Source organism: Ramlibacter sp. MMS24-I3-19 (assembly GCF_050320135.1).
GTDB lineage: Bacteria > Pseudomonadota > Gammaproteobacteria > Burkholderiales > Burkholderiaceae_C > Ramlibacter.
Map to the genome: position 1 here is coordinate 4172136 of NZ_CP190017.1, position 113117 is coordinate 4285252.

The window sequence follows — 113117 nt, forward strand, 5'->3', positions numbered from 1 at the left end:
CAAGCGCCATCCCAGCGTGGCCGGCACCTACCTCGCCAGCTGCGCCACGTATGCGACGCTGTTCCGCAAGAGTCCCGTCGGCGCCAGCTACACGGCAGGCCTGCCGCCCGAGACGGCCAGGCTGCTGCAGCAGGCCGCGTGGGACGCGGTGCAGGAGTACTTCAGCGCCAAGTAGCGGATGCGCGCCGCGCGGCACGCAACGCCTCGAGCGGATAGAACGTGCCGCGCCAGGCGATGCCGCCGCGGCGCAGCGTCAGCAGCACGGCGCGCCACAACACCGCGAGCATCAGCACCGCGGTGAGCGGGAACCAGAGCAGGCAGCCCGCCGGCCACTGCGTGGTGCGCAGCACGCGCCACTGGATCGCCAGGGCGCCCAGCACGGCCAGCGCGTTCACCCAGCGCGTTGCACCGGCGGTGGCGAACAGGCCCACAAGCGGCCAGATGCGCAGCGCCGCGAAGCCCAGGCTGGCGGCCAGCGCACGGGGCACGCTGTACGCCGCCGCGGCGAAGCTGTTCTTCTCCACGCCACGCATGAAGCCGTGTGCATCGCGGTACCACTCGAGGGCGACGGCACCTTCACCGAGCAGCAGGCCCTGCCGCGCGCCATGCAGCTTGAGGCGCCGCCCGAGCGCCAGGTCGTCCAGCACTTCGAGCTTCAGCGCCTCGTGGCCGCCGGCGCGCCGGTAGGCATCCGCGCGCACCAGGTTGAACGCGCCCAGGCCCACGTACACGCGCGGCGACGTCGCCAGCTTCCACGGCGGCAAGGTGGCATGGAACAGCGCCTGCGACTCCACCAGCAGCGCGGCCAGCAGCGACTGCCGCACGTGCAGCTGCGGCAGCACCGCCACATGGTCCAGCCGCTCGCGCACGCAGTGGCCCAGCGCACGCCGCAACGCATCGGGTGCCATGTGCACGTCGGCGTCGGTGAAGAGCAGGAACCTGCCACTCGCGGCTTGCGCGCCCAGGTGCAAGGCATGCACCTTGCCCAGCCAGCCATCCGGCAGCGCCGCCACATGGATCACGCGCAGGCGCGGATCGTCGCGCGCCAGCCGATCGAGGATGGCGCCGGTGCCATCGGTGGAGCGGTCGTCGATCGCGATGACCTGCAGGTGCGGATGGTCGAGCGCGAGCAGCGATCGCAGCGCCGGCTCGATCGTGGCCGCTTCGTCGAGCGCGCTCACGATGATCGAAAGGGTGGGCAGCTCAGCGTCGGCGAGAGGTTCGACGTCGGTGAGCAGCCGCAGTTGCCGCAGGCCCCAGTGCAGCGCCACGAGCTGGCGCAGCACGAGCGCGCACACCAGGACGGAAAACCAGAAGGCGATCACCGGCGCGCACGCTTGGCCGGTGCGGCGCGGGGCCGCGGCACGTCGAGCGGCAGCCGCGACTCGGACTTCACCTCCTTGAGCACCACGCTCGAGCGCACGTGCGTCACGCCCGGCAGCTTGAACGCGGTGTCGTGCAGGAAGCTCTCGTAGTGCTTGATGTCGGGCACCAGCACCTTGATCACGTAGTCGGCCTGCCCCGTGGTGGCGTAGCAGCTGACGATCTGCGGGCAGGCGGCCACGGCCTGCTCGAAGCGGCGCACGTCGTCCTCGTTGTGGCGCGTGAGGTTGACCTCGGCCAGCACGCACAGCGACAGCCCGACACGCTCGCGATCGACGAGGGCCGTGTAGCCGCGGATGATGCCGGCCGCCTCCATGTCCTTGACCCGCTTCCAGCACGGCGTGCTGGACAGCCCGGCGGCGCTGGCCAGCTGCTGCACGGTCTGGCGGGCATCGCGCTGCAGCTCGGCCAGCAGCAGCACGTCGTGGCGGTCGAGGGAGTCCATTCTTCAACGGTCCTTGTTTGGAGAACGGCATTCTCCTGCATCGGCTCAGGTGGAGGAGAAAAGAAGCTCTTTCCTGGGCCGCTGGTCTAACCTCTTCTCTGACCAGCTGTCATGCCGGGCTTGACCCGGCATCCAGCGAGCGCCTCGATGAGCGCCGGACTGGATTGCGGGTCGAGCCCGCAATGACAGGGAAGCAGGAGACATGCACATGACCACGACCACGACGGAGCAAGCCCCCCTCGCCCGCCCCGACTACAAGCTCAGCGACAGCCTGTGGGCGCAAGGCGGCGCGATCTTCCTCACCGGCACCCAGGCGCTGGTGCGGCTGATGCTGATGCAGCGCCAGCGCGACGCGGCCGCCGGCCTCAACACGCAGGGGTTCATCAGCGGCTACCGCGGATCGCCGCTCGGGATGGTCGACCAGGCGGTCTGGAAAGCCGGGAAGAAGTTCGACGAAGCCGGCCTGCGGTTCCTGCCCGCCATCAACGAGGAACTGGGCGCCACCGCAGTGTTGGGAACTCAGCGCGTCGAGGCCGACCCCGAGCGCACGTGCGACGGGGTCTTCGCGATGTGGTACGGCAAGGGGCCCGGCGTGGACCGCGCGGGCGACGCGCTCAAGCACGGCAACGCGTACGGCGCCTCGCCCCATGGCGGCGTCCTGATGGTGGCGGGCGACGACCATGGCTGCGTGTCGTCGTCGATGCCGCACCAGAGCGACCAGGCGTTCCAGTCATGGCATGCGCCGATCGTGTCGCCAGGCAGCGTGGCCGAGTACCTGGAGTTCGGCCTCTATGGCTGGCAGCTCTCGCGCTTCTCGGGCAACTGGGTCGGCTTCACGGCGCTGTCCGAAGTGGTCGAGAGCGCTTCGACGGTGGACCTGGACCTCGTGAACGCGCGCGTGGCCACGTGGCAGGACGCGGACACCGTGCGCCAGCTGACCGGCTACACGCCGCCCGCAGGCGGCCTGCACTACCGCTGGCCCGACCTGCCGTCGCTGGTGATCGAGCAGCGCCTGCATGCCAAGCTTGAAGCCGTGCGCGCCTTCGCGCGGATCAACAGCATCGACCGCCACATCGTGCGCAGCGAACGCGCCACCGTCGGCATCGTCACGGCGGGCAAGGCGCACTACGACTTCATGGAGGTGCTGCGCCGTCTCGACATCACGCCCGAGACGCTGGAGCAGCACGGGGTGCGGATCGACAAGCTGGGACTCACCTACCCGATCGAACCGACCCGCATGCGCGAGTTCGTGCGCGACCTGAAGGAAGTGCTGGTGATCGAGGAGAAGGGCCCGGTGGTCGAGGAGCAGCTGCGCTCCATGTTCTACAACGCCAGCGAGCGACCGACGATCGTGGGCAAGACGGATGCAGACGGTGCAACGCTTGTGTCCGCACTGGGCGAGCTGCGGCCCTCGCGCCTGATCGCGATCGTGGCCGACTGGCTGGCCGGCCACTTCCCCGACCTCGATCGCCGTCACCTTGTGCGCGACTTCACGCTCCCCGAGCTGCTGTCCAACGAGAGCGATGCGGTCAAGCGCCTGCCCTACTTCTGCGCAGGCTGCCCGCACAACACCAGCACCAAGGTGCCCGAGGGATCGCATGCGCAGGCCGGCATCGGCTGCCACTTCATGGCCAGCTGGATGAACCGCGACACCGAAGGCCTGATTCAGATGGGCGGCGAAGGCGTGGACTGGGTGTCGCATGCGATGTTCACCAAGGTGCCGCACGTGTTCCAGAACCTGGGCGACGGCACCTACTACCACTCGGGCTACCTCGCGATCCGGCAAGCCGTGGCGGCGCGCGCGACGCTCACGTACAAGATCCTGTTCAACGACGCGGTGGCGATGACCGGCGGCCAGCCGGTGGACGGCATCATCAGCGTCGACGGCATCGCGCGCCAGGTCGAGGCCGAGGGCGTGAAGCAGGTCGTGGTGCTCTCGGACGACATCGGCAAGTACGACGCGATCAGGAACCGCTTCCCGGCCGGCACCGAGTTCCACGACCGCGACCAGCTCGATGCGGTGCAGCGCCGGCTGCGCGAGATGCCGGGCGTCACGGTGCTGATCTACGAACAGACCTGCGCCGCCGAGAAGCGACGTCGCCGCAAGAAGGGCGAGCTGGTGGATCCGGCGCGACGCGTATTCATCAACGACCGCGTGTGCGAAGGCTGTGGCGATTGCAGCGTGCAGAGCAACTGCGTCGCCGTGCTGCCGCTGGAGACGCCGCTGGGCCGCAAGCGGAAGATCGACCAGAGCAGCTGCAACAAGGACTACTCGTGCGCCAAGGGCTTCTGCCCCAGCTTCGTGGGCGTGCTGGGTGGGCAGCCGCGCAAGCGCACGGGGGCGCTGGCCGGCGGTTCGGCCGATTTCACGCGCCGCATCGATGCGCTGCCGGTGCCACAGCCGCATGCGTGGACCGGTCCGTATGACCTGCTCGTCACGGGCGTGGGCGGCACCGGTGTCGTGACGGTCGGGTCCTGATCACGATGGCCGCGCACCTGGAAGGCAAGAGCGCGAGCGTGCTCGACTTCATGGGCTTTGCGCAGAAGGGCGGCTCGGTGCTGAGCTTCGTGCGCATCGCCGACGTTCCCTCGCGACTGAACCAGGTGCGCATCGACACCCAGCAGGCCGACGCGATCCTGGCCTGCGACCTGGTGGTGGGCGCCTCGCCCGACGCTCTGGCCACCGTGCGCCATGGCCGCACGCGCATCCTGGCCAACACGCACGAGGTGCCGGTGGCCGAGAGCCTGCGCAATCCGGATGCGAGCCTGAAGGTGCCGCAGCTGCTGGACAAGCTGCGCTTCGCGGCGGGTGCCGATCGGGTGGAGACGCTCGATGCGCAGGCGCTGGCCGAAGCCTTCCTCGGCGACTCCATCGTCTCGAACATCCTCGCGCTCGGCTTCGCCTGGCAGCGCGGGCTGGTGCCGGTCGGCCACGCGGCGCTGCTGCGTGCCATCGAGCTCAATGGCGTCGGCGTGGAGAACAACAAGCTGGCGTTCTCGCTCGGACGCCTGGCGGCCGCCGATCCCGCGGTAGTGACGGCGCTGTTGCAGAAGCCGTCGCACGAGCCGGCGATCGACAGCGACAGCCTCGAGGCGATCGTGGCGCGCGGCGTGCGCCATCTCACCGGCTACCAGGACGCGGCGTATGCGCGCCGCTATGCGGACTTCGTGGCGCGCGTGCGCGTGCGGGAGGCATCGCTCGCAGCGGATGCGTCCCTGCCCTTCACGCGCGCCGTCGCCCGTTCGCTGCTGAAGCTGATGGCCTACAAGGACGAGTACGAGGTGGCGCGCCTGTACACCGACGGCGAGTTCCTGCGCACGCTGCGGCAGCAGTTCGAGGGTGACCCGCAACTGGAGTTCTACATGGCGCCCCCGCTCCTGAGCCGGGGCAAGGACGGCGAGGCGCCGCGCAAGATCCGCCTTGGAGGCTGGATGCTGCCCGCGATGCGGCTGCTCGCGCACGGACGTCGTCTGCGCGGCGGCCTGTTCGATGTCTTCGGCTACACCGAGGAGCGCCGGCTGGAGCGCTCGCTGGTGCGCAGCTATCGCGCGCGCATCGAGGCCCTGCTGGACGCGCTGGCGCCGGAGCGGATCAAGGTCGCCACCGAGATCGCCGCGCTCCCGCTCTCCATGCGCGGCTTCGGCCACGTCAAGCTGGCCAACGTGGCGCTGGCGCGGGCGCGCGAGGCGGAACTGCTGCACCGCTTCGATCCGCAGGCCTATCCGAAGCCGCCGCAGGCGCCCGTCGCCGGGCAGATCCGCGGCATCCGCGTCACGGCCGCCGCGTAGCCGCAGCGCACTGTCGCAGGCAGCCGACGGCCGCGCGTGGCGCCGCGAGGCACGGATGGGCTCGCTGGCTCATCCTGCTACAGTGCCCGGATGCCTGCCGACTCTCCGAGTGCCGTGTACGTCGGGGCCCCCGAGCCCCAGGCGATGCAGCGCCAGCCCGCGGGCGTTCTCATGTCGTGGCTGGAGCAGTTGCTGCACAAGATGGTGCCGCCGCACACCGGCTGCCTGCTGAAGGTGTCCAGGGAGCTCGGATCGCTCGTCTACGACCGCGGCGCCGGCAAGCTGGCCGATGCCCTGCGGCAGACGGACGCCGCCGTCACCGAACTCGATTACGACGTGGTGCTGCAGCCCGGGAGCGATCCCTCGGAGTTCCGCACGGCGTGGCAGGGCGCGGCGCGCGGCGCGCGGCGGATCGCACAACTGGCCATCGACGTGGGGACCTGGCTCGAAGCCAACGACCAGGCCGTGCGTCGTGCAACCATCGAGTTGCGCATGGACCAGCAGCGCCTGCGCGAAGTCCTTGCCCACGCTGACCAGTGGCTCGCCGACTGCTGGGTGGACCTGCGCCAGCGCCGGCCGGCCGAGGGCGACCAGGCCGCGCTGGAGAAGCTGCGCTCACTGGCCGCCAAGGCCGACGCGCTCGGCGCCCGCATCCGCAGCCTGCACTCCGCGGGCCGCGCCATCGAGGAAGCCTGCGTGCTGGCGGAGCACGTGCTCACCTTGCGCAAGGCGCTGGTGCAGGAAGTGGTCGACGTGCTGCAGCCCCGGCATTCGGCCTGGGAGGCGGCGGTGCTGCGCATGCTGGAAGCCGCGGACCGGGCCGACTGGGCCGGCGACGTGGGTCCTGCGCAGGACCAGGACGCGGCCCTGCGCGTGGACCTGCACCGGTGCACGACCGGTTGCGACAAGCTGCGCCAGGAGGAGAACGCGCTGCAGCGCTGTCTGGTGACCGCCTGCGAGCACCTGGGCGCGGCAGCCTGATCCCCGGACTCCGCGGGTATTCCCCAAGTCCGCCTTTTGGCTGATCGGGATGCTCAGCCGCTGTCCGTAAGCTCGGCCGCGTGGAGCACATCGCCGGTCCCGTGTTCGGTTTCTTCCTCGCCTGCTACACGGTGCAGACGGCCGACGGCCACTACGCCTACGCCAAGGTCTGCATCGGCGAGCCGACCTCGGTGTGGGAACCGGGGCCCACGTTGCGCAAGGTGGCGGCCGGGCCGTACCCGACCGAGCTGGAAGCCATGGAGGCCGTGATCTCCCGCACCGAACGCAGGCTGGCGCGGCGCGAAGCCCGCCAGCAGGACTGGGTGGTGCTGGACTCGGCGCCACAGCCGCTGCGCCATCGCTCGCTCTTCCCGACGCCCAGTCCGTCCCCCGGCACTCGCTGAGGCGCGAGCCTTTCCCATCAAGCGGTCCTGAGCGGCACGCCGCGAGCCCGGTCGGGACGTCTGCGCCCGAATCATCAAGGCATTTATAATCAATGCCCATATGACCACGGACCTCGCGCACCGGTTCGGCTTCCTCGTGAACGAGCTGGGCCGCCTCTATTCGCAGCAGTTCGACCGCCGCGCCAACGAGCAGCTGGGATTGACCCAGGCCCAGGTCCGGCTGCTGGCCGTGCTTGCCATGCACGGGGACGCGCCGGTCTCGCAGGCGGAGCTGGCGCAGAAGGTGGGCGTGACGCCGATGGCGGTGGCGGCGCTCAGCGACCGGATGGCTGCCGCAGGGTGGATCGAGCGCCGCGCGCATCCCGATGACCGCCGGGTGAACCACCTGCACATGCTGCCCAAGGCACGCAAGGCGCTGCAGCAGGCGCTGGCCATCGGGGACGAACTGACCGGGACCGTGCTGAAGGACTTCAGCGCCGCCGAACGCAAGCAGTTGCTGGCGCTGCTCGGACGTGCCCGCGAGCGCCTGCTGGGCGTCGTTTCGGAAGGAGTCAAGGCATGAGCGACGCCGCAGCCATCCCGCACGGCCTGTCGCCCGAGGTGCAGAAGCACCGCGGAATGATCACCGTGTCGATCATGCTCGCGACCATCATGCAGGCGCTGGACACCACCATCGCCAACGTCGCGCTGCCGCACATGCAGGGCAGCCTGCAGGCGTCGCAGGACCAGATCACCTGGGTGCTCACCTCGTACATCGTGGCCTCGGCCATCACGCTGCCGCTGACCGGCTGGATGTGCTCGCTGTGGGGACGGCGCAAGGTCTTCATCGTCTCGGTGATCGGCTTCACCGTCGCCTCGGCCCTGTGCGGGCTGGCCGGTTCGCTGGGCGGCATCGTCGCGGCGCGCCTGCTGCAGGGCGTGTTCGGCGCGGCCCTGGTTCCGCTGTCGCAGGCCGTGCTGCTGGACATCAACCCGCCGCAGAAGGTCGGCCAGGCCATGGCGATCTGGGGCGCGGGCATCATGGTCGGCCCGATCCTGGGCCCCATGCTCGGCGGCTGGCTCACCGAGAACTTCGACTGGCGCTGGGTGTTCTTCATCAACGTGCCGGTGGGCGCCTTCGCGCTCTGGGGGATCGCGCGTTTCCTGCCCGAGAACAAGCCGCGCGCGGGCAGCCTGGACATGTTCGGACTTGTCACGCTCAGCCTGGGCATCGGCATGCTGCAGATGTTCCTGGACCGCGGCGAGCTGCTGGACTGGTTCGACTCGTGGGAGATCCGGCTCGAGGTCGCGGGAGCGCTGGTCGCCTTCGCCTTCTTCGCGGTGCACACCGCGACGGTGCAGGGGCAGTCGTTCCTGAACCGCGACCTGCTGAAGGACCGCAACTTCGTCACCGGCTCGGCGTTCGGGTTCATCGTCGGCATGGTGCTGTACGGCACGATGGCGCTGCTGCCGACCTTCCTGCAGGGCCTCATGGGCTATCCGGTGGTCTACACCGGCATGGTGACCGCGCCGCGCGGCATCGGCACGATGCTGGCGATGATCGCGGTGGGCCGGCTCGTGCAGCGCGTGGACCTGCGCCTGATCATGGCCACCGGCTTCACCCTCACCGCGGTGGCGCTGTGGCAGATGACGCACATCACGCTGGACATGGACAGCCACCTGGTCATCGTGTCCGGCTTCATCCAGGGCGTGGGGATCGGCTTCACCTTCGTGCCACTGTCGACGGCCGCGTTCGCCACGCTCGCGCCGCGGCTGCGCAACGAGGGCACGCCGATCTACAGCCTGGTGCGCAACATCGGCGGCAGCGTCGGGATCTCCATCGTGCAGGCCCTGCTCACGCGCGGGGAGGCGCAGGCGCACGCGCAGCTCGCATCGCTGGTGGCGCCCGGCAACCAGGGCCTGGTGAACCTGCCCCGGGGTTGGACCCGTCGACGCCCGGCGGGCTCGCGGTGCTGAACGCGGAGGTCACGCGGCAGGCGGCGCTGATCGCCTATGTCAACGACTTCTGGATCATGATGGCCATCACGCTGCTGGCGATCCCGCTGCTGCTGCTGATCCGGCGTGCGCGCAGTGCGCCGGCCGCGGCGGGTGGGGACGTGCCGCACTGAGGCAGCGCGTCCTCGGGGGGCACGTCAGATGTGCAGCGCGTGCCCCAGCGCCCGGAGGGCGGTCTCCTGCACCGCCTCGCCCAGGGTCGGATGCGCGTGGATGATGCTGCCCACGTCCTCCAGCCGCGCGCCCATCTCGATGGCGTAGCAGAACGCCGCCGACAGCTCGGACACGCCCTTCCCCACGGCCTGCCAGCCGAGCACCTGCTGCGTCTCGCGCCGTGCGACCACGCGCACGAACCCTTCGCCGCCTTCCATGCTCAGCGCACGCCCATTGGCGCCGAACGGGAACGAAGCCACCGTGACCTCGATGCCCCTGGCTTCGGCCTCGGCCGGTGACAGGCCGGCCACCACCAGCTCCGGATCCGTGAAGCACACGGCCGGGATGGCCAGCGGCGCGAAGCGGCGCTTCTTCCCGGCGACGATCTCCGCGACCATCTCGCCCTGCGCCATCGCGCGGTGCGCCAGCATGGGCTCGCCGGCCAGGTCGCCGATGGCCCAGACGTTGCGCATCGAGGTGCGGCACTGCTCGTCGACCTTCACCGCGCGGCCCGCCATGTCCAGCTGCAGCGACTCGAGGCCGAAGCCCGCGGTTCGCGGCACCCGGCCCACGGCCACCAGCACCTTGTCGGCTGGCAGCACGAATTCATCGGCATTGCTGCTGCGCACGCGCAGGCCGCCACTGTCGGTCAGCCCCTCGGCCTTGGTGTTCAGGTGCAGCGTGATGCCCAGCTTGCGCAGCGACGCGAGCACCGGTTTCGTGAGCTCCTCGTCATAGGTCGGCAGCACGGTGGCCGCGGCCTCGACCACCGCGACCTCGGCACCCAGCTTGCGCCAGGCGATGCCCAGCTCCAGCCCGATGTAGCCGGCGCCGACCACCACCAGATGCTTCGGCTTGTGCGTGAGCGCCAGCGCCTCCGTCGACGACACCACGTTGCCACCGATCGGGAGGTGCGGCAGCGACACCGGCACCGAACCCGTCGCCAGCAGCAGGTGCTCGCACTGGATGCGCAGCGGCTCGCCCTCCTGCACGGCCACCTCCACCGTCTTGCCGTCGACGATGCGCGCCCAGCCCTTGACCACCTGCACGCCGTTCTTGCGCAGCAGCGCGCCGACGCCGCCGGTGAGCTTGCCGACGACGCCGTCCTTCCAGGCCTGGGCCTGCGCGAGGTCGATCGCGGGCTTCTCCACATGGATGCCCAGCGCATTGCCGTTGCTGAAATGGCAGGCGCGCGCGAATTCGTCGGCGACGTGGATCAGCGCCTTCGAGGGGATGCAGCCGATGTTGAGGCAGGTGCCGCCGAGGCGGTCGCCCTCCACCAGCACCGTGGGAACACCGAGCTGCCCCGCGCGGATCGCCGCGACGTAGCCACCCGGCCCGCCGCCGATGACCAGCAGCGTCGTCGTCTTCGTCTTCATCGCGGCTTCACTCCACGAACAGCAGCGCCGGCGTCTCGATCAGCGCGCGGATGGCCTGGATGAAGCGCGCGGCGTCCATGCCGTCGACCACGCGGTGGTCGAACGAGGACGACAGGTTCATCAGCGAGCGGCGCACCACCGCATCACCCTGGAACACGGGGCGTTCGACGATGCGGTTGACGCCGATGATGGCCACCTCGGGATGGTTGATGACCGGCGTCGTCACGATGCCGCCCAGCGGGCCCAGGCTGCTGATGGTGATGGTGGAGCCGGAGAGCTCGTCGCGGCCGGCCTTGCCCGTGCGCGCCGCTTCCGCCAGCCGCGCGATCTCGCGCGCGCAGGCCCATGGGTCCATCGCCTCGGCGTGCCGCAGCACGGGCACCATCAGGCCGCCCTCGGTCTGCGTGGCGATGCCCAGGTGCACGGGCTGGTGGCGCGTGACCACGCCGGCGTCGTCGTCGAAGCGGGCGTTCATCTGCGGGAACTCCTCGACCGCCAGCACCACCGCACGGGCGATGAAGGGCAGCACCGTGAGCTTGCCACGCGTGGCGCCGTGGCGTTCATTGAGCTTCGTGCGAAGGGCCTCGAGCTCGGTGACGTCGATCTCCTCGACGTAGCTGAAGTGCGGGATGCGGCGCTTGGCCTCCTGCATCTTCTGCGCGATCTTGCGGCGCAGGCCGATGACGGGAATCGCCTCCTCGCCCTGCCGCTCGCGCAGCCGCGGCGCAGTGGCCATGGCGGGCTGCCCGCGCGAGGCGAGATAGACATCCAGGTCCGCATGCTCGATGCGGCCGGCAGGGCCGCTGCCGTGCACGAACTGCAGCTCGATGCCCAGCTCCCAGGCGCGGCGGCGCACGGCAGGCGAGGCGATCGGCTTGTCGCCGGGAGCGCGGCGCGGGGCTGGCGTGACGGCCGGCGGTCTTGCCCCCTCGCCTTCCGGGGGAGCGCTGGGGTGGGGACGCTCGGGTGCTTGTTTCGGCCTGCTGCTCGATGAATTGCCGCGCGCCTCACCCGCCCTTCCTTCGAGGGGGAGGGAGTCGGAACCCGCCGTGATGTCGTCCTTCTGGTCGGGCGGCACGGTGGCGGCTGCAGCGGCCTTCGCAGGCGCAGCAGCCCCCGCCTTCACGTTCCCCTCGCCCGCCACCTCGATGCGCACCAGCTCCGAGCCGACCACCATCAACTGCCCGGGCTGGCCACCCAACTCCAGCACCTTGCCGTGCACGGGCGACGGAATCTCCACCGTCGCCTTGTCGGTCATCACGTCGGCGACGACCTGGTCTTCCTTCACCTCGTCGCCGGGCTTGATGCGCCACTCCACGAGTTCCACTTCCGCGATGCCTTCGCCGATGTCGGGCATCTTGATTGCATATATGCCCATCATGCCTCCCGACGAGCCGCCTCTAGGGAGGCATGCGCCCCCTCAGGGGCAGAGCAGCGGCGTAGCCGCAAACGTGGGGGATCGTCATTTCTAGCCCTCCATCACACGTTTCAGGGCCGCACCAACGCGGTCGGGGCCGGGGAAGTACGCCCACTCCTGCGCATGCGGGTACGGCGTGTCCCAACCCGTCACGCGTTCGATCGGCGCCTCCAGGTGGTAGAAGCAGTGCTCCTGCACCAGCGACGACAGCTCGGCGCCGAAGCCGCTGGTCTTCGTCGCTTCGTGCACGACCACGCAGCGTCCGGTCTTCTTCACCGACTCGACGACCGTCTCCAGGTCCATCGGCCAGATCGACCGCAGGTCGATGATCTCGGCATCGATGCCGGTCTCCTGCGCGGCGCATTCGGCCACCCACACCATCGTGCCGTAGGTGAGCACCGTGACCTGCGAGCCGGGACGGAACACGGCCGACGATTCCAGCGGCACGCGGTAGTAGCCCTCGGGCACGTTGCCCTTCTCGTGCTTGGACCACGGCACCACAGGCCGGTCATGGCGACCGTCGAACGGCCCGTTGTACAGGCGCTTGGGCTCGAGGAAGATCACCGGGTCGTCGCACTCGATCGCCGAGATCAGCAGCCCCTTGGCGTCGTAGGGGTTGCTGGGCATCACCGTGCGGATGCCGCACACGTGCGTGAACAGCGCCTCGGGCGACTGACTGTGCGTCTGGCCGCCGTAGATGCCGCCGCCGCACGGCATGCGGATCACCATCGGGCAGGTGAAGTCGCCGGCCGAGCGGTAGCGCAGGCGCGCGGCCTCCGACACGATCTGGTCCGACGCCGGATAGAAGTAGTCGGCGAACTGGATCTCCGCGACGGGCTTCAGCCCGTACGCGGCCATGCCGACGGCGACACCGACGATGCCGCCCTCGCTGATCGGCGCATCGAAGCAGCGGCTCTTGCCGTACTTGGCCTGCAGTCCCTCGGTGACGCGGAACACGCCCCCGAAGTAGCCCACGTCCTGGCCGAACACCACGACGTTGTCGTCGCGCTCCATCATCACGTCCATCGCCGAGCGCAGCGCCTGGATCATGGTCATGGGCTTGGTCTCGCCAGCGGAGCTCTCCACCCGCGCGTCCTTGGTTTTCGTCAGCATGCTCAGACCCCCAGTTCCTGGCGTTGCCGGCGCAGGTGCGCGGGCATCTCGGCGTACACGTCCTCGAACATCGTCGCGGCGCTCGGGATGTGGCCATCCAGCAGCGTGCCGTGCGATTCGGCTTCCTTCTGGGCCGCGGCCACCTCGGCCTCGAGTTCCAGGCGCACCTGTTCGTGCTCCTGCTCGCTCCATGCGCCCAGGCCGATCAGGTGCGACTTCAGGCGGTTGATCGGATCGCCCAGCGGGAACCGCTCCCAGTCGTCGGCAGGCCGGTATTTGGACGGATCGTCGGACGTCGAATGCGCGCCGGCGCGGTACGTCACCCACTCGATCAGCGTCGGCCCCAGGTTCTGGCGCGCGCGTTCGGCGGCCCACTGCGTCGCCGCGTACACCGCGAGGAAGTCGTTCCCGTCCACGCGCAGCGACGCGATGCCGCAGCCCACGCCGCGCGCCGCGAACGTGGTCGACTCACCGCCCGCGATGGCCTGGAAGGTGGAGATCGCCCACTGGTTGTTCACCACGTTCAGGATCACCGGCGCGCGGTAGACGTGCGCGAACGTCAGCGCGGTGTGGAAGTCGCTCTCGGCGGTGGCCCCGTCGCCGATCCACGCCGAGGCGATGCGCGTGTCGCCCTTGATCGCGGAAGCCATCGCCCAGCCCACCGCCTGGATGAACTGCGTGGCGAGGTTGCCCGAGATCGAGAAGAAGCCGGCGCGCTTGAACGAATACATGACGGGCAGCTGCCGGCCCTTCATCGGGTCGCGCTCGTTGCTCATGAGCTGGCACATCAGCTCCACCATCGAGACGTCGTCGCGCGAGAGCAGCAGGCCCTGCTGGCGGTAAGTGGGAAAGCACATGTCGCCGGCCGCGATGGCCGCCGCATGCGCGCACGCGATCGCCTCCTCGCCCAGGCTCTGCATGTAGAAGGAGATCTTGCGCTGCCGCTGCACGATCAGCATGCGGGCGTCGAAGATGCGCGTCCTCATCATCGAGCGCAGGCCCTTGCGCAGCTGCGCGGTGGAGATCTCCGGCGCCCACGGCCCCACGGCCTTCCCGTCCTGGTCAAGCACGCGGACCAGGCTGTAGGCGAGGTCCGCGGTGTCGAAATGCGGCGTGTCCACCGGTGGCCTGCGCACCGCGCCGGCCGGCGAGACATGGAGATAGGAGAAGTCGGTGGCACAGCCGGGCCGCCCAGAAGGCTCCGGCACGTGCAGCCGCAAGGGCTGGTGCTGCGTCATGCAATCGCTCCGCGCACGGGTGGTGCGCCGTCAGGTGTTGCGGGCGAAACGCGCCGGCGGGTGGCCTGCGCGCTTCACGTCCCGTGTCGGGGTCGGACACGGCCGGTCCAGTTTATGGGAAACCGCACACCTTGCGGCTCGGGATGAACCCATGGATGCCACGGCCGCGAGTTGCTCGACTAGACTGCAGCACGCCATGGCATTCGCGCTCCGCGTTCATCGAGAAGCCGGGGTGCTCGTCGCCGAAGCATCCGGGCGGGCATCGCTCGCCGACCTGTGCGGCATGGCCTCGCTGGTGGGCACCACCACCGGCCTCACCGGCGAGCGGCGCGCGCTGCTCGACCTGCTGGGGGTCGACATCGACCTCGCGTTCACCGAGCACCTGCAGCTCGGCTCCTTCGTCGCCCAGCAGCTGCAGCACCTGGAGCGCGTGGCCTCCGTGGTGCCCGAGCGGTATCGCACGGGCACGAGCGAGAAGGCCGCCCAGAAAGGCGGCCTTCGCTTTCGCACCTTCACCGACGCGGCCCAGGGCATGGCCTGGGTGAGCGACGCCGGCGACTAGCCGTCAGTGGTGGTGGCCGCCCGCCCCGTGCACGTGGCGGTGCGCGATCTCCTCGGCCGACGCTGCACGCACGCCCACCACCTTCACCGTGAACTTCAGCTCCTTGCCCGCGAGCGGGTGGTTGCCGTCCAGGTGCACGGTGGGGCCCTTGATCTTCATGACGTGAAACACGTGCGGCGTGCCTGCGTCCGTCGTGCCTTCGAGCTGGCCGCCCACCTTCACGCCGGGCGGGAACTCGCTTTTCGGGATGGTGCGCACCAGCGCCTCGTCACGCACGCCGAACGCGTCCTCGGGCTTGAGCTGCAGCGTGACCTGGTAGCCGGCTTCCTGGTCGTCCAGCGCGGCTTCGATCTTCGGCAGCGTGTTGTCGTAGCCGCCATGCAGGTACGGCAGCGGCTCCTTGCTCTGCTCCAGCAGGCGGCCCTGCAGGTCGGCGACCTTGTACTGCAGCGAAACGACGGTGTCCTTGGCGATCTTCATGCGCCGATTGTCCCTCAGGCGCGCGCGGTCGCCGATCAGGCGTCCAGCGGCTTCAGCGCATCGAGCAGCGGGTCGAGCTGCACGGGCTTGGTCAGGTGCACGTGGAAGCCCGCGGCGGCCGAGCGCTCGCGGTCCGACGCCTGCCCGTAGCCGGTCAGCGCCACGTAGCGCGCACGCAGCCCCGACGCCTGCAGCCGCCTCGCGAGCTCGTAGCCGTCCATGCCCGGCAGGCCGATATCGAGCACGCACACCTCGGGCTGGAACATCGACGCCTGTGCGAGGGCCTCGTCGGGCGTCGCGAACGACTGCACCTCGAACCCCTGCATCTCCAGCAGCACGTGCAGCGTCTGCAGCGCATCGACGTTGTCGTCGACCAGCAGCACGCGCGTGGCCGGCTTGCCTTGGCCGGTCACCAGCCCGGTCCCCCTGCGCTTTCTTGCGGCGCAGCACCGCCGTCCCTTGTTCTCACGATCGCCCTTCAGACACAAAGCCGGCGACGATACCAAGACAACGGCGCAGCGGTCTGCCGGAGCCGTCCTACGCCGATTGGCTTACGACAACGGCCTCAGCGACGCCGGCCCAGGGCCATGGTGCGCAGCAGCATCTCCGGTGAGACGGGCTTGACGAGATGGTGGTCGACGCCGACCGCCTGCGTGCGGCGTCGGTCCTCTTCCTGGCCCCAGCCCGTGACGGCAATGATCACGCAGGCGGCCATCGAGGGATCGGCGCGCAAGGTCCTGGCCACCTCGACCCCGCTCAGGTCCGGCAGGCCGATGTCCAGCACCACGGCGTCGGGCACGAGCGCACGCGCCATCTCGATCGCCTGCCTGCCGCTGGTGGCCACGCGCGTCGCGTGTCCCTGCCGCGCGAGCACGTCGGCGAGCGTGACGGCGGCATCCTCGTTGTCGTCCACGACGAGCACGCGCGATGCAGGCGGCGTCGCCCGCGCATCGTCGGCATCTGCGGGTGCATGTGCTGCGCCGGTCGGTGGCGTCACCCGGGGCAGGCGCACCGTGAACTGCGAGCCTTCCCCAAGCCCCGCGCTGGAAGCCTGCAGGCTACCGCCATGCAGTTGCACCAGCCGCCTGGAGACGGCAAGTCCGATGCCCAGTCCGCCACTGGACACGGTCAGCCCGCGATGCAGCTGCGAGAACAGCCGGAACAGCTGCGGCAGCATCTCGGGCGCGAGGCCCACGCCCGTGTCCGCGACCGCCAGCACCACCTCCGCCCCCTGTGCGTCGAGGTGAACGTCGATGCGGCCGCCCGGCGGCGTGTACTTGATGGCGTTGCTCAGGAGATTGCCCACCACCTGCTGCAGCCGTGCCAGGTCGCCGTCCACCCACAGTGCTTCACCGCGCGCCTCGAAGGACAGCACGTGGCGCTGCGCAGTGGCCTCGGGTCGCGCGTTCTCCACGACCTCCTGCACCACCTGCACCATGTCGACCGGCGCCCGCTTCAGCTCGATGACGTCGCGCGTGATGCGGCTCATGTCCAGCAGGTCGTCGAGCAGGCGCGACATGTGCGCGCTCTGCCGCTCGATGGTCTCGCGTGCCTTCTGCAGGACCTCGGGCCTCTCGTCCGGCCGGACGAGGGCGGCGGCATACCGGATCGGTGATCGCCCCGTCCCAGTCGGGCGACTGCAGCAACGCCTCGAATTCCTGCGGGCCGCCGGCCTGGTCGATCCGCGCCTCCGGAATCACCTTGCGGATCTCGCGGATGACCAGCATCCGGTCATCCGGCGAGTCGTCGACCACCAGGATCCGGATGTTCTCCAGGGCGGCCATCGCGGGTCAGGCCCTCGGCCGCGACGAGACCACGTTGGTGAGGAGCCAGTAGGTGTGCAGCCGCTCGCTCAGTTCCGCGAGCTTCTCGAACAGCACCGGCTTCTGGATGTACGAGTTGGCGCCGGCCGAATACGCTTGGTCGATGTCCTCCTGCTCGCGCGAGCTGGTCGCCTGGTGCCGGGGGTTGTCCTGCGTGAGGCGGACCAGGACATCGAGGTCGCGGTGCACGCTGTCGCTCGCGGCCTCGTACGTCTGCAGGAACATGGCATGGCCGGTGAGCAGGTAGCCGCGCTGGCTGGCCTCGGATTCGCGGATGTCCAGGGTGACCCGGTCGAGGCTCTGCAGCACCTCGCGCGTGTGCGCCACCCAGCCCGCCGCGCTGGCGAGCGATTGCACCTGCTCCAGCAGGGCCAGCCCCGCGAGGACGAAGCAAAGAACGGAAATGAAGGCCAGCCCGTCGACGAGCTTGCTGCGGTTGGCAGCCACATGCACTCCTGCAGTCGCGTGACCCGCAAGTGTGCGCGGACTCGTCCTACAGCTGGCACAAGTCCGCTGCGAGACATTTGCTGACACAGCAAGGACGACCTCATGGCCAAGGAAGATCGCGCGTTTCTCGACCACCTCAACGGCGTCGTGCCCGGCGCCGAACCCCGGACGGCGGAGCAACTGAGCCTGGCGCGCCAGCTGCCCAAGCGCACCGTGGCGCTGGTGCTGGCCGGTGGCCGCGGCTCGCGACTGCAGGACCTGACCGACCGGCGCGCCAAGCCGGCCGTGTACTTCGGCGGCAAGTTCCGCATCATCGATTTCGCGCTGTCCAACTGCATCAACTCGGGCATCCGCCGGATCGGCGTCGCCACCCAGTACAAGTCGCACTCGCTGCTGCGCCACCTGCAGCGCGGCTGGAATTTCCTGCGGGGCGAGGCCAACGAGTTCATCGACCTGCTGCCGGCCCAGCAGCGCGTGAACGAGGCCGACTGGTACCGCGGCACTGCCGATGCGATCTACCAGAACATCGACATCCTCAAGGGCTACGCGCCCGAGTACATCCTCGTGCTGGCCGGCGACCACATCTACAAGCAGGACTACTCGCTGATGCTGCTCGACCACGTCGAGAACAACAGCAAGTGCACCGTCGGCTGCATCGAGGTGCCGCGGATGGAAGCCACCGCGCTCGGGGTGATGGCCATCGACGAGAAGCGCCGCATCACCGCGTTCCTCGAGAAGCCCGCCGACCCTCCCGGCATGCCCGGCAAGCCCGACCGCGCGCTGGGCAGCATGGGCATCTACGTCTTCGATGCCGAGTACCTGTACCGCCTGCTCGAAGAGGACTTCCGCGATCCGGCGTCGCAGCGCGACTTCGGCAAGGACATCATCCCGCGGCTCGTGCGCGAGGGGCAGGCACTGGCCCATCCGCTGGGCATGTCCAGCGTGCCGCAGGCCACGCGCGAGAACCCGTACTGGCGTGACGTGGGAACGGTGGATGCGTTCTGGGCAGCGAACCTGGACCTCGCGTCCAACATGCCCGAGCTGAACATCTACGACCGCGACTGGCCGATCTGGACCTACCAGGAGCAGTTGCCGCCGGCCAAGTTCGTGCCCGACGAGGGCGGCCGCCACGGCGAGATCGCCAACACGATGGTCTCGGGTGGCTGCATCGTCGAGGGCTCGGACCTGACCTTCTCGGTTCTGTTCTCCAACGTGCGCGTGCACTCGTGCTGCAAGATCGAAGAGGCGGTGATCATGCCGGACTGCGTCATCGGCCGCGGCTGCCGCCTTTCGAAGGTGGTCATCGATCGCGGCTGCGAACTGCCCGACGGAACGGTCATCGGCGAGAGCGCCGCCGAGGATGCACGACGTTTCCACCGCAGCAGCAGCGGCGTCGTGCTGGTCACCAAGGAGATGCTGGAGCATCTGTAGCCAGTCCGGCTGCCCCGGATGCAGGCAAGCCGCTGCGCCCTCGCGGGCGGACAGCGGCTTGTTTCTTGCCGGTCCCTCGAAGGACCGGCCGCTTCAGGCGACTGCGATCAGCAGTTGGCCTTGGCCCAGAGGTTGGGCGTCCACTCCGGCGGGCTGTTCTCGTTCCAGATCGTGTTCGACGCGGCGGTCGCGACGTACAGCACGCCGTTGCGCATCACGCGGGCGCCGGCCAGGTAGTGGGTGGTGCCGTTCCAGGCCGGGGCCGTGCAGGTGGCCGGCGCGGGAGTCGGCGCAGGCGCGGTGGCAACCGGTGCCGGCGCGGGCGCAGGCGTCGACGTTGCCGGTGCGGTCGAGCTGCACGCCGTCGTCACGGACCACAGCGTGGGCGTCCACTCCGGCGGGCTGTTCACGTTCCACACGGTCGAGGACTTCGCCGTCGCGACATAGGTGACGCCGTTGCGCGTGACGCGGGTCCCGGCCATGTAGCGGGTCGTGCCGTTCCAGGCCGGCGCCGGGGCGCAGGTGGTCGACGCAACAGGTGCGGTCGCAGGGGCCGTCGTGGGCGCGGGTGCCGGCGTGGGTGCAGGCGCCGGGGCCTTCACCGGTGCGGGCGCGGGGCTCGCGACCGGCGTGGAGCTCGGCGCGGGCGCGGGGCTGCTGCTCACCGGCGCGGGGCTGGGCGCGGGCGTCGGTGCGCTGGCACCGGTCCACACCTTGTAGTTCGACACCACCAGGTCGCCAGCACCGACCACCTGCTCGACGCCCAGCTCCACGCTGGAGACGTATTCCTTGCCGGTGGCCCACGGGTTGCCCTTCACGTCCTTGCGGGTCGTGATGTAGTTGATCAGCGCGGCGAGGTCGATCTCGCCGGGCGCCACGGGCAGCACGTCCGGCACGAACGCGATCATCTTCCAGCCGGTGCGGCCGTAGGTGCCGTTCAGGCTGCCGAAGTTGTAGAGGAACGCACCGTCGGCGCCCTTGGTCGCGTACACGTGGTACAGCTTGCCGCCGATGGTGGCGTCGTGGTCGTACCAGGTCGGGTTGCGGCCATTCGGGTAGGCGCCGTAGCCGCCCCACTGCTGCAGCGGAACCATGATCTCGTGCGTGATCGACGAGCCCATCCAGCCGCTGTCCTGGCCCGGCGCCGACTGCAGCCAGATGTCGAACGTCAGGTGGCCCTGGCCGGTCGGCTGCGCCAGCCACTGGGTGGCGAACTTCGCCTTCAGCGACGACAGCGGCAGCTGCAGCGGGAAGAACGTGCCCGGGGTGGCACCGGAGGGCGACACCTGCGAGATGCTGCCGTTGGGCAGCTTGACGGGGTTGCCGTTGACGTAGTTGCTGCTGCTCGCGTAGCCCGGCTTCTTGCCGACCAGGATCGACGGATAGCCCTTCACTTCGTTCGAGCCCGCCGGGTTCGGCCAGCGCCAGTAGGTGCGGAACGACACCTCGCCGTTGCTGCCCACGTCGGTGCCGACACCGACGCCCTGCGAGAACTGGGTCGACGCGGAGCCTTCGGTGATCGACCCTGCGCCCCAGCGGTTGTCCTCGGCCCAGTACGCATCGTTCGCATTGCCGGTCTGCAGGAACTGGTTGGGCGACGCTGCGGCGCTGGGCGTGGTCTGTGCCTGGGCCGCGGCGGCGCCGATGCACAGCAGGGCGGCGATGGCCGCCGATTGCGCGCTGAGGCGCGGCAGGGCCATGGTCCGCGGCGCGGGAGCGGCCGGAATCGTGCTGGAGGGAAAGTCGCTTCGTTGCATCCTGGATCCGGCGCCGCGGGGCGCCGCATGGTTCGTTGGGCAAGGCTCCGCCCAGCGAACGAGCCGGCCCTTTTCGACCGGGTTCGCGCGATGGACGCAGCGGTGTCGACGGCAGCCCGACGTGCCCTGGAGGGCCTTCTTGGGATGGAGCTCAGCCGTGTGGGTCGGGATGCTAGTAGGACGGGTCCCACACGTCTGTAGGCAGCTCGGCCACAAACGTAAAACTCGGTGTCGCGCGCTTACAGATGAGATGGCGAGGCGGCAGCGGATTTGCATCGCTCACGCCTTCGCGCACCTCCTACAGACAGCGGCGTGCCGGCGGCGGGAGGATGGACGCAACCGCAAGCGCCCATCGCGCGGCGCGGCAGAGGAGTCCCATGTCACCGTTTCCCACCAATGCCAATCCGCCCGCGCGCGTCGAGGGCGCGGAGCGCCAGGAGCCGCTGGGCTCCGACCCCTCCTACGACGACGTGCTCGACGTCGCGGTGCAGTACACGTTCCCGGCCAGCGACCCGATCGCCGTCGCGGACTGCTGCAGCCACCATCCCGAGCGCGAGGAAGGACACGCGAAGGGGCCCGGCGCGACGCCTGGCCACGGCAGCGCGATCGATCTCTGAGCAGGCGCCTGTCCTGCACGCAACACGCGCCGCACGGGCAGCTCGGCACAATCGCGGCCCATGTCCCCGACCAGTGCTGCCCCAGCCCCCGCCGGCCTCCCCCGTTCCGTGCGATCGCCGACATCGTGCGCGAGCACGCTGCGGCGCGGCCGAACCACACTGCCCTCGTGCAGGGCGAGCGGCGCCTGTCGTGGGGCGACCTCGATGGGCTCGCCGATCGGGTGGCGTCGGCCCTGCAAAGTGACGGCGTGCGCCCGACCGAGTCGGTCGCCATCAGCGGCGCCAACAGCATCGAGTACGCGGTGCTCTTCCTCGGCGCGCTCCGCGCCGGCGCCGCGGTCGCCCCCTTGCCGACGGGCGCGACCGCCACGCAACTCGCGGGCATGGTGGCCGACAGCGGCGCCCGCCTGCTGTTCGCCGACAGCACGGTCCCGCCGCTGGAGGTGCAGGTGCCCCGCATCGCGATGGATGGCAGCCCCGGTCACCGCGCCCTGGCCGACTGGCTCGCGCCCTCCGGCGCGCGACCAGACCCGGTGCAGGTGCGTCCCGAGTGGCCGTTCAACATCATCTATTCGTCCGGCACGACGGGCGCGCCGAAGGGCATCGTGCAGCCGCATGCGATGCGGTGGGCGCACATGGGCCGCGCTGAAGCGGGTGGCTACGGCCCGCAGTCGGTGGCGATCCTCGCGACCTCGCTGTGCTCCAACACGACGCTGGTGTGCTTCTTCCCCGCGCTCTCGCGCGGCGGCACGGTGGTGCTGATGCAGGGGCGCTTCGACCCCGGCACGTACCTGCAGCTGGCCGAGCGCGAGCGCGCGACGCACACGATGCTGGTGCCGGTGCAGTACCACCGCCTGATGGCGCATCCGGACTTCGACCGCTTCGACCTGTCCTCCTTTGTCATGAAGTTCTGCACCAGCGCGCCGTTCGCGGCGGCGCTGAAGGCCGACATCCTGAAGCGCTGGCCAGGTGGCCTGATCGAGTACTACGGCATGACCGAAGGCGGCGGCACCTGCACGCTGGCCGCGCACGAATTCCCGCACAAGCTGCACACCGTGGGCAAGCCGGCGGACGGCCACGACATCCGGCTGATCGACGAGGACGGCCGCGAGGTGCCCCGTGGCGAGCTCGGCGAGGTGGTGGGCCGCTCGGGATCGATGATGACGGCGTACCACGGCCAGCCTGCGAAGACGCGCGAAGCCGAGTGGTACGACGCGCAAGGCAACCGCTTCATCCGCACCGGCGACGTCGGGCGCTTCGACGACGACGGGTTCCTCACGCTGATGGACCGCCGCAAGGACATGGTGATCAGCGGCGGCTTCAACATCTACCCGAGCGACCTGGAAGCGGTGCTGCGCCAGCATCCCTCCGTGGCCGACGTGGCGGTGGTCGGCGTGCCATCGGTCGAATGGGGCGAGTCGCCGGTCGCGTACGTGGTGCCGGCGGAAGGTGCACCCGCGCCCGAGGTGCTGCGCCAGTGGGCCAACGAGCGCCTGGGCAAGACGCAGCGGCTGGCGGGCCTGCGCTACGTAGGCGAGCTGCCGCGCAGCGACATCGGCAAGGTGCTCAAGCGGCAGCTGCGCGAGCAGTGGATCGCCGCCGCAGCCGCATCCTGAGGCGCTCTGGCGCCATCACGAAGGCGAAGGTCTCGCGCGGCTCGCCGCCGCCCTCGGCCTCGACGCTGTCGACCTCGAAGTGGGCGAGCAGCATGGCGATCACGAGCTTGATCTCGGCCAGTGCGAGATAGCGGCCCGGGCACATGCGCGGCCCCGCGCCGAACGGCATCGTGGCGCGCCTGGCGGACGCCATCGCATGCGCGGCGCCCTGCTCGCCCAGCCGCCGCTTCGGATCGAACGCCTCGGGGCGCGCGAACGTGGCGCCATCCAGGCCCGCGGGTCGCATGAGGCACAGCACCAGGGTGCCGCGCGGCACCTGCACGCCCGCGACGACGGTGTCCTGCATGGCCTGCGCTCCGATGAAGGGCGCCACGGGCTTGAGCCGCATGGCTTCGTGCGCGCAGGCGTCCACGACGTCCAGGCGCTGCAGCTGTGCGGCCTCCCGCAGTGCGGGCGAGCCGGCAAGCACGGCATCCACCTCGTCGCGCGCGAGCGCGGCGGCAGCCGGGTTGCGATGCAGCAGCCACACCATCCAGGCCAGCGTGTTGGCCGTGGTGTCCTCGCCGGCCAGCAGCATCGTGAACACGTTGCCCGCGACATCTTCATCGCCGACGCCACTGCCTTCGCGGTCGCGCGCCGCCACCATCGCCTGGATCAGGTTCTGCGGCCGCTCGCGCAGCGACGGGTCGTCGGCCAGCTTGCGCCGCGTGGCCGCGATGAACCCGTCGACGGCTGCGCGCAGTTCCTGCAGGTGCAAGCGCAGTTCGCGCTCGCGCCAGTGCCGCAGCCACCCCGGCAGGTCCACCGGCGACAGGATGCGCCGCACCAGGGCCGGCAGTACGACGTTCAGGTGCCGCTGGATGGTGTCGTCGCTGCGAGCTTCCAGCGTGTGCAGGTCCTCGCCGAACGCCAGGCCGGTGGTGACGTCCACCGTGTAGCGCATCAGGTCGGCCTGCAGGTCGATGGCGGCGCCGGCGTCGGCCGCCTGCTCCCAGCGGCGACGCAGGCGCTCGGTGACGTCCAGCAGTGCCGGGAAGAACTCGCGGATGTGGGCGGGGTCCAGGCCCGCCAGCACCATCGGCCGCTGGCGCCGCCATGTCTCGCCCTCGGCCGAGAACAGGCCCAGGAAGCCGAGGTCGCGCGAGGCGGTCTCGACGCGCTCGTTGCGCCGGAAGCCGTCGGGCCGCGCGCGCAGCACGTTCGCGACGGTGTCGGGCGCGCTGACAACCAGGCACTTGCGGCGGCCGATGCGCACCACGTAGGGGTCACCATGGATGCGGGCCCAGTCCTCCAGCTGCTGGTGGATGCGCTCGCGCCGGATCTGCAGCGCGTTGCCGAGGATCGGAAGACCACGCGGCCCCGGCAGGTCGGCCAGGGTCCGAAGAGTGGGGGAAGCGGCGGTGGCGGTGGTGCTCATGGCGATCTCCTGGACGAGCTCGCCGAGCGTAGCGCAGCCTGCCCGCAAGGGCATCCTTCGATTGCCGCAGCAGGCAGGAGCTGGACGAGAATGGCGGCGATGACCGCCGACACCCGCCAGCAGACCCGCGATGCCCGTCGCCATGCCCGCCTGTGGCCGGCGCTGCGGGCCCGCCCGCGCCTGCTGGCGAGCCTGCTGCTCGGAATCGCCGCCTATGCCGCCGGCGCGGTGGCGCTGCACATGCAGGGCGCCGTCGTCGCGCTGCTCGCGTGGAATGCGGCATCGATGCTGTACCTGGGACTGGCGTGGCAGTCGATGCGGCGCGTGCCCATCGACGTGATCCAGAGCCGGTCAGTGCTGCAGGACGAGGGCAGGATGACCATCCTGCTGCTGGTGGTGGTCGCGGCTGCGGCCGTGCTGCTGGCAGTAGGCACGCAGCTGGCGAACGTGCGCAACCTGCCTGCGTCGGCGCGCGGCCTGCACCTGGTGCTGGCGCTGACGACCATCGTCACGTCGTGGCTGTTCACGCAGGTGCTGTTCGCGCAGCACTACGCGCACGACTTCTACATCGCCCGCCACCGGCACGAGGCCGAACCGCTGGACTTTCCCGGCACCCCGGACCCCGACTACGGCGACTTCCTCTACTTCTCCTGCATCATCGGCACGTCCGCGCAGACGGCCGACGTGAGCTTCACCTCCTCGGCGCTGCGCCGCATCGGCACCCTGCACTGCGTGCTGTCGTTCTTCTTCAACGCGACCCTGCTCGCGTTGAGCATCAACGTCGCCGCGGGTCTCCTGCAGTAGCGCCCAACACGGCCGTGCGGCTGGTGCATGATCGCGGGATGAATTCGCGACATCCAAGGAGTCCCCGCATGGAAACCCCCCACGAGCACGACGAGCCGACGGGCGCACCGTCGACCGCGGAACCGCGCAATGCGTTCCTCGAGGAGAAGGCGTTCAAGTCGCGCACCGTGCTGCTGTTCGGCGAGGTCAGCGACCGCTCGGCCGCCGACATCGCGCGGCGCCTGATCGCGCTGGACGCCGAATCCGACAAGCCGATCGACATGCTGGTGAGCTCGCCCGGCGGCCACCTCGAGTCCGGCGATGCCATCCACGACATCATCCGGTTCATCGGCGCCCCGGTGAACATGATCGGCACCGGCTGGGTGGGCAGCGCGGCGACGCACCTGTACCTGGCCGTGCCGCGCGCGCGGCGCTTCTGCCTGCCCAACACCCGCTTCCTGATCCACCAGCCGAGCGGCGGCGCCGGCGGCCCCGCGAGCGATATCGCGATTCACGCCAAGGAGATCATCAAGGCTCGCGAACGCATCGCGCAGACCATCGCCCGCGAGACCGGCAAGCCGCTCGACAGCGTGCTGCAGGACATCGAGCGCGACCGCTGGCTGTCGGCCGAGGAAGCGATCGACTACGGGCTCGTCGGCCGCATCATCCAGAACAAATCCGAACTGCGCCGCTGAACGCGACGCGCACCCGAGAAAAAAGCCCGGCAGTGCCGGGCTTTTTTTCGTTCAGGCCGCCGCAGACGCGACGGCCGAGCCAGCCGCTCAGGACTTGGCGCTCTTCTTCGAAGCCTTCTCGTCGGCCTTCGCGCGCTTGACGTCGGCTTCGGCCTTCTCGTACGCGGCCTTGGCGTCCTTCTCGCAGGCCTTCTTCTCGTCGCCCTTCATGGGCTTGCACTGGGCCTTGGCCGACTTGTAGTCGGCCTTGGCCTGCTTCTCCATGGCCTTGCTGTCGCCGCCAGCGGCGGCTGCAGAGGAACCGGACGTGCCCGCGCTGGACTTGCTCGTGCTGCCGGTGCTGCCCGTGCTGCCGGTGCTGCTGCCGGTCGACGGCGAGCTGGCGCTGGAACCCGTGCCGGTCGAGCCGGAGGTACCGCCCGACGTCTGGGCCATGGCCAGGCCCATGGAGAGGGCGGCGGCGAGTGCGATGAGGGTCTTGTTCATCAGTGAGATCTCCTGTTGGATGGAAGTGGAAGCCGAGGACTTCCCGGCCCTCCATCCAACGCGGTAGCCCCCGCCCGGGTTGTAGGACGCCTTCGATTGATGCGCGCTTCGGCGGCGCATGGCGCGGCTGCAGGCATGGGAGAAAGTCCCATGTGCATCGCATGCGCAGGTTCAACCCTCGGAGTTCGCGTCCAAACGTAAATTGATGCCCGGCGACGGAGTGCGACAGGCGCGTGGAGGCCTTCACGCTGGCTTCACGGTCGAGCTGCACGAACTCACGACGTGAGCCTCATCTGTTGCGTAGCTGAGCCGTCAGGAGGCACCAGCGGGGCAATTCCGCCGCGCACGCGGCAATGCCGAGCTGGCGACTGCCGAAAGTCCGGCAACATTTCACGCCACCCCGTTACGACTGTCCGACGAAGCGCCTTCGCCATGTCGGACATCTCCTACTAGAGTCGCGCCTCCTGCTGAGGTCCAGCGCCTGCCCCACGCACTTCCGGTGTCCGCACCGGCATGCGTGCCGCGCAGTTCGACGCCGCTCCTCGGGTTCGTGCAATTCGCTGCGCGGCGTGTCCCAGGACGCGCCGGCCCCGCAGCGTTCTTACATCTGGTTGTTCAATGAAGAGGCGCATCTTTCTCCAGTCCGGTTCGGCAGCAGTGGCCACGGCCCTCGTGGGTTGCGGCGGTGGTGGTGGCGGATCCAGCAGCGACGCTGCCGTGGCCGCAGGCACGTCCGCCGACACGGCTACTGGCACGACCGTGACCACGGCGTCGGCTGCGCCGACCGGTCCGGCGAACCTGGCGAGTCCCGCGAATCCGGCCAGCCCGACCACCGCGACCACCTCCAGCTCCGCTCCTGCCCAGCAGCAGGCCACCAGCACGGTGCCTGGCATCGCGTATCCCTTCGGCTCGCGCCTGACTCCCTACGTCGCTGGCATCCTGCCGAACAACGCGAGCAACGCGCAGATGGACGCCAAGATCAAGTCGTTCTACGACGCCTGGAAGCCGAACATCGTCAGCGTGCCCACGATTCCCGGCGGCAAGGCGCTGCGCTTCTCGAGCAGCTACATCACCGTGTCCGAAGGCATGGGCTACGGGATGCTCATCACCGTGATCATGGCCGGCTACGACGCCAACGCGCGTGCCACGTTCGACGCGCTGCTCACCACGGTGCGTGCCCGCCCGGCCTATGGCATCCCCAGCGGCAGCGGCGGCCCCTACCTCATGGATTGGCGGCTGGATGCCAGCGGCAACAGCGCGGGCGACGGCTGGAACGCCATGGACGGCGACCTCGACATCGCGATGGCGCTGCTCATGGCCGACAAGCAGTGGGGGTCCACCGGCACGTGGAACTACAAGCAGGAGGCGCTGAACACGATCGGCGCGCTCAAGGCCTGGAACATGAAGGCGGACGGCACCACCAAGGGGCTGCCCAGCGCCAACAACAACCGCACCTCGGACTACATGGTCAGCCACTTCCGCGCCTTCAAGCGCGCCACCGGCGACAGCGTGTGGGACCTGGCGGTGGATCGCGCGTACTGGCTGCTGGACAACATCCAGACCACCTACTCGCCCAACTGCGGCCTGATGCCCGACTTCATCATCAATACGAACACGAGCACGCCTGCTCCTTCGCAGGGCTACATCGGCGACGGCACGTCGACCGAGGGCTACTACTTCGCCAACGCCGAGCGCAACCCCTGGCGCCTGGGCACCGACTTCGTCCTGACCGGCGACACGCGCTTCAAGACGATCTGCCAGCGCCTGACCACGTTCATGCAGAAGGATTGCGGCGGCAGCCCCGGCTCGCTGTCGATCGGCTACCACCTGGACGGCAGTTCCATGGGCCACAGCTGGGCGCCCACCGCCATCGCCGGCCCGCTGCAATGCGGCGCCATGGTGGATGCGAGCTTCCAGCCCTTCCTGAACAGCCTGTGGACCTGGACCTCGAGCAACTTCGTCACCAGCTACTACGACTCCGAGCTGATGCTGATCCCGATGATCGTGGCATCGGGCAACTGGTGGACCACCTGACGCGATGATCCTGGCGCGGGCTGCATGCCCGCGCCCATTTCACGCCAGCGATTCGATGATGGTGACGTTGGCCATGCCGCCACCCTCGCACATCGTCTGCAGGCCCCAGCGGCCCTTGCGCTGACGCAGGAAGTGCAGCAGCGTCGTCATCAGCTTGGCGCCCGAAGCGCCCAGCGGATGACCGAGCGCGATCGCACCGCCATTCACGTTCAGGCGCTCGGGGTCGGCACCGGTCGCCTGCAGCCAGGCCAGCGGCACCGGCGCGAAGGCCTCGTTGACCTCGAAGGCATCGATGTCGCCGACCTTCAGGCCGGCCTTCTTCAGCGCCGCCAGCGTGGCGGGGATCGGCGCCTCGAGCATCACCACCGGATCGTGGCCCATGACCGACAGGTGATGGATGCGCGCGAGCGGCTTCAGGCCATGGGCCTTCACGGCCTGCTCGCTCGCCACCATGACACCGGCGGCACCGTCGGCGATCTGGCTGGCCGTCGCGGCAGTGATGACGCCGTCGGGCTGCAGCAGCTTGACGCCGGCGATGCCTTCCAGCGAGGCGTCGAAGCGGATCCCCTCGTCCACCGTGTGCGGTGCGCCCTCGCCCTCCTCTCCCGCGCGCCGTGACGCAACGGGCAGGATCTCGGCCCCAAAGCGCCCCGCCTCGGTGGCCGCGCGGGCGCGCTCATGGCTCTGCAGCGCGTAGGCGTCGAGCTGGTCCTTGGTGAGGCCGTACTTGCGCGCGATCATCTCGGCGCCGACGAACTGGCTGAACTCGCCACCGGGATAGCGCGCCTGGATGCGCGGGCTCATGTAGAAGCCCAGGCCGTTGCGGCGCGGCAGTTCGCTGGACGAGAACATCGGCACCCGCGACATGCTTTCCACGCCGGCGGCGATCACGATGTCCTGCGTGCCGGACAGCACCGCCTGCGCCGCGAACTGCAGCGCCTGCTGCGACGACCCGCACTGGCGATCGATGGAGGTGCCCGGCACCGACTCCGGCAGCTTCGAGGCCAGCACCGCATTGCGTGCGACGTTGGTCGACTGCTCGCCGACCTGGCTCACGCATCCCATCAGCACGTCGTCCACGGCGGCGGGATCGACCCCTGCGCGATCGACCAGCGCATCGAGGATCTCCGCCGCGAGGTCGACGGGGTGCCAGCCGGACAGGCGGCCATTGCGGCGGCCGGCGGCGGTGCGGACGGCGGCGACGAGAAAGGCTTCGGGCATGCGTGACCTCGCGGGCTCGGGAAGGAGCGTCGATTATCGAGCGCCCGTTCCGTCAACGCGCCGCGTCAGGCCATCTCGCCCTGGAGGAACAGGTCGGCTTCGCGCGAGACCCGCGTCAGCACCGCGTGGTCGAAGAACTCGCGCACCGGCAGGTCGGCCAGGAGGTGCCCACGCTCGAGGTACGCGACGCGGGTGGCCAGGCGCTTGACCTGGCCGAGGTTGTGGCTGGCGAAGACCATCGTCGTGCCCGCCTGCGCGAACTCCGCCATCACCGCTTCGACCTCGCGCTTGGCGGGCGGATCGAGGCTGGCGGTCGGCTCGTCGAGCAGGAGCAGGTCGGGCTGCAGGCTCCACGCGCGCGCCAGGGCGACACGCTGCTGCTGGCCCGCCGACAGGTGCCGTGCGTTGCGCGGGCCGATGTCGGCCAGCCCCACGCGGGCCAGTGCGTCCGGCACACGCCGCCGCGCTTCGCCCCATGGCACGCCGGAGAGCCACAGGCCGAGTGCGAGATTGCGCGAGACGCTGCTGCGCAGCAGGTACGGACGCTGGAACACCATGGCCTGCCGCACCCCGGGGTCGCGCTCGATGCGGCCGCGTGCCGGCGGCAGCAGGCCGTGGAGCACGCGCAGGAGGGTGCTCTTGCCGCTTCCGTTCGCGCCGATCAGGGCGAGCCGTTCGCCGCGCGCAAGCCGCAGGTCGATGTCATGCAGGACGGTGGTGCGACCCAGCACCACGTCGGCCGACTGCAGGTGCAGCACCGCGGTCATCGGGCCGCGTCCGCGCTGCGCGCCGCGGTGTTGGACTCAAGAGCGGCCCAGGGTCTCACGCGTGCACGCCCCGCACGCCCGCGGGCAGGTCCGCCTGCGCGAGCCGCCAGTGCCGCAGCCCGGCCACCACCGCATTCAGCCCGAGCACGATCACCAGCAGCACGACGCCCAGCGCCACCGCGAGCGGCAGGTCGCCCTTGCTGGTCTCCAGGGCGATGGCGGTCGTCATCACGCGCGTGAAGCCATCGATGTTGCCGCCGACGATCATCACCGCGCCGACCTCCGAAATGGCGCGTCCGAAGCACGCGATGAGCACCGTGAGCATCGCGTAGCGTTCGTCCCAGGTGAGCAGCAGGCAGCGCAGCCACGAGCCGGCGCCGAGCGAGGCGAGCTGTTCGCCGTGGGCCTGCTCCGCGTCATCGACCAGTTGCCGGGTCAAGGCGGCGGCGACGGGCAGGACCAGCAGTGCCTGCGCCAGCACCATGGCCCGGAACGAGAACAGCCAGCCGAGCCAGCCCAACGGCCCCGATCGCGACAGCAGCAGGTACACCAGCAGGCCGACGACGACGGAGGGAATCGCCAGCAGTGTGTGAAGGACCGCCAGCACGGCGCCGCGGCCGCGGAACCGCGCCACGCCCAGCCACGCGCCGACGAGACAACCCAGGCTGCAGCCGATGGCGCAGGCGGTGCTGCTCACCGCGAGCGAGCGGCCGACGATGGCAAGGAATTGCGGCTCGGCGCCGACGATGAGGCCGGACGCGTGGCGTGCGACCTCGGAGAACGTGCTCATGGAGCGGGGATTGTGGCCGAGGCGATTGCGGGCGCCGGCTGGCCGCGGCTCAGCGAGCCGCGCCGCCCTTCACTTCAGGCCAGGCCCCAGTCGGTGGAGCGGCGCTCCGGCTCCAGGTCGGCATGGACACTCCACTGCGGCTCCTGGTGGTCGGTGGGCTGGAAGCCTTCCAGCAGGCACAGGTCGGCCCCCAGGTCCTTGAGCAGCGTGCGGTCCAGGATCTGCCCGGAGGGATGCACCCACAGTCCCGTGTAGTGCGACGCTTCGGCGGCCCAGCTGGCCCCGATGAGACGGCGCGACGCGCGCTCCAGCATTGGCAGGCCGAGCAGCAGGCGCAACCCCGAGGTGCGCTCCCAGTGCACCAGCCGCAACATGACGGCAATGCTGGGACGCCCATCCGGGAGCGCGCCCTGGTGGCGGATCTCGATCTCGACGCATTCGGCCGCGATGCCGGCACGGCGCAGCACCTCGTCGACGCACGCGCGGTACTCGGCCTGGATTTCCTCGATCGACGTGGAGTTCGGGTGCATCTCGGTGGATGCGACCTCGTCTTCGCGTTGGAACAGCTTCTTCAGCTCGAGCATGTTGGTCTGCCGCCCGCGGCCCCCTGAACAATCCTGCCCGGAGGATAGCTCTGCCGTCGGCTCTGGTGAACCACCTGTCGGGACTTGTCCAACAGGCGGTTCCCTCCAGCCGGCGGAACGTGGCGGCCGGCCGACAGCCAGGCCTGCTGCAGCGCAGCAGGCCTAGGCGGCCAGCGCGTTCGCCGGCGTCGCCCCGGTCCCGTATCCGGCCGGTGCGCGCGGCGTGCCGCCCGACAGCACCTTGACCGCGCAGTACTTGAACTCCGGGATCTTGCCGAACGGATCCAGCGCCGCATTGGTCATCAGGTTGGCCGCCGCCTCGTAGTAGGCGAACGGGATGAACACCGCGCCCGTGGGCGTGCCATCGTCGCGGCGCACGTGGATCGCCACCTCGCCGCGCCGAGACTGCACCGTGATCACGTCGCCGGGCTGCAGGCCGAGCGCGGACAGGTCGCCGCCGTTCATGGACGCCGTCGCCATCGGCTCGATCGCATCGAGCACCGCGGCGCGCCGCGTCATGCTGCCGGTGTGCCAGTGCTCGAGCTGGCGACCCGTGATCAGCACGAACGGGTACTGCGCATCGGGACGCTCGTCGGCCGGGATGATGTCGGCCGGCACCAGCTTCACCTTGCCGTCCTGCGTCGGGAAGCGCTCGGTGAACACGATCGGCTGGCCGGGGTCGTCCTCCGACAGGCAGGGATAGGTGACGCTCGACTCGCGCTCGAGGCGCTGCCAGCTGATGCCCGCGATGGCGGCGTGCATGGCCTGCCGCATTTCCTCGTACACCGCCGCGACGCCGCATTCCTCGCCCGGATAGTTCCAGTCGAGACCGACGCGGCGCGCGATCTGCTGGAGGATCCAGAGGTCCGGCTTCGCATCGCCCGGCGGGTTCAGCGCACGGCGGCCCAGCTGCACCATGCGGTCGGTGTTGCTCACGGTGCCGGTCTTCTCGGGCCAGGCCGATGCGGGCAGGACCACGTCGGCGAGCCATGCCGTCTCGGTCATGAAGATGTCCTGCACGACCAGGTGTTCGAGGCTCGCGAGCGCGTGCCGCGCGTGGTTCAGGTCCGGGTCGCTCATCGCGGGGTTCTCGCCCATGATGTACATGCCACGGATCTTGTGCGGGTCGGTGTCGTCGGCCAGCGCCTTGTGCATGATCTCGACGACCGTGTAGCCGGGCCGCGGATCGAGCGGCGTGTTCCAGAACTTCTCGAACCAGGCATGCGCCTGCGCGTTGTCCACGCGCTGGTAGTTCGGGAACATCATCGGGATCAGGCCGGCGTCGCTGGCGCCCTGGACGTTGTTCTGGCCGCGCAGCGGATGCAGCCCCGACCCGGGCTTGCCGATCTGGCCGGTGACGGTGGACAGCGCGATCAGGCAGCGCGCGTTGTCCGTGCCGTGCACGTGCTGGCTCACGCCCATGCCCCAGAGGATCATCGCGCCCTTGGCCTTCGCGAACGCGCGGGCCACGTCGCGCAGGACCTGCGCCGGCACGCCGCAGATCGGCGCCATCGCCTCCGGGCTGTAGTCCTTCACGTTCTGGCGCAGCGCCTCGTAGTTGCTCGCGCGCTCGCGCACGAACGCCTCGTCGGCCAGCCCCTCCTCGATCACCGTGTGGATGATCGCGTTGAGCATCGCCACGTCGGTGTCGGGCTTGAACTGCATGATCCGCCACGCGTGCCGACCGATGTCGGTGACGCGCGGATCGGCCAGCACGATTTTCCTGCCGGCCTTGGCGGCGTTCTTCATCCACGTCGCCGCCACCGGGTGGTTGGCCGTCGGATTCGAACCGATGACGAGGATCAGCTCCGCGTTCTCGACGTCGTTGACCTGGTTGCTGACGGCACCCGAACCCACGCCCTCGAGCAGCGCGGCCACGCTGGAGGCGTGGCACAGGCGCGTGCAGTGGTCGACGTTGTTGCTGCGGAAGCCCGTTCGCACCAGCTTCTGGAACAGGTAGGCCTCCTCGTTGCTGCCCTTCGCGGAGCCGAAGCCGGCCAGCGACTTGGCACCGTGCGTGTCGCGCAGCTGGCGCAGCTTGCCGCCAGCGAGGTCGAGGGCTTCTTCCCACGTCGCCTCGCGGAACACATCGCTCCAGTGCGCGGGGGTGTCGCCGATTTCCTTCGGCACGCCGGGCTTGCGGACCAGCGGTTTGATGAGCCGCTGCTCGTGGTGCACGTAGTCATAGCCGAAGCGACCCTTGACGCACAGGCGGCCGTGGTTGGCCGGGCCGTCGCGCCCTTCGACGCTGACGATCTTCTCGTCGCGCACGTTGTAGGTGACGAGGCAACCGACACCGCAGAACGGGCAGACGGAATCGACCTTGCGGTCCACCACCTGCGAGCCCACCATCGTCTTGGGCATCAGCGCGCCGGTGGGGCAGGCCTGCACGCACTCGCCGCAAGCCACGCAGGTGCTGTCGCCCATCGGATCGTCGAGGTCGAACACCACCTTGCTCGAGTTGCCCCGCAGCGCGTAGCCGATGACGTCGTTGACCTGCTCCTCGCGGCACGCGCGCACGCAGCGCGTGCACTGGATGCAGGCCTCGAGGTTGACGGACATGGCCGGATGCGACACGTCCGGCATCGGCTCGTCGCGGCGCAGCGCCACCAGTTCGGGACGCGGCGTGACGCCCAGCGCCTCGGCCCATTGCGACAGCTCGCCGTGCTGGCCGCGCCGCCCTTCGGCATCGGTCCACTTGAAGCCGTGCTCGGGCAGGTCGGCCAGCAGCATCTCGACCACCATCGCCTGGCTCTTGCGGGCGCGCTCGCTGGTGGCCTTGACGTCCATGCCGGGCGTGACCGCGCGGCAGCAGCTGGGCGCCAGCACGCGCTCGCCGCCCACCTCGACGACGCACGAGCGGCAGTTGCCGTCCGGGCGGTAGCCCTCCTTGTAGCAAAGCCGGGGAATCTGCACGCCGAGCCGGTCGGCGGCCTGGAGGATGGTCTCGCCCTGGATGGCCTGCACCTCGCGGCCATCGAGCTTGAAGGAGACCAGCGGAAGGTCAGGCGATTTCATGCGGGAAGTACTGCTGGATGCAGCGGATCGGGTTGGGGGCGGCCTGGCCCAGGCCGCAGATCGAGGCATCGCCCATCACCTGCGCGAGGTCGCCCAGGGTGGTGGTGTCCCAGCGCGGCGCTTCCATCAGCGCCGCGGCCTTCTCGGTGCCCACGCGGCACGGCGTGCACTGGCCGCAGCTCTCGTGGGCGAAGAACCGCATCACGTTGAGCGCCGCGTCGCGCGCGCGGTCGTGCTGGCTCAGCACCATCACGGCCGCCGAGCCGATGAAGCAGCCATGCGGCTGCAGGGTGTCGAAGTCGAGCGGGATGTCGGCCATCGAGGCCGGCAGGATGCCGCCCGACGCGCCCCCGGGCAGGTACGCATACAGCTGGTGGCCGTCCTGCATGCCGCCGCAGTACTCGTCGACCAGTTCGCGCAGCGTGATGCCGGCGGGCGCGAGCTTCACGCCCGGCTGCTTCACGCGGCCGCTGACACTGAACGAGCGCAGGCCCTTGCGGCCATGCCGGCCGAACGATGCAAACCACTGCGGGCCGCGTTCGACGATGTCGCGCACCCAGTACAGCGTCTCGAAGTTGTGTTCCAGCGTGGGCCGGCCGAACAGGCCGACCTGCGCGATGTAGGGCGGCCGCAGCCGCGGTTCGCCGCGCTTGCCCTCGATGCTCTCGATCATCGCGGACTCCTCACCGCAGATGTAGGCACCGGCGCCGCGCCGCAGTTCGATGCGGGGCAGCGGGCATGGCGGATTGACGATCAGCCGCGCGAGCTCCTGCTCCAGCAGCACGCGCGCGTCGTGATACTCGTCGCGCAGGTAGATGTAGACCGCCTCGGTGCCCACAACGTGCGCGGCGACCAGCAGGCCTTCGAGGAACCGGTGCGGATCGCGTTCGAGGTACGTGCGGTCCTTGAACGTCCCGGGCTCGCCCTCGTCAATGTTCACGGCCATCAGGCGCGGCGCGGGCTGCTCACGCACGATGCGCCACTTGCGCGCGGCCGGAAAGCCCGCGCCGCCAAGGCCGCGCAGGCCCGAGTCGTCCATCGCCTTGATCACGTCTTCGGCGGAACGCTCGCCCTGCACCAACGCGGCGGCCAGCTGGTAGCCGCCGTTGGCGCGGTAGGTCGCGTAGTCGGTGAACGCAGGCCTTGCCTCGATCTGTGCGGGCGCGGGCGACACGCTGCGCTCGGCCAGGTCGGCGGGCTGGAAGTTCGCGCCGGCCGATGCCACCTGCGCGCCGACGGCATCGCGTTGGGCCACCGCCCGCTGCACCTTGTCGAGCGTTGCCATCGGCACCGCGCACTGGTGCACCGCCACGGCGGGTGCCTGCTCGCAGCGACCGATGCAAGGCGCTGCGATCACGCGCACGTCCGTCCCGAGAATGCCCGGCAGCTTCGCCAGCAAATCGCGAGAGCCCGCCAGCTCGCAAGCGAGGCTGTCGCACACACGCACCGTCAGCGCAGGCAGCGCAGCGTCGGCCGGCACCACCTCGAAGTGGTGGTAGAAGGTCGCAACCTCGTACACCTCGGCCATCGGCACGTTCGTCTCGCGCGACAGCGCCACCAGGTGCGGCTCGCGCAAGGCGCCGTAGCGGTCGTTCAACCGGTGCAGGTGCTCGATCAGGAGGTCGCGCCGGTATCCCTCTGCGGGACGCGGGCCGAGGCAGTCACGCACCTCCGCGAGCGCCTGCTCGTCGGGCTGACGGCCCTTGAGCTTGCTCTTGCGGCGGATGCGCTCGCGCAGGTCGTCGGCGGTGCCGAGGGCGACCGCCTGCACCTGCGCGCTGGGGACGGGATGGTTCATCGAACTTCTACTGCTACTGCTACTGGTGCTTCTGCGTCCAGGCGGGGCGCGATCAGCTGAAGAACTTGGCGGCCGCGATCAGGGTGCGGTAGACGCCCCAGGCGAGCGGGATGCCGACCACCAGCCAGGCCAGCCAGACCTTGGCGACAGGCGTGCGCTCCTCGGTGCCGGCACCGGCCATGCCAGCCTCGGCCGCGGCGGCCTTCTCGTGGGCCAGGCGCTTCTCTTCCGCCAGTTCGGCTTCCGTCATGAAGTACTTGTCCGGCAGCGGGCGCACCAGCAGGTTGCAGATCAGGCCGATGACGAGCATGCCGACCAGGATGTACATCGTCTGGTTGTAGACCTGCGAGCGCGGGATGCCCAGGCCGAGCTGGTATTCGCGCATGTAGTTCACGACCACGGGACCCACGATGCCGGCGGTGGACCACGCGGTGAGCAGGCGGCCGTGGATGGCGCCGACGAACTGGGTGCCGAAGATGTCGGCCAGGTAGGCCGGCACCGTGGAGAAGCCGCCGCCGTACATGGACAGGATGATGCAGACCGCCGCGACGAACAGCAGCTTGTTGCCGGTGCCGGCGAAGCCGGGCAGGCTGGCGTACAGGATGCCGCCCAGCACGAAGAAGATCGTGTAGGTGGTCTTGCGGCCGAAGAAGTCGGACATGCTGGCCCAGAAGAAGCGGCCGCCGATGTTGAACAGCGAGAGCAGCGCGGTGAAGCCGCCGGCGACCGTCGCGATGGCGGCCAGTTGCTCCTTGCTCAACTCGCCGAACTTCAGCGGCACGCCGATCAGGTTGCCGCCGAACACTTCCTGCAGCATCGGCGAGGCCATGCCGATCACGCCGATGCCGGCGCTGACGTTCATGGTAAGCGCCATCCAGATCAGCCAGAACTGCGGGATGCCCCACACGCGCTTCACGTGCACGTGGCGCTGCGTGATCATGGCGTTGGTGGACTTGGCCGCGGGCGGCGTCCAGCCTTCCGGCTTCCAGCCATTGGCCGGCACGCGGTAGCCGAACGCGCCGCCGATCATGAACACGAAGTAGATGATGGCCATGACGACGAAGGTGGTCGCCACGCCGTTGCTGGTGGGCGTGGAGAAGGCCTTCATCAGGTCCACCGCCAGCGGCGAGCCGATCATCGCGCCGCCACCGAAGCCCATGATGGCCATGCCGGTCGCCATGCCGCGACGGTCGGGGAACCACTTGATCAGGGTCGACACGGGTGAGATGTAGCCCAGCCCGAGGCCGGCCCCGCCGATCACGCCCGAGCCCAGGAGCATCAGCCAGAACTGGTGCTGCTGGATGCCGAAGGCCGAGATCAGCATGCCGCCGCACCAGCACACCGCGGCCACGACGCCTGCCTTGCGCGGACCTGCGCGCTCGAGCCAGCCGCCCCAGACCGCCGCGGCGATGCCCAGGATCAGGAAGAACAGGGTGAACATCCAGCCGAGCGTGGAGATGTGCCAGTCGCAATTGCTGGCAAACCATTCGCCGATGAATCCGACGTCGTTGCCGCAGGTCGCGGCACCGCCCCCCGCCATCGACAGCTGCTTGGACAGCGGCAGCCAGAACACCGAGAAGCCGTACGCCATGCCGATGCACAGGTGGATGGCCAGCGCGGCCGGGGGAACCATCCAGCGGTTGAAGCCGGGCCCCGCGATGATGCGTTCCTTGTCCAGGAGGCCGGGGCCCCGCGCTCCCTTACCGCCCACCTGCATCCCCTTCTCTCCGAGCACACTTGACATGCTTTTTCTCCGATGTACGCCACTCTCCGGGCGCGCGTGGAGTGTCCCGGCGTTAGCACGCCAACGTCAAATCACATCCATCGATTGCGTCATTCGGTGTTTGAATGACGCAACGCAGCACGCGCTTGTGGCGTGAATGTCGACCCGGGTACGAATTCCGGCGTACGCAATCGGCGTACGCCGTGCTAATTGGCGAGCAGCCCCGAATGCGCCGCGACGTGCCGGTGCCACTCGGGATCCTGCGCCAGCTCCAGCGCCGCGTCGAGGGCGCGCGAGGGCCGCACCGAGCCCTGCGCCATGAACCCGATCGGCGTTCGCACCGCCGGCTCCACCAGCGGAAGCGCCTCCAGTTCGCGGTAGCCGCGCACCGCGCCGACCAGCGCGCCCGGCATGACGGTGCACATCTCGCCCGCCACCACGCTCAGGGCCAGCGTGAGGATGGAGTTGGTCTCGATCGCCGGCCTCATCGGCACGCCGGCGGTGACCAGCGCGCTGTCGACGATCGTGCGGTTGTGCATGTCGGGCGTGAGCATGGCGAGAGGCAGCTTGCCCGCCTCCTTCCAGCGCACCGGCTTGCCGATCTGCAGTTCCTGCCGGTGCGGCCGCGCCGCGCGGCGCAGCAGGAAATAGTGCTCCGTGTACTGCGGCCACGCGCGCAGCGTCGCGCCCTGCAGCTTCATGCGCTCGGTGTAGCCGAGCGCCAGGTCCAGCGACAGCCGCTCCAACCCGGCCTCGAGTTCGCCGGAGCTCATGGAATACACCACCGGCACGATGCCAGGATGACGCGCCTGCAGGCGGGCCGCGAACCGCGCCAGCACGGGCACCGCAGTCGGCACCGCACCGATGCGCAGGATGCCGCGCGGCCGATCCGCCTCGGCGCCGAGTTCCTGCTGCAGGATGCTGTGCTCGCGCACCATGCGCTGTGCGGCCGCCAGCACGCGTTCGCCCTCGGGCGTGAGGCCGGCGTAGTTGCGTCCGCGCTTGACGATGACGACGCCGAACTCCTCCTCCAGCGCCTTCATCGCGTTGGACAGCGCAGGCTGCGTGATGTGGCAGGCCTGCGCCGCGCGCCCGAAGTGCCCGTGCTCGCTCAGGGCGATCAGGTAGCGCATGGAGGCGAGGAGATTCATGCAGGATTATTGACGCGCTGGGTTTCCCGCTCCCGCACGGCGCGCGGGTGCAGTCCTTCCCCGACGCACTGCCGTCAGTGGCCGCCTACAGCGTCGCCGACGCCTCGCACCTAGGCTGTTGCCATAGCAGCCCCGCAGAACAACGAGGAGACCGCCGATGGCCCTGCCGCATGCCCGACCGATGGACATCATCAGCGTCGCACCACTGGGCGATGCCCTGGCCCAGTCCGTGAGCACCAGCCTGATCAAGACCGACCGGCTGCAGTTGCTGCACCTGGTGCTGCGCGCGCACCAGAACCAGCCCGACCACCACGTCGACGAGGAGTGCACCGTCCATTGCCTCGAAGGCGTGGTCGAGGTCGTGACGCCGGGCGGCGTGCGACAGCTGAGGCCGGGACAGGTGGTGCTGCTGCCGGGCAAGGAGAGGCACTCGTTGCGCGCGCGCACCGACTGCGCGGTGCTCGTCACGCTGGTGCTCGACCATGGCGATGCAGGCCACGGCGGGGGCACGGGCGCGAGAACCCTGCGCAACGACAAGACCTGACGCATCCGCGCCGGAGGCGCGTGCGGCGCGCCTCGCGCCATGCCCGGTCGAGCTGTCGGCCAACGTGTAGCTGGGCTGTTCTCCTACAGCAGAGGCTGGTGTGCGTTCCTAGCATGGACTCATCCAAACAAGGACGGACATGCACATCAGCAGTACCCGCGCCACCCGGGGTCGAGTGGCCAGCCATCTCCTTCTTTCCGCGCTCGCACTGGCGCTCGCCGCCTGCGGCGGTGGCGGCGGCAGCGGCACCGACATGGCCGCAACCGCTACCTCGACGGGCAGCACCACGAGCACGACCACCGCCCTCGGTGCAGGCAGCGGCGCGGTGCCCACGGGTTCGACGGTCAGCGCGCAAGTCGCGCAGCGGCCCGCGGTCATTCGCGTCAACGCCGACGCGGCAGGCCAGCAGACCCTCGCCGACATCGCGACGCTGCAAGGCGGCGGCTATGCGATCGCCTATCTGTCCCGTCCCGGCAGCGGTGCAGCCAGCGTGCACGTGCAGCGGTTCACCGCCGACGGACAGCGCAGCGGCGCCGACGTCGCCGTGGCCCTGCCCGATGGCGAGAGCGATGCGACCGTCGCCGTGTTGCCCGACGGCAGCGTGGTGATCGCGACGCTGCAGACTGGCAATGCGGCCAGCACGCCATCGATCACGCGCACGACGCTGCTGCTGCGACACCACGACGCGAGTGGTGCGGCGATGGGCGCGCCGATGCAGGTCGCGAGCCTGGACCAGGACCGCACCGCCGGCGGCGCGATGCACTACATCGCCGCACCGAAGCTGGTGCACTGGGAAGACGGCAGCTTCATGCTGGCGTGGTCGCAGGTGACCGACGACGCCAACGGCAAGGTGCCCGAGTTCTGGGGCCGCCGCTTCGACACCGAAGCCCTGCCGATCGGCGTCAACCTGCCGATCGGCAGCGGCACCGCGGGCTCGTCGCTGCGGATCGTGGCGGCTCCCGGCGGCGGCTTCGTGATCGCGACCACGCTGCGCGCGAACGGCGCCAACTGGCTGATGTACCGCGGCTTCGATGGCTCCAAGTCGCCGGTGCTGCCGCCCGACGCGCTCGGCGCCGCGGAAGGCAGCGTGCTGCTGCCCCTGTACGGCGGCTCGCAGGTGCTGCTGTCGCCGGTCAAGAACGTGGTGGCGGTGCAGCGCTACGACGCGCAGGGCCAGCTGCAGGGCGAAGGACTCGGACTGCCGGCGATGCCGGCCGGCATGGCGGCGCTGAGGGACGGCACCTTCGTGCTGGTGGTCGACGATGGCACCGGCACGCTGCGTGCGCAGCACTACGACGCGCAGGTGCAGCCCGTCGGCGGAGCCCAGGCGATTGCGGGATCCGCGGGCGCGGTGCAGGGCCAGGCGCTGGGAGATGGTGGACTCGTGCTCGCATGGACCGCCAACACGGCCGGCGACCAGGACGTGATGGCGACGCGCACCGCGCCCTGAGCGAGCGGCCGCATCGCGTGGCCAGGGGCCCGTTCCCCCTAGACTCGCGCGATGCCTTCACTGACGGCCGCGCAGGCGGCCTTCGTCGCGCAAGTGCTGCGCAATCCGGCCAACGCCGCCCTCCTCGACCGCTGGCCGGCGTTCGACCTTCCCGACGCCTGGCTGGTGGCCGGCTGCCTGTTCCAGGCCGTGTGGAACCTGCGCGGCGGGCGGCCGGTGCAGGAGGGCATCAAGGACTACGACCTCTTCTACTTCGACCCGGACGACCTGTCCGAGGCCGGCGAGCGCGCGGTGCAGGCGAAGGTCGATGCGCACATCGAGGGTCTTGGCATCACGGTGGAAGCGAAGAACCAGGCCCGCGTGCATCTCTGGTACCAGGACTTCTTCGGCCATCCCTATCCCGCGCTGCGCGATTCCCGCGACGGCATCGACCGCTTCCTGGTGCGCGAGACCTGCGTCGGCATCCGACCCACGGCCGCCGGCTGGGACGTGCACGCGCCGCAGGGTGTGGAGGCCATCGCCGCAGGCACGCTGAGCCGCAATCCGCTGACGCCGCACGCGGCGCTGTTCGACGCCAAGGCGGCGTCGTACCGCGCGCGCTGGCCCTGGCTGCGGATCGTCGGCTAGCGACTCACTGCAGCGCGTTCGTCAGGTCACCCATGCGCGCGCGCACGCCGGGCAACGGCTCGAGGTCGAAGCGCTCGGTGATGAACTTCAGGATCGAGGTCGTGTCGTAGGGCGTCTTGTCGACGTAGCCCTTCTTCACCATCGGTCCGACCAGCAGCGTCGGGATGCGCGTGCCCGGCCCGAAACGGTCACCCCAGCCCTTGCCGGACGGCGGCGGCACGTGGTCCCAGTAGCCGCCGTTCTCGTCGTAGGTCACCACCACCAGCATGTCGTTCCACTGCGGGCTGCGGCGCAGGCGCTCCAGCACCGCCGCGATGTGCTCGTCGCCGGTGGCGATGTCGGTGTACGACGGATGCTGCGTGTTCACGCCGGCCGGCTTGTAGAAGCTGACCGCGGGCAGGGTGCCGGCGTCGATGGCCTGCATGAACTCGTCGCCATCCTTCAGGTGCTGGGCGCGGTCGGGCGTGCCCGGAGCGAAGCGCGCGAAGTAGTTGAACGGCTGGTGGTGCGGCTGGAAGTTGGGCGAGGTCGGCGAGCGCGTGTAGATGATGCTGCGTTTGACGGCGGGCGCCTGCATGCCGTCGGCCAGCGCCTGCATCCAGCCGCCGGCATACCAGGCCCATTGCACGCCGCGCGCGGACAGCGTGTCGCCGATGGTGCGGGCGGTCTGCGGCGGCACGGGCACGCCGCTGGAGGCATTGCCTGCCGGATCGGCCATGGTCAGCGGGCCGTCCGCCGCGGGCGCGATGCCGCTCGGCTGGTACGGCGGCTGCGAGGTGTTGACCGACCAGCCGTCCGGTGTCACCTGCCCGCCGCCGCTGCTGTACACCTGCACGGCGCCGTCGCGCGCCGAGGGCGAGCTGGGCTTTTTCTCCAGCTTGCCCTGCGCGTCCAGGCGCGCCCGCATCGACGCCGGTGCGTCGGCATGCCGCGGCGCGCAGGCGCACACCAGGTACTGGTGGTTGAGATAGGAGCCGCCGAACGCACCCATGAAGAAGTGGTCGGCCAGCGTGTACTCCTGCGCCCAGCGCCACAGCTCGAACTGGCTGCCGTCGTAGTGGCCCATCACCCAGCCGCCGACGGTGGACATCGCGGCGAACCTGTCGTTGCGGCCGCCATCGATCTGTTCCTGATTGTGGAAGAAGGCGTGGATCGGGCTCGGCACGATCGTCGTCGGCGGACGGCTCACCGGCGGCGCGTCGATGCGGAACGGGCGGTTCGGCATGCGCGGGAAAGCCGGGTTGGGCTTGCCGTCGGGACCGAACACCACCAGCTCGGGCAGCGGCGTGCCGTCGTGGTCACGCTGCACGTACTGCTCCGGCGTCGCCTGCGCGATGCCCTCGGCGCCGGGGAACAGCCCGTACATGTTGTCGAAGCTGTGGTTCTCGGCATAGATCACCACCACGTGGCCGATGCGGGCCATGCGGGCGGCGGCATCCGGCGCGACGACAGAGGGCGGTGTCGGCGCGGCGCAGGCCACCAGCAGGGCCGCCGCGGCAGCGACGACGCAAGTGCGGAACGGAACCATGGGGATGTCTCCTTCGTTGTGCCGCGAATTATGTGGCCCCACTAGAATCGGCCGCTTTCCGCGCCGCGCCGCGCCCGCGCGCGCGCCGCCGCCCTTCCCTCGCATGTCCCTCTACCGCCTCGTCGGCTCCTTCCTGCGCCGTCACTGGACCGCCTATGCGGGGTCGGCGGTGATGCTCGTGGGCATCGCGCTGCTCACGGTGTGGATCCCGCGCCAGGTCGGCAGGATGGTCGACGCGCTGGTGGCCAGCAACCTGGCCGGCGGCGTGCTGGTGCGCGAACTGGCACTGCTCGTTGGCGCCGGCGCGGTGGTCTACCTGCTGCGCGTGGGCTGGCGGCTGCAGCTGTATGCCGCTGCCTATCGCCTGGGCGTCGAGTTGCGCCAGCGTCTCTACACGCGCCTGTCGCTGCAGGGACCGGCGTTCTTCCAGACCAGCCGCACCGGCAACCTGATGGCGCTCGCCACGAACGACATCGACGCCGTGGAGATGGCCGCGGGCGAAGCCATGCTGGCCGGCTTCGATGGCACGCTGACATTGGTGCTGGTGGTCGCCACCATGTCGCTCGGCGTCGATGCGCGCCTGGCGGGCGTGGCGCTGCTGCCGTTCCCGCTGATGGCGCTGTCGTTCTGGTGGATTTCGCGCCACGTGCACGACGCCTCGCGGCTGTCGCTGGAGCGATTCGGCCATCTCAACGACCACGTGCAGGAAACGCTGGCCGGCGTGCGCACCGTGCGCGCGCTGGGCCTGCAGGCGCGCAGCACCGCGCGCTTCTCGCAGCTGGCCAGCGGGGCCGCCGAGGCCAGCCTCTCGGCGCAGCGGTGGGAGGCCGCGTACGAGCCGGCCGTGGGCTTCACGCTCTCGGCCGCCACGGTCCTCACGCTGGGCGTGGGCGGCTGGCTGGTGTGGCGCGACCAGCTCACGGTCGGCCAGCTCACCAGCTTCAGCATGTACCTGGGCCAGCTGATCTGGCCGATGTTCGCGGCCGGCTGGGTGCTGTCGCTGGTGCAGCGCGGCACCGCGGCCTGGAACCGGCTGCAGCCCGTGCTGGATGCGCCGCTGTCGGTCGACGACCATGGCACGCAGGAGCAGGTCGCGAGCGGGCCGCTCGAGGTGCAGCACGTCGCCTTCCACTATCCCGGCCAGGCGCGCCCGGCCCTGCGCGACGTGTCGCTACGTCTCGAGCCGGGCCAGACGCTGGGACTGGTCGGGCCCACCGGCGCTGGCAAGTCCACGCTGCTGCGCCTGCTGCTGCGGCACCACGCGCCGGAGGCCGGCACCATCGCCTGGAACTGCATCGCGCTGCGCGACTACACGCTGGATGCGCTGCGAACCGCGATCGCCTGGGTGCCGCAGGAAGCCTTCCTGTTCTCGGCCAGCGTCGCCGACAACATCGCGCTCGCGAAGCCCGGTGCCACCCGCGAGCAGGTGATCGAAGCGGCGCTCCTCGCGGCCGTGCACGAGGACATCCTGCGACTGCCCCAGGGCTACGACACGCCCGTGGGCGAACGTGGCGTCACCCTCTCTGGCGGCCAGCGGCAGCGCGTGGCCATCGCCCGCGCCCTCCTCGCCGACGCGCCGCTGCTGCTGCTGGACGACGCGGTGTCCGCGGTCGACACCGAGACCGAGGCGCGCATCCTTGGCCACCTGCGCCAGGCGCGGCTGGGGCGCACCGTCGTCATCGCCGGGCACCGCCTGAGCGCCGTGGCCGATGCCGACCACACGGTGGTGCTGCAGGCCGGACGCGTCGTCGAAGCAGGCACGCACGCGGCCCTGCTCGACCACGACGGCTGGTACGCACGCCAGTGGCGCTACCAGCAACTGCAAGCGAGCCTCGATGCCAGCTGAGTCCCTCACGACGACGGCGCCCGACGGCCGGGCCACGAGCCGCCGCGACCTGCTGGGCGAGTCGGCCCGCCTGCTGGTGCGCGCCGCGCGCCCCGATGCGCGCCACTTCTGGCTGGCCACGCTGTGGCTCATCGCGGCGGCGGCCCTGGAGGCGCTGGGTCCGCTGATCGGCAAGTACCTGATCGACCACTACCTGCTGCCGCGCAATGCCGCACTGGTGCAGATCGGCGCATTGCTGCTCGGGGCGCTGGTCGCGGGCGTGCTTTCCAGCTGGCTGCGCTACCGGCAGCTCTGGCGGCTGGCCGGCCTGGCGATGCGCTCGGTGCAGCGCGTGCGCGAGGAGGTGTACGGCCATGTGCTGCGGCTGCCGATGGCGTTCTTCGACCGCGCCATCACCGGCCAGCTGGTGAGCCGCGTCACCAACGACACCGAGGCGGTGAAGTCGCTCTACGTGCAGGTGCTGTTCGTGATGCTGGACAGCGTGATCGTGCTGATCGGCGCGGCCATCGCGATGCTGTGGCTCGACTGGCGGCTGATGCTGGCGGTGCTGGTGCTGCTGCCTGCGGTGGTGCTGATCGTCGCCGTCTACCAGCGGCTGTCGGCGCCGGCCGTGACCCGCACGCGCGAGCTGCGCAGCGAACTGAACGCGCAGATGGCCGAATCGATCGCGGGCATGCCTGTGCTGCAGTCGGCCAACGCCACGGCGCGCTTCCGCGACCGCTTCGCGGCGCTGAACCAGGCGCACTACGCCTCGCGGCAGACCGAGCTGCGCGCCAACGCCTGGCTGCTGCGTCCGATGCTGGACCTGCTGAACGTGGTGCTGCTGGCGTCGGTGATCGGCATGTTCGGCCTGCGCAGCCAGGGCGGCGCGCTGGGCGCGGTGGAGGTCGGGGTGCTGTATGCGTTCGTGAGCTACATCGCGCGCGTCGTGGAGCCGCTGACCCAGATCACGATGCAGTTCTCGCAGCTGCAGCAGGCGATGGTCGGCGCAGCGCGGGTGCATGCGCTGCTCAAGGAGGCCGAGATCCCGGAGGCCGCGCCGCGCGGCGAGGTGCGGGAAGGCGCGATCCGCATCGAGAAGCTGGACTTCGCCTACCAGCCCGGCCGGCCGGTGCTGCAGGGCATCGACATCGCCATCGCGCCGGGCAGCTTCTGGGGCATCGTCGGCCACACCGGCAGCGGCAAGAGCACGCTGCTGTCGCTGCTGCTGCGCTTCTATCCCGCGCCCGCGGGCAGCATCCGCATCGACGGCGCTCCGCTAGAGCAGATCGGCGAGGATCACCTGCGCGACCGCGTGGGCCTGGTGCCGCAGGAGCCGTTCCTGCTGGCCGCCACCGCGCGCGAGAACATCGCGATGGGGCGCGCGATCAGCGATGCGCAGGTCGAGGCAGCCGCCCGCGCAGCGCATGCGCACGAGTTCATCCTGGGCCTCGAGCAGGGCTATGACACGCCGCTCGGCGAAGGCGGCGCGCGCCTGTCGGTCGGCCAGAAGCAGCTGATCGCCATCGCCCGCGCGCTGGCCGGCGACCCGCGCATCCTGTTCCTCGACGAGGCCACGGCGCACATCGACTCCGAGACCGAGCAGGTGGTGCAGCGCGCGCTGGCCGGCCTGCACGGCCGCGTGACGGTGGTCGCCATCGCGCACCGGCTCTCCACCGTGCGCGACGCCGACCGCATCCTGGTGCTCAACCACGGCCGCATCGCGGAGGCGGGCACGCACGAGGCGCTCATGGACATCGCCGGCGGCATCTACCAGCGGCTGTACCAGTTGCAGCAGCTGGAGGATCCGGACGACGAGGAAGCGGCGGTCGGCTGAGGCTCCAGGCTGAGCGTTCGGGGCGCGGCAGGCGCTGCCTGCCAAGGCCTCTTCCGGTGTCATTGCGGGCTTGACCCGCAATCCAGTGCGATGCTCGAACAAGCACTGGATCCCGCGTCAAGCCCTGGATGGCAGCCTTCCGTGCGGCCAACGCGACAGCGCCCCCCACGAGCGTCCCCTATGCTCCGCCTTCCGGCGCGTGTGCGCCAACGGAGACGCAATGGCGAAGGCAGCGTGGAACCTGAAGGGCGGCGTGGCGGCGATCACGGGCGCGGGCAGCGGCATCGGGGCGGCGCTGGCGCTCGAACTGGGACGCCGGGGCATGCACCTCGCGTTGGCCGACCGGCACACGTCCGCGCTCGAGACCACGGCGGAACAGGCGCGCCGGACAGGCATCAAGGTCAGCACGCACGCCTTCGACGTCACCGACCGCGCGATGTCCGCCGCCTGGGCGCAGGCGGTGGTCGCGGAGCACGGCCGCGTGACGCTGCTCGTGAACAACGCCGGGATCGCGCTGGGCGGCACCTTCGAGCAGGTGGATGCGGCCGACTTCGACCTGCTGATGGACATCAACTTCGGGGCGCCGGTGCGGCTCACGCGCGCCTTCCTGCCGCTGCTGGCCAGGGAGCCAGCGGCGCAGATCGTCAACGTGTCCAGCGTGCTGGGCATCGTCGCGACGCCCGGGCAGACGGCCTACTGCGCCAGCAAGTTCGCGCTGCGCGGCTTCTCCGAGTCGCTGCGGCACGAGCTGGAAGCGGCCGGCTCGCCGGTGCAGGTGACGGTGGTGCATCCGGGCGGCGTGCGCACCGCGATCGCCAGCAGCGCCAAGATCCCGCGCAACGCGACGCCGGCGCAACTGGCCGAGGCCGAGGAACGCTGGAAGAAGGTGCTCGTCATGCCGCCCGCGGAAGCGGCGCGCATCATCGCCGACGGCATCGCGCGGCGCGAACCGCGGGTGCTGGTGGGCGAAGACGCGAAGCAGGCCGTGTTCCTGCAGCGGCTGATGCCGGTGGGTTACTGGAAGGTGATGGCGCAGGGCATCGCCCGCCGCACCGGACTGAAGGCCGCGTGAGATGTCCGCCGACACCCGCTTGGCCGGCGACGACCTGGACGTGGTGATCGTGGGCGCCGGCCTGTCCGGCATCGGCGCCGCCGCCCACCTGCAGCGCGAGTTCCCGCAACGCCGCTACGCCATCCTGGAAGCACGCGACGCGATCGGTGGCACCTGGGACCTGTTCCGGTACCCGGGCATCCGATCGGACTCGGACATGTACACGCTGGGCTACGAGTTCAAGCCATGGCGCAACGGCAAGGCGATCGCCGACGGCCCGGCGATCCGCACCTATGTGCGCGAGACCGCGGCCGAGCGCGGCATCGATCGCCACATCCGCTTCGGTCACCGGCTCGTGCGCGCGAACTGGTCGTCGTCGCGCAGCCGCTGGCTGCTGGACGTCTCGCTGGCAGACGGCCGCTCGGTGCAACTGGCCTGCAGCTTCCTCTGGATGTGCAGCGGCTACTACAGCTACGCACAGGGACATCGGCCGCAGTTCCCGGGCGAGGAGGCGTTCCGCGGCCGCATCGTGCATCCGCAGTCCTGGCCCGAGGACCTGGACTACCGGGGCAAGCGCGTGGTCGTGATCGGCAGCGGCGCGACCGCGGTGACGCTGGTGCCGGAGATGGCGCGCACGGCGGCGCACGTCACCATGCTGCAGCGATCGCCCACCTACGTCGTCTCGCGTCCCGCGGTGGACCGCATCGCCGAGGGCCTGAAGCGGCGGCTGCCACCGATGCTGGCGTACCGCCTGGTGCGCACCAAGAATGTCTTCCTGCAGCAGTTCTTCTACCGGCTGGCGCGCAGGCGGCCGCAGAAGGTGGCGCAGCGCTTGACGCAGATGGCGGCCGACCAGTTGCCGCCCGGCTATGACATGGCGCACTTCACGCCGCGCTACAACCCGTGGGACCAGCGCCTGTGCCTGGTGCCGGACGCGGATCTCTTTCGCGCGATCTCGGCCGGAACCGCATCGGTCGTGACGGACACCATCGCCAGCTTCACCGAGCGCGGCATCAGGCTCGCATCAGGGCGCGAACTCGAGGCCGACATCGTGGTCACCGCCACCGGCCTGCGGCTGAACCTGCTGGGTGATGCGCAGATCGCGGTGGATGGCGTGCCCCGCGATCTGTCGAAGTCGCTGGTCTACAAGGGGACGATGTTCAGCGGGGTGCCGAATCTCGCGTCCACCTTCGGCTACACCAATGCGTCGTGGACGCTGAAGGCCGACCTCACGGCGCGCTACGTGTGCCGCCTGCTCGCGCGCATGGATGCCACCCGGTGCGCGGTCGTCGTGCCCGTGCGTGATCCCTCGGTCGGCGAGCAGCGGTTCCTCGACTTCTCCTCCGGCTACGTACAGCGTGCGTTGGGCATGCTGCCCAGGCAAGGCGATCGCAAGCCCTGGAAGCTGGCGCAGAACTACCTGGTGGACCTGGTGGCGCTGCGCTTCGCGCCGTTGCGGGACGAGGCGCTGCGCTTCCTGCGGCAGGGCGAGGCGCTTCCAGGCTGAGGCACGACGCCACCGCAAACGAGCCGCTGCGGGCCGCGTCAAGCAAGCCGCTGCGGGAGCGTCCTACAGGCGGGCGTGCGGCACGGCCCTAGATTGAGCGCATTGCAGGAGCAGCCATGCCCAACGCCAAAGGCAATCTCAAACTCACCGGAGACACCCACCTGCCCGACGCCGAATCGGATCTCGACGTCGAGGAAGGCACTTCCACCCTCGCTTCGCTGGCCCAGGTGCGCGACCAGCCCGGCCGTCCGCAGGTGCGCCGCGCGGGCGTGCTGCTCGCGCCCGAGGGCGACGCCGGCCTGGACGCGACCGCGGGTGCACGCGACGCGTCCACGTCACGGCGCACGCTGCCCCGCTCCGGCGCCGGCCGCACCGCCCCCGGCGAAGGCGATGACCGCGGCCGCGCAGGCATGCAGCCGCAGGTCCGCAGTGCCTGGGGCGTGTGGCTGGGCGCCCTGGCCGCTGCTGTCGTGCTCGCCCGACTGATGCGTTGACCGTCGGGCCGGCGGAGGCCCGAACGGACCATGCCCCAGCAGTGACAAAGGTCCGCTTTCCCGCCTTGACTCAGGCGCAAGGCGTTGCATGATGCAGGCACTGCGCCATGCCCGCCGTCCTCCGCTGTCCCACCTGCCCGATCTGCCGCGCCTGGATCGCCCCGCGTGCGGTCGCCTGCCCTTCCTGCCATGCCCAGCGCCAGCCGCGACGGTTCATGTCGCCCGGCAGCTTCACGGTCTATGCGTGGCTCTGGCTGCTGTGCACCGCGGTGCTGCTGGTGCTGGCGCTGCGCATCGCCGCCGCACCGTGGCTGGCCGACGGCGAACCGCCCGACTACGCTTTGTGGCTACTGGGAGCGACGGAAGCCAAGCCGCCGCCGGCCTGCCGCATCATCGTGCGTGACCTGCAGGGCCACGAAGTGGTGACCAGCACGGCCGAAGCGTGCGATGGCGTGACCCCGGCGAAGCCACGGGTCGAAGTGGCACGGCGGCCCGTCGATCCACAACGGCTGGCGATGGTGCGCTGGATGGCTTCCGGCCTGCACAGTGCAATCACACTGGCGTTCGCCCTGCTGGCAAGCTGGGCGTTGCGCAACGGCCTGCGCCGCCTGTTCCGCCGACCCTCGGGCTTCGCCTGGGTCTCGCGCGTCGAAGCCTAGGTGCCGCAGCGGCGCCGCTCAGGCGACGCCGTGGCCTTCACTGGTGCGTGCCTGCGACACGCTGCCGCCTGCGGGCACGTCGTGGGTCAGCCAGACGTTGCCCCCGATCACCGCGCCCTTGCCGATGGTCACGCGCCCAAGCACCGTGGCGCCCGCGTAGATCACCACGTCGTCCTCCAGGATCGGGTGCCGCGGCTGGCCCTTGGCCAGCGTGCCGTCGTCGTTCACGGGGAAGCGCTTCGCGCCCAGCGTGACGTTCTGGTACAGCCGCACGCGCTCGCCGATGACGGCCGTCTCGCCGATCACGACGCCGGTGCCATGGTCGATGAAGAAGCCGCGGCCGATGGTGGCGCCCGGGTGGATGTCGATGCCCGTGCGGCTGTGCGCGATCTCCGCCACGATGCGCGCCAGCAGCGGCAGGCCCAGCGCATAGAGCTTGTGCGCCAGGCGATGGTGGATCATCGCCAGCACGCCCGGGTAGCAGAGCAGCACTTCGTCGACGCTGCGCGCGGCCGGATCACCCTGCCACGCGGCCATCACGTCGGTGTCGAGCAGCCGCCGGATTTCCGGCAGCGCCTGGGCGAACTCGCGCACCACGCGGGCGGCGCGTTCCAGCAGTTGCGGCTCGGGCAGCCGTGCCTCGCGGCCGGCGTGTCCCAGTTCGAGCACGGCCTGGCCCTGCAGGGCCAGCATGGCGGCGTCGAGCGTGTGGCCCACGTAGAAGTCCTCGCTGTCGCTGCGCAGCTGCGGCGGCCCCAGGCGCATCGGGAACAGCGCGCCCTTCAGCTGCTCGACCATCTGCTCGATGACCTGGGGCGACGGCAGCTCGCGGCCGCGCGCATCACGATGGTGGGCCGTGCGCCAGTCGTCGCGGGCGGCATGCAGGCCGCGCACGATGGCGGCCAGGTCGAGGTTGGGGCTCATGGGATGCGGGTGTTGGCTCGGCCCGCACCTTAGCGCAGAACGGACGGGCCTACGGCGGGCAAGGCGACTTGCCGCTCCGACGCATGAAGCCGGCGGTCTCCGACAAGCTCAGCGAGCGGGCGCGCGGTGTGATCCCGCATCGCGCCATTCGCAAGGAGATTCCCATGAAACGCACCTTCATCGCACTGGCCTGCACGCTCGCCCTGGCCGGCACCGGCGCCTTCGCGCAGCAGCAGGACAAGCCGGGCTCCACGCCGTCGGCCACGGACAGCCAATCGTCCGGCAGCTCGATTACCGAGCGGATCAAGGAGACCGCCAGGAAGATCACCGAGAAGACCAAGGAAACTGCCGAAAAGGCCAAGGACAAGGTCGAGTCCGCCAAGGACGATTCGGACAAGAAGTCGGCCGAGAACAAGTCCAGCCAGTCGGCCAAGGACAGCTCGTCGAGCACCCAGTCGATGGGCGCACCGTCCTCCAGCAGCAGCGCCACCTCGCCTTCCGCCAGCGCCACCTCGCCTTCAACCAGCAGCAGCTCGCCCGCCGCCTCGACATCGCCTTCGTCGACGTCGTCTTCCGACAGCGCCAAGATGTCGGACGACCCGAGCAAGTCCAGCGCGTCCTCCCAGGGCAACTCCAGCGCCCAGTCGATGGGCGCCTCCGGAAGCAGCTCGAGCTCGTCGTCGTCGTCCAAGACACCGCAGGCCGAGAGCAGCAAGATGACCGCCGACCCGAGCAAGTCGTCGGCGTCGTCCAGCAGCAGCGGCAACACGCCCTCGCCCAGCGGCACGACCCGCTGACGCGCCGCGGCGCGGTCAGTTCCGCTGGCCGCCCGCGCGCTGCTGCCAGAGCGCCTGCACCTGGCCCGGGAGCGCCATCGGGTCGAACGGCTTGGTGATCACGCCCAGCGCGCCCAGCTCCCTGTACTGCTCCACTTCGCTGGCCTGCACCTTGGCCGTCATGAAGATGACGGGCACGTCGCGCAGGGCCGCCAGCTCGCGCAGCCGGCCCAGGGTGGTCGGGCCGTCCATGCCCGGCATCATCACGTCCAGCAGCAGCAGCTGCGGCGCGAAGGCCTCGGCCACGGCCAGGGCTTCGGCGCCCGACGCGCACGCCTGCAGCGTGAGGCCACCCATCGCCTCCAGCGCCATCGAGGCGATGGTGCGGATGTCGGAGTCGTCCTCGACGTAGAGCACCCGCTCGAGTGCGTTCATCCGCGGCTCCCCGCATGGGCATGGAAGGAGATGCGGCGCGGCATGGACGTGTGTTCGTGGGTGTCGAAGCAGATGGCCGGACGATTGTGGCATGCACCTTGCGACGCCCATCCGCGCCTAATCCGCGGCTAATGCGCGGCTGTCGGCCCGTTCGTATACTGCGGCGCTTTGCCCACCCAACACGGCCACACGATGGCCCCCAAGCGCATGCCTCCCACCGTCCGGCTCCTGCTCCCCACCCTCGTGCTCCTGCTTGCCGCCTGCGGCAAGCAGGGCGATGGCGCCGCCGCGGCCGGCGGCGCTCCCGGGGGCGGCATGCCCCCACCCGAAGTGGGTGTGGTCACGGTGACGCTGGGCGACGTCGGCCTCGTCACCGAACTCCCCGGCCGACTCGAGGCCTCGCGCGTCGCGCAGGTGCGCGCACGCACGCCCGGCATCGTGCAGCAGCGCCTGTTCCGCGAGGGCAGCGACGTCAAGCAGGGCCAGCCCCTGTTCCGCATCGATCCCTCGACGCTGCAGGCCGGCGAGGCCAGCGCGAAGGCCGCACTGGCCCGCTCGCAGGCCAACCTGGGCCAGGCCAAGGCGCTGGCCGACCGCTACAAGCCGCTGGTCGAAGCCAACGCCATCAGCAAGCAGGAGTACGCGAACGCCGTCGCCGCGCAGAAGGCGGCCGAAGCGGACGTGGCCGCTAGCGAGGCCAACGTGCGCACGGCGCAGATCAACCTCACGTATGCCAACGTCACCGCGCCGATCTCCGGCCGCATCGGCCGCGCGCTGGTGACCGAAGGCGCGCTGGTCGGCCAGGGCGAGGCCACGCCGCTCGCGCTGATCCAGCAGATCAATCCGCTGTACGTGAACATCACGCAGTCCTCCGTCGACGTGCTGAACCTGCGCCGCGCGGTGGCCGAGGGTCGCCTCAAGCGCTCCGGCGACGGCGCCAATGCGAAGGTCGTGCTGGAAGACAACAGCGTCTACCCGCAGCCCGCGCGTGTGCTGTTCTCCGACCTGCAGGTGGATCCCACCAGCGGGCAGGTGACGGTGCGCGCCGAGGTGCCCAACCCGCAGAACTTCCTGCTGCCCGGCATGTATGTGCGCGTGCGGCTCGAGCAGGCCAGGGCGACCAACGCGATCCTGCTGCCGCAGCAGGCCGTCACGCGCTCGGGCCAGGGCGACAGCGTGCTGGTGGTCGACCAGCAGGGACACGTGCAGCCGCGGCCGGTGAAGGTCGGTGGCGCGCAGGAAGGCAACTGGATCATCCTGGACGGCCTGAAGGCCGGCGAGCAGGTGGTCGTCGACGGCACGATGAAGCTGCAGATGTTGCCGCCGGGCACGCCGGTGAAGGCGGTGCCGTGGAAGGCGGATGGAGCGGCCCAGCCGGGCGGCGCGCCCGCAGGTGCGCAGGGTGGAGGCCAGCGGGCCAACGACAAGGGCGGCGCGGCACCTGCGGCCGGCAAGGGCGCATCGGGCGCCAAGTCCTCCTGAGGCCGTCGCCGCATGGCCAAGTTCTTCATCGACCGACCCATCTTCGCGTGGGTCATCGCCCTCTTCGTCCTCGTGCTCGGCGGCGTGTCGATCACGAAGCTGCCGATCTCGCAGTACCCGCCGGTGGCGCCGCCCTCGATCGTGCTCACCGCCACCTACCCGGGCGCGTCGGCCAGCACGCTGGAGGAAAGCGTCATCTCCGTCATCGAGCAGGAGATGAACGGCTCGCCGGGCATGCTGTACATGGAGTCGGTCACGCAGGCCAACGGCGTGGGCCAGATCACCATCAGCTTCGAGCCGGGCACCAATCCCGACCTCGCGCAGGTGGACGTGCAGAACCGGCTCGCGCGCGCGACGCCTCGCCTGCCGGCAGCAGTGACCCAGCAGGGTGTGCGCGTGGACAAGGCGCGCAGCAACTTCCTCCTGTTCGCCATCCTGTCGTCCGACGACCCCAACTACACGCCGGTGATGCTGGGCGACTACGCCTCGCGCAACGTGCTGCCCGAGATCCAGCGGCTGCCGGGCGTGGGCCAGGCGCAGCTGTTCGGCACCGAGGCGGCGATGCGCATCTGGCTCGATCCGGAGAAGCTGGTCGGCTTCAATCTCTCGCCCGCTGATGTCAACGCCGCCATCCGCTCGCAGAACGCGCAGGTGTCCGCAGGCAGCATCGGTGACCTGCCGATCACCGAAGGACAGGCCATCTCGGCCACCGTGGTGGTGCCGGGCCAGCTGTCCACGCCCGAGCAGTTCGGCAACATCGTGCTGCGCGCCAACACCGACGGCTCCACCGTGCGGCTGAAGGACGTGGCGCGGGTCGAGCTCAATGCCCAGTCGTTCGCCAGCTCGGCGCGCCTGAACGGCAAGCCGTCCACTGGCATCGGCGTGCAGCTCTCGCCCACCGGCAACGCCCTGGCCACCGCCGATTCGATCCGCAAGCGGATGGCGGAACTGGCGCCCTACTTCCCGCGCGGCATGAAGTGGGACATCCCGTACGACAGCTCGCGCTTCATCCGCATCTCGATCAGCCAGGTCGTCGAGACGCTGGTCGAGGCGGTGGTGCTGGTGTTCCTGGTGATGTTCCTGTTCCTGCAGAACTGGCGCTACACCGTGATCCCGACCATCGTGGTGCCCGTGGCGCTGCTGGGCACCTTCGCGGTGCTGCTGGCTCTCGGGTTCTCGATCAACGTGCTCACCATGTTCGGCATGGTGCTGGTGATCGGCATCGTGGTGGACGACGCCATCGTGGTGGTCGAGAACGTCGAACGCATCATGAGCGAGGAAGGCCTGCCACCGCGCGATGCGGCCCGCAAGGCCATGAGCCAGATCTCCGGCGCCATCGTCGGCGTGACCGTGGTGCTGATCTCGGTGTTCGTGCCGCTGGCGTTCTTCGCCGGGTCGACCGGCAACATCTACCGCCAGTTCTCGGCGGTGATGGTGGCCTCGATCGCGTTCTCGGCCTTCATGGCGCTGTCGCTCACGCCGGCCCTGTGCGCCACGCTGCTGAAGCCGGTGGAGGCCGGGCACCACATCGAGAAGGGCGGCTTCTTCGGCTGGTTCAACCGCGGCTTCCGGCGCACCGCGCACGGCTACGAAGGCATCGTGGCGCGCGTGCTGCGCCGCGCGCCCTGGTACCTGTTCCTGTACGCGGCCATCGGCGCCGCGGCCGCGCTGTTCTACGTACGGCTGCCCACGTCGTTCCTGCCGCAGGAGGACCAGGGCTACATCATCGTGAACGTGCAGCTGCCCCCGGGCGCGACGCTCGAGCGCACCACCAACGTGATGCAGCAGGTGGAGGGCTTCATCCTCAAGCAGCCCGAGGTGCAGAGCATGGTCGGCGTGCTCGGCTTCTCCTTCTCCGGCCAGGGCCAGAACGCGGGCCTGGCGTTCGTCACGCTCAAGCCGTGGGACGAGCGCAAGGGCGAACAGCATTCGGCCGCCGCCCTGGCGGGCCGCGCATTCGGCGCGCTCATGGCCGTGCGCGACGCGTTCATCTTCCCGCTGTCGCCGCCACCGATCCCCGAACTGGGCACTGCGTCCGGCTTCACCTTCCGCCTGCAGGACCGCGGCGGCAACGGCCACCAGGCGTTGCTGAACGCGCGCAACCAGCTGCTCGGCATGGCTTCGCAGAGCAAGGTGCTCGCGCAGGTGCGCCCCGAGGGCCTGGAGGACGCGCCGCAGCTGCAGCTGGACATCGATCGCGACAAGGCGCAGGCCCTGGGCGTTGGCTTCGATGCGATCAACAGCGCGTTGTCGACGTCGCTCGGTTCGTCGTACATCAACGACTTCCCGAACAGGGGCCGGCTGCAGCGCGTGATCGTGCAGGCCGATGCGCCCGCGCGCATGCAGCCCGAGGACCTGCTGCGCATCAACGTGCTCAGCACCGGTGGCAAGACGGTGCCGCTGTCGGCGTTCGCCAGCACGCGCTGGATCACCGGGCCGATGCAGACCGTGCGCTACAACGGCTATCCCGCGATGCGCATCTCGGGGCAGGCGGCACCCGGCGCCAGCAGCGGCGCCGCGCTCGACGAGATGGAAAAGCTCGCGGCCAAGCTGCCGCCCGGCTTCGGCTACGAGTGGACGGGCCAGTCGCGCGAAGAGAAGCAGGCCGGCTCGCAGGCGCTGATCCTGTACGGCTTCGCGATCCTGGCGGTGTTCCTGGCGCTGGCGGCGCTGTATGAGAGCTGGTCGATCCCGCTGGCGGTGATCCTGGTGGTGCCGCTCGGCGTCCTGGGCGTGCTGCTGGCCACCATGTTCCGCGGCTACGCCAACGACGTGTACTTCCAGGTCGGCCTGATCACCATCATCGGCCTCTCGGCCAAGAACGCGATCCTGATCATCGAGTTCGCCAAGGACCTGCAGGCGCAGGGCAAGAGCGTGATCGAGTCGGCGCTGGCCGCGGCGCACCTGCGGTTCCGGCCGATCATCATGACCTCGATGGCGTTCGGCCTGGGCGTGCTGCCGCTGGCGATCGCCTCCGGCGCGGGCTCGGCCAGCCAGCGTGCCATCGGCACCGGCGTGCTGGGCGGCATGCTCTCGGGCACGGGCCTGGCGGTGTTCTTCGTGCCGATCTTCTTCGTCGTGGTGCGCGGCTTCTTCACCGGCAGCGAGCGGCAGCGCAAGCTCTACACCCACGAGTACGCGGAGCACGAACTGCCCGCGGGCGCGACGCGGGGAGACCAGGTATGACGACCTTCCGACACACGGCCCTGGCATTCGTGGCCGCATCGCTGGTGGCGGGCTGCTCGTTCATCCCGACGTACGAGCGCCCTGCAGCCCCAGTGCCCGCGGCCTTCCCCTACCCGTCCGCCACCGAGGGCACGCCCGCGGCGCAGCTGGACTGGCAACGGTTCTTCGCCGACGAAAAGCTGCGTGGCCTGATGGCTGCGGCCCTGGCCAACAACCGCGACCTGCGCATCGCTGTTCTCAACGTCGAGCAGGCGCACGCGCAGTACGACATCCGCCGCGCCGACATCTATCCCACCGTCGGCGTGGCCGCCAGTGCCTCGCGCGCACCCAATGCCAACGGCGTGCAGACCACCACCTACCAGGCCGGCGTCGCCGTCTCGGCCTGGGAGCTGGACTTCTTCGGGCGCCTGCGCAGCCTGAGCGAAGCGGCCGTGGCGCAGTACCTGGCCACCGACGAAGGCCGCAAGGCAGCGCAGATCACGCTGCTGTCCTCGGTTGCGAACACGTGGCTCAGCCTGGTTGCCGACGAGGAGTTGCTGGCGCTGACGCAGGACACGCTGCGCACGCGCGAGGAGACACTGCGCCTCACCAAGCTGCGGTTCGACAACGGCGTGTCCTCCGAGCTGGATTTCCGCCTGGCCGAATCGCTGTTCCAGACCGCGCGGGTCTCGCTCGCGCAGCAGCAGCGCCAGCGCGCGCTCGACCTCGACACGCTGGGCCTGCTCGTGGGGCAGCCGCTGCCCACCGACTTCACCAGCGGCACGACGATGGCGGCGGTGGTGCTGCCCGACGTGCCGGGCGGCGTGCCATCCGAGGTGCTGGCGGCGCGTCCCGACGTGCGCCAGGCCGAGCAGGTGCTGGTCTCCGCCAACGCCAACATCGGCGCGGCGCGGGCCGCGTTCTTCCCGCGCATCTCGCTCACCGCCAGCGCGGGCCGTGCCAGCTCCGAGCTGTCGGGCCTGTTCGACGGCGGCGGCAAGTGGGCCTACACCGTGGCCCCGCAACTGCTGCTGCCGATCTTCGATGCCGGCCGCAATGCCGCCGGCCTGCGCTCGGCCAACGTGCAGCGCGACATCGCCGTGGCGCAGTACGAGCGCGCGATCCAGCAGGCGTTCAAGGAAGTGTCCGACGCCCTCGCCGGCCGCGCGACGCTCACCGAGCAGCTCGACGCGCAGACCGCCGTGGCGCAGGCCGAGTCGGTGCGCATGCGCCTGTCCCAGATGCGCTACGACGCCGGCGTGTCCAGCTCGCTGGACCTGCTGGATGCGCAGCGGTCCTTCTTCACCGCCAGGCAGGGCGAGATCCAGACGCGCCTGGCGCGCCTGCAGAACCAGGTGCTGCTGTACCGGTCCCTGGGCGGTGGCTGGACCGAGAGCGCCGCCTCGACCCAACCGCCCCAGCGCTGATCGCGAGGCGCGGCAGCCGCAACGGCTGCTGCGCCGGGTGTGGGACGCGGGCTACGCCGGCTCGGCGCGGCGGCTTGGCCGCCCCGGCCCAGTGGCGCGGAATGATGGCCACCGACCACCATGCCGGATTCGCACGTCGTCGTTCTCGGCGCCTCGCTGGGGGGCGTGGGCGCACTCATGCGCATCGCGGCGCTGCTGCCGCCGCACCTGTCGGCGATCGTTGCCGTGACGCTCCACATCGGCGCACAGCACAGCGTGCTGCCCGAGTCGCTGTCGCGCCGGGGTCCCGCCCGCGCGGTGCATCCCAGGCAGGGCGAGCGCCCGAAACCAGGAACGATCTACGTCGCACCTCCCGTTCACCACATGCTGCTGGAGCCGGATGGCATCCGCCTCAGCCGGGGCGCACGGGAGAACCACGTGCGGCCGGCCATCGACCCGATGTTCCGCTCGGCCGCGATCGGCTGGGGGTCCAGGCAGCCGGCGGGCTCGGCCTCGGGCTGGCGCTGGCGCTGGCGCTGGCGCGCAGCATGGTCCAACTGCACGGCGGCTGGATCAGTGCAACCTCGGCCGGCCCTGGCCACGGCTGCAGCGTGACCTTCGGCCTGCCGCTGCTGCGCACGGTGCCGGCACGCCAAGCCCCGGCGGACGCCGAGCCGGTCGCCCCATCCACGTCCGCGGGCGGCGAACTTGTTCTGGTCGCCCACGACAACCCGGACGTCATCTGGGGCATGACCAAGCTGCTGGAGAAGGCGGGCCTTCGCACGCTGGCGGCGGCCGGCGGCCACGAGGCCCTGCGCCTGGCCACCGAACACCAGCCGCAGGTGCTGGTGCTGGTGCTGGACCTGGGCATGCCCGACCTGGACGGTCGCGAAGTGGCGCGCCGCGTGCGCGAGCTGCCTTGGGGCCGTCAGGCGTTGCTGGTGGCTGCCACGGGCTGGGGCCAGGAGCACGACATGGGCCTATCGCTCGACGCGGGCTTCGACGCCCACCTGACCAAGCCCGTGCACGCGCAGCAGTTGCTGCAGCTGATCGCGGAGCGGCGCCGCACCGACGCCTGAGAGGCGCGTCCGCCGCGCCGGCGAAGGCCTCAGCGGCGGTAGTTGCCGCCAGCCGGGCTGGGGTTGCCTTCGCTGCCGCGCGGCGGCAGGTGGCGGAACATGATGCGGCCCTTGTTCAGGTCGTAAGGCGACAGCTCCAGCGTCACGTAGTCGCCGGCGATGATGCGGATGTGGTTCTTGCGCATCTTGCCGCCGCTGTACGCGACGAGGTTGTGGCCGTTTTCGAGGACCACGCGGTACCGCGAGTCGGGCAGGACTTCCTCCACCCGGCCCCGCATTTCGATCAGTTCTTCCTTGGCCATGACGCGCGAGTGTAAAGCGGAGATTCGCGCGACGGAACAGGTGGAACACCCCACCCGGGCGCCACTGTTGCGGGCAGCCACCACGTGCCGGCAGTCCGGGCGCGCCAGCGCGGCCGCGGCTCAGGCGCCGACGAGCTCCTGCAGCGCGTCCAGGTCGACCGGCTTGGTGACGTGGTGGTCGAAGCCCGCCGCATGCGCCCGCTCGACGTCCTCGGCCTGGCCCCAGCCGGTCAGCGCGATCAGCCGGATGTCGGCGCCCCACGGCTGGGCCCGGATGCGGCGGGCCACCTCGTAGCCGTTCAGGCCGGGCATGCCGATGTCCAGCACCGCCACCTCGGGCTTGAGCGCCTGGGCGGCGGCCAGGGCCTGCTCGCCGTTGGCGGCCAGCTCGACGCGATGGCCCTCGATCTCCAGCAGCGCGCCCATGGTCTGCAGCGCGTCGGGGTTGTCGTCCGCCACCAGGATCAGGCGGCCGGCGCGCGCCGCGGCCGGCGGGGACAGGTCCGGCTGCTTCGCCGACGCACCGACCACCACCGAGCCCGGAAGGCGGACCGTGAACTCCGATCCCTCGCCGGGCCCGGCACTGTCGGCCTGCAGCGTGCCGCCGTGCAGCCCGACCAGTCCGCGGCTGAGCGAGAGCCCGATGCCCAGGCCGCCCTCCGCGCGGTCCAGCGCACTGGAGACCTGCGAGAACATCTCGAAGATCTCGGCCAGCGCCCTGGGCTCCAGGCCGATGCCGTTGTCCCGCACGCGGATCACGACCTCGTCGCCCTCCTGCCCCGCCACGAGCTCGATGCGGCCGCCTTCGTCGGTGTACTTGGCGGCGTTGGACAGCAGGTTGGACAGCACCTGCGCGAGCCGCATGGCGTCGACGTTCAGCCGCAGCGGCTGCGCCGGCAGCTTCACGTCCAGGATGTGGTTCTTGCGCTCCACCAGCGGGCGCACGGTCTCCAGCGCGGAGTGCACCACCTCGCGCAGTTCCACCGGCTCCAGCCGCAGCACCAGCCGGCCGCGCGAGATGCGCGAGATGTCCAGCAGGTCGTCCAGCAGCAGCGCCATGTGCGAGGCCTGCCGCTCGATCACGTCCAGCGCCCAGGTGCGGCGCTGCGTGTCCGCGGCCGGTGAACGCGCGACGGCCGCGGCCTGGCGGATGGGCGCGAGCGGATTGCGCAGCTCGTGCGCGAGCGTGGCGAGGAATTCGTCCTTGCGGCGGTCGTCGTCGCGCAGGGCCTTGACGGCCAGCACCTGGTCGGTGACGTCGTAGCCCTGGACGAAGATGCCACCCACCTGGCCGTCGGCATTGCGCACCGGCTGGTAGATGAAGTCGATGAAACGCTCCTGCGGCGTGGCCGCGGCGTCGCGCTGCACGGACAACGGCAACCCCCGGCCGATGAAGGGCTCGCCGGTGTCGTAGACGCGGCCCAGGATCTCCTCGAACCCCTGGTGCCGCATCTCGGGCAAGGCCTCGAAGGCCGGCCTGCCCTCGATGTCGCGGTGGCCCACCAGCTGGTAGTAGGCCTCGTTGACCATCTCGAAGACCAGGTCGCGGCCGCGCAGCAGGGCCACGAAGCCCGGCGCGTGGTCGAACCAGGTCTCCAGCGTGCGGGCGGTGTCCTGGGCTTCGCGCACCAGCCGGTCGCGTTCTCGTTCCGCCAGCACGGCGGGCGTCTCCTCCGTGCAGGCACAGAACAGGCCGCCGATGCCACCCTGGTCGTCATGGATCGGGCTGTACGACCAGGTGAACCAGGTGTCCTCGGGATAGCCATTGCGTTCCATCTGCAGCAGCACGCGCTCGTTCCAGGTGGCGCGCCCCTGGTTCATCACGGTGTCGACCTGCGGCCCGAGCACGTCCCAGATGTCGCTCCAGCTCTCGCGCGCCGGACGGCCGAACGCGCGCGGATGTTTCTTGCCGAGGATCGGGATGTACGCGTCGTTGTAGATGTTGACCAGCGACGGGCCCCACCACACGAACATGGGGAAGCGCGAGTTGAGGCAGATGCTCACCGCGATGCGCAGGCTCTGCGGCCACTGCTGCGGTGGCCCCAGCGGCGTCTCGCTCCAGTCGATGTCGTCGAGGAGACGGGCCGTCGTCGGCGATGCCGCCCCGGGAGTGCCCGAATCGCCCAGCAGCAGCGGATGGGGCTTGGGCGGCGGCGTCATGGCCGCAAGTCTACGAAAGCACTCGCGAAGGCCATGCAGGCCGAAGTCGCATCTTCACGACTCGGCGCTGGCCTGGTTCAGCCGTGCGAGCGCCTGCGGGTCCAGGCGCAATTGCGAGGCCTGCACCAGGTCCTTCAGCTGGGCCAGCGACGTCGCGCTGGCGATCGGCGCCACGACTGCGGGTTGCGCCATGACCCAGGCGACGGCCACCTGCCCGGGCGTGGCGCCCACCTGCCTGGCGACATCGTCCAGCGCCGCCAGGATCCGCAGGCCGCGGTCGTTGAGGTACTTCTTCGTCGTGGCCGCGCCGCGCGGGCTCTTGCCCGCATCCTCGGCCTTGCGGTACTTGCCGGTGAGGAAGCCCGCGGCCAATGCATAGAAGTTGATGACGCCCACGCCCTCCTGCACGCACAGCGGCTGCAGGTCCTGCTCGAACACCGCGCGGTCGTACAGGTTGTACAGCGGCTGCAGCGTCTCGTAGCGGGGCAGGCCCATGCGCGTGCTGGTGTCCAGCGCTTCGCGCAGGCGCGCCGCGCTGTAGTTGGACGCACCGATCGCGCGCACCTTGCCCTGCTTGACCAGGCCGGCGAACGCCTCGAGGGTCTCCTCCAGCGGCGTGGCCTCGTCGTCCTTGTGCGCCTGGTACAGGTCGATGCGGTCGGTGTGCAGGCGGCGCAGCGAGTCCTCGACGGCGCGCTTGATGTAGTCCGCCTTCAGGCCGGCCTTGCCGTCGCCCATGTCCATGCCGACCTTGGTCGCGATCACGACCTTGTCGCGCTTGCCCGACTGGCGCAGCCACTTGCCGATCACCGTCTCCGACTCGCCACCGGTGTGGCCCGGCGCCCAGCGCGAATAGACGTCGGCGGTGTCGACGAAGTTGAAGCCCGCATCGAGCCAGGCATCGAGCAGCGAGAACGAGGTCTTCTCGTCGGCGGTCCAGCCGAACACGTTGCCGCCGAAGCAGAGCGGGGAGACTTGCAGGGCCGAGCGGCCGAGGGGACGCAGTTCCATGATCGATCTTCAGGGGAGAGGGGGACCGATTGTGGGACAGCGCTCACGGATGGGCCGCGTCATGAGCTTGTCTGAGGTGACCGCGGTGGCGCGGGATGTCGAGGACACCGGTGCGCTCCCCTCACGTAGAGGGATGCGGACGACCTGCGCCGCGTCGACAGTCTGGGAGCCGCGTCGCGGCATGTCCTAACCACAAGGAGAAATGATGAACGAACTCACCGTCGAGGAAATCGAAGTCGTCGCAGGCGGGCTGCTGCCCGCCCTCATCATCGGAGCGGTCCTGCTGCTGTACGCAGCAGACGCCTACTGATGATCGGTCGCGTACCTGCAGGCGCATGCGCATGCAGGTACGCGCGAGGTGGAGGGGAAGCGATGCATTCGATTTCCATGCTGCGCGGAAGCGTGTTTGGCCTGCTGTTGGCGGTGTTGCTGTACCTCGGGACCAAGGTGGTCTATTGGCTCGTGTGGAGGCAGCACCTTCACGCCGACCATTTCCCCGGCGGGAAGTTCGCGCTCCTCTCCTCGGCCATCATGGGCGTGGTCGTCCACGAATGCCTGCACTTCGTGGCAGCGAGGATCGTCACACGCGGCATGCCGGTCAGCGTCTCGATGGGATTCCGCTTGTCACGCCTACTTCCTTACGTCAAGATCGCCGGAGTCATGTCCGTGTGGCAATACCGCGTGGTCGCTGCGACTCCCTTCATTGTCCTGGGTCTTCTTCCAGCTGCGGCAGCCCTGCTGGCCGCCAGTCCAGCGGTCTCGCTCTTTTCGGCTTTGATGATGGCCTTGGCCGCCAGCGACCTGCTGGTGCTCATCGCCATGCGCTCCCTGTCCTCCCATGACCTGGTCGAAGACGACCCCGAGCGGATTGGCTGCAAACGCGCGTGAGCTCCACACTTCGGCGTGCGTCCCGCGCGTCAGCTATCACGGAATGCGCGTGCTTCTGTGTCGCCGCGCGCTGATGGATTTCCTGCGACGCTGGACCTTCGGCATCGTGCTGGTGCTTGCCGTGTTCGGTGCGCAAGGATCTGCCGTCGCGGCGGCCAGTTCAGCCCCCTTGCTCTGGGCGCTCTCGCAGGGAACGGGGGCGCTGTGGGTGCTGGCGATCTACACCGCAGTCGGCATGTTGGTCCTGGTGGCCGCCGAACCCGTGCTCTGGAGCCGTTCGCTGTCCGACGCCGAGCGGCTGATTCCCGTCGACGCCGCGACGATGCTGCGGTCGGACGTTGTCCTCGGGCTGATGGCTTTGCTTCCGCTGCTCGGCCTGCTGGCATCCGGTTCCTGGATCCTGGTCGATGCCAATCCGCCATGGCTCACGTGCACGCCGGCCGCCACGGTGGCAGGCGTCATCCTGCCTGCTGTCTGCGCCGCATTCGCATGGGCACTGACGGTGGCTTGGCGGCGGCGCCGGCAGGCGCGGGCGCGAACAGGCGCGCGGAGTCGCCGGGCACATGATCGCGCCGGGCATGCGCGGCCAGTCGGTGTTCTCGCGGCGACGGTCTGGCTTCCGCTCCTGCGCGGCGTGGCCCCCTGCTTCAGGGCAGGACTGCTGGCCCACGCCGGCTGCATGCTCCTCGCCACTGCTGCCATTGCGCTTTCGCCAGAGCGGGCAGGATGGTGCCTCTCCATCGCTGCGGTGTGCAGCCTGTCCATCGTGCGATGGACTGCGCAAGCCGCGACGCTCGAACTGCAGCCGCTTCTCCAGGACGCCAGGCTCCTGCCCATCGCGTTGGAAAGCATGCGGGCCCACCTGCGCTGCACGGTCGTCGCCTGCGCGGCTCTGTCGATGGGTCCACTGGCGGTCGCGGTCTCTACCTTGGTCCCGCACCGGGAGGTACCCTGGCTCCTCTATCTCTCGGCAAGCCTGGCGGCGTGGTTCCTGCACGTGACCATGCGACCCCGCGACCCCGCCAACCTGGGAGCACTCTGGCTGCTGAGTGCCGCCGTGCTGGTGGCACTCGCTTCCGAAGTCCCGCGCTAGGCGCCGCCCCATGCTGCTCGCCGATGACCTGACCTTCGCGTATCCGGGCTCACCCCGCACGTGGACCTGGAACCTGGAAATCCAGCCGGGGCTGACGCTGCTGCAGGGCGCGAACGGAAGCGGCAAATCCACCTTGCTCAAGGTGCTTGCCGGCGGGCTGCGTCCGAGCACGGGGTCGCTTCGCCTGGACGGCTTGGATGCGTTCACCGACGGCCTGGACTACCGCCGCAACGTCTTCTGGTGCGGCCCGGGCCCGACGCCCTTCGGCCATCTCACCGGCCATGAATTCCTGGGCTTCATGCGCGGCTTGTATCCCGCCTTCAGCCTCGAGGGTCTCGATGCGCATGCAGGTGCGTTCGGCCTGGCGCCGTTCCTCGATCGCCCGATCCGCAGCCTGTCGACCGGCACCCAGAAAAAGCTGTGGATCACGGCGGCGCTGCAGGCACGCACCCGCGTGACCTTGATCGACGAACCCCTGATCGGCCTCGATGCGGCTTCGCGCGCCCACGCGATCGATGCGCTCGCCTCGGAGATGCGGGCCCGCAGCGGCGACATCTTCCTGGTGGCCAGCCACGAGCCCCTGGACCTGGAGCCTCGCTCGATCGTGCTGGCCTGACTTCCGCGCCGCCGGGCTTGCTACGGTTTGGCGGTGCACGCGGCCCGCTCGGTCGGCCAGCAACGCCCCACGCGGTTGAACGCCTCGCCGGTGCGCACCTGGAACAGCCCGGGCTTCGGCCCCTCGCGGTCGTACAGCACGCCGTTCGCCTTGAACAACAGCGTCTCCAGGATCGCGGCGTTCGTGGTCAGCGTGAGCGTGGTGTTGGGACCGCCGCCCTGCTCCAGGCGCCCTTCGTACCAGCCGCGGTCGGGGTCGTAGAGAAAGCGCACGGTGTCCACGAGCACGTCGGCGTACTCGCCGGCCCACAGCGCCCACATCCCGAACGCGGCGCGCGTCGAGACCTGGGCCAGTTTCTCGTACTCCTTGCCGTCGTTGCCGACCGTGTTCCACGCGTAGCCCGACGCAAAGACCGAATCCAGCACCACGTAGGGCGCCTCGCGCAGCTGGTAGTCGGTGCGCGCGGTGACCTGCCGCTCGCGGCGCCAGCGTTCTTCCTGCACGCGCTGCACCGTCGCGGCGAGGTCGCGCAGGCCGCTGCTGCCATCGGGCGCGATCCAGCCCAGTTCGATGCCGCTCAGCACGTAGGGCATGGTGAGCACCGGCGCCTGGGCGCCCGTGGTGCGCGGATCGCGCGCATCGAAGCGCACGCGCATGCCCAGGATGTTCGCGGTCTCCAGCGGGGGCAAGGCCGTCGCGCCGCGCGCATCGAAGCCCCACGCCGCGTAGCCGGCGCCCGCGAGCTGCTCGTAGCCCAGGCGACCCTCCGGATAACGCTGCACCTGGCCGTTGGCGCGCGACGTGCCCTGCAGCCGCCCGCAGTCGTCGATGACGTCGCAGAAGGTCCAGCGCAGCACGGCCTGATCGGCGTACTCCTGGAAGCGTGGATGGCGCTGGGCGGCGATGCGCAGCCACAGCAGCAGCCGGCCGATGTCGACGGCCGACCAGCCGATGTCGTCGGGCCGGTTCTCGAAGCCGACCATCTTGCCGGTCACGCTGTTGTAGACCTTGTTCGGCAGCTTGCCCTGCGAGAGGTCCATCGTCGCCAGGAACCCGAGCAGCCGCGACAGGCGCAGGTCGAACTCGTGCGCATCGATCACCTGCAGCTCGAAGGCAGCCACCGTCGCCGCGATCGCGTCGCCGGCATTCCAGGCCGTGAACGTCGGCACGCGGTCCATGCCGTTCACAAGGCCCGTGACGTCGTCGGTGTTGTTCTCGAGATAGCGCCAGGCCGTGCGGGCCCACTGCCACTGCTGCGTGGTAAGGCCGGGGATTGACTTGGCCGGACCGGCGGCGGATGCCGAATCGATGCCGCGCGCGACGACGCCGCAGCCCGCGAGCCACGCCGCCGCACTGCCGGCCGCGAACGACCGCCGGCTCAGCACGGGCTGGCGCCGGGGGCGTCGGCGGCGGATCGTGTGCAGGGCGGCGGCGTGCCCGCGGTGCGCGCCCTGGTGCCGTAGGGCGTGCCGCCGAACGTGCGGTCCCAGAGGCTCGGCCCCGCGCCGCCCCACTTGAGCAGCTTGCCGTGCGCCTTGAACAGCAGGGTCTCCAGGATGATCCCGTTGTTGTTGGCGGTGAAGGCGCGGATCGGGCCCTTGCCGTTCTCGAGCACGCCCTCCAGGAAGCCGCGCGCCGGATCGGCGTTGCGCGTGACCTGCTCGAACAGGCGGTCCGTGTACGGCGACTGCCACAGCACCCACATGCCCAGCGCCGCCTTCAGCGAGACGGCCGCGTACTGCGGCACGTACTGGCCCGGCTCGGTGATGGTGTTCCACGCGTAGCCGTCCGTGAACACCGTGTCATAGACGAAGTACGGCTCGGCATCGAGCTGGTGCTCGGAGCGCGCGGTGAGGATGCCGGTGGCGCGCCAGCGGTTCTCCTGCGCCTGGTACACGCGGCTGGCGAAGTCGGCCATCCACGCCTGGCTGTGGCGGCGGTCGTCGGTGTCGCGGTCGGTGGCCAGGTCCCAGTTGAACTCGATGCCGTCCAGCGCGTAGCTCTCGGTCACCACGTAGTTGTGCTGGTAGTACTTGCGCGGATCGCGGGCGTCGTACGGCACCTCCACGCAGTAGATCGGCACCGTGGCATACGGCTCGGGCCGCGCGGCCAGCTCGGTCGCGATGCCCCAGAGCTGGAAACCCTTGGCCGCGTACTCCTCGTAGCCCAGACGCCCTTCCTGCACGTACTGGGTGTTGCGGTCCTTGTCGAGGATGGCGCCGAACATCATGCCGCTGCGGTCCACCACGTGGCCCCACTTCCAGCGCAGCACGACGCGGTCGATGGCGTCGGCGTGCTGCGGGTAGCGCTCCTTGGCGATCTTCAGCCACACCAGCAGCCGGCCCAGGTCCAGCGCCGAGAAGCCGATCTCGCCCGGCTTGTTGGCGTAGTCCACCTTCTCCAGCGTCTGCGTGTGGTAGACCTTGTTGGGCAGTTCCTCGCGGAAGAGGGCGAGTCCGCCGAGCGCGGCGATCAACTTGCCCAGGCGCTCGTCGGCCTGCTGCGGCGTGATCACGCCCAGCTCGCGGGCTGCGACGATCGCACCCAGGTAGGAGGCGGTGTCCCACATCGTCGTCGACGGATAGTTGTCGACGGCATTGGCCAGACCGGTCGGCTGCGTGTTGTTCTCGAAGTACTTCCACGCCGTGCGCGCCATGCCCAGTTCCTGCGCGGTCAGCGGGCCCGAGCGGTGCGGGTAGGTGGCGGCAGGCAGGTCGCCCGGCTTGCAGTCGGCCGCGCCCGGCGCGTCCGCCGCGGCGGCCAGCAGCGGCGCTACGAACAAGGTGGCGGCAACGAGGCGGCGCAGGAGTCGGGCCATGGGCATCAGCGTGTCCGCAGCAGCGGCCCGTAAGCCATGTAGGCCAGGCTTTCGAGCACCACCGCGTTGGTGTTGGCGTTGAGCGACTGGTTGGGCTGGCCGCCGGCCTCGTACCGGCCGCCGTACCAACCCCCAGCAGGATCGTTCAGGGCGGCGACGGCTGCCACCAGCTGCTGCGTGTAGGGCGTGCGCAGCAGCGCATGCCACGCGAACGCGGCCTTGGTGGACAGCGTGCGCAGCTGCGGCACCGGCTCGCCCTTCGACGTCACGACGGACCAGGGCTTGCCGTCGGCCCACACGGCGCCGTAGACGAAGAACGGCGCCTGGTCCACATGGTCCTCGGAGACGGCCGTCAGCGTGCCGGTCGCCTGGAAGCGCTTCTCCTGCGCGCGGTACACGCGCCAGGCCAGTTCGCGCGAGCGCCGTGTCCAGCCCAGCTCGAGGCCCTGCAGCATCCACGGCTCGCTGGTCGCCACGTTCAGCGCGCCGTGCTGCGCGGCGTCGCGGTCGTCGACGGGCACCGCGATCCCTTGCACGTCGACCAGGCGCAGGTGCGCCAGCGGATCGGCCGCGGCTTCGAGGTCGAGCCCGAGCAGCCCCAACGCGCGGGCCGCGTACTGCTCGTAGCCGAGCCGACCTTCCTGCACGCGCTGCGGCGATGCGCCGTCGCCGGACTGCAGGCCCCACAGCTGGCCGTCCTGCGCCAGCGCCGGCAGGTCCCAGCGCGCGAGCAGGCGGCGCACGGCCTCCGTGTGCTTCGGATGGCGCCACACGATCGCATTCAGGGGAACCGCCAGCCGACCGAGGTCCAGCGCCGACCAGCCGGTGCCCTGCGGCACGGGCTGGTTGCGGTAGTCCGTCATCTGCAGCGTGTGCACGTCGTACGACTTGTTCGGCAGCCCCGCCCCTTGCAGCGGCAGGCGCGCCAGCGATGCGAGCGCGAGCGCGAGCCGGCGGTCGAACTCCGGCTCGTCGATCAGCGCGAGATCGCGCGCGGCCAGCAACGCCAGCAACGACGACCCGCTGTCCCACAGCGAAGTCGACGGGAAGCCCTGGACCGCGCTCACCAGGCCGCTGGCCTGGTCGGTGTTGTGCTCGAAGTAGCTCCAGGCCACGCGGGCCCACTGCTGCTCCTGGGCCGTGAGCGGCCGCGGCGCGGGGATCGCGGGCCGGTCGGGACTGGCCGGCAGCTCCCGTTTGGCGGCGGCCGCGGGCGCCGGCCCCTGGCGCGCGATCAGTTCCTTGCCGGTCTGGCGCTCGATCCACCACACGCTGCCGAACGCCACCACGATGGCGGCGATCCACACGATGGAGCTGCGGGCCTTCACCCAGTTGCTGTCCTGCATCTTCGTTCGGTTTTTTTCGTTCTCTTGCTGGCGCTCAGGCCGGCTGCGCCGAAGCCTCGCCGGTTGCTTCCTCGTCCGGCTTCCACAGCGCCGCCCGCACCATCGGCAGCATCGCGGCCACGTTGTTCAGGCCCCAGGCCACGTTGACGATCAGGTTCGGCAGCTCGTTGTCATGCCCCTGCACGACCACGCGCCAGGCCGCGTACCCGAGCCCGGCCAGCGTGAGCACGATCACCGCCAGCTGCGGGTACACGAGGTGCAGGAAGGTGCCCTCCTGCCGCTCCTTGGGGGTGACGTGGAACTTGATCTTCTCGCCGCGCAGCACCGTCCAGAGCGCGCGGAAGTTCACCGGGAAGAACGACAGGTACGAGGCCTTGCCGTCCCAGTTGTTCACGCCCCAGGTGCCGACCAGGAACGCCAGTTCCGTGAGCAGGATGAAGGGCAGCGCGTGCAGGTAGAACGCCTGCGAGTAGGCGGAGAGCGGAGCGATGCCGGTGAAGAGATAGATGATGGGCGCGACCAGGAACACCAGGTTCCACAGGCAACCCAGGTACGACCAGAACGTCGTGAGGTACATCAGCCGCTGCGGCAGCCGCATGCCGCCCTTGAACAGCGGGTTGTCGCGCAGCGCGATGTCCAGCGTGCCGCCCGCGTACTTGAAGCGCTGGATGATCCAGGTCAGCAGGTCCTGCGGCGACAGCATCTTCGATTCGACCTGCGGATGCATCACCGACTTCCAGCGCCGCACCGGATCGTTGTGCAGCACGATCGAGGTGTAGATGTCCTCGGAGACGTGGAACTTGTAAGGCGTGAGTTCCTGCTCCAGCGCCGCCTGCGTGCGCATCGCCGTGCCCAGGTCGCGCCGCAGCTCCTCGTCGGGCACTTCCTGCTCGAAGCGGCGCACGTCACGGTCGACCGAGAGCGCGAAGCTGCGCAGCGCCGCCTGCATCACGGCCTCGCGGCGGTGCACCGAGCCAGCGCCGCAGCAGAACGACGCGTGGCACCAGTTGCGCCGGCGCTGGATGACGTCGTAGAACATCTTGGGGTCGTTGACGAACGGGTCCTGACCCAGGCGCACGCGGCCGATCACCCGCTCGATGCCGCGGCCCAGCAAACGCCCCGCGCCGCCGAGCCGCTGGGCCAGCCACTCGTGCAGCGGCGTGCCTTCCGGAATGTCGTAGAACCACTGCGGCGTCTGCACCCAGGCGACGTCCGGGTCGCGGAAGTAGCCCAGCGTGTGTTCCAGGAAGGTGGGGAACAGGCGCGTGTCGGCATCGCAGATCGCGATGAAGTCGCCGCCGGTGGCTTCCATCGCGTTGCGCAGGTTGCCGGCCTTGAAGCCGATGTTGTTCTGGCGGCTGATGTAGTGCACGCCCTCCTCGTCGGCCACCTGGCGCATGGTGGCGCGGCGGCCGTCGTCCAGCACGTGGATGCGCAGGTCCAGCGGGTGCGGGTACGTCAGCTTCTTCGCATCGCGGATCGACAGCCGCACCAGCTCCTCGTCCTCGTTGTAGGTGGCGATGAAGACGTCGACGGCGACCGGCCGCTGGGCCCAGTCCTCGCTGCTGGCCGCCTCGCCGGTGCACTCGCCGACGGTGCGCGGCGGTGGCTGCTGCGGGACGTCGCGCGTGCGCCAGAGGCTGAAGGTGAACAGCAGCAGGCCGACGTACGCCAGCGTCTCGGCCAGCGCCAGCGGGATCGCGAACCACAACGCGTCGTGGTTCAGCGAGGAGGTCCAGCGCCAGCGGATGTAGTTGGCCCCGAGCACCAGGGCCACGATGGCGAGGAACTGCCACGCGAGCTCCAGCCAGGGACGACAGGGCAGCGGCGCGGGCGGACGCCGGTCCTCGAAGCGGTCGAAATAGAAAGCGGGCAAGCCGTGCGTCTCCTAGGGCTCACATCCGGCGCACCAGGTGCAGCCGGTTCACGCCGTCGCGGCTGCCGTAGCGCACCTCGTGGAAGGCGGCCTTGATCAGCGCCAGGCCCATGCCGCCTTCGGGCAGGCCGGCCAGGTTGGTGGGATCGAACAGGAAGGTGGTTGACGGGTCGGCCTGCGACAGGAGGTCCTTCGGAATGGGTCGGCCCTGATCCCACACGTCGACTTCGAGGGCACCGCCTCGCTCGCGCAGCCGCAACCGCACGGGCTGGCCACCAGCGCGGCCGAAGCCGTGCTGCACGATGTTGGTCAGCGCTTCGGCCAGCGCCAGCTCGATGGCATCACGCTCGCTCTCCGACAGCCAGTCGGGCAGCAGCGCGCGCACCTGCTGCGTGGCCTGCGCCACCTCGGACAGGGTGGGAGCAACGAGGAGCTCGGACTCCTGCATGGGCTACGCGCCCAGCCGGGCAAGCGCTTCCTGGCGGTCGGCGTGGATCGCGAACACCTTGTCCATGCGGGTGAGCTTGAACAGGCTCAGCACCCCGCCGCGCGCGCCGCACACCGCCATCGTGCCCTGGCTGCCCAGCGCCTTCAGGATCGAGACCAGCGCGCCGAGGCCACTGGAATCGAGGAAGTCCACGCCGGACAGGTCGACCACCAACTGGCGCTCGCCGCCCTGCACCAGCTGCACGACCTGCTGCTTGAAGGCGGGCGCGACCGAAGCGTCGAGGCGCTTCACGCGCGGGACCACCACGGGCACGTCGCCCTCGCGGTGGATGTCGATCAGTTCCATGGAATCTCCAGCGGCGCCTCGCGCCGCGCTCTCGCAATGGTAAGGGGCTCCATCACCACGACGCGCCCCAGCCGACCGAGATGCTGCCGCTGCGGAACTGGCCCTCCCCGGGCGCGCGCGCACGGCCAGGCCAACGATTGCCGGAGTAGTTGGCGTATTGCAACGTCAGGCCGCTGGAGCCGGGGTCGGTCCAGCCGAAGCCGTAGGTGAAATCCGGATCCCAGGGCTGCTGCTTCCTGGGCTCGGGCCACGCGAACGCGGTCGCCTGCGCGAACCAGCCGCCGGGCCGCGTGTAGCGGCAGCCGAGGGCGAACGAGACCTTGTCGCTGCCGACGTCGCCCGCCAGCCGCGTGTAGCGCGGCACCAGGTTGCCGTCCGCATGGCACGAGGCGGCGTCGCCGTCGCCCACCAGCAGCCACGGGCGCAGCGCCTCGGGCAGGCCGAACCGGTAGGCCGCGGTCCACTGCCCCTGCGGGAAGTTCCAGCGCTGCTCGCCTTGTGCGACATCGGGGTGCCTGCGCGTGCCGGTGTAGTTGGCGTACGCGAAGGCCCAGTGCCCCTCGCGTCCATCGTCGTGGCCGAAGCCGTAGGTGAAGTCCGGGTCCCAGCTGCGCTGGCGTGACGGCTCCAGGTAGCGGAACGCGGTGCCCTGCACGAACCAGGCCCTGTCCTCCAGCGGCCGCCAGCGCAGCTGCGCCTGCACGGTGGTGGATCCGGCACGCGGCCCCTGCGTGCCGGCGCCGGCGGCCTGGCCGTTGCGCAGCGGCGCCTCCAGCGACAGCCGCAACGTGAGCACGGAGTCCGGCGACGGCGGTGCGGCCGGCCGGTCCGGCCCCAGCGGCACGTACAGGGGATCGACCTGGGCCGGCGGCTCCACATAGGTGCCACCGCGCTGCTGCTGCGGCGGCGAAGGCGGGGTCTGGGCCAACGCGATGCCGGTCGCGACCAGTGCGCACACGCCGAGCAGGGACGCGCGGACCGCCATCACCGGCCCCACCGCATGGGGGCATCCGCTGCGGTCGGCATCGGTTCGGACACTGGCACGGATGCCGGTGCGATCGCGGTACCGACCTGCCCCGGCACCCAGCGCCAGACGCGCACCGCGGCAATGTCGAACTGCGCCGGCAACCGGGCTTCGTCGATGGGACCGCCCCAGTTGCCGCCGAGGGCCAGGTTGATGCGCAGCCGCATCGGCTGGCGCAGCGGATCGCCGCCATCGGCGAGCCGGGCCTGGTCCGGATCGAAGCGGAACCAGGTCTGGCCATCGAGCGCGATGCGGATCCCGTCCGGCGTCCACTCCAGCGTGTGCGTGTGCCAGCTGCCCTCGAAACCAGGCACGACGCGGCTGTCGTTGTGGTGCTGGCGCGTGCGCGGCGTGCGGCCGTAGTGCACGCCGGCGAACACCGTGTCGGGATGCTTGCCGACGGCCTCGAACACGTCGATCTCGCCGTACACGCCCTCGCCTTCGTGCACCAGCCAGATCGCGGGCCAGACGCCGGCCCCCGACGGCGTGCGCGCGACCACCTCGATGCGGCCGTACTGCAGCGGCTCGCGCGCGAGCAGCGAGGCCGACGTGTACGTGGACAGCTTGTTGCGCAGGCGCCAGTCGCGGCTGCCGGCACGCCACTGCGCATTGGGCACGGCCTCGCGCCGCGCCTGCAGCCGCAGCACACCGTCCTGCAACGTGGCATTGCGGTCGCTGTAGTACTGGTCCTCGCCATTGCGCACGAAGCCGGTCTCGAAGCGCCAGTAGCCGGCATCGAGCGGCTGCGGCCGCGCGAAGTCGTCCTCGTGCGCGAGCTGCCAGTCAGCCATGCACGCGGCGGGAACACACAGCAACACGGCGAGCACGGACGGCAGCCAGCGTGCGGAACGGCGCCCCATGCGTCAACGCGCCTCCAGGACGAGCAGCGTCACGTCGTCGCCGAAGCTGCCGGTGTGCCACCCGCGCAGCGCGTCGCGCACCGCGGCGCAGGTCGCGGCCGCCGGGGCATCGCGCTCGCGCTCCAGCAACTCGCGCAGGCGCTGCGCGCCGAACGCGCTGCCGTCCGCGCCCTCGCAATCGACGATGCCGTCCGAATGCAGCACGAGGCGGCTGCCGGGCGCCAGCGTGTGCAACGTGGCCTGCCAGTCCGGCTCGGGCAGGATGCCGATCGGCACGCTGCCTTCGCCGATCGCCGTGAACTCGCGCTCGCCGGGGGCCGCGTGCAGGGCCGGCGGATGGCCGGCCCCGACCAGCGCCACCTGGCCGGTGGTGCGGTCGACGAGGCCGAACACGAGCGTGAGGTACAGGCCCGACTCGTCGGACTGCATGAAGCGCGCGTTGTAGCGGTAGACGATCTCCAGCGCGGCCTCGTCCAGGCCGATGTCGGGCGTGACGGCCCGCACCACCTGCTGGGCTGCGGTGCGCAGCTGGTGTTGCGCGGCGACGGCCATCATGGCCGCCGCCACGCCATGGCCCGAGACATCGGCCAGGTAGAACCCGAGCAGCCGGTCGCCCAGCGCGAAGTAGTCGTAGAGGTCGCCGCCGACGTAGCTGGAGGCCTCGAACCAGCCCTCGAAGCGCAGCGAGCCGAAGGCCTGCGGCGCCGGCAGCTGCCCGCGCTGCAGCGCGCGCGCCAGCTCCAGGTCACGGCTCAGCTGCGCATAGGCCTGGCTCAGTTCCTGGTTGCGTGCCGCCAGCCCGGCTTCGAGGGCCAGCACGCGTTCGGCAGCGCGCAGGCGCGCGCCCAGGTCGGCCGGCCGCAGCGGCTTGGCCAGGAAGTCGTCGACGCCCGCTTCCATCGCCACCTGCAGGGCCTGCTCGTCGCCGGAGGCGGTGAGCATGATGCAGTAGACGTAGTTGCGGTCGCCGCGCGCGCGGATGGCCCGGCACAGGTCCAGGCCGTCCATGCGCGGCATGTGGCGGTCCGTGACCACGAGGTTGAAGCCGCCATCGGCCAGGTGCTGCAGGGCCTGCTCGCCATCGGCGGCTTCGACGACCCCGTAGCCGCGCGAAGCCAGGAACGCGGACAGCAGGGCCAGCAGCAGCGGGTCGTCGTCGACCAGGAGCGCACGGATCGGCGGGTTCACGGTCTCGGCACTCACTCCCGCGGCGCTGCCAGCAGCGCATCCAGCAGGCGCCCTGCGGGGTCGAAGTCGGCAGCCGCGCGCCCGCCCCTGGCCATCACCTGTTGCAGTTCCATGTCGAGCGCGCGTGCGTGCTCGCCCAGGGCATGCAGGCCGAAGGTGCCGGCCGATCCGGCCAGCATGTGCGCCTGCCGATACAGTTCCTGCAGGTCCTGGTCGTCGCCGGGGCTCTGGCGGCAGCTCCGGAACAGGACCTGGAGCGTGTCCAGGCGCGTCGGCAGCTGCGCCCGCCACTCGTGCGAGAGGGCGGCAAGCCGCTCCTGGAACGAGGGCGCGGGGCCACTCGGGGCAGGCGGCGGTACAGCGGAAACCATGGCCGTTGAAGGTACCACGACATCCTGACCGAACACCCGCGCCGTCGGGCTGGCGCCACGGACCGCAGGGGCGATCAAGAGCGTCCTACAGTTCGGCCTCGACCGCATCCCTACCATGTTGCGCAAGCAAGATCGGAGCAAGAACATGGCAGTGACCAACGGAACCCAGTCCCCGGACAAGGTCGACCGCATCGACGTGAGCTGGGACTACGCCGTGTGCGCGTGGGCCCGCCACTTCAACACCAGCGAGCAGCAGGTCAAGGAAGCGGTGGCCGCGGTGGGCGACCGCGCCGACCACGTGCGCGAACACCTGCAGGCACGCAGCCAGCAGCGCAGCGAACGGCCGTCCGCCTGAGCCGCGCGTCCGCGCCCGCAACCCAGCGGGCGCTTCCTACCCGCTGTCGCGCCGGCGTCCCACTGCCGGGCCAGCGGTCCGGATGATCATCGCGCCACTGCCTGCGCACCGCGATGCCCGATGCTGACCAGCCCCGCGCCCGCACGACGGTCCTCGTCGTGTTCGGCATCCTGCTGCTGCTGATCGTCAAGCTGCAGCTGCTGGCCGCGCTGGTCGCGGCGCTGGGCACCTACGCCATCTTCGAATGGGCGCAGCGCCACCTGTGCCGCTGGCTGCCGCCCGCATGGGCGCGCGTTGCGTCCGTCGTCCTCACGCTGGCCGTGCTGGCCGTCGTCGGCTGGGGCTGCGTGCAGGCGTTCGAACTGCTGTGGGGAGCCGAGGGCCTGGCGCGGCTGATGCGCCTGCTGGCCGACACGCTGGAGCGGCTGCGTGCCTTCATGCCCCCGGACATGGCCAACAGCCTGCCCGAGACCGCGGACGAAGTGCAGCACGTCCTGTCGCGCTGGCTGCGCCAGCATGCGCGAGAACTGCAGCACTGGGGCAACGAGACCGTCCGCCTGTTCGTCGACCTGCTGGTGGGCAGCGCGATCGGGCTGCTCATCGCCTTCTCCGACCACGCCGCTCCGCGCTCTCAGTGGCAGGCGCTCGCGCGCGAGCGGCTCACCAACCTGAGCACCGGGTTCAACAACGTGGTCGCGGCCCAGGTGCGCATCGCGGCCCTCAATGCGGCGCTGACCGGCATCTTCCTGATGGGAGGACTGCCGCTGGCGGGCTACCCCCTGCCCTTCGCGCGCACGCTGGTCGTCTTCACGTTCGGCATGGGGCTGGTGCCCATCGTCGGCAACCTGATCTCCAACACCGCGATCGTGATGGTGGGCCTCTCCGTGTCGCCGGGCGTGGGCATCGCCTGCCTGATCTTCCTGGTCGTGATCCACAAGCTCGAGTACTTCCTCAACGCGCACTTCGTCGGCAGCCGCACCAGCATCGCGCCCTATGCAGTGCTGGCCGGGATGCTCGCCGGCGAGGCGGCGTTCGGCCCCGCAGGCCTGCTGGCGGCGCCGATCTTCGGCGCGTGGCTCGCGCGCGAGCTGCAGGACGCCGAGCTGGTGTGAGCGGTCTGCGCTCCGGGGGGGCGCTGCCTACAATCCGCGCTCCCGAGGAGACAACACCAATGACGCCTTCCGTTCGCGCCCTGCTGCGCGCCTGCACCGCGGGTCTGCTCGCCGCCACCGCGCTGGCCGCGGCCGCCGCCCCGCCCCCGGTGCGCGACACCGCCGAGTCCATCTTCGGCACCACGGTGCACGACCCGTACCGCTACTTCGAGAACGTGCGCGACCCGCAGGTGCGCGACTGGATGCTCGCCGAGAGCGCGCGGGCACGGCAGGCACTCGACCGCATCGAGGTGCGCGACGCCCTCGAACAGCGCATCACGCAGCTGTCGGCAGCGACCGGCGACGCGATCCAGCGCATCGTCCGCATGCCGGGCGACCGCCTGTTCTTCCTCAAGCGCCTGCGCGGCCAGTCGCAATACAAGCTGGTGCTGCGCGAAGGCGGCCGCGAGCGCGTGCTGGTGGATCCGCAGGCGCTGGCGGCCAAGACCGGCGTGCCGCATGCGATCAACTACTTCGTGCCATCCTGGGACGGCCGCTACGTCGCCTATGGCCTGTCCGCCGGCGGCTCCGAGGAGGCCTCGCTGTCCGTGCTGGACGTGCGCACCGGCCAGCCCGTGGGCGAACCCATCCCGCGCGTGCACGAGCCCAACGTGAGCTGGTTGCCGGACAGCCGCTCGTTCACCTACAACCAGCTGCGCGCATTGACGCCCGAGGAGCCCGAGACCGAGACCTACCTCGATTCCAGCGTGATGTGGCAGCGCGTCGGCGCGCCGGCCGGCGAAGCCCGCGCCGTGTTCGGGCCCACGGTCAACAAGCAGATCGGCCTGGTGCGGCTGGACGTGGGCTCGCTGCTGTTCGCGCCCGGCAGCCCCTGGGTGGTGGCGCGCACCACCGACACCACCGTGCCCGAAGGCTCGCTCTTCATCGCGCACGTCGCCGACTTCGGCAGGGGCGACGTGCCGTGGCAGCGCATCGCCTCGCCCGAGGACAGCATCGTCGACATCGAGCTGAAGGGCGACGAGCTGTTCTTCCGCACGCACAAGGACGCGCCGCTCTACAAGGTGATGAAGCTGGACCTGCGGCGGCCGCAGCTGTCGCGCGCGGTCGAGGTCGCGCGCGCGCCCAAGGGCGGCGTGCTCGAAGGCTTCAACGTCGGCCCGGACGCCGTCATGGCCTCGGTACGCGAAGGCACCGCGATCGGCCTGCGCGAGTACCGGCCCGGCGATACCGAGGGCAAGCCCATCGCCCTGCCGTTCCACGGTGGCGTCGCGGACCTGCACGACGACCCCGCGCACGCGTACCACGACTGGCTGTACACGCTGGCCGGCTGGACGCAGGCGCCGCGCACGTACCGGCTGCAGGGCACGCAGTCGGTCGATACCGGGTTGCGGCCCCCGGTGAAGATCCCGGGCGCGCCCGCGGTCGAGGTCACCGAGGTGCAGGTGCGCAGCCACGACGGCGTGCTGGTGCCGATGACCATCCTGCACCGCAAGGGACTCGCGCGCGACGGCAGCAACCCGACGCTGCTGGACGGCTACGGCTCCTACGGGTTCTCGGAGACGGCGCACTACAACCCCTCGCGCATCGCCTGGCTCGAACGCGGCGGCGTGCTGGCCTTCGCCAACGTGCGTGGCAGCGGGGTGCACGGCGATGCGTGGCACCGGGCCGGCTTCAAGGCCACGAAGGCCAACACCTGGAAGGACGGCATCGCGTGCGCGCAGTACCTCATCGCGCAACGCTATGCCTCGCCGGCCACGATGGCCGTGATGGGCACCAGCGCGGGCGGCATCTTCGTCGGCCGCGCGGTGACCGATGCGCCGCAGCTGTTCGCCGCGGCGATCTTCAACGTCGGCGTGATGGATGCGGTCCGCGCCGAGGAGAGCGCCAACGGCATCACCAACATCTCGGAGTTCGGCAGCTGGCGCGACCCGAAGGAATTCCCCGCGCTGCTGGCGATGAGCACCTACCACCAGATCCGCGACGGCGTCGCCTATCCGGCCGTGATGCTGGTGCACGGGCTGAACGACCCGCGGGTGGACGTGTGGCACAGCGCCAAGGCGGCGGCCCGCCTGCAGGCCGCCAGCACGAGCGGCAAGCCGGTGCTGCTGCGGCTGGATGCGCAGGCCGGCCATGGCGTCGGCAGCACCGCGCAGCAGCGCAACTCGCTGCAGGCCGACATCTACAGCTTCCTGCTGTGGCAGATGGGGAAGGCGGGGACGCGCTGAGCGCAGCGGCGGCCTCCGTCTGCGGCTGCCGCCTTATCGCAGCACGAGACGGATGGTCGCCACCTGCGCGTTGTCGATGACCGACGTGGCTGTCAGCAGCACGTCGATGGGCACCAGCGCAGGGCCGTAGAACGCCGAGTCCAGCACCACGCCCGAGGCATCGAGCTGCGACTCGGTGATCGTCACGCCGCCCAGGTCCACCGTGGTGCCGTTCGAGAACAGCGGGCTGCCGTTGACGGAGAAGCTCCAGACCACCGGCTCATTGGTGTCGAAGGTGACGGGCTGGCCGACGCGTGCCTCGACGACCAGCGTCTGCCCGGTCGGCGCGGGCGCATAGGTCGTCCCGCCTGCGACCACGCCGACCTGCAGGGTGGTGCCCTGCTCGACGGCCAGGCCGCCCGCGTCGCCGCCACCGCCGCATCCAGCCAAGGCAAGTGCGCAGCCGACGGCGATGGCAGCGCCGAGCCGCCGGAGGGCGGCCGGACGGCTCATGGAACGCCAGCCGGCGCCGGGCAGCACGGTGGGTGCGCGCAGCGCCGGTGTGTCGAGGGATGTGCAGGGGTTCATGGGAAGGCCTGAAGTGGTCCCCCCATGCTGCAAGCACCAGCGTGAATGCCCGCTGAACGGACGGCGCGCGGAGCGCGCCGCGAGAAGCCGCCGTGAAGGCGGCAGGATCAGCGCTTCGCGGTCGCGGGCGCCGCGCCCATGCTGCGGGCGTCGCTTGCTTTCGCGTCCTTCGTCTCGGGCCCGTTATGGCTGGCCTTGCCGGCACCGGAGGACCTGGTGTCGTCGGCGTCCTTGCCCTTGGCCTGGTCCTCGTTCACCCACTTGCCGCCGGTGAGCTCGTACTTGCCGTCGGGGCGCTTGACCCACTGGTGCTGCTCGTAGGTCTTGCCTTCCTCCTTGAGCACCCATTCGCCGCCCTTCCACTCGTAGCGGCCGTCCTTCCAGTCGTAGTAGCCCTTGGACCAGACGTAGTCCTTGTTGGGCGCGGGCGCCGCTTCCCACGAGCCGGACGGCGGCGCGACATCGGTGACCACGGCTTCGGGTTCCGGCTTCCTGGCCGCCTTCTTCTCCTTCTTGCCGGCGGCCATGGCCGCCGGGCTGGCCGCGATGGCCAGGCAAAGCAGCGCCGCACCCAGGGATTGCTTGTGCATCGGGTTCACTCCTTGGTGCCCACACTGTCGTCCCGCCAGGGACGACGCGGCGTGGGACTCGTCCGGCAAGCCCTGCCGGACGCCTCCGACCACGGCCGCGCTACGGTCAGCGCGTCGGTCGCCCGAGCTGCATCCAGAGGTACGCGAACTCGAGCGCGCGCAGGTGCGCCTGCTGCTTGGGGTCGGCGGCACCGCCATGCCCGCCCTCGGTGTTCTCGTAATAGAGCACGTCGTGGCCCTGCGCCTGCATGCGCGCGACCATCTTGCGGGCGTGCGCCGGATGCACGCGGTCGTCGCGCGTGCTGGTGGTGAACAGCACGCGCGGGTAGCGCACGCCTGGCTTGACCTGCTGGTAGGGCGAGTAGCGGCCGATGAAGGCCCAATCGCCCGCCTCGTCCGGGTCGCCGTATTCGGCCATCCAGCTCGCGCCGGCCAGCAGCCGGTGGTAGCGCCGCATGTCCAGCAGCGGCACCTGGCAGACCACCGCGCCGAACAGGTCGGGGCGCTGCGTGAACGCGGCGCCCATCAGCAGTCCGCCGTTGCTGCCGCCCTGGATGCCCAGGCGGTGCGGCGACGTGATGCGACGCGCGACCAGGTCCTCCGCCACGGCGATGAAGTCGTCGTAGCTGCGCTGCTTGTGCTCGCGGACCGCGGCCTGGTGCCAGCGCGGGCCGAACTCGCCGCCGCCGCGCAGGTTGGCGATCACCAGCACGCCGCCGCGGCGCAGCCAGAGGTCGCCGCGCACGGCCTGGTAACTCGGAAGCAGGCTGACCTCGAAGCCGCCGTAGCCATAGAGCAGCGTCGGGTTCTCGCCATCGGCCGACGCGCCGTGCGGCCACACGACGAAGTACGGCACCTTCGTGCCGTCCCGGCTGGTGGCGAACAGCTGCTCGGTGCGCATGCCGGTGCTGTCGAAGAGCGCCGGCCGCTGCTTGAGCGTCTCGGGCACGCCATCGCCGGCCTTGCCCATCAGCAGGGTGTCGGGCGTGAGGAAGTCCTCGCGCCCGGCGAGATAGGCGTCGGCCAGCGGATCGTCATCCAGGGCTTCGTCATGCAGCGACTGCACCCAGAGCCGGACGTGGGCCGGCAGCGGCACCGCGCGGCGCTGCCAGGTCGTGCCGGTGCGGTGCAGCTCCTCGAGCCGGCTGCCGACGTTGTCCAGCACGTTCAGCAGCACGTGCGATCGGGTCAGCGCCACGCCGTTGCGCTCGAGGCTGCGCGTGGGCGTGGGCGCGAACAGCACGTCGAAGCGGCGCTCGCCGCGCAGGAAGGCTTCCAGGCTGGTGGCGAGCAGCGCGCCCGACGGATGCGTCGTGCCCGCCACGGTCCAGTCGCTGCGCAGGTGCAGCAGCATGAGGTCGCCCTGCACCTGCAGGTCGGCATCGTCGGGCTTTTCGATGCGCTGCAGGCGGCCGTCGTCCAGCAGCAGCGAGTCCTCGCCACGGTAGAAGTCGATCGAGCGGCTAAGGAAATGGCGCTGGCGGCCGCCGGGCAGGTGCTGCACCCAGGCGCCCACGCTCACGTCGTCCGGCCGGCCCTCGAACACCAGCTGCGCTTGCGACAGCGGCGTGCCGCGCCGCCAGCGCTTGATCATGCGCGGATAGCCCGAGCTCGTCATCGAGCCGGGGCCGAAGTCGGTGCCGACGTACAGCGTGTCGCGGTCGATCCACTGGCACCTGGACTTGGCCTCGGGCAGCGTGAACCCGTCCGGCACGAACTGCCTGGCGACCAGGTCGAACTCGCGCGTCACGTGGGCATCGGAGCCGCCGGGCGAGAGGAACACGAGGCAGCGGTCGATGCCGCCTTCGATGCGCGATGGCACGGGCGACGCGCCGTGCCACACCCAGCTGCGGCCCTCGGCCTTGCCGAGCGCGTCGACGTCCAGCACCACCTCCCAGGCCGGCTGCGCGTTGCGGTAGTCGGCCAGGGTGGTGCGCCGCCACAGCCCGCGCGGATGCGCGTCGTCGGTCCAGAAGTTGTAGACGTGCGCGCCGATGCGGCTGATGTAGGGAATGCGGTCGCGCGAGTTGAGCACCTGCAGGATGCGCGCCTCGTCGGCGGCGAAGCCGGGCTGCGCACCCAGCAGCCCTTGCGACACCGCGTTGCGCTCGCGCGCCCACGCCAGCGCGCGCGGATCCTCCACGCCTTCGAGCCAGAGGAAGGGATCGTCGGCGGCCGCATCGGCGGGGGCTTGGGACATGGCGCTCCTGGGAGAGGTGGTGCAGGCAGTGGCGGCAACGCCGGCGAGCAGCGAGGCGAGGGTCTGGCGTCGGGTGGGCATGGGCGCCGCATCCTAACTGGACCGCGCGTGCCCATGCGTGGCGCGCTTGCGGATTGCCGCGAGGTCATCCGGTAACGAACTGCTCGCCTTCACGGAAGTTGCGTTCAGCAAAACCTGGAGGCTGTCGGCAAATGCTCTGCTTGCGCGCTGTGCGGGAACGGTTCCGCAGGAGGAGACAAACTGTGCGAACGAACCCCCCGTCGAGATTGCGCCTGACCGCGGCCGTCGCGGCGCTCTGGTTGAGCGCCTGTGGCGGTGGTGGTGGCGACGATGGTTCCGTGCCGCTGACGGCAGCACCGGCGCCGGGAACCACCGCCGTCCAGGCCACGGTCCCGACCACGGTCCAGACCGCATCCATCGCCGCCACCGTGGCGCCGACGATCAGCTGGACGCTGGCCGATCCCACGCCGCGGGTCTGGCATTCGCTCTCGACCAACGCGGGCGGCGACGTGCTGGTCGCGGGCGAGGCGCCCACCGGCTTCGTCCACACCTCCAGCGACGGCGGCGCGACCTGGACCACCGGGAACAGTCCATCGGGCGTCTGGATCTCCAGCGCCATCTCGCGCGATGGCAGCCGGATCGTCGCGTTGCAGTACCAGGGCGGCATGTACATGAGCACCAACCGCGGCGCGAGCTGGACGCGCGTCACCAGCAGCCCGCTGGTGAACGTCGCCGGCGGCGTCGCGTTCGAGGCGGTGACGATGTCGCAGGACGGCAGCCGCATCGCCGTCGTGGTGCAGAACGGCCCGATCCTGCTCAGCGCCGACGGCGGCGCCACGTGGTCGCGCGGCGTGCTGCCCGATGCACCGCAGGAGCGCTGGTGGCGCTGGATCGACGGCTCCGCCGACGGCACCGTGCTGGTGGCGGTCTCGCACAACGGCGAGATCTACCGCTCGACCAACGCCGGCGCTTCGTGGGTGCCGCTCACCGTCGCCATCGGCGCGCCCGCGGCCGCCGTCACCGAGCACTGGTACCGCGTCAAGCTGTCGGCCGACGGCAGCACCATCGCCGTGGTCGCCAACAGCTTCGGCGGCGGCCCTGGCAGCGGCATCTTCGTCTCCCGCGATGGGGGTGGGACGTGGAACCGCGGCTTCACGCTGACCGCCGACTACACCGGCCTCGCTGTCTCGGCCGATGGCAGGACCATCGCGGCGAGCGTGTCCAACTCGAACGGCACGGCAGGCCGTGTGCTGCTCTCCACCGATGCCGGCGCGAGCTTCGCGGCGCTCGGCATGCCGGGCAGCGACACCAACTGGCGCAGCATCGCGATGAGCGCGACAGCCGACCGGCTGGCCGTGCTGGCCGGCGCCTTCGACACGGGCACCACGGGACTGCTCTACACCGGCCGCGTCGGGGCCGCGCCTGCGCCCGCGCCGACGCCAGCTCCGACCCCGGCTCCCACGCCCGCGCCCACGCCGGCTCCGAGCCCCGCACCCACGCCCGCACCGACACCGGCTCCCACGCCAGCCCCGACACCCGCGCCGACACCGGCGCCGACGCCCGCTCCGGCGCCCACGTGCACCGCGCCGGCCTGGAACACGACCACCCGCTACATGCCCGGCGACCGGGTCATGCGCAATGGCGTGATGTACGTGGCGACGCCGCTGTCGGCGACGGTGTGGAACGTGTACAGCCCGCCGGAATGGACACCGACCTACTGGTCGGTGACGACGTGCAGCGCGCCCTCGCCAGCGCCCGCGCCGACGCCGGCGCCCACGCCAGCCCCGACGCCCGCACCGACCCCGGCACCCACGCCGGCTCCGACACCAGCGCCGACACCAGCGCCCAGCTGCACCAGCGCGCCGGCCTGGAACACGACGACGCGCTACATGCCGGGCGACCGCGTGCTGCGCTACGGCATCGTGTACGTGGCGACGCCGCTCTCCGCGACGGTGTGGAACGTGTACAGCCCGCCGGAGTGGACCCCGACCTACTGGAGCAAGGTGAGCTGCTGAGGGAGCTCCGGCCCTAGGCCGGCATCAGCCGCCGCACGGCTTCGACGAAGGCGTCGAAGCCGAACGGCTTGCGCAGGAAGGCCTGGTAGCCGAGCTGGTAGCTGCGCAGCGCTGCCTCGGGCGCGCCGCTGATCACCAGCACCGGCAGCTTCGCGAACGCGGGCTGCTCGCGCACGGCCCGCACCAGGTCGGCCCCGTTCATGAAGGGCATCATGAAGTCGGTGACCAGCACGTCGGGCGCGGCCTCCTCCAGCCGCGCGAGCGCCTGGCGGCCATCGCCAACCACCGTGACCAGGTAACCCTGCTCGGCGAGGATCATCCCCAGCACCTGGGCGCCGGAGATCTCGTCGTCGACCAGCAGGACGCGCCGCTGGGTCACGCGGCGTCCCCGCCGCGCGCAATACCATCGCGCACCTCCAGGCCGGCGTCGCCAAGGGTGATGCGCCGCATCGCGGGATCGCAGCGGCTCACGCGGCTCTTGCCGATCCAGACGTTGCGCTGCACCTGCTGGACTCGCACGCAGTCCAGGTTGATCACCGTGTCGGCCAGGGCGGACATGGTGGCGATGTCGGTCGGCAACCGGTGACCCGGCGAGGGCTCCTCCACCGTCACGAGCGTGGTCACGCCGAGACGGCGCAGCTCGTTCGTCAGCGCCGCGAGGAAAGGGTCCCCGCGGTCCCCGAACGCAGGCGCGGCGACGAATCCGCCGACGCTGTCGATGACGAGCCGCTTCGCGCCCGTGACGGCCACGCGCCGCAGCAGGTCGTAGGCCAGCGCGTCGAGCAGGTTCTCGCCGAACGGCTGCCACATCACCTCGAGCGCGCCGGTGTCAAAGACGCGGCTGACGTCGAGTCCCTGGATGCGCGCGATGCGGGCGAGGAACTCGGGCGACTCGTAGAAGGTGAAGAACAGCGCCTTCTCCTGCGCACTGGCCTGGGTGGCGAAGTGCAAGGCGAGGGAGGTCTTGCCGCTGCCGGATGGTCCGCAGACGGCCGTGACGCTGCCGCGCGCATAGCCGCCGATGTCGAACATGCGGTCCAGGCCCGCGATGCCCGAGGACACGCCATCCTGCTGCACCATGTCGTCGAAATGCAGGCGCCGCGCCGCTTCGAGCCGCGGGTACACGACGATGCCGTGGTCGCCGATGCGGAACGCGTGGTTGCCGCGCAGCGTGGCGCTGCCGCGGAACTTGACCACCTCGATGTTGCGCTCGCGGCGCGGCCCGAACGCGTGCTCGCGCAGCAGCAGGATGCCGTCGACCATCGTCTGCTCGGCCGACACCGGACGATCCGCATCGTCGCTGGTGAGCAGCAGCGTGGTGCAGCCGGTCAGCGTGGAATGCGCCTGCAGGTCGCTGACGAACAGTTTGAGCTCCTCGTCCGACGACGCCGCGCCCGCGGCCATCACCAGGCCATCGAGCACCAGGATGCCCGCGTTGTGGGCCCGCATCTCGCCGCGCAGCAGGTTCACCACGCCCGCCAGGCCCTGCGTCTTCAACGCGTCGAACGCGCTGATGTAGTGCACGCGGTCGGCCAGCGACTCGATGGCGAAGAACGAGAACGACTGCATGTGCTGCAGCAGGCGCGCATGCGACTCGGCCAGCAAGGTGACGTACACCACCCGGCCTCCGGCCGCTGCATGCGCATGGCAGATCTGGTTGGCCAGGATCGTCTTGCCCGCGCCGGGCGAGCCCTGCAGGATGTAGACCCCCGACTTCAGGAAGCCGCCGCCGGTGACCTCGTCGAAGCCCGGGACGCCGCTCTCGATGCGCGGCAAGGGGGAGCATGGTCGGCTGGTGCGTTCACGGGGAATCCTTGGAAATCGCGGCTTCGGCGTCGACCGGCAGCGTGACGCCGAAGACGGTGCCGCCTTGCGGGCCGGCCTGGACGTCGACGCGGCCGTGGTGGGCCGCGACCATGCGCCCGACGATCCACAGACCGAGGCCGAAGCCGCTCTGGTAGGCCGACGTGCTGACCACCCGCTCGAACTTCTCGAAGATCTTGGCGCGCTGCTGCTCGTCGATGCCCGGGCCGTGGTCGGTGACCTGGAGGCGCACCTCGTCGCCGTGGCGGACGGCGCTCACCTCCACCGGATGGCCGCCGCCGTACTTGATGGCGTTATTGACCAGGTTGTCCAGGATCTGCTCGACCATGTGCGTGTCCCAGTGGCCGGTGATGCGACCGTCGACGCGCGCGTCCAGGCGGCAGCCATGGAATGCGGCCTCGCCCGCGTGCGTGGCCACGACGGTGTCCACCAGCTCGCGCACGTCCACCGGCCGGCAGGCCAGCTTCAGTTCGCCGGCGTTGATGCGCGTGACGTCCAGCAGCACCGTCGCGCGCCTGACGTAGCGCTCCAGGGTACGCCGCAGCCGGCGCACCTCGTCGGCGACGGGGCCGCCGGTCTTGTCGGCCATGTGTTCGAGCACCGCGACCTGCAGTGCCAGCGCATTCATCGGCGAGCGCAGTTCATGCGCCGCCACGGCGATGAAATCGTCGCGGGCGCGGATCGCTTCCTCGGCAGCCCGCAATCTCGACGCCAGATCGGAGATCGACGGATCGTGTGGCGAGCCGGGGTCGTTGCGCATCAATGGCCTCCCGACCTGTTCAGTCCGGAAGCGACGCGAGGCAAGCGACGGCTCGGGTTGGAAATTCGCATGGATAGGCCAACTCTGCGAAGGGCGGGTGCCCGGATGGCCACAGGTGGTTCGGCGAGTGTAACGCTCGCTCACAACAGGCCATGCAGCGCGTTGCCTTCCTGCGCAGGTCAACCGGCCACGCCCTTGGGGCCTGCGGCGCCGGGCCCGCCGCGCGGAATGCGCAGCGTGAATTCGGCGCCCTTACCGGCGCCGGCGCTGCGCGCCTGCGCCACCCCGCCGTGCAGTTCGGCGATCTGCGCGACGATCGCCAGCCCCACGCCGAGCCCTCCCGGCACCAGGTCGCTGGCCCGCACCTCCTGCGTGAACAGTTCGAAGATCCGCGGCAGCACGTCGGGCGCGATGCCGATGCCGGTGTCCTGCACGCGGATGACGATGTCCTGCGCCTCCTGGGTCGCCTTCAGCCACACGGTGCCACCGGCCGGCGTGTACTTGATCGCGTTGACCAGGAGGTTGGACACGGCCTGCCGCACGCGGCTGGCATCGGCCACCAGCGGCAGCGGCTGGCTGGGCAGCACCGCCTCCAGCCGGATGTCCTTGGCGGTGGCCGGAAGGCGCTGCCCCGCCGCCTCGTCTTCCAGCAGCGCACGGACGTCGAACTCGGATAGCTGCAGGTCGAGCTTGCGATGCTGCAGCCGCGACACGTCCATCAGGTCGCTGGTGAGCCGCTCCAGCACGTCGACCTGCGCCAGGATGGTGTCGGCCGCCTTCCGCACGCGCGGATCGGCGGAGCCGCGGCGCGCGATGTACGCCGCGTTCTTGATCGGCGCCAGCGGATTGCGCAGCTCGTGCCCGAGCGTCTGCAGGAACCGGTGCGTGCGCCCCAGCGCGTCGTCCGCGGCGTCGAGGTGGTTGGCGCGGTTCTCCGCGTTGATGCGCAGGTCGGTGCGGTCGCGCATGAGCTTGATGTAGCCGCGCAGGCCGCTGGCGTCGCGCACGGCGGTGACTGTCCCCGTGATCCAGATGCGTGTGCCGTCCTTGCGCATGTGCCAGCGGTCGTCCTGCGAATCACTGTCACGGCGCGCGACCTCCAGCTCGTGGACGTCGAGGGTGCGCGCAACGTCTTCGGGCGCGAACAACGCCGAGACGTGGCGGCCGACGATCTCGTCGGCACCGTAGCCGAAGATGCGCTCGGCGCCGCCCAGCCAGCCCACGATGACGCCATCCACATCGAGCAGGACGATGGCGTGGTCGCGCAGCGCCGGCAGCGCCAGGTCGAGGAGCTCGCGGGCCGCAGGTGTCACCCGCGGCATCGTGGGCGCACCCCGGCATGGCGGGTGACCGACTGCGCCGCGTGCGGTGTGCAGGCGACCGCCTACACGCGCACGCAGCGACGCGGCACCGGTCAGAGCGGGCGGATCTGCAGCTTCCTGAACTTCACCGTGCCACCGGCGTACTGCAGGCCGATGACGCCGGCGTTGTCGCGCGCCTCGTTGGTCTCGGCGGTGGTGACGCCATTGAGCACCACCTTGATCTGCTTGCCCTTCGCGGTGATCTCCATCGTGTTCCACTTTCCGCCGGTGTGCGGCACCGGCGTGGGCGCCTTGACCAGCCAGACGATGGCGCCGGTGGCGTAGCTCGGGTCCGGACGCTTGTCGAAGATGTTGGCTTCGTGGCAGGTGCGGTCGGTCATCGGGCGCACCTCCGAGCAGCGCATGTACACCCCGGAGTTCGCGTCGTCGCTGACCCAGAACTCGGCCCGCAGCTGGAAGTCCTTGTAGCGCTCGTGCGTGGCGAGGTAGTTGGTGGGCTCGGTGCCCACGCGGCTGTCGGCCACCAGCGCGTCGGGTTCCGCGCGCCAGTTGGCCGTGCCCAGGCGGTCGAAGTTGTCAAGGCCCTTGCCGCCATCGATCAGCGTCTGCCAGCCGTCGCCCCCGCGCGGGGTTGCGCAGCCGGCCACCGCTGCGGCCACGGCCAGGGCCAGAACGCCCGTTCTCATCGTCCTCATCGCAATGCACTCCCTGTGTTGGTTGGAGTGCGCATTCAATGGCTGAGCCGTGCCGGCGTCAATCGGTGGATCCCCACGCACCCCGACCAGCAATGTCGTGAAGCGACGAATGCTTGAGGCCTAAACGGCACAGCTCATGCGAGAAACAATTTCTGCGCGTGCCTCGTGCATTCCAGAATGGGCCAACAGCCGCGCCACGAGCGCGGGCAAGAGTCGGCAGCAGGGAGACAAGACGTGGCGAAAAACAAGGGCTTCGCGAAGATCCGCATCGGGGCCTTCTGGCTCGTCATGGGCACCAGCGCCTGGGGCCAGAACGTCATCCAGCAGGAGAACGCCAAACCCGGCGACGGCAGTTGGGAGCTGACGTCCACGTCGGACTCGCCGACGGTCGAGGGCTATGCCTCGGCCACCAGCGTGAACCGCGGCGGCACGATCCGCTTCTTCGTCAGCAGTGCCGCGCCGAGCTACACGATGACCATCTACCGGCTGGGCTGGTACGGCGGTGCCGGCGGCCGGCGGATGATGTCGGTGACGCTGCAGGGCCAGCAGCAGCCGATGCCCTCGCCCGATGCGACCACCGGGCTCATCGAGGCGAACTGGGCCGAGTCGTACCGGCTCACCATCCCGAACAGCAGCGACAAGACCGACTGGGCCACGGGCCTGTACCTGGCCAAGCTCACGCCGAGTTCGGGCACCGAGAGCTACATCATGTTCTGGGTGCGCGACGACTCGTCGACGTCGCCCTACGTCTTCCAGAGCGCCGTCACCACCGCCCAGGCCTACAACAACTGGGGCGGCAAGTCGCTGTACCTGTTCAACAGCACCGGCAGCCCCGCCCGCAAGGTCTCGTTCAACCGCCCGTACAAGCGCCAGGCCTACGCGGACACCGGCGCCGGCCAGGTGATGAACTACGAGATCAACTTCGTTCGCTTCCTCGAGCGCGAAGGCTACGACGTCAGCTACATCACCAACATCGACGTGCACCGCGACCCGGGCAGGCTGCTGCAGCACCGCGCGTTCCTGGTGGCGGGGCACGACGAGTACTGGTCGTATGAGATGCGTGCCGGCGTGCAGACGGCGCGTGCGAACGGCGTGCACCTGGGCTTCTTCTCCGGCAACCAGACCTTCTGGCAGATCCGGCTGGAGAACGGGCGCGACGGCGATCCCTACCGGACCATCGTGGGCTACAAGGATTTCGCCCGGAACGAGGACCCGTATTTCCTGGACGGCGATCCGTCCAACGACAAGTACCTCACCGTCCGCTGGCGCGATCTGAACGAGAAGTTCGGCGTCAACGATCCGGTCGCGCAGCCGGAGAACAGCCTGATGGGGGTCATGTACCACGGCGATCCGGTCAACGGCGACGTGGTGGTGTCCAACGCGTCGCACTGGGTGTTTCGCAACACCGGAGTCGTGAACGGCACGCGCTTCCGCGGGCTGCTCGGGTACGAGACCGACGCCGTGTTCGACAACGGCTACTCGCCCGCGGGACTGGAGGTCCTGGCCACGTCGCCCGACCCGTTCGGCAACTCGAACATGGTGACGTACACGCATCCGTCCGGCGCGGTGGTGTTCTCCACCGGCACCATCCAGTGGAGCTGGGGCCTGGACGACTACAGCGGCAATGGCCTGGTGGATGCCGCCGTGCAGCAGGTGACCCGCAACGTGCTCACGCGCTTTGCAGGCGGCGGCCTCGCGCCCCCGGCCAACGTGCAGGCCACCGGTGGCACGCAGCGCGTGGACCTGTCGTGGTCGGCGGTGAGCGGTGCGACCTCGTACAACGTGTACCGCGGCACTGTCGCGGGCGGCGAGGCCGCGCAGCCATATCGCACGGGCATCACGGCAACCTCGTTCGCCGACACGGGCCTGGGCGCGGGGACGTACTACTACCGCGTGGCAGCGGTCAATGCGCAGGGCGAGAGTGCGAAGTCGAGCGAGGCACTCGCCACGGTCACCAGTTCGTCGCCCGCTCCCAGCCCTGCCCCCACGCCCGCGCCGACGCCGGCCCCCGCACCGTCCTGCACCGCGCCGGAGTGGATCGGCTCCAAGCACTACCTGCCGGGCGACATGGTCACGCGGCTGGGCATCGTCTACGTGGCGACACCGCTGTCGGGCACGGTGTGGAACGAGAACAGCCCGCCGGAATGGACGCCCAACCTGTGGGCCCACGCGAGCTGCACTGCGTCGGCGCCAACGCCTGCACCGACGCCGGCGCCGACTCCGGCACCGACCCCGGCACCGACCCCGGCGCCGAGCCCTGCACCCACTCCTGCTCCCAGCCCGGCTCCGACGCCGGCACCGAGCCCGGCCCCCACGCCTGCGCCGACACCCGCGCCCACGCCCGCACCGACGCCTGCGCCCGTCTGCACCGCGCCGGCCTGGAACGGCACCACGCGCTACATGCCGGGCGACCTCGTGATGCGCAACGGCGTGATGTACGTGGCCACCCCGCTGTCGGCCTCGGTGTGGAACGTGAACAGCGCGCCCGAGTGGACGCCCACCTACTGGTCCGTCACGACCTGCAGCGCGCCCGCACCGACGCCTGCCCCCACGCCGGCACCAACACCTGCGCCGACGCCGGCACCGACCCCCGCTCCGACGCCGGCACCGACGCCGGCACCGACGCCTGCTCCAACGCCTGCTCCAACGCCTGCTCCAACGCCGGCGCCGACGCCCGCGCCGACGCCGGCGCCGACACCTGCCCCCACGCCCGCTCCCACGCCTGCACCGACACCCGCTCCCACACCTGCACCGACACCCGCTCCCACACCGGCGCCGACCCCTGCCCCGACGCCTGCGCCCCAGTCCTGCACGGCGGCGGCCTGGAACGGCAGCACGCGCTACTTCGGCGGCGACCAGGTGCTGCGCAATGGCACGCTGTACACGGCGACGCTGGCGTCCAATTCGACCTGGAACGTGAACAGCCCGCCGGAGTGGACGCCCAACCTGTGGGCCGTCACGAACTGCGGCCCGGCGCCGGCTCCTGCACCGACCCCGGCGCCCACGCCGGCACCGACGCCCGCACCCACGCCGGCGCCCCAGTCCTGCAGCGCGCCGGCCTGGAACGGCAGCACGCACTACCTGCCGGGCGCCCAGGTCTCCCGCAACGGCACGCTCTACACGGCGACGCCGTTGTCGGCTTCGGTCTGGAACGAGAACAGCCCGCCGGAGTGGACGCCCAACCTGTGGGCCCAGGGGACCAGCTGCGTGTGATGGTCAGGACAGGAGTCTGTGTCGTCCCCGCGGAGGCGGGGACCCAAAGCTTCCACGTCGAGATCCGCTGAACACGGAAGCCGTGGATTCCCGCCTTCGCGGGAATGACAAGTCCCGCCCGGTCAGTCCTGGATGTTCGGCTCGACCAGCCGCGCCAGCTGTTCGAGCGATTCCTGCCAGCCCAGGTAGCACATCTCCAGCGGGATGACCTCGGGCACGCCCTCCTGCACGATGGAGACGTCGGTGCCGCCCAACACCGCCTTAAGCGTGACGGTGCACACCATCTCGCCGGGCAGGTTGGGATCGTCGAAGCGGTCGGTGTAGCGGATCAACTGGCCCGGCACCAGGTCGCGGTAGACGCCGCCGAACGAGTGGCTGCCGCCGGTGGTGAAGTTGGTAAACGTCGCGCGATGGTTGCCGCCCACGCGCGCGTCCAGCTCGTGCACCTTGCAGGTGAAGCCGTACGGCGGCAGCCACTTGGACAGCGCGTCGGGCTCGAGGAACGCGCGATAGAGCTTGTCGGGCGGCGCGCGCAGCACGCGGTGAAGGCGGACGGTTCCGGTGGGCATGGTGGATCCTTTCGGGTTCGGGGAGCGCGCAGCATAGACCGGCCGCGTGGCACGGCCGGGGCGCACGCCGCACGCGATCTACACCAGGACCTGCTGGTCCAACGCCTTGCGCCAGTGCAACACCTCGACGCCCTGGCGCAGGCCGCAGGTCCAGAACGGGTCGGTGCGCATCAGCGCGTGCACCACGTCCTTCGACGGTGCCTCGACGATCCACAGCCCGCCGCGGGGCACGTCGGACGGCTCGTTGCGAAGCGACCCGGCCACCAGCACCATGTCCTGGTGCTGCGCGACCCAGTCGACATGCGCCTGCAGGTGCTCGGCGCGCAGCGGACCATGGCCTGGCTTGTCGGTGAAGAGAACCGCGAACAGCATGCCCTTGCCTCCCTACTTGCGGCCCTTCGCCGGGCGCTCGTGCTTGCGCCAGTACTGGAACTCGTCCTCGTGCACTTCGAGGTCGACCTCGCTCACGCGTGCCTGCAAGCGCTCCTGCACGTCGGCGACCGCGCGGTTGTAGATGGCCGGGCCGATCTCCTCGAGGAAGAACCCGAGCAGGCCGCCGGCCGCGACGTTGCCGATCGGCTCGTCCATGTTCTCGCGGAAGTAGCGCTCGATGGAAGCGACGGCCTGGGCCTTCACCTCTTTCGTCAGTTCGATGGTCACGTGGATTCCCGCAGTGGAACTGCGCGGATTCTCGCCTGCCCTCAGCCGAACTCCTCGTGCTGCGGCAGGTCGTCGGTGATGGTGAACCAGGGCGCTTTGGAGCCGACGAAGATGTGCGCGCTCGGGCGGATGGAGGGCGGGTCGAGCAGCGTACCCAGCGTGACGTGCACGTAGGCGCCGTCGCGCACGACCGAGTACAGCAGCGACCCGCACTTGCCGCAGCGCACATCGTGGTCCTGCGCGGGATCGCCGTAATGGAGCACATCGCTCTGCCCCGCAGCCAGCGAGAGCTTGCTGCGCTCGATGCCGGCAAACGGCTTGAATGCGGCACCCGTCGCGCGCCGGCATTGCGAGCAGTGGCAGTTCAGGGCGTAGCGGAAGCCGTCTTCGACCGTGTAGTGCACGGTGCCGCAGAGGCAGGAGCCGCGGAGTGGATTCGTGGTCATGTGTTCCTTCTGGTCCGGGGCGGGTGCGATCAGTCAGCGGGCATCGCGGACATGCGAGTACATGCAGAAATCGCCCGGTCGGCCGCGCACCATCCTGTAGCTGCGCAACAGGCCCTCGCGGTCGAACCCATTTCGCTGCAGGACCGCCATCGAGCGCGTGTTCGATTCGAGCACCGTGGCCTGGACGCGAAGCAGCCCGACATGCAGGTGGGCCCACTGCACGACGACTGCACACATCGAGCTCGCGATGCCCTGCCCCCACCATTGCGGCGTCAGGTCATAGGCGAGTTCGGCCGAACGATTCTCCGGGGAGACCGTATGGAATCCGATCGTGCCAACGAGCCGGTCCGTCGACCGGTCCGCGATGCAAAGGCGAAGCAGCGCGGAAGGCACCTGGGAGGCGCCGGCGTATCGCTCCAGCTCCGCCGGGGACTGCACGTCCCAGCTGGTGTGCTCGAAGACGACCGGCATCGTGAGGTACGCGAACCACTGGGGAATGTCCGCGGGCGTGAGCAGGCGCAGCGTGACCAGCTCGCTGGCCGATTCGGGAAGTTGTGTGAACCGCACCGCGGGGCCTCCTCGACACGAGACTAGATGTCCTGCTGCACCGACTGCGCGGGCCGCCTGGAGCCGAAACGGATGGCGAGCACGCCCAGCGCGAGCAACGGGCCGCCGAGCGCGAGGAGCATGAAGGTGCCGGCATGTCCGGACCAGAAAGCCTTGGCTCCGAACTCGACGTGCTGGATCAGGGCCAGCACCGCCAAGGCCCCGCCCAGGAGGCATAGCAGTGCACCCGGAAGGACGAGCCATGCCCGAGCGCGACCTGATCTTTTCTCGCTGTCTACTGACACTTGACGTCGACCTCACCTTCCTCGCAAAGGAATCGCGAACCAACACAAGACCAGAGTGGATTGGAAGGCACTCGAAATTCTGACCCGAATCTCTCGATGGATGCATCCCTTCAGCACCCGCGCTGCAGCCGGCTGTCCGAGGGCTCGCCCACCATCCGCCAACTTCTGCAGCCCTCTGCGATGCTCATGGCTTTCATGGCGTCAGCCCGCCACGCACCGCAGCGCCCCGGCCCCTTGGCACCGCGGCGGCTCGCACCCGGCGCTTGCGCAACAGCCGCTTTGCCCGCAGTGCCGCGCCTTGCGGGATGACCAGCACGTCGCTCCTGGCCCAGTGCAGGACCACTCGGGAGACGCTGTCGGCGAAGAAGTCGGCGACGGCCCCGCGTGGCCGCCGCCCCACCACCAGCAGGTCGGCGCGCAGGCCTTCCTGCCGCAGCAGCAACTGGCGCCCCGGGTCGCCGAACCCCAGGCCGATCCCCACCGGGTTCGCGCCGTCGTGCACACCGGCTCGCAGGAGCCCGAGGCGCGCATTGGCGCGCTCCAGGCACTGCTGGCGGTACAGCCGCACGGCGCGCTCGGGCGCTTCGGCGAGCCGCAGCCGGCTTTCGTTGCTGGTGCTCACCGCGTGGAACAGCTCGAGGCTGCACGTCGGCTGCAGCGCGCGCGCGACCTGCACCAGCCGCTCGGCATCGGACGTGAGGTCCACGGCGGCGATCGCACGCAGGTAGTTCGCGAGCGGGCGCTTGCGCACCACGAGCACGGGGCGATCGAGCCGGCGCAGGAGCGCCAGCGTGGGCCCGCCGGTGAACAGGTCCTGCAGCCGCTCGCTCGTGCGGAGGCAGGCCACCACCAGGTCCGCCCTCGCGGCCGCCTCGGCCACGTCGTCGAGGAGACCGCGGCGCGTGGGCACGCAGGTCACGGCCAGCTCGAGGCTGGCCTGCAGCTTGCGCGCCAGGAGCGCGAGGCGCCGGGAAGTGTTCGGGCTGCCCGGCTCGCGCCGCGACGCGTGGAACATCAGCCGCACCTGCGGGCGGCGGCGGTACTGCGTGGCCAGCAGGCAGGCGCGCTGCACCGCCATGTCTTCGGCCGCGGAGAGGTCGGTGAGAACGAGGATCGACGTGGGTTCCATGGGTGGCTCCGGAAGATGGCGAACCGCCGCGCGTGCGCGCGGGCCGAGGCGGACGGGCGACTACGCGAGGCAGTCGCCGTGCGCCTCCGGCTGGAACACCACCGCGGCGATGCGCGCGGCGCCCCAGGTGTTCGCCGGCGTCTTCCAGCGCGCAATGGCGCCCGCGCGCTGGCCCAGCAGCGCAAGGCCCACGGGAGAGAGCACGGACACGCGTCCCGCGGCCGCATCGGCGTCCTGCGGGTAGCTGATGGTGATCTGCTGCGTGGTGCCGCCGTCCAGGTGCTCGAGGAGCACCGTCGCCCGCATGGTCACCACGTCGGGCGGGATCGCTTCGGACTGCAGCACGTCCGCCTCGTCCAGCAAGGCGGCGAGGTCATCGTGCGAGGCGCAGCGCAGCTTGCGCAGCCGGGCGCAATCGAGCGACGTGAGCTGGCGATCGCCAGCAACGGAAGAGGGATGCATGGACGCACTCCGATCGGAATGGCGGCCCGGGCTGCGGGCACGCCGGACGCGCAGGGCTCGGGCCCGGCGGTCGATCGTTTGCGCTTACTGGGAGAAGGCGGACCGCCGGGCGGAGGGATGTGCAGGCGTTCGCTGCAGGTCCGGCAGGGTGGAAGCACGGGCCGCACGCAGCACCGCCACGCGGCATGAAGCAGCGGAGCAGGTGTGGAGGCGGGCCATCGGTGTCATTTGGGCGAGTATAGGCAGCCCCCGCGCACGCAGGGGCATATCGGCAGTGACACGAGGGTTGATCGATGCTCGCGCGCGGTCAACCCTTGCCGAACATGCCGCCCAGGCTGGCACCGATGCCGCTCGTGGCGGCCTCCGCGCCGCTGCCAAGCACGTTCTCCACCTGCGCGGCGATGGGCGCGGGAAGTCGTTCCTTCAGGAAACCGGCGACTGCCTGCACGGCGGAAGCGGCCTGCTCTTCGGACAGGCCGGTCTTGTCGATCAGTCGTTGCACGAGGTCGTTCATGGGGACTCCTGTGACGCGCGGAAGCGCGAGCTTCCTGTGTGCCAAGGACCGCTCGGGCATGCTGTCACACGTTGCAAGCAACTGTGCGTTCCATGCGCCTATCCGCGCGCCCTATGCCGCTCCGCATGCGCTTTTCCGTTTGCCACAATCCGCCACTCTTCCAGCCCTCCATCCATGCCCACCCTTCCCTACTCCGTCGAAGCCCACATCCGCCTACGTCGCGTGGGCAGCATCGCCGCCTCACCCGACGGCACATGGCTCGCCGTCGCTGTCCAGCGCCTCGATCGCGACGGCATCAAGTACGTCTCCGACCTGTGGAAGGTCCCCACCGACGGCAGTCCCGCAACGCAGCTCACGCGCGGCGAGAGCAACGACGTCGCGCCCTGCTTCCGCCATGACGGCGCGCTCGGGTTCCTCTCCAACCGGCAGCCGAACGAGATCGAGCCCGACGAGGACGCCGGGAAGCGCATGCAGGTGTGGGTGCTGCCCGCCGCGGGCGGCGAGGCGCAGCAGGTGACCGACGAGCCGCTCGGGGTCGAGTCCTTCCGCTTCGCCGCCGAAGCCGATCGCCTCGTGCTGTTCGCGCCGGTGCTGGCCAGCGTGGCGCATGACAAGCAGCGCGAGACCGCCGCCGAGCGCGCGAAGAAGGGCAGCAGCGTGCGCACCTTCCGCAAGCAGCCGGTGCGGCACTGGGACCACTGGCTGCACCAGGATGCGGACCGCGCCCACACGCACCTGGTGCTGTGCACGGCGGCCGGAGGCGATCGCGTCGACCTCACGCCCGACGTGCGCGGCGAGTTCGACATCGAGCCACGACTGGACATCGCCGCCGACGGCAGCCGCGCCGTGGCCATGTGGCGCACCACCGGCGACGACCGCGAGGACGACACGTCACTGGCCGTCTTCGACCTTGCGCGCCGCACCCACGTGCTGCTCCCGCAGAAACCCTGCACCAACACCGAAGACCCGCACTTCGCGCCCGATGGCAAGACGCTGGCCGCCGTGCGCTCCACCCGTTCACCACAGCTCGTCGTGCGTCCGCGCATCGTGCTGTTCACCGGCGACAGCGCTGCGCGCGAACTGGCCTCCGACTGGGACCGCTGGCCCAACATCGGCGCCTGGTCGGTCGACGGCAAGCAGTTGCTGGTGACCGCCGACGACGGCGGCGTGCTGCCCGTCTTCAGCGTCGACATCGCCAGTGGCCAGGTGCAGCGGCTCACGTCGTCGCAAGCCGGCGGTGCGCACGCCGAGGTCACCGCGCTGCCGCAGGGCGGCTTCGCCTGCAGCCGGTCCACGCTGCTCGATGCACCCGAGTGCCACGTGTACGACGGGAAGCCGCAAGCATCACCGCGCGGCCTCGCGCGACTCTCCAACTTCACGTCCGCCACCGAGTGGGCCGAGACCGAGAGCATCACGACGACATCGACCGATGGCGCGACGATCCAGAGCTGGATCACGCGGCCGAAGGGCGGCGTGAAGCAGAAGCCCGTGCTGCTGTGGATCCACGGCGGCCCCATCGGCATGAGCGGCGACGGCTGGCACTGGCGCTGGAATGCGCTGCTTGCCGTGGCGCAGGGCTACACGGTCGTGCAGCCCAATCCGCGCGGGTCCACCGGCTTCGGGCAGGACTTCGTGCAGGGCATCTGGGGCAACGTGTGGGGCGCGCAGTGCTACCGCGACCTGATGGCCGTGACCGACGCGCTGGAGCAGCGCGCCGATGTCGACAGGACCCGCATCATGGCCATGGGCGGCAGCTTCGGCGGCTACATGACCAACTGGATCGGCACGCAGACACAGCGCTTCCGCTGCCTGGTCACGCACGCGAGCATCGTCACCATGGCGGCGTTCACCGGCACCACCGACCACCCGGCCTGGTGGTACCTGGAGATGGGCGGCGAGAACCCGTATGCCGATCCCGCGGGCTACGACCGCTTCGCGCCGATCCGCCACATCGCGAACTGGAAGACGCCTGCGCTCATCATCCATGGCGAGAAGGACTACCGCTGCCCCATCAGCGAGGGCCTGAACCTCTTCGAGGCGCTGCAGTACCACGGCGTCGACAGCGAACTGGTGGTGTTCCCCGACGAGAACCACTGGATCCTCAAGCCCCGCAACGTGGTGGCGTGGTACGAGCAGGTGCTCGGGTTCATCGGCAGGCACATGCGGCCGGCTTGACACGAGAAGCGACTGGGTTCGACTGGGCTCGTTGGCGGCTCAGGCTCTGCCGGAACGTTGTTGCCGCCTGCACAGCTGCGGCCGAGTGCAGACGAGAGGAGCGGACTCTCCGCAGCTCTCCGCGACTGGGTCGCCCGTGTCCCAGGCGTCTCCGTAGTTGCAACTGCCTATCCGCAGCGGGACTAAGCTGCGATTGCCAGCAGATCTGCCGCCGAAACAATGGGCCACCTGTTGTTCGGATGGAGAGCGCGATGCCCAGGAGTGCGGAGCAAGGCCCGAACATCGCGGTCGCGAACGCGATCCCGATGCTCCTTCGCTCCTTTGGCGACCCGCTGATCGCAGACGCGAGCTACCTCGGGATGGTGACCCTGACGGGACGCCAGCTCGGCGAGAACGACATCATCGCGATGCTCATCGTGATGCTGCTGGTGCTTCCCGGGACCGTCACCTTCCGCCGTTTCAGCTGGGCGATCTTCCAGAAGCTGGTCTTCCGTTGGGCCGTGCTCGTCGGGCTGCTCGTGGTCGTCGGGACGCTCGTCGATCGGGTCCTCTATCGCACCACGCCGCTGCTGGAGCCAGGCTTCATCGCGGAGTGGTCGCTCGTCGCGCTGGCAGCCCTGCTCCTGACGCATGCGATCACTGCGTGGCTCGCCCCGTTCCTGGACCAGATGACACCGAAACGATCGGCGGTGATCGTGGGCGTCAATCCGGTCGCGCTCCGCGTGGGCGCCAGCCTGGCCCGAGGTGAACGGCCGAACGAGCAGCTGCTGGGCTACTTCGAAGACCGCTCGGGCCAGCGCTCCGGGCTGGACGAGAGGCACGTTCATCTCGGCGGTCTTGCAGCCCTGGGGGACTTTGTCAAGCTGCATCGGGTCGGCATCATCTACATCTGCCTGCCGATGAGCCGCAGCCCGCGGCTGCTCGCCCTCCTGCGTGAGCTGCAGGATACGACTGCCAGCGTGTGCTTCCTTCCAGACTTGCTGGTGTCCGACGTCATTCATGGGCGTGTCGGCGCGGTCGCAGGCTTCCCCACACTCTCGGTGAGCAACACACCCATCGACGGGCTGGCGGCCGTGACGAAGCGGGCGCTGGATCTGCTCGTCAGCTTTTGCGCACTACCCGTCGCCCTGCCGCTGGCGCTCGTCATCGCGGTGGCCATCCGCACGACCTCGCCGGGCCCGGTCATCTTCAAGCAGCGCCGATTCGGGTTGGACGGCACCGAGATCGTCGTCTGGAAGTTCAGGACGATGCGGACCCTGGAAGACGGGGACCGCACGTACCGCCAGGTGACTCGCGACGATGATCGGGTCACGCCGATCGGCAGATTCCTGCGCGCGTCATCGCTCGACGAGCTGCCGCAGCTGCTGAACGTGATCGAAGGGACGATGAGCATCGTCGGTCCGCGGCCCCATGCGCTCGCGGTCAACGAGCAGTTCCGGAAGCTGATCCCCGGCTACATGCTGCGGCACAAGATCAAGCCGGGCATCACGGGATGGGCGCAGGTGAATGGTCATCGAGGTGGCGACGACCTCGATGCGATGCGCATGCGCACCGAGTTCGACCTGCAATACCTCAAGACCTGGAGCATCGGGCTGGACCTGCTGATCATCTGGAAGACCGTGATCCTGCTCGCGCGCGGGGACAACCACGCGTACTGACATGCGCGTGCTGCACGTCGCCCAGACCGCCAAGGGAGGGGTGGGCAGCTATCTCGACGAGGTGGTGCCGCTGCAGGCGCGCCGCTATGGGCCCGATTCGGTGCACCTGGTGCTGCCGCAGGAAGATGCCGCCCTCTTCCCCGGCCTGCAGGCCGCCACCGTTCACGGGTTCCCGCGCGGCTCTCTCGGCCGCGCCGGGAGCACCGCGCGGGCCGCACTGTGCGCCGCCCGCGAGAGCCGGGCATGGGCACCGGACGTCATCCACCTGCACTCCACGTTCGCGGGGCTCGCGAGACCGCTGCTGCGTGCGGCCTGCGGTGCGGCCAAGGTGGTGTACTGCGCGCACGGGTGGGCTTTCGACCGCGAAGGATCGGCGCACGCTCGCGCCATGGCGGCCGCCGCTGAATGGGCGCTGTCCCCGTTCTGCCATGCGATCGTGTCCATCTCGCAGCACGATCATCGCCGTGCACTCGACATCGGCATCGCATCGCCGCGTTGCCGGCTGGTGCGCAATGGCATCGCAGACCTGCCCGAGGACCCGCCACTGGCAGGACATGACCTGTGGCCCGCGGGACGCCTGCGGGTCCTGTTCGTCGGACGGCTGGACCGGCAGAAGGGCATCGACGTGCTGTACCGTGCCATGGCGGAACTGGGCGGCGCGGCCTTCGCCGTCATCGTCGGCCAGAGTGTGGTGGACGAGGGGCCTGGTGCCGTGCAGCCGCCCAACGTGCATGTCACTGGCTGGCTTCCCAGGGCCCGGATCAACGCCCTGTACCGGTCGGCGGACGTGTTCGTCGCCCCCTCGCGATGGGAAGGTTTCTCTCTGGTCACGCTGGAGGCCATGCGAGCCAGCCTGCCAGTCGTGGCAAGCCGGGTGGGCGGCCTGCAGGAACTTGTGGCGGACGGCTGGTCGGGGCGCCTGGTGAGACCCGGGGATGCGGGAGAACTGGCCGAGGCGCTGCGCGCGCTGGGCAGCGAGGAGTTGTCCCGGATGGGTGCACGCGGCCGCGAGCGGTTCCTGCAGCGCTACGACGTTCAGCGGGTGGTCCAGGAACTCGATGGCGTGTACCGCCAGGTGCTCGACGGCGGCCGGGCGATGCGGCCGATGGCCAGAGGAAGCTGACACAAGCCGGCAGAATCACCTGAATATCTTGAAGAGACCACCCACGATGGACCGCGTGCTTTCGAACAACTCGGTGATCTCGAACGTGACCAGGAACAGCGCCGGGTAGAACCACATCGGCCGCATCGACACCTGTTGCTCCAGGACCTGGACGACACAGGTTGCCGGCAGGACGCGGTTCGCCACGCAGCACACCGCTGCCCCGATCACCCCGCCGGCCACGATGTCGCTGAAGTAGTGCAGGCCCAGGTACATGCGCGGGAGCGCAATCAGCAGCGCGGTATACACGGCCGCGAGCAGGCCCACCGGCCTCGAGATGTGATAGAGCCCTGCTGCCAGCCCGAAGAACAGCACCGCGTGGTCGCTAGGAAACGAGCTCGCCTTGGCCAGCACGCCGAGGTTGACTCCATAGGGCACCACGAACGCGAACGAGGTCTCGTAGATCGGCCGGATGCGAAAGGGCAGCGCGACGACCAGCAGCCTCCCGAGGGCGAGCGCGGCGAGGCAACCGATGATCGTCGCGATGACATGCTCGCGATCGCGGGACTTGCCATCCGCTCGGGTTCGAAACCACGCCCACCAGAACGCGGCCATGATGACGCCCCCCTTGAGCAGGTCGTTGTCGGCCAGCGCCGAGACCATGCGGTCGAAGATCCATGACTTGCGGGCGAAGGCATCCAGGCCGTCGAGGATGCCCTGGTCAAGCACGGTGATCGGGTTCACATGAATGAGAGGAGGCGGCAAGTCGCCTGCACCAGATCGTAGCGTCGAACATCGCCAGCGTGTATCCGACCAACACAGGACATATCTACCTTGCCGCGATCTTTCGAGCGAGCAACGATCCATGCCCCCACTCTTCGGAGAAGCGAATGGCAAGGACAGATTCCGATGCCTGGCTGACCAAACTGGTTCACGACGTCGCGCAGTTCGACGGACGCGATCCCAGCGGCCTCCAGGCGAGCTCCGCGCAGGACGGTGGCATCTGGGTGAGAAGCGCCTCAGCCGTCGCGTACTACCCCCTGGAGGACTGGACCTGCCAGTTCAAGGCACACCTCGACATGGGATTCTTCAACGGCTGCGCGTCGCCTGCGTTGCCAGAGAGCCCGCCGGTAGTGCAGGAAGACCACGACCAGACACAGGCGGGGTGCACATGATGCGCTCCTCCCTGCAGCCCGCCCGCGCACCCGGCTACCTGGTGCGCGTCGCCAAACCCAAGCCGGCCCTCGCCATCGATACCGTGCCGGCCAGTAGGAGCGAGATCGACCTGGACAACGCACGTGAATTGAAGTGGTGGACGAAGCGCCTGGCGTGCAATGAAGTCCAGTTGCGCGAAGCGGTGGCGCGGGTCGGCCCCAAGGCCGCCCACGTGGAGCAGCTGCTGGATGGGGTCGAGTCGATCCTCGCGGTCTAAGCGCACAAGCCCGCAAGCGATGACGAAGGATCCCGTCGACCACGTCCACCAGACGCTCTCGGATGCGTCCGTGGCGCTGCATGACCTGCTGGGCAACAGGCCCGCGCAGGAGGCGATCGCGGGGGCCGGCCAGCTGCTCTCGACCGCCCTCGCCGCGGGGCGCAGGGTCTACTCATGCGGCAACGGCGGCTCGATGTGCGATGCGATGCACTTTGCCGAGGAGCTGAGCGGCCGGTTCCGGCTCGACCGGCCCGCCCTCGCCGCCACCGCGATCAGCGATCCGGGCCACCTCAGCTGCGTCGCGAACGACTACGGGTACGAGCAGGTGTTCTCGCGCTACATCGAAGCCCATGGACAGGAAGGCGACTGCCTGCTGGCCATCTCCACCAGCGGGAGTAGCAAGAACGTGGTGCGCGCCGCCCAGGTCGCGCGGGCCCGTGGCCTGTCCGTTATCGCGCTGACCGGCGCGCCGGCGAGCGTGCTGGCGGACCACAGCGATCTCGTGGTCTGCACGCCCGGCGGGCGGTTCGCGGACCGGGTGCAGGAACTTCACATCAAGGTGATCCACATCCTGATCGAGCTGGTGGAGGCAGGCGTGTTCCAGTCGACAACGCCCGGCATGGCGAACCCGGGACGCGCGCCGTCGGGCGGCACCGCCGGTCAGCCGAACAGCTCCTCATAGGACACTGTCGCGGTGCCGAATTTGCCGACCGCGATGCCGCCGGCCCGGTTCGCGATCGGCAGCGCCTCGCGCAGCGGCAGCCCTGCGCCAAGCATCACGGCCAGGGTGGCGATCACGGTGTCTCCGGCGCCGGTGACGTCGAACACCTCGCGGACCTGCGCCGGCACGTGAACGCGCCCGTCGGCGTCGAACAGCGTCATGCCTTCGTCGCTGCGGGTGACCAGCAGCGCATCAACCTCCAGCCGCGTGCGAAGGGCCTGCGCCTTGCGATCCAGTTCATCTTCGCCGGACCAACGCCCCACCACCTCCTGCAGCTCGGCCCGGTTCGGCGTGATGACGGTGGCGCCGCGGTAGCGCGTGTAGTCCGCGCCCTTGGGGTCCACCAGCGCCGCCTTGCCCGCGGCACGCGCCATGCCAATCATCCGCTGGATGTGAGACAGCCCCCCTTGCCGTAGTCGGAAAAGAGCACCGCGTCGTGCGTGGGCACCATGTCCGCGAACGCGTCGGTCTGCTGTGCCAGGACTTCGTGGTCGGGCTCGTCCTCGAAATCCATCCGCAGCAGCTGCTGCTGGCGGCCGATGACGCGCAGCTTCACGGTGGTGTGCAGCGCGGCATCGTGGTGCAGGTGCGCGCCGATGCCGGCACCCCGCAGCAGCGCGCGCAGGCGTTCCCCCGCATCGTCGCGGCCGACCACGCCCAGCAAGCTCGCGCGGGCGCCCAGCGTGGCCACGTTGAATGCGACGTTGGCGGCTCCGCCCATGCGCTCCTCCTCGCGGGCAACCTTCACGACCGGCACCGGGGCCTCGGGCGAGATGCGCTCGACGGCGCCGTGCCAGTAGCGGTCCAGCATCGCGTCGCCGACCACCAGGACCGGGATGCGAGCGAGATCGGCGGGCGTGGGGCGAGTGGTCATGGTGGCTCCTGCACGTCATGCACATGCGAGCCGCGCCGCGGTGCAGCAACGCCTTGGCTCCGCTACGCAGCCAATCTACGTGCCGGCGCCGTCGGCGCCCATGGGAGCAATGTCCTTCCATGGCCACGCGACCGCCAGGATCGAAGGTTCGTGGGGCCCTCGCGGACGCGACCCGTGACGAAGCTGTGATGCGCCCGCCGGGGTCGGCGGCTAGCATCTCGCGCTAGTGACCACCAGAGGCCGCATGCATTCCCCTTCCAGCCGCCGACGGACCGAAAGGAACCCGTGATGACCACCAAGCGCACGTTTGAGCTCGGAGGTCTGGAATACCTGCGCACGCACAGCCGCGCGCCCGGACTTGGCTATGCCGTCGCGGTCGCCGACCAGCTCGGCCGCGTGCTCTTCGGCCGCACGCACCCGAGCCCGCCGCCGCGGCTGGAGGGACGAACGTTGGTGATCGCCAAAATCGATCACCTTGGCGATCTGTTGATGATCACGCCGCTGCTGGTCCAGTTGCGCGCCCAGGCGCCGACCACGCGGCTCGTGCTGCTCATCGGTGGCTGGTCCGTCCCTTTGGCGCAGCTGCTGCAGGAACTCGGACTGTGCGATGGCCATGTGGTCCGCTCGCCGTGGGCGCTGCACCTCGGCGCCACCGTCGGGCGACGGATCTTGGAAGACATCCGCACGGCACGGGAGGCCGCTGGCCAGCTGGCCGGCCTGGCGCCGGCAGCCCTCGTCGACCTGCGGCCGTTCACGCCCAACAGCCTGCTCCTCGCCCACCAGTTGAAGGTGCCCTACCGCGTGGGCTTCGCGCTGCGCGGGTTGAGCTACACGCTGCATGCTTCATTGCGCTACGACGAAGACCAGCCGCTCGGGCAGCTTTTCCTCAATGCGCTTCCGGCGTTGGGTTTGCGCCCGGCCAATTACGACGGCCCGACCCTGGGCCCATTCGCGCCGCGCGTCGCGGAGGTGCCGTCACCGGCCGGGATGCCTTCGCAGCCCATTGTCGTGGTGCAGGCCGCATCACGAACTGCGGCAAAGAACGCCCCCCTCGCTGCCTGGAAGGCGCTCCTTCCGGTGCTGGCACGCACGCACGTTCTTGTGTTCGTCGGAAGTCGCTCCGATGCGAAGGTCATCGCGCCATTGCTCGCGATGGTGCCTCCCGACTGCCGATGCGACCTGACCGGCCGCACGACGGTGGCCCAGCTGTTCAAGGTCTGTGGCGCCGGTGAGATGGTCCTGTCGGTGGACTCGCTGGCTGCGCACATCGGCCAGGCCATGAACCGGCCCACGCTGGTACTGACGGACACCGCGCGCACGCCGAGCTCGTGCTACCCGCACGGCCGGCCAGGACTGCACCTGGTCTCCAAGGATGCGCCGCCTGTCACCCTCCTGGCCGCGTTGGCGCCCCTGCTCGGGCCAGCGCGGTGCGCGGGGACGCGATTGCGCACTGACCGGTGTGCGTCCTTCCCCTCGAAGGCCCTGGATCCGGCGGGCGAATGAGCCACTCCGCAGCCTCGACCCACGTGCCGCTCGCGCGGACCGTCGTGTGTTCTCCGCATTTCGATGACGCCGTGCTCAATTGCTGGTCCGTTCTCGACCGCGATGCAAGCTGCGCAGTGGTCAACGTGTTCACCGGCGCACCAGGCTTCACCTCCTGGGGTGACAGGCGGAATGGCGCGCCGAGTTCAGCCGCGCAGATGCAGCAACGCGCGCTCGAAGACCGCGAGGCGCTGGCCGTTGCCGGCAAGACGGCGATCAACCTCGGCATGCTGGAGGTGCAATATCGTGTGCGGAACAACCCCTTGCTCCACGCGGGACCGTTGCAATTGCTCTCCGCGGCTCTCAAGCAAATGCCGCTCTTGCGTTCCGCGGTGGTGCGCCTCCCGTTCGTGCGGCCCATGCTCTACGCGACTCCCGCTCCCGAAGCCGAACAGATTGCCGAAGCCATCGTGCAGGCTGTGCCGGGCGCATCCATTTTCTGCGTGCCGGCGGGCATCGGTGGCCATCGCGACCACCTGCTGGTGCGCCAGGCCGGTGCCGTGCTCGCGTCGCGCGGCCTGACCGTCCGGCTGTATGCCGACCTGCCTTACGCCGTGATCCACGGCTGGCCACTGTGGATCTCTGCGCCCGAGGGGGAGCGCGCCACGGATCGGGCGAGCGCCCTCTGGGCGCGCCACCTCCAGGCGCTCCGCCCCCAGATGGGTGAGCCAATCGAGCACGCCCGAGTCGTCCGGTTGACGCTCGGGGAGCGCGCACGCAAGGCCGAGGCGGTGCGCCGCTATACAACGCAGGTCGCCACAATCGACGCCGAGTTCTCCCGTGGCGGGCTTGACCAGGACAGCGCCTTTGCGCACGAGGTCTATTGGGACCTGCAACCGGCAACTCGCGACACCTCCCAACCATCTGGCCAAGTTCGCCTCGGCGCGTGAGAGGCAGCTTGCTTGCACCGGGGCATCAAGGATCGGGACTGCCCACCGATTCCAGCATCGCCGCGTGCTTCTCGATGACATGGTCGAGGCTGAAACGCGCGGCGGCTTCACGGCGCTCCGCAGCATGGTCCTGCGTCCGTCCGGAGCGCACGAACTCCGCCATGGCAGCCGCGAGCGCTTCGGGATCTTCGGACATGACGATCCGGCCCTTCTCGGGACAATCGATCAGGTCGCGCGGACCGAACTCGCAGTCGCTCGCGATGACGTAGAGGCCGGCACTCAAGGCCTCCACGATCGAGACCCCGAAGCCCTCCCAACGCGACGCGCTGACGAAGCAATCTGCCTGCTCCAGTTCCCGGGCCGGATCCGGAATCTTCCCGGTGAGTCGAACGCGGTCGCCCACGCCCAGGCGCTGGATCTGTGCGACCAGCTCTGCTTGCGCGGCGCCGTCACCCACGATCGTCAAACGGGCGTCGAGCCCTCGGGCTATGACCTTGGCGAAGGCTTCGACGAGGACGTCGTGCCCTTTCTCCCACGACAGGCGGCCGACCGTGACGAACTTGACTGCCCCGTGGGACCCGGCCGGGCGTGTGGTGCCTGAGAACTGCCGAACCGGATTGGGAAGGTACTCGACCCGGGCATGGGGCCCGACGTGCTCCTCGACATACCGGGCAAGGCCGGGCGAGACGGCCACGATCCTGTGCATTCGGGGCAGCAGGGCGTTGAAGAAGGAGAAGGCGAAACGCGCCCGTCGTGAACTGCTTCTCTCCTTCTTGGGGTTCCCATGGAGATGCATGACGAACCGGGTCCTGCCGGCGCACAGGCGGTGCCACAGCCATACGAGCGCCGTGGGCTCGAATTGGGCGATGACGACGATATCGCAGGGTTGCTCGCGCAGCACGCTCTGGACCGAAAACGGAAAGCTTCGCAGCCGCTGCACGCTTTTCCAGATGACCTTGTAGGGAAGGTCCCTGGACAGTTCGGCATACCGGTGGCAGTAGAGCACGGCGACGTCGAAGCGATCGCCATACCGTGTCGCCAGGCCACTCGCAATGTCATGCACGACGCGCTCGATGCCCGCGAAGTGGGTCGAGGGCGGTACCACATAGAGGATCTTCATCTTCATTGCTGCAGTCCGGTCCCAGGAGCGTCTCTGGCGAGATCACGACATGTCCGCCACAGCCATTGGATTCGCAGCTGCCCACGAGCAAAAGGGAGATTTGTCCTGATCTCATCCCGAACCTGGCCGTGCCCCCCGGCGCGGCGCGATGAAATCAGGACAAAACTCCCTTCCGAAGCGCACGCGACTTCGTCCATCCTCAAGCAGTCCCCTGCTTATGATGTTCCGGACAAGCTCCACGACCATTGACCCGGGCGTTGCCCGTGCCACGCCACGTGCTGGCCTCCCCGCGATCCTTGTGGAATCGCTCCGCGGATGAGTGAGCAGCTGCGCAAGGTGGCGCCGCCGGACATCGGCGTCTCGAGCACTGCCATCAAGATGGCGGAACTCGCGGTCGCGCAGGGCGCGCTGTTCGCCTTCCCGCTGCTGTTCGCGATCGTTTGCGCAGGCAACCTGGGGCCTGCCAACTACGGTGTCGTCGCCTTCTACACGGCGTTGACGGCCTTCCTTTGCACGTTCGTCGAGTTCGGATTCGACTCCATCGGGGTGCGTGAGGTCCACCTGATCGGCAGGCACAAGGACCCTTCGGGGGTGGTCTGGAACGTGACCCTGGCCAAACTGCTCGTCTGCCTGGTCACCACCATCGCCACCATGTCCGTGCTACTCGTGACGAGAAGCAAGGCGGAGACCTCGATCATCTATGCGTCGGCCTGCTACATGATCGCGTTCGCCCTCGACGGGGCCTGGTATCTGCGGTCCCTGGAGTTGATGCGCCCCGTCCTGGTGATGACGGTCGTCTCGCGGTCGGCCGGAATCGCCTTGCTGGTGCTCGTGGTGAACGGCCCTGGAGACATGAGCCAGGCCATGTGGAGTTACGCCTTCATGGCGTGGGCGAACGCCCTCGCCGGGTGGCTTCTCATGCGCAGATCGCGCGTGATCGGAAAGCCGCACCTGGATCTGCCGCACCTGAAGTCGCTGTTCCGCAGTGGGGCAAAGATCGTGCTCGGGAACCTGAGCGGCGATTCACTGACGAGCGGAGGCGTAGCCTTGCTTGGGGCGATGGCAGACCCAGCCCTGACAGGCGCGGCGAACATTGCCCTGCGACTCAGGAATGCGGGGCAGGCAACCATGCTGCCGATCATCCAGCTTGGTTTCGTGCGGCTGAGCGCGGTGATCGCGACCGACCGGAAGGCGGGCATCGCGCTGGGGCGGAAGCTGTTCTATGCGCTCACGACCCTGAGCACCACGGTGGCGATCGCGATCATCGCCAATGCAGACCGGCTCGTGGCGCTGGTCTACCGCCTCCCCCATCCCCCGAAAGATGCAGTCGTGCTGGTTCGTCTCTTCGCGGCCGGCATTCCGGTGAGCATTGCCGGCGTCCTGTTCGGCCTGCAATGCCTGACGCTGTTTCAGCAGGAACGTGCCTACGTAGCCGTCCAGCTGAGCGCATCGGCCGTCTTCTTCGGCCTGTTGCTCTTCACGAACGCCGGCCATTCCGTCAATTACGGCTGGGCGCTCCTGGTCGCGGATCTCTGGATCATGGTTGCCTCCGGCCTGTTTCTTCTCCGCGTGGTGAGGGCCGAAATGACATCCTCGCGGCCCGGGGTCGGCGCTTGAGGTATTACCGGCGGCCGATCGCCGGCAATCACCTGGAAGCAGGGTTGGCGACATACCGTGCAAGCGGCATCGCCATCGCCTTGGGCAGGATGACAACCAGCACGGCCCAGATCGCAAGGCAGGATTTCAGGAGGACGGAAAAGTCGGGCGAATTCCTGACGGCGTACCAGAGGTCCGTGCCCCGCACCCGGTCCATTGCGAGGCGGTTCACATACCGGTCTTCCCGGAGAACCTGGACGACGAACTCCTGTTTCTCGGTGCTGAACGAGATCAACCGCGTTGGAAGATCGAGCCCCAGTCGCTCCTGCACGTGTTGGCGGAACATCGCGATCCTCGCCCTGAGTCTGTCGGCTTCATTGCCTTGCTTTGCGGCGTTGCCGAAGACAAGGGAGGTCTTCTCCTCGTCACGCGACCTCTGCAAGCGATAGTGGCCCAGGACTTCCTCGAGGGCGACGACTGAACCGCGCAAGGCGCTGCCATTTGCGGTATAGAAGTCCGCGCCATGCTTGTCTTCGGTGATGGGCAGTGGAAACAGGTCCAGCAGCGCGCTGCGCGCGTAGGCGTTCCCGGATCCCGGCGCTGACGAATACAGGTACCCCTTGGTCGCCAGCAAGTCGCCGACGGCGCCGGACGACAGGACCCTGGGCGTGCGCCCTGCCCGCAACTCTCCGTCCGGGCCGATGAAGGAGAGCCGGAAGTGGGCCTTGGCCACACCGGGCACGATGGCAGCCACGACCGCTTCGGCCACTTGCGGCAGATACACGTCATCCGAGTCCAGGAACATGACGATGTCTCCGCAGGACGCGGCGAAGCCTGCGTTGTACGCGGAGTACTGACCCTCGTTGGCCTGGTAGATGGCCTTGACGGCGCCTTTCGCGGCGAACTCACCGATGACCATCCGGGATGAGTCGGTGGAGCCGTCATCGACAACGATGACTTCCATGTTCCGGTAGGTCTGCGCGAGTGCCGATTCGATCGCGGCCCGGATGAATCGCTCGTAGTTGTAGTTGCAGATGATGATCGACACGAGGGGAGCAGGCCGCGCAGTGGCCCGCGCGCGCACACTTGCGCTCGCGAGGCGCAGGAACCTTTCGGCGCCCGCGGCTCCCGATGTGAGTGTGCCCAGCATGCGCGTGGATTCAGTACTCGCCCATGTGGCGATTGGCCAGGTGGCGACCGACACTCGCGACGTGGCGCTGCAGCTTCCAGCCCAGCCGGCTGAGTTGGCCCTTGCGAAGCATCCGGGCGGCACGCCCGAGCTTGGTTCCCCAGTAGTCACGGAAAAGCGGAGCCAGGGTGCCGCCGTGCTCTTTCGTCATCGCCCGTGCCTGCAGCCAGAAGTCGAACCTGTAGAGGTCGGACCGCTGTCCTTCGCGGATGCGACCCGCACTCCACCAGTCGTCCACATACTGGATTGGAAATTTCTTGCTGATCTGCAACCACAGTTCCCAGTCCTGCACCAGCGGATAGCGCGTTTCGACCGGCCCCACCTGCGCCAGCACTTCGCGGCGCAGAAACGTACTCTCTTGCGGGATGTAGAGACTGGACAGCAACTCGCGCCAGGTCGCCTGCCGCGTGCGAAGCCGATCCAGCTCGATGCCGTGCTCGTCGACCCACAGGAAGTTGCAGTACACCAGGCCGGCGTCCGGATTGCTTTTCAATGCAGCAACCGCCTTGCTGATGGCCCCCGGCAGGTACAGGTCGTCGGCGTTCATCCACCCGATGATCTCGCCCTGCGCGAGCGATAACCCTTGATTGATCTTGGCGCTCAGCCCTTGCGGCGCCTGGGCGACAAGACGCACCGAAGGATGTCGGGCCAGGATG

General features: G+C 69.8%; 102 protein-coding genes and 3 pseudogenes (2 of these 105 cut by a window edge). 45 read left to right on the plus strand and 60 right to left on the minus strand.

Annotated features, from left to right (window positions below; translation table 11 throughout):
- Window positions 1–175, plus strand: partial view of a DUF4886 domain-containing protein gene (locus tag ACPWT1_RS20735; RefSeq protein WP_427913016.1) — the end only. The gene continues 641 nt to the left of window position 1, outside the view; the window shows 175 of its 816 coding nt (coding positions 642–816); its start codon lies off the left edge, out of view; it ends in the stop codon at window positions 173–175.
- Here the strand turns inward: ACPWT1_RS20735 and ACPWT1_RS20740 are convergent.
- The gene (locus ACPWT1_RS20740; protein ID WP_427913017.1) at window positions 162–1325 is read right to left on the minus strand and encodes a glycosyltransferase; all 1164 of its coding nucleotides are present in this window, start codon (window positions 1323–1325) and stop codon (window positions 162–164) included. The two genes, ACPWT1_RS20735 and ACPWT1_RS20740, sit on opposite strands and share 14 nt — an antisense overlap.
- A complete protein-coding gene (locus tag ACPWT1_RS20745; protein ID WP_427913018.1) occupies window positions 1322–1828 on the minus strand; it encodes an Lrp/AsnC family transcriptional regulator in 507 nt (168 codons plus the stop codon). Before ACPWT1_RS20745 ends, ACPWT1_RS20740 begins: the two co-directional genes overlap by 4 nt.
- Window positions 1829–2036: 208 nt before the next feature.
- On the opposite strand from ACPWT1_RS20745, the pseudogene ACPWT1_RS20750 reads away from it, so the two are divergent.
- The 5 genes and pseudogenes from ACPWT1_RS20750 (at window position 2037) to ACPWT1_RS20770 (ending at window position 9110) form a co-directional block, all read left to right on the plus strand.
- Window positions 2037–5617, plus strand: a pseudogene (locus tag ACPWT1_RS20750) (indolepyruvate ferredoxin oxidoreductase family protein).
- 90 nt (window positions 5618–5707) lie between these two features.
- Window positions 5708–6598: a hypothetical protein gene (locus ACPWT1_RS20755; protein ID WP_427913019.1), complete on the plus strand. Its 891-nt coding sequence runs from the start codon at window positions 5708–5710 to the stop codon at window positions 6596–6598.
- A gap of 80 nt (window positions 6599–6678) precedes the next feature.
- Entirely contained in the window at window positions 6679–7002 is a 324-nt protein-coding gene (locus ACPWT1_RS20760) for a hypothetical protein (RefSeq protein WP_427913020.1), read from the plus strand.
- A 100-nt stretch (window positions 7003–7102) separates the two neighbouring features.
- A complete protein-coding gene (locus ACPWT1_RS20765) occupies window positions 7103–7564 on the plus strand; it encodes a MarR family winged helix-turn-helix transcriptional regulator (protein ID WP_427913021.1) in 462 nt (153 codons plus the stop codon).
- Window positions 7561–9110, plus strand: a pseudogene (locus ACPWT1_RS20770) (DHA2 family efflux MFS transporter permease subunit). Before ACPWT1_RS20765 ends, ACPWT1_RS20770 begins: the two are co-directional and overlap by 4 nt.
- 24 nt (window positions 9111–9134) lie before the next feature.
- Here the strand turns inward: ACPWT1_RS20770 and lpdA are convergent.
- The 4 genes from lpdA to ACPWT1_RS20790 form a co-directional block, all read right to left on the minus strand.
- Window positions 9135–10529: a dihydrolipoyl dehydrogenase gene (lpdA, locus tag ACPWT1_RS20775; protein ID WP_427913022.1), complete on the minus strand. Its 1395-nt coding sequence runs from the start codon at window positions 10527–10529 to the stop codon at window positions 9135–9137.
- A gap of 7 nt (window positions 10530–10536) precedes the next feature.
- Window positions 10537–11907 carry a dihydrolipoamide acetyltransferase family protein gene (locus ACPWT1_RS20780; RefSeq protein WP_427913023.1) on the minus strand — a complete coding sequence of 457 codons (1371 nt, stop codon included), beginning with the start codon at window positions 11905–11907 and terminating at the stop codon, window positions 10537–10539.
- A gap of 90 nt (window positions 11908–11997) precedes the next feature.
- Window positions 11998–13059, minus strand: coding sequence for an alpha-ketoacid dehydrogenase subunit beta (locus ACPWT1_RS20785; protein ID WP_427913024.1), 1062 nt, complete (start codon window positions 13057–13059; stop codon window positions 11998–12000).
- 2 nt (window positions 13060–13061) lie between these two features.
- The gene (locus ACPWT1_RS20790; protein ID WP_427913025.1) at window positions 13062–14297 is read right to left on the minus strand and encodes a 3-methyl-2-oxobutanoate dehydrogenase (2-methylpropanoyl-transferring) subunit alpha; all 1236 of its coding nucleotides are present in this window, start codon (window positions 14295–14297) and stop codon (window positions 13062–13064) included.
- A 196-nt stretch (window positions 14298–14493) separates the two neighbouring features.
- On the opposite strand from ACPWT1_RS20790, the gene ACPWT1_RS20795 reads away from it, so the two are divergent.
- On the plus strand, window positions 14494–14859 hold the full coding sequence (locus ACPWT1_RS20795) for a hypothetical protein (protein WP_427913026.1): 366 nt from the start codon (window positions 14494–14496) through the stop codon (window positions 14857–14859).
- A 3-nt stretch (window positions 14860–14862) separates the two neighbouring features.
- Here ACPWT1_RS20795 and ACPWT1_RS20800 read toward each other — a convergent pair whose 3' ends face one another.
- The 4 genes from ACPWT1_RS20800 to ACPWT1_RS20815 form a co-directional block, all read right to left on the minus strand.
- Complete coding sequence (locus ACPWT1_RS20800) at window positions 14863–15339, minus strand: FKBP-type peptidyl-prolyl cis-trans isomerase (RefSeq protein WP_427913027.1); 477 nt, start codon at window positions 15337–15339, stop codon at window positions 14863–14865.
- A gap of 35 nt (window positions 15340–15374) precedes the next feature.
- Window positions 15375–15752, minus strand: a complete 378-nt coding sequence (locus ACPWT1_RS20805; RefSeq protein ID WP_427913028.1) for a response regulator — start codon at window positions 15750–15752, stop codon at window positions 15375–15377.
- 152 nt (window positions 15753–15904) lie between these two features.
- On the minus strand, window positions 15905–16858 hold the full coding sequence (locus ACPWT1_RS20810) for a hybrid sensor histidine kinase/response regulator (protein WP_427913029.1): 954 nt from the start codon (window positions 16856–16858) through the stop codon (window positions 15905–15907).
- Between the two features lie 271 nt (window positions 16859–17129).
- Window positions 17130–17609, minus strand: a complete 480-nt coding sequence (locus ACPWT1_RS20815) for a CHASE3 domain-containing protein (RefSeq protein WP_427913030.1) — start codon at window positions 17607–17609, stop codon at window positions 17130–17132.
- A 102-nt stretch (window positions 17610–17711) separates the two neighbouring features.
- Between ACPWT1_RS20815 and glgC the strand changes: the two genes are divergently transcribed.
- Window positions 17712–19040 carry a glucose-1-phosphate adenylyltransferase gene (gene glgC, locus ACPWT1_RS20820; RefSeq protein WP_427913031.1) on the plus strand — a complete coding sequence of 443 codons (1329 nt, stop codon included), beginning with the start codon at window positions 17712–17714 and terminating at the stop codon, window positions 19038–19040.
- Window positions 19041–19147: 107 nt separating this feature from the next.
- Here glgC and ACPWT1_RS20825 read toward each other — a convergent pair whose 3' ends face one another.
- Complete coding sequence (locus tag ACPWT1_RS20825; protein WP_427913032.1) at window positions 19148–20797, minus strand: hypothetical protein; 1650 nt, start codon at window positions 20795–20797, stop codon at window positions 19148–19150.
- Between the two features lie 377 nt (window positions 20798–21174).
- Between ACPWT1_RS20825 and ACPWT1_RS20830 the strand changes: the two genes are divergently transcribed.
- Window positions 21175–21414 carry a hypothetical protein gene (locus ACPWT1_RS20830; RefSeq protein WP_427913033.1) on the plus strand — a complete coding sequence of 80 codons (240 nt, stop codon included), beginning with the start codon at window positions 21175–21177 and terminating at the stop codon, window positions 21412–21414.
- A gap of 125 nt (window positions 21415–21539) precedes the next feature.
- Window positions 21540–23030 (plus strand): class I adenylate-forming enzyme family protein, encoded by a 1491-nt coding sequence (locus ACPWT1_RS20835; RefSeq protein ID WP_427913034.1) that lies wholly within the window; start codon window positions 21540–21542, stop codon window positions 23028–23030.
- Here the strand turns inward: ACPWT1_RS20835 and ACPWT1_RS20840 are convergent.
- Window positions 22981–24447: a cytochrome P450 gene (locus ACPWT1_RS20840; RefSeq protein ID WP_427913035.1), complete on the minus strand. Its 1467-nt coding sequence runs from the start codon at window positions 24445–24447 to the stop codon at window positions 22981–22983. The genes ACPWT1_RS20835 and ACPWT1_RS20840 overlap by 50 nt on opposite strands.
- Before the next feature lie 99 nt (window positions 24448–24546).
- Between ACPWT1_RS20840 and ACPWT1_RS20845 the strand changes: the two genes are divergently transcribed.
- Both ACPWT1_RS20845 and ACPWT1_RS20850 read left to right on the plus strand, forming a co-directional pair.
- Window positions 24547–25251 carry a DUF1345 domain-containing protein gene (locus tag ACPWT1_RS20845; protein ID WP_427913036.1) on the plus strand — a complete coding sequence of 235 codons (705 nt, stop codon included), beginning with the start codon at window positions 24547–24549 and terminating at the stop codon, window positions 25249–25251.
- A gap of 68 nt (window positions 25252–25319) precedes the next feature.
- Complete coding sequence (locus tag ACPWT1_RS20850; RefSeq protein ID WP_427913037.1) at window positions 25320–25925, plus strand: ATP-dependent Clp protease proteolytic subunit; 606 nt, start codon at window positions 25320–25322, stop codon at window positions 25923–25925.
- A gap of 87 nt (window positions 25926–26012) precedes the next feature.
- Here the strand turns inward: ACPWT1_RS20850 and ACPWT1_RS20855 are convergent, their stop codons facing one another.
- Window positions 26013–26411 (minus strand): hypothetical protein, encoded by a 399-nt coding sequence (locus ACPWT1_RS20855; protein ID WP_427913038.1) that lies wholly within the window; start codon window positions 26409–26411, stop codon window positions 26013–26015.
- Window positions 26412–27029: 618 nt separating this feature from the next.
- Between ACPWT1_RS20855 and ACPWT1_RS20860 the strand changes: the two genes are divergently transcribed.
- On the plus strand, window positions 27030–28445 hold the full coding sequence (locus tag ACPWT1_RS20860; protein WP_427913039.1) for a glycosyl hydrolase family 8: 1416 nt from the start codon (window positions 27030–27032) through the stop codon (window positions 28443–28445).
- Between the two features lie 39 nt (window positions 28446–28484).
- Here ACPWT1_RS20860 and ACPWT1_RS20865 read toward each other — a convergent pair whose 3' ends face one another.
- From ACPWT1_RS20865 to ACPWT1_RS20900, 8 genes are all read right to left on the minus strand, one after another.
- Window positions 28485–29666: an acetyl-CoA C-acetyltransferase gene (locus ACPWT1_RS20865; RefSeq protein ID WP_427913040.1), complete on the minus strand. Its 1182-nt coding sequence runs from the start codon at window positions 29664–29666 to the stop codon at window positions 28485–28487.
- A 65-nt stretch (window positions 29667–29731) separates the two neighbouring features.
- Complete coding sequence (locus ACPWT1_RS20870) at window positions 29732–30433, minus strand: energy-coupling factor ABC transporter ATP-binding protein (protein ID WP_427913041.1); 702 nt, start codon at window positions 30431–30433, stop codon at window positions 29732–29734.
- 55 nt (window positions 30434–30488) lie between these two features.
- Window positions 30489–31223, minus strand: a complete 735-nt coding sequence (locus tag ACPWT1_RS20875) for an ABC transporter permease (protein ID WP_427913042.1) — start codon at window positions 31221–31223, stop codon at window positions 30489–30491.
- Window positions 31224–31297: 74 nt separating this feature from the next.
- Window positions 31298–31807, minus strand: a complete 510-nt coding sequence (locus ACPWT1_RS20880; protein ID WP_427913043.1) for a hypothetical protein — start codon at window positions 31805–31807, stop codon at window positions 31298–31300.
- Window positions 31808–31969: 162 nt separating this feature from the next.
- A complete protein-coding gene (fdhF, locus tag ACPWT1_RS20885; protein ID WP_427913044.1) occupies window positions 31970–34825 on the minus strand; it encodes a formate dehydrogenase subunit alpha in 2856 nt (951 codons plus the stop codon).
- Window positions 34812–36623 carry an NADH-ubiquinone oxidoreductase-F iron-sulfur binding region domain-containing protein gene (locus ACPWT1_RS20890; RefSeq protein ID WP_427913045.1) on the minus strand — a complete coding sequence of 604 codons (1812 nt, stop codon included), beginning with the start codon at window positions 36621–36623 and terminating at the stop codon, window positions 34812–34814. The genes fdhF and ACPWT1_RS20890 overlap by 14 nt, the downstream gene beginning before the upstream one ends.
- Window positions 36624–36675: 52 nt before the next feature.
- Window positions 36676–38367: an OFA family MFS transporter gene (locus ACPWT1_RS20895; RefSeq protein WP_427913046.1), complete on the minus strand. Its 1692-nt coding sequence runs from the start codon at window positions 38365–38367 to the stop codon at window positions 36676–36678.
- Window positions 38368–38552: 185 nt separating this feature from the next.
- Window positions 38553–39497: a LysR family transcriptional regulator gene (locus ACPWT1_RS20900; RefSeq protein ID WP_427913047.1), complete on the minus strand. Its 945-nt coding sequence runs from the start codon at window positions 39495–39497 to the stop codon at window positions 38553–38555.
- A gap of 157 nt (window positions 39498–39654) precedes the next feature.
- On the opposite strand from ACPWT1_RS20900, the gene ACPWT1_RS20905 reads away from it, so the two are divergent.
- The 3 genes from ACPWT1_RS20905 (at window position 39655) to ACPWT1_RS20915 (ending at window position 42118) form a co-directional block, all read left to right on the plus strand.
- Entirely contained in the window at window positions 39655–40041 is a 387-nt protein-coding gene (locus ACPWT1_RS20905; protein ID WP_427913048.1) for an AraC family ligand binding domain-containing protein, read from the plus strand.
- Between the two features lie 139 nt (window positions 40042–40180).
- Window positions 40181–41491, plus strand: a complete 1311-nt coding sequence (locus ACPWT1_RS20910) for a hypothetical protein (protein WP_427913049.1) — start codon at window positions 40181–40183, stop codon at window positions 41489–41491.
- A gap of 51 nt (window positions 41492–41542) precedes the next feature.
- The gene (locus ACPWT1_RS20915) at window positions 41543–42118 is read left to right on the plus strand and encodes a nucleotidyltransferase family protein (protein ID WP_427913050.1); all 576 of its coding nucleotides are present in this window, start codon (window positions 41543–41545) and stop codon (window positions 42116–42118) included.
- A 4-nt stretch (window positions 42119–42122) separates the two neighbouring features.
- Here the strand turns inward: ACPWT1_RS20915 and acpA are convergent, their stop codons facing one another.
- On the minus strand, window positions 42123–43646 hold the full coding sequence (gene acpA, locus ACPWT1_RS20920; RefSeq protein ID WP_427913051.1) for an acid phosphatase: 1524 nt from the start codon (window positions 43644–43646) through the stop codon (window positions 42123–42125).
- A 103-nt stretch (window positions 43647–43749) separates the two neighbouring features.
- Here acpA and ACPWT1_RS20925 point away from each other — a divergent pair, with 103 nt between their 5' ends.
- From ACPWT1_RS20925 to ACPWT1_RS20950, 6 genes are all read left to right on the plus strand, one after another.
- Window positions 43750–45492 (plus strand): ABC transporter ATP-binding protein, encoded by a 1743-nt coding sequence (locus ACPWT1_RS20925; RefSeq protein WP_427913052.1) that lies wholly within the window; start codon window positions 43750–43752, stop codon window positions 45490–45492.
- On the plus strand, window positions 45482–47308 hold the full coding sequence (locus ACPWT1_RS20930; protein ID WP_427913053.1) for an ABC transporter ATP-binding protein: 1827 nt from the start codon (window positions 45482–45484) through the stop codon (window positions 47306–47308). The genes ACPWT1_RS20925 and ACPWT1_RS20930 overlap by 11 nt, the downstream gene beginning before the upstream one ends.
- 220 nt (window positions 47309–47528) lie before the next feature.
- Window positions 47529–48380 (plus strand): SDR family NAD(P)-dependent oxidoreductase, encoded by an 852-nt coding sequence (locus ACPWT1_RS20935; protein ID WP_427913054.1) that lies wholly within the window; start codon window positions 47529–47531, stop codon window positions 48378–48380.
- Window position 48381: 1 nt separating this feature from the next.
- Window positions 48382–49866 (plus strand): flavin-containing monooxygenase, encoded by a 1485-nt coding sequence (locus tag ACPWT1_RS20940; protein ID WP_427913055.1) that lies wholly within the window; start codon window positions 48382–48384, stop codon window positions 49864–49866.
- A gap of 116 nt (window positions 49867–49982) precedes the next feature.
- Window positions 49983–50360, plus strand: coding sequence for a hypothetical protein (locus ACPWT1_RS20945; protein WP_427913056.1), 378 nt, complete (start codon window positions 49983–49985; stop codon window positions 50358–50360).
- Between the two features lie 107 nt (window positions 50361–50467).
- Window positions 50468–51019 (plus strand): hypothetical protein, encoded by a 552-nt coding sequence (locus ACPWT1_RS20950; protein ID WP_427913057.1) that lies wholly within the window; start codon window positions 50468–50470, stop codon window positions 51017–51019.
- Window positions 51020–51037: 18 nt separating this feature from the next.
- Here the strand turns inward: ACPWT1_RS20950 and epsC are convergent, their stop codons facing one another.
- Genes epsC through ACPWT1_RS20965 form a run of 3 tightly spaced genes read right to left on the minus strand, consistent with a single transcriptional unit; the run spans window position 51038 to window position 53154 of the window.
- Window positions 51038–51943, minus strand: coding sequence for a serine O-acetyltransferase EpsC (epsC, locus tag ACPWT1_RS20955; protein ID WP_427913058.1), 906 nt, complete (start codon window positions 51941–51943; stop codon window positions 51038–51040).
- A 49-nt stretch (window positions 51944–51992) separates the two neighbouring features.
- Window positions 51993–52709: a hypothetical protein gene (locus ACPWT1_RS20960; protein WP_427913059.1), complete on the minus strand. Its 717-nt coding sequence runs from the start codon at window positions 52707–52709 to the stop codon at window positions 51993–51995.
- Between the two features lie 46 nt (window positions 52710–52755).
- A complete protein-coding gene (locus ACPWT1_RS20965; RefSeq protein WP_427913060.1) occupies window positions 52756–53154 on the minus strand; it encodes a response regulator in 399 nt (132 codons plus the stop codon).
- A gap of 207 nt (window positions 53155–53361) precedes the next feature.
- Between ACPWT1_RS20965 and ACPWT1_RS20970 the strand changes: the two genes are divergently transcribed.
- From ACPWT1_RS20970 to ACPWT1_RS20990, 5 genes are all read left to right on the plus strand, one after another.
- On the plus strand, window positions 53362–54636 hold the full coding sequence (locus ACPWT1_RS20970; RefSeq protein ID WP_427913061.1) for an efflux RND transporter periplasmic adaptor subunit: 1275 nt from the start codon (window positions 53362–53364) through the stop codon (window positions 54634–54636).
- 12 nt (window positions 54637–54648) lie between these two features.
- Window positions 54649–57822: an efflux RND transporter permease subunit gene (locus ACPWT1_RS20975; RefSeq protein ID WP_427913062.1), complete on the plus strand. Its 3174-nt coding sequence runs from the start codon at window positions 54649–54651 to the stop codon at window positions 57820–57822.
- Window positions 57819–59228 (plus strand): efflux transporter outer membrane subunit, encoded by a 1410-nt coding sequence (locus ACPWT1_RS20980; protein WP_427913063.1) that lies wholly within the window; start codon window positions 57819–57821, stop codon window positions 59226–59228. Before ACPWT1_RS20975 ends, ACPWT1_RS20980 begins: the two co-directional genes overlap by 4 nt.
- Window positions 59229–59348: 120 nt before the next feature.
- On the plus strand, window positions 59349–59822 hold the full coding sequence (locus tag ACPWT1_RS20985; protein WP_427913064.1) for a chemotaxis protein CheB: 474 nt from the start codon (window positions 59349–59351) through the stop codon (window positions 59820–59822).
- Window positions 59756–60286, plus strand: a complete 531-nt coding sequence (locus ACPWT1_RS20990; protein ID WP_427913065.1) for a response regulator — start codon at window positions 59756–59758, stop codon at window positions 60284–60286. The genes ACPWT1_RS20985 and ACPWT1_RS20990 overlap by 67 nt, the downstream gene beginning before the upstream one ends.
- 29 nt (window positions 60287–60315) lie before the next feature.
- Here ACPWT1_RS20990 and infA read toward each other — a convergent pair whose 3' ends face one another.
- The 3 genes from infA to ACPWT1_RS21005 form a co-directional block, all read right to left on the minus strand.
- Window positions 60316–60588: a translation initiation factor IF-1 gene (gene infA, locus ACPWT1_RS20995; RefSeq protein ID WP_427913066.1), complete on the minus strand. Its 273-nt coding sequence runs from the start codon at window positions 60586–60588 to the stop codon at window positions 60316–60318.
- A 120-nt stretch (window positions 60589–60708) separates the two neighbouring features.
- The gene (locus ACPWT1_RS21000) at window positions 60709–62748 is read right to left on the minus strand and encodes a hybrid sensor histidine kinase/response regulator (RefSeq protein ID WP_427913067.1); all 2040 of its coding nucleotides are present in this window, start codon (window positions 62746–62748) and stop codon (window positions 60709–60711) included.
- 54 nt (window positions 62749–62802) lie between these two features.
- A complete protein-coding gene (locus ACPWT1_RS21005; RefSeq protein WP_427913068.1) occupies window positions 62803–63759 on the minus strand; it encodes an aldo/keto reductase in 957 nt (318 codons plus the stop codon).
- A gap of 205 nt (window positions 63760–63964) precedes the next feature.
- Here ACPWT1_RS21005 and ACPWT1_RS21010 point away from each other — a divergent pair, with 205 nt between their 5' ends.
- The 4 genes from ACPWT1_RS21010 to ACPWT1_RS21025 all read left to right on the plus strand — a co-directional run bounded on the left by ACPWT1_RS21010 (window position 63965) and on the right by ACPWT1_RS21025 (window position 66356).
- Complete coding sequence (locus tag ACPWT1_RS21010) at window positions 63965–64069, plus strand: class IIb bacteriocin, lactobin A/cerein 7B family (protein ID WP_427913069.1); 105 nt, start codon at window positions 63965–63967, stop codon at window positions 64067–64069.
- Window positions 64070–64131: 62 nt separating this feature from the next.
- Window positions 64132–64647, plus strand: coding sequence for a metalloprotease family protein (locus ACPWT1_RS21015; RefSeq protein WP_427913070.1), 516 nt, complete (start codon window positions 64132–64134; stop codon window positions 64645–64647).
- Window positions 64598–65740, plus strand: a complete 1143-nt coding sequence (locus ACPWT1_RS21020; protein WP_427913071.1) for a hypothetical protein — start codon at window positions 64598–64600, stop codon at window positions 65738–65740. Before ACPWT1_RS21015 ends, ACPWT1_RS21020 begins: the two co-directional genes overlap by 50 nt.
- Window positions 65741–65750: 10 nt before the next feature.
- Window positions 65751–66356, plus strand: coding sequence for an ABC transporter ATP-binding protein (locus tag ACPWT1_RS21025; RefSeq protein WP_427913072.1), 606 nt, complete (start codon window positions 65751–65753; stop codon window positions 66354–66356).
- A 20-nt stretch (window positions 66357–66376) separates the two neighbouring features.
- Here the strand turns inward: ACPWT1_RS21025 and ACPWT1_RS21030 are convergent, their stop codons facing one another.
- The 10 genes from ACPWT1_RS21030 to ACPWT1_RS21075 form a co-directional block, all read right to left on the minus strand.
- Entirely contained in the window at window positions 66377–67741 is a 1365-nt protein-coding gene (locus ACPWT1_RS21030) for a DUF3131 domain-containing protein (RefSeq protein ID WP_427913073.1), read from the minus strand.
- Complete coding sequence (locus ACPWT1_RS21035; RefSeq protein ID WP_427913074.1) at window positions 67735–69174, minus strand: DUF3131 domain-containing protein; 1440 nt, start codon at window positions 69172–69174, stop codon at window positions 67735–67737. Before ACPWT1_RS21035 ends, ACPWT1_RS21030 begins: the two co-directional genes overlap by 7 nt.
- A gap of 5 nt (window positions 69175–69179) precedes the next feature.
- Window positions 69180–70520 (minus strand): DUF3131 domain-containing protein, encoded by a 1341-nt coding sequence (locus tag ACPWT1_RS21040; protein WP_427913075.1) that lies wholly within the window; start codon window positions 70518–70520, stop codon window positions 69180–69182.
- A gap of 34 nt (window positions 70521–70554) precedes the next feature.
- Window positions 70555–72396, minus strand: coding sequence for a glycosyltransferase (locus tag ACPWT1_RS21045; RefSeq protein ID WP_427913076.1), 1842 nt, complete (start codon window positions 72394–72396; stop codon window positions 70555–70557).
- Between the two features lie 19 nt (window positions 72397–72415).
- Complete coding sequence (locus tag ACPWT1_RS21050; protein WP_427913077.1) at window positions 72416–72844, minus strand: ATP-binding protein; 429 nt, start codon at window positions 72842–72844, stop codon at window positions 72416–72418.
- A gap of 3 nt (window positions 72845–72847) precedes the next feature.
- Window positions 72848–73189 (minus strand): STAS domain-containing protein, encoded by a 342-nt coding sequence (locus ACPWT1_RS21055; protein WP_427913078.1) that lies wholly within the window; start codon window positions 73187–73189, stop codon window positions 72848–72850.
- A 52-nt stretch (window positions 73190–73241) separates the two neighbouring features.
- Complete coding sequence (locus tag ACPWT1_RS21060) at window positions 73242–74174, minus strand: hypothetical protein (protein ID WP_427913079.1); 933 nt, start codon at window positions 74172–74174, stop codon at window positions 73242–73244.
- Window positions 74174–75004 carry a glycoside hydrolase family 16 protein gene (locus ACPWT1_RS21065; RefSeq protein WP_427913080.1) on the minus strand — a complete coding sequence of 277 codons (831 nt, stop codon included), beginning with the start codon at window positions 75002–75004 and terminating at the stop codon, window positions 74174–74176. Before ACPWT1_RS21065 ends, ACPWT1_RS21060 begins: the two co-directional genes overlap by 1 nt.
- 72 nt (window positions 75005–75076) lie before the next feature.
- Window positions 75077–76276, minus strand: a complete 1200-nt coding sequence (locus tag ACPWT1_RS21070) for a PP2C family protein-serine/threonine phosphatase (protein ID WP_427913081.1) — start codon at window positions 76274–76276, stop codon at window positions 75077–75079.
- Window positions 76273–76632 carry an Hpt domain-containing protein gene (locus ACPWT1_RS21075; protein WP_427913082.1) on the minus strand — a complete coding sequence of 120 codons (360 nt, stop codon included), beginning with the start codon at window positions 76630–76632 and terminating at the stop codon, window positions 76273–76275. Before ACPWT1_RS21075 ends, ACPWT1_RS21070 begins: the two co-directional genes overlap by 4 nt.
- Before the next feature lie 145 nt (window positions 76633–76777).
- Between ACPWT1_RS21075 and ACPWT1_RS21080 the strand changes: the two genes are divergently transcribed.
- The 3 genes from ACPWT1_RS21080 (at window position 76778) to ACPWT1_RS21090 (ending at window position 80324) form a co-directional block, all read left to right on the plus strand.
- A complete protein-coding gene (locus tag ACPWT1_RS21080) occupies window positions 76778–76987 on the plus strand; it encodes a DUF3606 domain-containing protein (RefSeq protein WP_427913083.1) in 210 nt (69 codons plus the stop codon).
- 113 nt (window positions 76988–77100) lie between these two features.
- Window positions 77101–78099 (plus strand): AI-2E family transporter, encoded by a 999-nt coding sequence (locus ACPWT1_RS21085; RefSeq protein WP_427913084.1) that lies wholly within the window; start codon window positions 77101–77103, stop codon window positions 78097–78099.
- A gap of 59 nt (window positions 78100–78158) precedes the next feature.
- Window positions 78159–80324 carry a prolyl oligopeptidase family serine peptidase gene (locus ACPWT1_RS21090; RefSeq protein WP_427913085.1) on the plus strand — a complete coding sequence of 722 codons (2166 nt, stop codon included), beginning with the start codon at window positions 78159–78161 and terminating at the stop codon, window positions 80322–80324.
- 33 nt (window positions 80325–80357) lie between these two features.
- On the opposite strand, the gene ACPWT1_RS21095 is transcribed toward ACPWT1_RS21090, so the two are convergent.
- From ACPWT1_RS21095 to ACPWT1_RS21105, 3 genes are all read right to left on the minus strand, one after another.
- A complete protein-coding gene (locus ACPWT1_RS21095) occupies window positions 80358–80891 on the minus strand; it encodes a hypothetical protein (protein ID WP_427913086.1) in 534 nt (177 codons plus the stop codon).
- Window positions 80892–80998: 107 nt separating this feature from the next.
- Window positions 80999–81481: a hypothetical protein gene (locus ACPWT1_RS21100; RefSeq protein ID WP_427913087.1), complete on the minus strand. Its 483-nt coding sequence runs from the start codon at window positions 81479–81481 to the stop codon at window positions 80999–81001.
- 106 nt (window positions 81482–81587) lie between these two features.
- Complete coding sequence (locus tag ACPWT1_RS21105) at window positions 81588–83681, minus strand: prolyl oligopeptidase family serine peptidase (RefSeq protein WP_427913088.1); 2094 nt, start codon at window positions 83679–83681, stop codon at window positions 81588–81590.
- 263 nt (window positions 83682–83944) lie between these two features.
- Between ACPWT1_RS21105 and ACPWT1_RS21110 the strand changes: the two genes are divergently transcribed.
- Complete coding sequence (locus ACPWT1_RS21110) at window positions 83945–85717, plus strand: hypothetical protein (protein ID WP_427913089.1); 1773 nt, start codon at window positions 83945–83947, stop codon at window positions 85715–85717.
- A gap of 13 nt (window positions 85718–85730) precedes the next feature.
- On the opposite strand, the gene ACPWT1_RS21115 is transcribed toward ACPWT1_RS21110, so the two are convergent.
- From ACPWT1_RS21115 to ACPWT1_RS21135, 5 genes are all read right to left on the minus strand, one after another.
- Window positions 85731–86096 carry a response regulator gene (locus tag ACPWT1_RS21115; RefSeq protein WP_427913090.1) on the minus strand — a complete coding sequence of 122 codons (366 nt, stop codon included), beginning with the start codon at window positions 86094–86096 and terminating at the stop codon, window positions 85731–85733.
- Window positions 86093–87493: an RAD55 family ATPase gene (locus tag ACPWT1_RS21120; RefSeq protein ID WP_427913091.1), complete on the minus strand. Its 1401-nt coding sequence runs from the start codon at window positions 87491–87493 to the stop codon at window positions 86093–86095. Before ACPWT1_RS21120 ends, ACPWT1_RS21115 begins: the two co-directional genes overlap by 4 nt.
- 25 nt (window positions 87494–87518) lie before the next feature.
- Entirely contained in the window at window positions 87519–88301 is a 783-nt protein-coding gene (locus tag ACPWT1_RS21125; protein ID WP_427913092.1) for a sensor histidine kinase, read from the minus strand.
- Between the two features lie 179 nt (window positions 88302–88480).
- Window positions 88481–89614 carry a PAS domain-containing sensor histidine kinase gene (locus tag ACPWT1_RS21130; RefSeq protein WP_427913093.1) on the minus strand — a complete coding sequence of 378 codons (1134 nt, stop codon included), beginning with the start codon at window positions 89612–89614 and terminating at the stop codon, window positions 88481–88483.
- Between the two features lie 101 nt (window positions 89615–89715).
- A complete protein-coding gene (locus ACPWT1_RS21135) occupies window positions 89716–90309 on the minus strand; it encodes a 3-keto-disaccharide hydrolase (RefSeq protein WP_427913094.1) in 594 nt (197 codons plus the stop codon).
- 243 nt (window positions 90310–90552) lie between these two features.
- Here ACPWT1_RS21135 and ACPWT1_RS21140 point away from each other — a divergent pair, with 243 nt between their 5' ends.
- Window positions 90553–93531 (plus strand): N,N-dimethylformamidase beta subunit family domain-containing protein, encoded by a 2979-nt coding sequence (locus ACPWT1_RS21140; RefSeq protein WP_427913095.1) that lies wholly within the window; start codon window positions 90553–90555, stop codon window positions 93529–93531.
- Window positions 93532–93653: 122 nt separating this feature from the next.
- On the opposite strand, the gene ACPWT1_RS21145 is transcribed toward ACPWT1_RS21140, so the two are convergent.
- The 9 genes from ACPWT1_RS21145 to ACPWT1_RS21185 form a co-directional block, all read right to left on the minus strand.
- Window positions 93654–94100 carry an SRPBCC family protein gene (locus ACPWT1_RS21145; protein ID WP_427913096.1) on the minus strand — a complete coding sequence of 149 codons (447 nt, stop codon included), beginning with the start codon at window positions 94098–94100 and terminating at the stop codon, window positions 93654–93656.
- 78 nt (window positions 94101–94178) lie between these two features.
- Complete coding sequence (locus tag ACPWT1_RS21150; protein ID WP_427913097.1) at window positions 94179–94472, minus strand: YciI family protein; 294 nt, start codon at window positions 94470–94472, stop codon at window positions 94179–94181.
- A gap of 12 nt (window positions 94473–94484) precedes the next feature.
- Window positions 94485–94760, minus strand: coding sequence for a DUF2164 domain-containing protein (locus ACPWT1_RS21155; protein WP_427913098.1), 276 nt, complete (start codon window positions 94758–94760; stop codon window positions 94485–94487).
- A gap of 41 nt (window positions 94761–94801) precedes the next feature.
- A complete protein-coding gene (locus tag ACPWT1_RS21160) occupies window positions 94802–95206 on the minus strand; it encodes a GFA family protein (RefSeq protein WP_427913099.1) in 405 nt (134 codons plus the stop codon).
- A 33-nt stretch (window positions 95207–95239) separates the two neighbouring features.
- Window positions 95240–95773 carry a GNAT family N-acetyltransferase gene (locus ACPWT1_RS21165; protein WP_427913100.1) on the minus strand — a complete coding sequence of 178 codons (534 nt, stop codon included), beginning with the start codon at window positions 95771–95773 and terminating at the stop codon, window positions 95240–95242.
- A gap of 23 nt (window positions 95774–95796) precedes the next feature.
- A complete protein-coding gene (locus ACPWT1_RS21170) occupies window positions 95797–95970 on the minus strand; it encodes a hypothetical protein (RefSeq protein ID WP_427913101.1) in 174 nt (57 codons plus the stop codon).
- A gap of 280 nt (window positions 95971–96250) precedes the next feature.
- Window positions 96251–97186 carry a universal stress protein gene (locus ACPWT1_RS21175; protein ID WP_427913102.1) on the minus strand — a complete coding sequence of 312 codons (936 nt, stop codon included), beginning with the start codon at window positions 97184–97186 and terminating at the stop codon, window positions 96251–96253.
- A 60-nt stretch (window positions 97187–97246) separates the two neighbouring features.
- Window positions 97247–97648 carry a GreA/GreB family elongation factor gene (locus ACPWT1_RS21180; RefSeq protein WP_427913103.1) on the minus strand — a complete coding sequence of 134 codons (402 nt, stop codon included), beginning with the start codon at window positions 97646–97648 and terminating at the stop codon, window positions 97247–97249.
- A 307-nt stretch (window positions 97649–97955) separates the two neighbouring features.
- Entirely contained in the window at window positions 97956–98162 is a 207-nt protein-coding gene (locus tag ACPWT1_RS21185) for a hypothetical protein (RefSeq protein WP_427913104.1), read from the minus strand.
- Between the two features lie 174 nt (window positions 98163–98336).
- On the opposite strand from ACPWT1_RS21185, the gene ACPWT1_RS21190 reads away from it, so the two are divergent.
- The 3 genes from ACPWT1_RS21190 (at window position 98337) to ACPWT1_RS21200 (ending at window position 103118) form a co-directional block, all read left to right on the plus strand.
- Window positions 98337–100337, plus strand: a complete 2001-nt coding sequence (locus ACPWT1_RS21190; protein ID WP_427913105.1) for a prolyl oligopeptidase family serine peptidase — start codon at window positions 98337–98339, stop codon at window positions 100335–100337.
- A 239-nt stretch (window positions 100338–100576) separates the two neighbouring features.
- Complete coding sequence (locus tag ACPWT1_RS21195) at window positions 100577–101995, plus strand: undecaprenyl-phosphate glucose phosphotransferase (RefSeq protein WP_427913106.1); 1419 nt, start codon at window positions 100577–100579, stop codon at window positions 101993–101995.
- Between the two features lies 1 nt (window position 101996).
- The gene (locus ACPWT1_RS21200) at window positions 101997–103118 is read left to right on the plus strand and encodes a glycosyltransferase family 4 protein (protein WP_427913107.1); all 1122 of its coding nucleotides are present in this window, start codon (window positions 101997–101999) and stop codon (window positions 103116–103118) included.
- Window positions 103119–103133: 15 nt separating this feature from the next.
- Here ACPWT1_RS21200 and ACPWT1_RS21205 read toward each other — a convergent pair whose 3' ends face one another.
- Window positions 103134–103841, minus strand: coding sequence for a phosphatase PAP2 family protein (locus tag ACPWT1_RS21205; RefSeq protein ID WP_427913108.1), 708 nt, complete (start codon window positions 103839–103841; stop codon window positions 103134–103136).
- Between the two features lie 59 nt (window positions 103842–103900).
- Between ACPWT1_RS21205 and ACPWT1_RS21210 the strand changes: the two genes are divergently transcribed.
- Genes ACPWT1_RS21210 through ACPWT1_RS21220 form a run of 3 tightly spaced genes read left to right on the plus strand, consistent with a single transcriptional unit; the run spans window position 103901 to window position 105211 of the window.
- Window positions 103901–104272: a hypothetical protein gene (locus ACPWT1_RS21210; protein WP_427913109.1), complete on the plus strand. Its 372-nt coding sequence runs from the start codon at window positions 103901–103903 to the stop codon at window positions 104270–104272.
- Window positions 104269–104529, plus strand: coding sequence for a DUF3606 domain-containing protein (locus tag ACPWT1_RS21215; protein ID WP_427913110.1), 261 nt, complete (start codon window positions 104269–104271; stop codon window positions 104527–104529). The genes ACPWT1_RS21210 and ACPWT1_RS21215 overlap by 4 nt, the downstream gene beginning before the upstream one ends.
- 19 nt (window positions 104530–104548) lie before the next feature.
- Complete coding sequence (locus ACPWT1_RS21220; protein ID WP_427913111.1) at window positions 104549–105211, plus strand: SIS domain-containing protein; 663 nt, start codon at window positions 104549–104551, stop codon at window positions 105209–105211.
- Here ACPWT1_RS21220 and rfaE1 read toward each other — a convergent pair.
- A pseudogene (gene rfaE1, locus ACPWT1_RS21225) lies at window positions 105190–106124 on the minus strand (D-glycero-beta-D-manno-heptose-7-phosphate kinase). The gene ACPWT1_RS21220 and the pseudogene rfaE1 sit on opposite strands and share 22 nt — an antisense overlap.
- A 288-nt stretch (window positions 106125–106412) precedes the next feature.
- Between rfaE1 and ACPWT1_RS21230 the strand changes: the two are divergent.
- Together ACPWT1_RS21230 and ACPWT1_RS21235 are read left to right on the plus strand one after the other, a co-directional pair.
- Window positions 106413–107627 (plus strand): glycosyltransferase family 9 protein, encoded by a 1215-nt coding sequence (locus ACPWT1_RS21230; protein ID WP_427913112.1) that lies wholly within the window; start codon window positions 106413–106415, stop codon window positions 107625–107627.
- Window positions 107624–108556: a hypothetical protein gene (locus tag ACPWT1_RS21235; RefSeq protein ID WP_427913113.1), complete on the plus strand. Its 933-nt coding sequence runs from the start codon at window positions 107624–107626 to the stop codon at window positions 108554–108556. Before ACPWT1_RS21230 ends, ACPWT1_RS21235 begins: the two co-directional genes overlap by 4 nt.
- Before the next feature lie 25 nt (window positions 108557–108581).
- Here ACPWT1_RS21235 and ACPWT1_RS21240 read toward each other — a convergent pair whose 3' ends face one another.
- On the minus strand, window positions 108582–109682 hold the full coding sequence (locus ACPWT1_RS21240) for a glycosyltransferase (RefSeq protein WP_427913114.1): 1101 nt from the start codon (window positions 109680–109682) through the stop codon (window positions 108582–108584).
- Window positions 109683–109991: 309 nt separating this feature from the next.
- Between ACPWT1_RS21240 and ACPWT1_RS21245 the strand changes: the two genes are divergently transcribed.
- Entirely contained in the window at window positions 109992–111293 is a 1302-nt protein-coding gene (locus ACPWT1_RS21245; RefSeq protein ID WP_427913115.1) for an oligosaccharide flippase family protein, read from the plus strand.
- 28 nt (window positions 111294–111321) lie between these two features.
- On the opposite strand, the gene ACPWT1_RS21250 is transcribed toward ACPWT1_RS21245, so the two are convergent.
- A complete protein-coding gene (locus ACPWT1_RS21250; RefSeq protein ID WP_427913116.1) occupies window positions 111322–112422 on the minus strand; it encodes a glycosyltransferase family 2 protein in 1101 nt (366 codons plus the stop codon).
- 10 nt (window positions 112423–112432) lie between these two features.
- On the minus strand, window positions 112433–113117 hold the 3' portion of the coding sequence (locus ACPWT1_RS21255) for a glycosyltransferase family 2 protein (RefSeq protein WP_427913117.1). The gene runs 158 nt beyond the window's last position; only the last 685 of its 843 coding nucleotides appear in the window; the start codon falls outside the window, past its right edge — the gene reads right to left on this strand; its stop codon occupies window positions 112433–112435.

Bases quoted from the DNA above. Each gene is read 5' to 3' on its own strand.
- ACPWT1_RS20745 (WP_427913018.1), bottom strand. From the start codon at position 1,828: ATGGACTCCCTCGACCGCCACGACGTGCTGCTGCTGGCCGAGCTGCAG.
- ACPWT1_RS20755 (WP_427913019.1), top strand. From the start codon at position 5,708: ATGCCTGCCGACTCTCCGAGTGCCGTGTACGTCGGGGCCCCCGAGCCC.
- ACPWT1_RS20765 (WP_427913021.1), top strand. From the start codon at position 7,103: ATGACCACGGACCTCGCGCACCGGTTCGGCTTCCTCGTGAACGAGCTG.
- lpdA (WP_427913022.1), bottom strand. From the start codon at position 10,529: ATGAAGACGAAGACGACGACGCTGCTGGTCATCGGCGGCGGGCCGGGT.
- ACPWT1_RS20780 (WP_427913023.1), bottom strand. From the start codon at position 11,907: ATGGGCATATATGCAATCAAGATGCCCGACATCGGCGAAGGCATCGCG.
- ACPWT1_RS20785 (WP_427913024.1), bottom strand. From the start codon at position 13,059: ATGCTGACGAAAACCAAGGACGCGCGGGTGGAGAGCTCCGCTGGCGAG.
- ACPWT1_RS20790 (WP_427913025.1), bottom strand. From the start codon at position 14,297: ATGACGCAGCACCAGCCCTTGCGGCTGCACGTGCCGGAGCCTTCTGGG.
- ACPWT1_RS20795 (WP_427913026.1), top strand. From the start codon at position 14,494: ATGGCATTCGCGCTCCGCGTTCATCGAGAAGCCGGGGTGCTCGTCGCC.
- ACPWT1_RS20800 (WP_427913027.1), bottom strand. From the start codon at position 15,339: ATGAAGATCGCCAAGGACACCGTCGTTTCGCTGCAGTACAAGGTCGCC.
- ACPWT1_RS20810 (WP_427913029.1), bottom strand. From the start codon at position 16,858: ATGTCGCGCCTGCTCGACGACCTGCTGGACATGAGCCGCATCACGCGC.
- glgC (WP_427913031.1), top strand. From the start codon at position 17,712: ATGGCCAAGGAAGATCGCGCGTTTCTCGACCACCTCAACGGCGTCGTG.
- ACPWT1_RS20825 (WP_427913032.1), bottom strand. From the start codon at position 20,797: ATGCAACGAAGCGACTTTCCCTCCAGCACGATTCCGGCCGCTCCCGCG.
- ACPWT1_RS20830 (WP_427913033.1), top strand. From the start codon at position 21,175: ATGTCACCGTTTCCCACCAATGCCAATCCGCCCGCGCGCGTCGAGGGC.
- ACPWT1_RS20840 (WP_427913035.1), bottom strand. From the start codon at position 24,447: ATGAGCACCACCGCCACCGCCGCTTCCCCCACTCTTCGGACCCTGGCC.
- ACPWT1_RS20845 (WP_427913036.1), top strand. From the start codon at position 24,547: ATGACCGCCGACACCCGCCAGCAGACCCGCGATGCCCGTCGCCATGCC.
- ACPWT1_RS20850 (WP_427913037.1), top strand. From the start codon at position 25,320: ATGGAAACCCCCCACGAGCACGACGAGCCGACGGGCGCACCGTCGACC.
- ACPWT1_RS20855 (WP_427913038.1), bottom strand. From the start codon at position 26,411: ATGAACAAGACCCTCATCGCACTCGCCGCCGCCCTCTCCATGGGCCTG.
- ACPWT1_RS20860 (WP_427913039.1), top strand. From the start codon at position 27,030: ATGAAGAGGCGCATCTTTCTCCAGTCCGGTTCGGCAGCAGTGGCCACG.
- ACPWT1_RS20865 (WP_427913040.1), bottom strand. From the start codon at position 29,666: ATGCCCGAAGCCTTTCTCGTCGCCGCCGTCCGCACCGCCGCCGGCCGC.
- ACPWT1_RS20870 (WP_427913041.1), bottom strand. From the start codon at position 30,433: ATGACCGCGGTGCTGCACCTGCAGTCGGCCGACGTGGTGCTGGGTCGC.
- ACPWT1_RS20875 (WP_427913042.1), bottom strand. From the start codon at position 31,223: ATGAGCACGTTCTCCGAGGTCGCACGCCACGCGTCCGGCCTCATCGTC.
- ACPWT1_RS20880 (WP_427913043.1), bottom strand. From the start codon at position 31,807: ATGCTCGAGCTGAAGAAGCTGTTCCAACGCGAAGACGAGGTCGCATCC.
- fdhF (WP_427913044.1), bottom strand. From the start codon at position 34,825: ATGAAATCGCCTGACCTTCCGCTGGTCTCCTTCAAGCTCGATGGCCGC.
- ACPWT1_RS20890 (WP_427913045.1), bottom strand. From the start codon at position 36,623: ATGAACCATCCCGTCCCCAGCGCGCAGGTGCAGGCGGTCGCCCTCGGC.
- ACPWT1_RS20895 (WP_427913046.1), bottom strand. From the start codon at position 38,367: ATGTCAAGTGTGCTCGGAGAGAAGGGGATGCAGGTGGGCGGTAAGGGA.
- ACPWT1_RS20900 (WP_427913047.1), bottom strand. From the start codon at position 39,497: ATGAATCTCCTCGCCTCCATGCGCTACCTGATCGCCCTGAGCGAGCAC.
- ACPWT1_RS20905 (WP_427913048.1), top strand. From the start codon at position 39,655: ATGGCCCTGCCGCATGCCCGACCGATGGACATCATCAGCGTCGCACCA.
- ACPWT1_RS20910 (WP_427913049.1), top strand. From the start codon at position 40,181: ATGCACATCAGCAGTACCCGCGCCACCCGGGGTCGAGTGGCCAGCCAT.
- ACPWT1_RS20915 (WP_427913050.1), top strand. From the start codon at position 41,543: ATGCCTTCACTGACGGCCGCGCAGGCGGCCTTCGTCGCGCAAGTGCTG.
- acpA (WP_427913051.1), bottom strand. From the start codon at position 43,646: ATGGTTCCGTTCCGCACTTGCGTCGTCGCTGCCGCGGCGGCCCTGCTG.
- ACPWT1_RS20925 (WP_427913052.1), top strand. From the start codon at position 43,750: ATGTCCCTCTACCGCCTCGTCGGCTCCTTCCTGCGCCGTCACTGGACC.
- ACPWT1_RS20930 (WP_427913053.1), top strand. From the start codon at position 45,482: ATGCCAGCTGAGTCCCTCACGACGACGGCGCCCGACGGCCGGGCCACG.
- ACPWT1_RS20935 (WP_427913054.1), top strand. From the start codon at position 47,529: ATGGCGAAGGCAGCGTGGAACCTGAAGGGCGGCGTGGCGGCGATCACG.
- ACPWT1_RS20940 (WP_427913055.1), top strand. From the start codon at position 48,382: ATGTCCGCCGACACCCGCTTGGCCGGCGACGACCTGGACGTGGTGATC.
- ACPWT1_RS20945 (WP_427913056.1), top strand. From the start codon at position 49,983: ATGCCCAACGCCAAAGGCAATCTCAAACTCACCGGAGACACCCACCTG.
- ACPWT1_RS20950 (WP_427913057.1), top strand. From the start codon at position 50,468: ATGCCCGCCGTCCTCCGCTGTCCCACCTGCCCGATCTGCCGCGCCTGG.
- epsC (WP_427913058.1), bottom strand. From the start codon at position 51,943: ATGAGCCCCAACCTCGACCTGGCCGCCATCGTGCGCGGCCTGCATGCC.
- ACPWT1_RS20965 (WP_427913060.1), bottom strand. From the start codon at position 53,154: ATGAACGCACTCGAGCGGGTGCTCTACGTCGAGGACGACTCCGACATC.
- ACPWT1_RS20970 (WP_427913061.1), top strand. From the start codon at position 53,362: ATGCCTCCCACCGTCCGGCTCCTGCTCCCCACCCTCGTGCTCCTGCTT.
- ACPWT1_RS20975 (WP_427913062.1), top strand. From the start codon at position 54,649: ATGGCCAAGTTCTTCATCGACCGACCCATCTTCGCGTGGGTCATCGCC.
- ACPWT1_RS20980 (WP_427913063.1), top strand. From the start codon at position 57,819: ATGACGACCTTCCGACACACGGCCCTGGCATTCGTGGCCGCATCGCTG.
- ACPWT1_RS20985 (WP_427913064.1), top strand. From the start codon at position 59,349: ATGCCGGATTCGCACGTCGTCGTTCTCGGCGCCTCGCTGGGGGGCGTG.
- ACPWT1_RS20990 (WP_427913065.1), top strand. From the start codon at position 59,756: ATGGTCCAACTGCACGGCGGCTGGATCAGTGCAACCTCGGCCGGCCCT.
- infA (WP_427913066.1), bottom strand. From the start codon at position 60,588: ATGGCCAAGGAAGAACTGATCGAAATGCGGGGCCGGGTGGAGGAAGTC.
- ACPWT1_RS21000 (WP_427913067.1), bottom strand. From the start codon at position 62,748: ATGACGCCGCCGCCCAAGCCCCATCCGCTGCTGCTGGGCGATTCGGGC.
- ACPWT1_RS21005 (WP_427913068.1), bottom strand. From the start codon at position 63,759: ATGGAACTGCGTCCCCTCGGCCGCTCGGCCCTGCAAGTCTCCCCGCTC.
- ACPWT1_RS21010 (WP_427913069.1), top strand. From the start codon at position 63,965: ATGAACGAACTCACCGTCGAGGAAATCGAAGTCGTCGCAGGCGGGCTG.
- ACPWT1_RS21015 (WP_427913070.1), top strand. From the start codon at position 64,132: ATGCATTCGATTTCCATGCTGCGCGGAAGCGTGTTTGGCCTGCTGTTG.
- ACPWT1_RS21020 (WP_427913071.1), top strand. From the start codon at position 64,598: ATGACCTGGTCGAAGACGACCCCGAGCGGATTGGCTGCAAACGCGCGT.
- ACPWT1_RS21025 (WP_427913072.1), top strand. From the start codon at position 65,751: ATGCTGCTCGCCGATGACCTGACCTTCGCGTATCCGGGCTCACCCCGC.
- ACPWT1_RS21035 (WP_427913074.1), bottom strand. From the start codon at position 69,174: ATGGCCCGACTCCTGCGCCGCCTCGTTGCCGCCACCTTGTTCGTAGCG.
- ACPWT1_RS21040 (WP_427913075.1), bottom strand. From the start codon at position 70,520: ATGCAGGACAGCAACTGGGTGAAGGCCCGCAGCTCCATCGTGTGGATC.
- ACPWT1_RS21050 (WP_427913077.1), bottom strand. From the start codon at position 72,844: ATGCAGGAGTCCGAGCTCCTCGTTGCTCCCACCCTGTCCGAGGTGGCG.
- ACPWT1_RS21055 (WP_427913078.1), bottom strand. From the start codon at position 73,189: ATGGAACTGATCGACATCCACCGCGAGGGCGACGTGCCCGTGGTGGTC.
- ACPWT1_RS21060 (WP_427913079.1), bottom strand. From the start codon at position 74,174: ATGGCGGTCCGCGCGTCCCTGCTCGGCGTGTGCGCACTGGTCGCGACC.
- ACPWT1_RS21065 (WP_427913080.1), bottom strand. From the start codon at position 75,004: ATGGCTGACTGGCAGCTCGCGCACGAGGACGACTTCGCGCGGCCGCAG.
- ACPWT1_RS21075 (WP_427913082.1), bottom strand. From the start codon at position 76,632: ATGGTTTCCGCTGTACCGCCGCCTGCCCCGAGTGGCCCCGCGCCCTCG.
- ACPWT1_RS21080 (WP_427913083.1), top strand. From the start codon at position 76,778: ATGGCAGTGACCAACGGAACCCAGTCCCCGGACAAGGTCGACCGCATC.
- ACPWT1_RS21085 (WP_427913084.1), top strand. From the start codon at position 77,101: ATGCCCGATGCTGACCAGCCCCGCGCCCGCACGACGGTCCTCGTCGTG.
- ACPWT1_RS21090 (WP_427913085.1), top strand. From the start codon at position 78,159: ATGACGCCTTCCGTTCGCGCCCTGCTGCGCGCCTGCACCGCGGGTCTG.
- ACPWT1_RS21095 (WP_427913086.1), bottom strand. From the start codon at position 80,891: ATGAACCCCTGCACATCCCTCGACACACCGGCGCTGCGCGCACCCACC.
- ACPWT1_RS21100 (WP_427913087.1), bottom strand. From the start codon at position 81,481: ATGCACAAGCAATCCCTGGGTGCGGCGCTGCTTTGCCTGGCCATCGCG.
- ACPWT1_RS21105 (WP_427913088.1), bottom strand. From the start codon at position 83,681: ATGTCCCAAGCCCCCGCCGATGCGGCCGCCGACGATCCCTTCCTCTGG.
- ACPWT1_RS21125 (WP_427913092.1), bottom strand. From the start codon at position 88,301: ATGCGCAACGACCCCGGCTCGCCACACGATCCGTCGATCTCCGATCTG.
- ACPWT1_RS21135 (WP_427913094.1), bottom strand. From the start codon at position 90,309: ATGAGAACGGGCGTTCTGGCCCTGGCCGTGGCCGCAGCGGTGGCCGGC.
- ACPWT1_RS21145 (WP_427913096.1), bottom strand. From the start codon at position 94,100: ATGCCCACCGGAACCGTCCGCCTTCACCGCGTGCTGCGCGCGCCGCCC.
- ACPWT1_RS21150 (WP_427913097.1), bottom strand. From the start codon at position 94,472: ATGCTGTTCGCGGTTCTCTTCACCGACAAGCCAGGCCATGGTCCGCTG.
- ACPWT1_RS21160 (WP_427913099.1), bottom strand. From the start codon at position 95,206: ATGACCACGAATCCACTCCGCGGCTCCTGCCTCTGCGGCACCGTGCAC.
- ACPWT1_RS21175 (WP_427913102.1), bottom strand. From the start codon at position 97,186: ATGGAACCCACGTCGATCCTCGTTCTCACCGACCTCTCCGCGGCCGAA.
- ACPWT1_RS21180 (WP_427913103.1), bottom strand. From the start codon at position 97,648: ATGCATCCCTCTTCCGTTGCTGGCGATCGCCAGCTCACGTCGCTCGAT.
- ACPWT1_RS21185 (WP_427913104.1), bottom strand. From the start codon at position 98,162: ATGAACGACCTCGTGCAACGACTGATCGACAAGACCGGCCTGTCCGAA.
- ACPWT1_RS21190 (WP_427913105.1), top strand. From the start codon at position 98,337: ATGCCCACCCTTCCCTACTCCGTCGAAGCCCACATCCGCCTACGTCGC.
- ACPWT1_RS21195 (WP_427913106.1), top strand. From the start codon at position 100,577: ATGGAGAGCGCGATGCCCAGGAGTGCGGAGCAAGGCCCGAACATCGCG.
- ACPWT1_RS21200 (WP_427913107.1), top strand. From the start codon at position 101,997: ATGCGCGTGCTGCACGTCGCCCAGACCGCCAAGGGAGGGGTGGGCAGC.
- ACPWT1_RS21215 (WP_427913110.1), top strand. From the start codon at position 104,269: ATGATGCGCTCCTCCCTGCAGCCCGCCCGCGCACCCGGCTACCTGGTG.
- ACPWT1_RS21220 (WP_427913111.1), top strand. From the start codon at position 104,549: ATGACGAAGGATCCCGTCGACCACGTCCACCAGACGCTCTCGGATGCG.
- ACPWT1_RS21230 (WP_427913112.1), top strand. From the start codon at position 106,413: ATGACCACCAAGCGCACGTTTGAGCTCGGAGGTCTGGAATACCTGCGC.
- ACPWT1_RS21235 (WP_427913113.1), top strand. From the start codon at position 107,624: ATGAGCCACTCCGCAGCCTCGACCCACGTGCCGCTCGCGCGGACCGTC.
- ACPWT1_RS21240 (WP_427913114.1), bottom strand. From the start codon at position 109,682: ATGAAGATGAAGATCCTCTATGTGGTACCGCCCTCGACCCACTTCGCG.
- ACPWT1_RS21245 (WP_427913115.1), top strand. From the start codon at position 109,992: ATGAGTGAGCAGCTGCGCAAGGTGGCGCCGCCGGACATCGGCGTCTCG.
- ACPWT1_RS21250 (WP_427913116.1), bottom strand. From the start codon at position 112,422: ATGCTGGGCACACTCACATCGGGAGCCGCGGGCGCCGAAAGGTTCCTG.